This window comes from Priestia sp. YIM B13490 (genome assembly GCF_042787735.1).
In the GTDB taxonomy this organism is placed as follows: domain Bacteria; phylum Bacillota; class Bacilli; order Bacillales; family Bacillaceae_H; genus Priestia; species Priestia megaterium.
Genome location: NZ_JBHZOT010000003.1, coordinates 634,388 through 749,730, shown reverse-complemented (window position 1 = coordinate 749,730; position 115,343 = coordinate 634,388). Strand labels below are relative to the sequence as shown.

At 37.7% G+C, this 115,343-nt stretch carries 117 protein-coding genes, 1 pseudogene and 2 riboswitches (1 of these 120 cut by a window edge); of the genes and pseudogenes, 88 read left to right on the top strand and 30 right to left on the bottom strand.

Translation table 11 applies throughout. The annotated features are described in order from the left end of the window. From ACFX4R_RS13730 to ACFX4R_RS13695, 8 genes are all read left to right on the top strand, one after another. On the top strand, positions 1–470 hold the 3' portion of the coding sequence (locus ACFX4R_RS13730) for an NTP transferase domain-containing protein (RefSeq protein WP_308115089.1). It extends 181 nt beyond the left edge of the window; the window shows 470 of its 651 coding nt (coding positions 182–651); its start codon lies off the left edge, out of view; the stop codon is at positions 468–470. 18 nt (positions 471–488) lie between these two features. Beyond that, positions 489–2,819, top strand: coding sequence for a xanthine dehydrogenase family protein molybdopterin-binding subunit (locus tag ACFX4R_RS13725; protein ID WP_377569790.1), 2,331 nt, complete (start codon positions 489–491; stop codon positions 2,817–2,819). Next, entirely contained in the window at positions 2,806–3,639 is an 834-nt protein-coding gene (locus ACFX4R_RS13720) for an FAD binding domain-containing protein (RefSeq protein WP_043982844.1), read from the top strand. The genes ACFX4R_RS13725 and ACFX4R_RS13720 overlap by 14 nt, the downstream gene beginning before the upstream one ends. Before the next feature lies 1 nt (position 3,640). Next, entirely contained in the window at positions 3,641–4,120 is a 480-nt protein-coding gene (locus tag ACFX4R_RS13715; RefSeq protein WP_034651629.1) for a (2Fe-2S)-binding protein, read from the top strand. 71 nt (positions 4,121–4,191) lie between these two features. Further along, positions 4,192–4,644: a hypothetical protein gene (locus tag ACFX4R_RS13710; RefSeq protein WP_029322049.1), complete on the top strand. Its 453-nt coding sequence runs from the start codon at positions 4,192–4,194 to the stop codon at positions 4,642–4,644. A 420-nt stretch (positions 4,645–5,064) separates the two neighbouring features. Beyond that, positions 5,065–6,699, top strand: a complete 1,635-nt coding sequence (locus tag ACFX4R_RS13705) for an MrcB family domain-containing protein (RefSeq protein ID WP_043982841.1) — start codon at positions 5,065–5,067, stop codon at positions 6,697–6,699. Next, positions 6,653–8,365, top strand: a complete 1,713-nt coding sequence (locus tag ACFX4R_RS13700) for a DUF2357 domain-containing protein (protein WP_043982840.1) — start codon at positions 6,653–6,655, stop codon at positions 8,363–8,365. The genes ACFX4R_RS13705 and ACFX4R_RS13700 overlap by 47 nt, the downstream gene beginning before the upstream one ends. A gap of 186 nt (positions 8,366–8,551) precedes the next feature. After that, positions 8,552–8,950, top strand: a complete 399-nt coding sequence (locus ACFX4R_RS13695) for a hypothetical protein (RefSeq protein ID WP_013057259.1) — start codon at positions 8,552–8,554, stop codon at positions 8,948–8,950. Positions 8,951–8,971: 21 nt separating this feature from the next. On the opposite strand, the gene ku is transcribed toward ACFX4R_RS13695, so the two are convergent. The 4 genes from ku to sspO all read right to left on the bottom strand — a co-directional run bounded on the left by ku (position 8,972) and on the right by sspO (position 11,051). Then, complete coding sequence (gene ku / locus ACFX4R_RS13690) at positions 8,972–9,805, bottom strand: non-homologous end joining protein Ku (protein ID WP_043982839.1); 834 nt, start codon at positions 9,803–9,805, stop codon at positions 8,972–8,974. A gap of 150 nt (positions 9,806–9,955) precedes the next feature. Beyond that, positions 9,956–10,396: an Hsp20/alpha crystallin family protein gene (locus ACFX4R_RS13685; RefSeq protein ID WP_043982838.1), complete on the bottom strand. Its 441-nt coding sequence runs from the start codon at positions 10,394–10,396 to the stop codon at positions 9,956–9,958. A gap of 152 nt (positions 10,397–10,548) precedes the next feature. Next, on the bottom strand, positions 10,549–10,689 hold the full coding sequence (locus ACFX4R_RS13680; protein ID WP_013057256.1) for a small acid-soluble spore protein P: 141 nt from the start codon (positions 10,687–10,689) through the stop codon (positions 10,549–10,551). A gap of 212 nt (positions 10,690–10,901) precedes the next feature. Beyond that, positions 10,902–11,051 (bottom strand): small acid-soluble spore protein O, encoded by a 150-nt coding sequence (sspO, locus tag ACFX4R_RS13675; RefSeq protein ID WP_013083371.1) that lies wholly within the window; start codon positions 11,049–11,051, stop codon positions 10,902–10,904. A gap of 221 nt (positions 11,052–11,272) precedes the next feature. On the opposite strand from sspO, the gene acnA reads away from it, so the two are divergent. The 4 genes from acnA (at position 11,273) to ACFX4R_RS13655 (ending at position 15,333) form a co-directional block, all read left to right on the top strand. After that, positions 11,273–13,993, top strand: coding sequence for an aconitate hydratase AcnA (gene acnA, locus ACFX4R_RS13670; RefSeq protein WP_043982835.1), 2,721 nt, complete (start codon positions 11,273–11,275; stop codon positions 13,991–13,993). A gap of 195 nt (positions 13,994–14,188) precedes the next feature. Further along, positions 14,189–14,788, top strand: coding sequence for a TlpA family protein disulfide reductase (locus ACFX4R_RS13665; RefSeq protein ID WP_043982833.1), 600 nt, complete (start codon positions 14,189–14,191; stop codon positions 14,786–14,788). A 213-nt stretch (positions 14,789–15,001) separates the two neighbouring features. After that, positions 15,002–15,145, top strand: a complete 144-nt coding sequence (locus ACFX4R_RS13660) for an FbpB family small basic protein (RefSeq protein WP_013057252.1) — start codon at positions 15,002–15,004, stop codon at positions 15,143–15,145. 44 nt (positions 15,146–15,189) lie between these two features. Beyond that, on the top strand, positions 15,190–15,333 hold the full coding sequence (locus ACFX4R_RS13655) for an acid-soluble spore protein N (protein ID WP_043982832.1): 144 nt from the start codon (positions 15,190–15,192) through the stop codon (positions 15,331–15,333). 31 nt (positions 15,334–15,364) lie between these two features. Here the strand turns inward: ACFX4R_RS13655 and ACFX4R_RS13650 are convergent, their stop codons facing one another. Continuing rightward, the gene (locus ACFX4R_RS13650; RefSeq protein ID WP_043982831.1) at positions 15,365–15,976 is read right to left on the bottom strand and encodes a hypothetical protein; all 612 of its coding nucleotides are present in this window, start codon (positions 15,974–15,976) and stop codon (positions 15,365–15,367) included. Positions 15,977–16,148: 172 nt separating this feature from the next. Here ACFX4R_RS13650 and tlp point away from each other — a divergent pair, with 172 nt between their 5' ends. The 3 genes from tlp (at position 16,149) to ACFX4R_RS13635 (ending at position 18,431) form a co-directional block, all read left to right on the top strand. Continuing rightward, positions 16,149–16,391 carry a small acid-soluble spore protein Tlp gene (gene tlp, locus ACFX4R_RS13645; protein ID WP_013083367.1) on the top strand — a complete coding sequence of 81 codons (243 nt, stop codon included), beginning with the start codon at positions 16,149–16,151 and terminating at the stop codon, positions 16,389–16,391. A gap of 111 nt (positions 16,392–16,502) precedes the next feature. Continuing rightward, complete coding sequence (locus ACFX4R_RS13640) at positions 16,503–17,930, top strand: phospholipase D family protein (protein ID WP_165575079.1); 1,428 nt, start codon at positions 16,503–16,505, stop codon at positions 17,928–17,930. A gap of 78 nt (positions 17,931–18,008) precedes the next feature. Further along, positions 18,009–18,431 carry an acyl-CoA thioesterase gene (locus ACFX4R_RS13635; protein ID WP_237074961.1) on the top strand — a complete coding sequence of 141 codons (423 nt, stop codon included), beginning with the start codon at positions 18,009–18,011 and terminating at the stop codon, positions 18,429–18,431. A gap of 41 nt (positions 18,432–18,472) precedes the next feature. Here ACFX4R_RS13635 and ACFX4R_RS13630 read toward each other — a convergent pair whose 3' ends face one another. Both ACFX4R_RS13630 and plsY read right to left on the bottom strand, forming a co-directional pair. Then, entirely contained in the window at positions 18,473–18,763 is a 291-nt protein-coding gene (locus tag ACFX4R_RS13630; RefSeq protein ID WP_013057245.1) for a HesB/YadR/YfhF family protein, read from the bottom strand. Between the two features lie 379 nt (positions 18,764–19,142). After that, complete coding sequence (plsY, locus tag ACFX4R_RS13625) at positions 19,143–19,736, bottom strand: glycerol-3-phosphate 1-O-acyltransferase PlsY (protein ID WP_043982828.1); 594 nt, start codon at positions 19,734–19,736, stop codon at positions 19,143–19,145. A gap of 205 nt (positions 19,737–19,941) precedes the next feature. On the opposite strand from plsY, the gene ACFX4R_RS13620 reads away from it, so the two are divergent. The 4 genes from ACFX4R_RS13620 to ACFX4R_RS13605 all read left to right on the top strand — a co-directional run bounded on the left by ACFX4R_RS13620 (position 19,942) and on the right by ACFX4R_RS13605 (position 26,122). Next, entirely contained in the window at positions 19,942–20,355 is a 414-nt protein-coding gene (locus tag ACFX4R_RS13620) for a CoA-binding protein (RefSeq protein WP_013057242.1), read from the top strand. A gap of 333 nt (positions 20,356–20,688) precedes the next feature. Next, complete coding sequence (parE, locus tag ACFX4R_RS13615) at positions 20,689–22,665, top strand: DNA topoisomerase IV subunit B (RefSeq protein ID WP_043982827.1); 1,977 nt, start codon at positions 20,689–20,691, stop codon at positions 22,663–22,665. After that, the gene (gene parC, locus ACFX4R_RS13610) at positions 22,662–25,088 is read left to right on the top strand and encodes a DNA topoisomerase IV subunit A (protein WP_165575081.1); all 2,427 of its coding nucleotides are present in this window, start codon (positions 22,662–22,664) and stop codon (positions 25,086–25,088) included. The genes parE and parC overlap by 4 nt, the downstream gene beginning before the upstream one ends. Positions 25,089–25,300: 212 nt before the next feature. Beyond that, entirely contained in the window at positions 25,301–26,122 is an 822-nt protein-coding gene (locus ACFX4R_RS13605; RefSeq protein WP_377569787.1) for an alpha/beta fold hydrolase, read from the top strand. Here the strand turns inward: ACFX4R_RS13605 and ACFX4R_RS13600 are convergent. After that, complete coding sequence (locus ACFX4R_RS13600; protein ID WP_043982821.1) at positions 26,108–26,749, bottom strand: LysE family transporter; 642 nt, start codon at positions 26,747–26,749, stop codon at positions 26,108–26,110. The genes ACFX4R_RS13605 and ACFX4R_RS13600 overlap by 15 nt on opposite strands. 152 nt (positions 26,750–26,901) lie before the next feature. Between ACFX4R_RS13600 and ACFX4R_RS13595 the strand changes: the two genes are divergently transcribed. From ACFX4R_RS13595 to ACFX4R_RS13575, 5 genes are all read left to right on the top strand, one after another. Continuing rightward, positions 26,902–27,669, top strand: a complete 768-nt coding sequence (locus ACFX4R_RS13595) for a YqcI/YcgG family protein (RefSeq protein WP_098249603.1) — start codon at positions 26,902–26,904, stop codon at positions 27,667–27,669. Beyond that, positions 27,644–27,952 (top strand): cupin domain-containing protein, encoded by a 309-nt coding sequence (locus ACFX4R_RS13590; protein WP_034651653.1) that lies wholly within the window; start codon positions 27,644–27,646, stop codon positions 27,950–27,952. The genes ACFX4R_RS13595 and ACFX4R_RS13590 overlap by 26 nt, the downstream gene beginning before the upstream one ends. Positions 27,953–27,973: 21 nt before the next feature. Further along, positions 27,974–28,561 (top strand): cysteine hydrolase family protein, encoded by a 588-nt coding sequence (locus ACFX4R_RS13585; protein WP_043982818.1) that lies wholly within the window; start codon positions 27,974–27,976, stop codon positions 28,559–28,561. A 90-nt stretch (positions 28,562–28,651) separates the two neighbouring features. Further along, positions 28,652–29,143, top strand: a complete 492-nt coding sequence (locus tag ACFX4R_RS13580; protein ID WP_136789211.1) for a GNAT family N-acetyltransferase — start codon at positions 28,652–28,654, stop codon at positions 29,141–29,143. 103 nt (positions 29,144–29,246) lie between these two features. After that, complete coding sequence (locus ACFX4R_RS13575; protein ID WP_043982815.1) at positions 29,247–29,615, top strand: hypothetical protein; 369 nt, start codon at positions 29,247–29,249, stop codon at positions 29,613–29,615. A 36-nt stretch (positions 29,616–29,651) separates the two neighbouring features. Here ACFX4R_RS13575 and ACFX4R_RS13570 read toward each other — a convergent pair whose 3' ends face one another. Next, positions 29,652–31,091 carry an amino acid permease gene (locus ACFX4R_RS13570; protein WP_043982813.1) on the bottom strand — a complete coding sequence of 480 codons (1,440 nt, stop codon included), beginning with the start codon at positions 31,089–31,091 and terminating at the stop codon, positions 29,652–29,654. Between the two features lie 102 nt (positions 31,092–31,193). Next, positions 31,194–31,378, bottom strand: a riboswitch (Lysine riboswitch). Between the two features lie 174 nt (positions 31,379–31,552). After that, a riboswitch (TPP riboswitch) is annotated at positions 31,553–31,653 on the top strand. Positions 31,654–31,685: 32 nt separating this feature from the next. Here ACFX4R_RS13570 and thiT point away from each other — a divergent pair. The 7 genes from thiT (at position 31,686) to ACFX4R_RS13535 (ending at position 39,676) form a co-directional block, all read left to right on the top strand. Then, the gene (thiT, locus tag ACFX4R_RS13565; protein WP_165575083.1) at positions 31,686–32,294 is read left to right on the top strand and encodes an energy-coupled thiamine transporter ThiT; all 609 of its coding nucleotides are present in this window, start codon (positions 31,686–31,688) and stop codon (positions 32,292–32,294) included. Between the two features lie 156 nt (positions 32,295–32,450). Continuing rightward, a complete protein-coding gene (locus tag ACFX4R_RS13560; protein WP_377569784.1) occupies positions 32,451–33,869 on the top strand; it encodes an ethanolamine ammonia-lyase reactivating factor EutA in 1,419 nt (472 codons plus the stop codon). Between the two features lie 26 nt (positions 33,870–33,895). Continuing rightward, the gene (locus tag ACFX4R_RS13555; protein ID WP_165575084.1) at positions 33,896–35,266 is read left to right on the top strand and encodes an ethanolamine ammonia-lyase subunit EutB; all 1,371 of its coding nucleotides are present in this window, start codon (positions 33,896–33,898) and stop codon (positions 35,264–35,266) included. A 14-nt stretch (positions 35,267–35,280) separates the two neighbouring features. Then, entirely contained in the window at positions 35,281–35,994 is a 714-nt protein-coding gene (gene eutC, locus ACFX4R_RS13550) for an ethanolamine ammonia-lyase subunit EutC (RefSeq protein ID WP_043982809.1), read from the top strand. A 21-nt stretch (positions 35,995–36,015) separates the two neighbouring features. Continuing rightward, positions 36,016–37,365, top strand: a complete 1,350-nt coding sequence (gene eat, locus ACFX4R_RS13545) for an ethanolamine permease (protein WP_377569782.1) — start codon at positions 36,016–36,018, stop codon at positions 37,363–37,365. A 143-nt stretch (positions 37,366–37,508) separates the two neighbouring features. Beyond that, positions 37,509–38,438 carry a TcaA NTF2-like domain-containing protein gene (locus ACFX4R_RS13540; RefSeq protein ID WP_230184138.1) on the top strand — a complete coding sequence of 310 codons (930 nt, stop codon included), beginning with the start codon at positions 37,509–37,511 and terminating at the stop codon, positions 38,436–38,438. Positions 38,439–38,485: 47 nt separating this feature from the next. Beyond that, entirely contained in the window at positions 38,486–39,676 is a 1,191-nt protein-coding gene (locus ACFX4R_RS13535; RefSeq protein WP_043982806.1) for a TcaA NTF2-like domain-containing protein, read from the top strand. Positions 39,677–39,729: 53 nt separating this feature from the next. Here ACFX4R_RS13535 and ACFX4R_RS13530 read toward each other — a convergent pair whose 3' ends face one another. Then, positions 39,730–40,725, bottom strand: a complete 996-nt coding sequence (locus ACFX4R_RS13530) for a DUF3231 family protein (RefSeq protein WP_165575085.1) — start codon at positions 40,723–40,725, stop codon at positions 39,730–39,732. A gap of 335 nt (positions 40,726–41,060) precedes the next feature. Here ACFX4R_RS13530 and ACFX4R_RS13525 point away from each other — a divergent pair, with 335 nt between their 5' ends. Further along, on the top strand, positions 41,061–42,143 hold the full coding sequence (locus ACFX4R_RS13525) for a tyrosine-type recombinase/integrase (RefSeq protein ID WP_043982803.1): 1,083 nt from the start codon (positions 41,061–41,063) through the stop codon (positions 42,141–42,143). 141 nt (positions 42,144–42,284) lie between these two features. Next, positions 42,285–42,719 carry a hypothetical protein gene (locus tag ACFX4R_RS13520; protein ID WP_043982801.1) on the top strand — a complete coding sequence of 145 codons (435 nt, stop codon included), beginning with the start codon at positions 42,285–42,287 and terminating at the stop codon, positions 42,717–42,719. Between the two features lie 36 nt (positions 42,720–42,755). On the opposite strand, the gene ACFX4R_RS13515 is transcribed toward ACFX4R_RS13520, so the two are convergent. Further along, the gene (locus tag ACFX4R_RS13515; RefSeq protein ID WP_025751758.1) at positions 42,756–43,208 is read right to left on the bottom strand and encodes a MarR family winged helix-turn-helix transcriptional regulator; all 453 of its coding nucleotides are present in this window, start codon (positions 43,206–43,208) and stop codon (positions 42,756–42,758) included. Between the two features lie 198 nt (positions 43,209–43,406). Here ACFX4R_RS13515 and ACFX4R_RS13510 point away from each other — a divergent pair, with 198 nt between their 5' ends. The 3 genes from ACFX4R_RS13510 (at position 43,407) to ACFX4R_RS13500 (ending at position 45,770) form a co-directional block, all read left to right on the top strand. Next, positions 43,407–44,195, top strand: a complete 789-nt coding sequence (locus ACFX4R_RS13510; RefSeq protein ID WP_013057222.1) for an HAD family hydrolase — start codon at positions 43,407–43,409, stop codon at positions 44,193–44,195. Positions 44,196–44,380: 185 nt separating this feature from the next. Continuing rightward, the gene (locus ACFX4R_RS13505) at positions 44,381–45,004 is read left to right on the top strand and encodes a hypothetical protein (protein WP_043982800.1); all 624 of its coding nucleotides are present in this window, start codon (positions 44,381–44,383) and stop codon (positions 45,002–45,004) included. A 508-nt stretch (positions 45,005–45,512) separates the two neighbouring features. Next, the gene (locus ACFX4R_RS13500; RefSeq protein WP_237074954.1) at positions 45,513–45,770 is read left to right on the top strand and encodes a hypothetical protein; all 258 of its coding nucleotides are present in this window, start codon (positions 45,513–45,515) and stop codon (positions 45,768–45,770) included. A gap of 93 nt (positions 45,771–45,863) precedes the next feature. On the opposite strand, the gene ACFX4R_RS13495 is transcribed toward ACFX4R_RS13500, so the two are convergent. From ACFX4R_RS13495 to ACFX4R_RS13485, 3 genes are all read right to left on the bottom strand, one after another. After that, a complete protein-coding gene (locus ACFX4R_RS13495; RefSeq protein WP_043982798.1) occupies positions 45,864–47,144 on the bottom strand; it encodes an Nramp family divalent metal transporter in 1,281 nt (426 codons plus the stop codon). A gap of 156 nt (positions 47,145–47,300) precedes the next feature. Further along, positions 47,301–48,239, bottom strand: coding sequence for a PD-(D/E)XK nuclease family protein (locus tag ACFX4R_RS13490; RefSeq protein WP_241771414.1), 939 nt, complete (start codon positions 48,237–48,239; stop codon positions 47,301–47,303). 496 nt (positions 48,240–48,735) lie between these two features. After that, entirely contained in the window at positions 48,736–49,230 is a 495-nt protein-coding gene (locus ACFX4R_RS13485) for a hypothetical protein (protein ID WP_165575089.1), read from the bottom strand. 415 nt (positions 49,231–49,645) lie between these two features. Here ACFX4R_RS13485 and ACFX4R_RS13480 point away from each other — a divergent pair, with 415 nt between their 5' ends. Then, on the top strand, positions 49,646–50,146 hold the full coding sequence (locus ACFX4R_RS13480; RefSeq protein WP_013083340.1) for a GNAT family N-acetyltransferase: 501 nt from the start codon (positions 49,646–49,648) through the stop codon (positions 50,144–50,146). Between the two features lie 35 nt (positions 50,147–50,181). Here the strand turns inward: ACFX4R_RS13480 and uraH are convergent, their stop codons facing one another. The 3 genes from uraH to ACFX4R_RS13465 are packed head-to-tail and all read right to left on the bottom strand — an operon-like array spanning position 50,182 to position 52,397. Then, a complete protein-coding gene (gene uraH / locus ACFX4R_RS13475) occupies positions 50,182–50,538 on the bottom strand; it encodes a hydroxyisourate hydrolase (RefSeq protein WP_237074953.1) in 357 nt (118 codons plus the stop codon). Continuing rightward, positions 50,535–51,062 (bottom strand): 2-oxo-4-hydroxy-4-carboxy-5-ureidoimidazoline decarboxylase, encoded by a 528-nt coding sequence (gene uraD, locus ACFX4R_RS13470; RefSeq protein ID WP_043982791.1) that lies wholly within the window; start codon positions 51,060–51,062, stop codon positions 50,535–50,537. Before uraD ends, uraH begins: the two co-directional genes overlap by 4 nt. 12 nt (positions 51,063–51,074) lie before the next feature. Beyond that, positions 51,075–52,397, bottom strand: a complete 1,323-nt coding sequence (locus ACFX4R_RS13465; protein ID WP_280559687.1) for a nucleobase:cation symporter-2 family protein — start codon at positions 52,395–52,397, stop codon at positions 51,075–51,077. A gap of 269 nt (positions 52,398–52,666) precedes the next feature. On the opposite strand from ACFX4R_RS13465, the gene ACFX4R_RS13460 reads away from it, so the two are divergent. The 6 genes from ACFX4R_RS13460 to ACFX4R_RS13435 all read left to right on the top strand — a co-directional run bounded on the left by ACFX4R_RS13460 (position 52,667) and on the right by ACFX4R_RS13435 (position 57,262). Further along, positions 52,667–53,254: a lysophospholipid acyltransferase family protein gene (locus tag ACFX4R_RS13460; RefSeq protein WP_280559685.1), complete on the top strand. Its 588-nt coding sequence runs from the start codon at positions 52,667–52,669 to the stop codon at positions 53,252–53,254. A 20-nt stretch (positions 53,255–53,274) separates the two neighbouring features. Then, a complete protein-coding gene (locus tag ACFX4R_RS13455) occupies positions 53,275–53,760 on the top strand; it encodes a hypothetical protein (protein ID WP_013057211.1) in 486 nt (161 codons plus the stop codon). A gap of 219 nt (positions 53,761–53,979) precedes the next feature. After that, positions 53,980–55,053 (top strand): branched-chain amino acid aminotransferase, encoded by a 1,074-nt coding sequence (locus ACFX4R_RS13450; RefSeq protein ID WP_028408381.1) that lies wholly within the window; start codon positions 53,980–53,982, stop codon positions 55,051–55,053. Between the two features lie 224 nt (positions 55,054–55,277). Continuing rightward, entirely contained in the window at positions 55,278–55,505 is a 228-nt protein-coding gene (locus ACFX4R_RS13445; protein WP_043982787.1) for a hypothetical protein, read from the top strand. A 137-nt stretch (positions 55,506–55,642) separates the two neighbouring features. Further along, complete coding sequence (locus tag ACFX4R_RS13440) at positions 55,643–55,924, top strand: hypothetical protein (protein WP_043982786.1); 282 nt, start codon at positions 55,643–55,645, stop codon at positions 55,922–55,924. A gap of 411 nt (positions 55,925–56,335) precedes the next feature. Continuing rightward, positions 56,336–57,262 (top strand): manganese-dependent inorganic pyrophosphatase, encoded by a 927-nt coding sequence (locus tag ACFX4R_RS13435; RefSeq protein WP_014459925.1) that lies wholly within the window; start codon positions 56,336–56,338, stop codon positions 57,260–57,262. An 18-nt stretch (positions 57,263–57,280) separates the two neighbouring features. Here ACFX4R_RS13435 and ACFX4R_RS13430 read toward each other — a convergent pair whose 3' ends face one another. Further along, positions 57,281–58,225, bottom strand: coding sequence for an alpha/beta hydrolase (locus ACFX4R_RS13430; protein WP_377569779.1), 945 nt, complete (start codon positions 58,223–58,225; stop codon positions 57,281–57,283). 225 nt (positions 58,226–58,450) lie between these two features. Between ACFX4R_RS13430 and ilvD the strand changes: the two genes are divergently transcribed. After that, a complete protein-coding gene (gene ilvD / locus ACFX4R_RS13425) occupies positions 58,451–60,127 on the top strand; it encodes a dihydroxy-acid dehydratase (protein WP_028408385.1) in 1,677 nt (558 codons plus the stop codon). A 67-nt stretch (positions 60,128–60,194) separates the two neighbouring features. Here ilvD and ACFX4R_RS13420 read toward each other — a convergent pair whose 3' ends face one another. Then, complete coding sequence (locus ACFX4R_RS13420) at positions 60,195–60,623, bottom strand: GNAT family N-acetyltransferase (protein WP_043982783.1); 429 nt, start codon at positions 60,621–60,623, stop codon at positions 60,195–60,197. A gap of 367 nt (positions 60,624–60,990) precedes the next feature. On the opposite strand from ACFX4R_RS13420, the gene ACFX4R_RS13415 reads away from it, so the two are divergent. Continuing rightward, positions 60,991–61,779 carry a DUF4240 domain-containing protein gene (locus ACFX4R_RS13415; protein ID WP_043982782.1) on the top strand — a complete coding sequence of 263 codons (789 nt, stop codon included), beginning with the start codon at positions 60,991–60,993 and terminating at the stop codon, positions 61,777–61,779. A gap of 46 nt (positions 61,780–61,825) precedes the next feature. On the opposite strand, the gene ACFX4R_RS13410 is transcribed toward ACFX4R_RS13415, so the two are convergent. Next, complete coding sequence (locus ACFX4R_RS13410; protein ID WP_043982781.1) at positions 61,826–62,803, bottom strand: DMT family transporter; 978 nt, start codon at positions 62,801–62,803, stop codon at positions 61,826–61,828. A 100-nt stretch (positions 62,804–62,903) separates the two neighbouring features. On the opposite strand from ACFX4R_RS13410, the gene ACFX4R_RS13405 reads away from it, so the two are divergent. Beyond that, entirely contained in the window at positions 62,904–63,461 is a 558-nt protein-coding gene (locus tag ACFX4R_RS13405) for a helix-turn-helix domain-containing protein (RefSeq protein ID WP_043982780.1), read from the top strand. A 44-nt stretch (positions 63,462–63,505) separates the two neighbouring features. Here the strand turns inward: ACFX4R_RS13405 and ACFX4R_RS13400 are convergent, their stop codons facing one another. Both ACFX4R_RS13400 and ACFX4R_RS13395 read right to left on the bottom strand, forming a co-directional pair. Then, entirely contained in the window at positions 63,506–63,790 is a 285-nt protein-coding gene (locus ACFX4R_RS13400) for a hypothetical protein (RefSeq protein ID WP_028408390.1), read from the bottom strand. A gap of 95 nt (positions 63,791–63,885) precedes the next feature. Continuing rightward, positions 63,886–64,224: a hypothetical protein gene (locus tag ACFX4R_RS13395; RefSeq protein WP_013083324.1), complete on the bottom strand. Its 339-nt coding sequence runs from the start codon at positions 64,222–64,224 to the stop codon at positions 63,886–63,888. Between the two features lie 336 nt (positions 64,225–64,560). Between ACFX4R_RS13395 and ACFX4R_RS13390 the strand changes: the two genes are divergently transcribed. The 6 genes from ACFX4R_RS13390 to ACFX4R_RS13365 all read left to right on the top strand — a co-directional run bounded on the left by ACFX4R_RS13390 (position 64,561) and on the right by ACFX4R_RS13365 (position 72,242). Next, positions 64,561–65,679 carry a GAF domain-containing sensor histidine kinase gene (locus ACFX4R_RS13390; protein ID WP_043982778.1) on the top strand — a complete coding sequence of 373 codons (1,119 nt, stop codon included), beginning with the start codon at positions 64,561–64,563 and terminating at the stop codon, positions 65,677–65,679. A gap of 15 nt (positions 65,680–65,694) precedes the next feature. After that, a complete protein-coding gene (locus ACFX4R_RS13385; RefSeq protein ID WP_377569776.1) occupies positions 65,695–66,333 on the top strand; it encodes a response regulator in 639 nt (212 codons plus the stop codon). 139 nt (positions 66,334–66,472) lie between these two features. Then, positions 66,473–67,012, top strand: coding sequence for an NADPH-dependent FMN reductase (locus ACFX4R_RS13380; protein ID WP_377569774.1), 540 nt, complete (start codon positions 66,473–66,475; stop codon positions 67,010–67,012). Continuing rightward, complete coding sequence (locus ACFX4R_RS13375; RefSeq protein ID WP_377569772.1) at positions 67,012–68,229, top strand: MFS transporter; 1,218 nt, start codon at positions 67,012–67,014, stop codon at positions 68,227–68,229. The genes ACFX4R_RS13380 and ACFX4R_RS13375 overlap by 1 nt, the downstream gene beginning before the upstream one ends. 132 nt (positions 68,230–68,361) lie before the next feature. Next, a complete protein-coding gene (locus ACFX4R_RS13370; RefSeq protein WP_377569770.1) occupies positions 68,362–71,568 on the top strand; it encodes an SNF2 helicase associated domain-containing protein in 3,207 nt (1,068 codons plus the stop codon). A 17-nt stretch (positions 71,569–71,585) separates the two neighbouring features. Continuing rightward, positions 71,586–72,242, top strand: a complete 657-nt coding sequence (locus ACFX4R_RS13365; RefSeq protein ID WP_043982771.1) for an MtnX-like HAD-IB family phosphatase — start codon at positions 71,586–71,588, stop codon at positions 72,240–72,242. Between the two features lie 11 nt (positions 72,243–72,253). On the opposite strand, the gene ACFX4R_RS13360 is transcribed toward ACFX4R_RS13365, so the two are convergent. Together ACFX4R_RS13360 and ACFX4R_RS13355 are read right to left on the bottom strand one after the other, a co-directional pair. Beyond that, positions 72,254–73,348: an acetyl-CoA C-acyltransferase gene (locus ACFX4R_RS13360; protein WP_377569768.1), complete on the bottom strand. Its 1,095-nt coding sequence runs from the start codon at positions 73,346–73,348 to the stop codon at positions 72,254–72,256. 13 nt (positions 73,349–73,361) lie between these two features. Further along, positions 73,362–73,919, bottom strand: a complete 558-nt coding sequence (locus tag ACFX4R_RS13355; protein ID WP_377569766.1) for a biotin transporter BioY — start codon at positions 73,917–73,919, stop codon at positions 73,362–73,364. A 154-nt stretch (positions 73,920–74,073) separates the two neighbouring features. On the opposite strand from ACFX4R_RS13355, the gene ACFX4R_RS13350 reads away from it, so the two are divergent. The 5 genes from ACFX4R_RS13350 to ACFX4R_RS13330 all read left to right on the top strand — a co-directional run bounded on the left by ACFX4R_RS13350 (position 74,074) and on the right by ACFX4R_RS13330 (position 78,531). Further along, positions 74,074–75,507, top strand: coding sequence for a class I adenylate-forming enzyme family protein (locus ACFX4R_RS13350; protein WP_280559677.1), 1,434 nt, complete (start codon positions 74,074–74,076; stop codon positions 75,505–75,507). Continuing rightward, complete coding sequence (locus tag ACFX4R_RS13345) at positions 75,494–75,952, top strand: GNAT family N-acetyltransferase (RefSeq protein ID WP_043982765.1); 459 nt, start codon at positions 75,494–75,496, stop codon at positions 75,950–75,952. Before ACFX4R_RS13350 ends, ACFX4R_RS13345 begins: the two co-directional genes overlap by 14 nt. A gap of 477 nt (positions 75,953–76,429) precedes the next feature. Next, positions 76,430–76,948 carry a general stress protein gene (locus ACFX4R_RS13340; protein WP_377569763.1) on the top strand — a complete coding sequence of 173 codons (519 nt, stop codon included), beginning with the start codon at positions 76,430–76,432 and terminating at the stop codon, positions 76,946–76,948. 169 nt (positions 76,949–77,117) lie between these two features. Continuing rightward, complete coding sequence (locus tag ACFX4R_RS13335) at positions 77,118–77,624, top strand: RNA polymerase sigma factor (RefSeq protein ID WP_052500361.1); 507 nt, start codon at positions 77,118–77,120, stop codon at positions 77,622–77,624. After that, positions 77,608–78,531 carry an anti sigma factor C-terminal domain-containing protein gene (locus ACFX4R_RS13330; protein ID WP_043982763.1) on the top strand — a complete coding sequence of 308 codons (924 nt, stop codon included), beginning with the start codon at positions 77,608–77,610 and terminating at the stop codon, positions 78,529–78,531. The genes ACFX4R_RS13335 and ACFX4R_RS13330 overlap by 17 nt, the downstream gene beginning before the upstream one ends. 228 nt (positions 78,532–78,759) lie before the next feature. Here the strand turns inward: ACFX4R_RS13330 and ACFX4R_RS13325 are convergent, their stop codons facing one another. Further along, the gene (locus ACFX4R_RS13325; protein ID WP_377569760.1) at positions 78,760–80,355 is read right to left on the bottom strand and encodes an alpha-amylase family glycosyl hydrolase; all 1,596 of its coding nucleotides are present in this window, start codon (positions 80,353–80,355) and stop codon (positions 78,760–78,762) included. Between the two features lie 393 nt (positions 80,356–80,748). Between ACFX4R_RS13325 and pxpA the strand changes: the two genes are divergently transcribed. From pxpA to mug, 11 genes are all read left to right on the top strand, one after another. Then, on the top strand, positions 80,749–81,510 hold the full coding sequence (pxpA, locus tag ACFX4R_RS13320) for a 5-oxoprolinase subunit PxpA (protein WP_043982608.1): 762 nt from the start codon (positions 80,749–80,751) through the stop codon (positions 81,508–81,510). Between the two features lie 99 nt (positions 81,511–81,609). Then, positions 81,610–82,773 (top strand): NRAMP family divalent metal transporter, encoded by a 1,164-nt coding sequence (locus ACFX4R_RS13315; protein WP_225049783.1) that lies wholly within the window; start codon positions 81,610–81,612, stop codon positions 82,771–82,773. A 52-nt stretch (positions 82,774–82,825) separates the two neighbouring features. Beyond that, positions 82,826–83,617 carry a putative hydro-lyase gene (locus ACFX4R_RS13310; protein WP_162214311.1) on the top strand — a complete coding sequence of 264 codons (792 nt, stop codon included), beginning with the start codon at positions 82,826–82,828 and terminating at the stop codon, positions 83,615–83,617. A gap of 17 nt (positions 83,618–83,634) precedes the next feature. Next, complete coding sequence (gene pxpB / locus ACFX4R_RS13305; RefSeq protein ID WP_377569757.1) at positions 83,635–84,390, top strand: 5-oxoprolinase subunit PxpB; 756 nt, start codon at positions 83,635–83,637, stop codon at positions 84,388–84,390. Then, the gene (locus ACFX4R_RS13300) at positions 84,387–85,382 is read left to right on the top strand and encodes a 5-oxoprolinase subunit C family protein (protein WP_377569754.1); all 996 of its coding nucleotides are present in this window, start codon (positions 84,387–84,389) and stop codon (positions 85,380–85,382) included. Before pxpB ends, ACFX4R_RS13300 begins: the two co-directional genes overlap by 4 nt. 22 nt (positions 85,383–85,404) lie before the next feature. Beyond that, positions 85,405–85,866: an acetyl-CoA carboxylase biotin carboxyl carrier protein gene (gene accB / locus ACFX4R_RS13295; RefSeq protein WP_165575097.1), complete on the top strand. Its 462-nt coding sequence runs from the start codon at positions 85,405–85,407 to the stop codon at positions 85,864–85,866. A gap of 28 nt (positions 85,867–85,894) precedes the next feature. Further along, positions 85,895–87,259: an acetyl-CoA carboxylase biotin carboxylase subunit gene (gene accC, locus ACFX4R_RS13290; protein ID WP_043982601.1), complete on the top strand. Its 1,365-nt coding sequence runs from the start codon at positions 85,895–85,897 to the stop codon at positions 87,257–87,259. 131 nt (positions 87,260–87,390) lie between these two features. Beyond that, complete coding sequence (locus ACFX4R_RS13285; RefSeq protein WP_043982600.1) at positions 87,391–88,155, top strand: IclR family transcriptional regulator; 765 nt, start codon at positions 87,391–87,393, stop codon at positions 88,153–88,155. Between the two features lie 27 nt (positions 88,156–88,182). Beyond that, entirely contained in the window at positions 88,183–88,992 is an 810-nt protein-coding gene (locus ACFX4R_RS13280; RefSeq protein ID WP_165575098.1) for a uroporphyrinogen-III synthase, read from the top strand. A gap of 587 nt (positions 88,993–89,579) precedes the next feature. Beyond that, positions 89,580–90,920 (top strand): coiled-coil domain-containing protein, encoded by a 1,341-nt coding sequence (locus ACFX4R_RS13275; RefSeq protein WP_097823338.1) that lies wholly within the window; start codon positions 89,580–89,582, stop codon positions 90,918–90,920. Between the two features lie 68 nt (positions 90,921–90,988). After that, entirely contained in the window at positions 90,989–91,501 is a 513-nt protein-coding gene (gene mug, locus ACFX4R_RS13270; protein WP_043982596.1) for a G/U mismatch-specific DNA glycosylase, read from the top strand. Between the two features lie 20 nt (positions 91,502–91,521). Here mug and ACFX4R_RS13265 read toward each other — a convergent pair whose 3' ends face one another. Both ACFX4R_RS13265 and ACFX4R_RS13260 read right to left on the bottom strand, forming a co-directional pair. Then, positions 91,522–92,631 carry a metallophosphoesterase gene (locus ACFX4R_RS13265; protein ID WP_043982594.1) on the bottom strand — a complete coding sequence of 370 codons (1,110 nt, stop codon included), beginning with the start codon at positions 92,629–92,631 and terminating at the stop codon, positions 91,522–91,524. 148 nt (positions 92,632–92,779) lie between these two features. Then, positions 92,780–93,079 (bottom strand): hypothetical protein, encoded by a 300-nt coding sequence (locus ACFX4R_RS13260; protein ID WP_013083290.1) that lies wholly within the window; start codon positions 93,077–93,079, stop codon positions 92,780–92,782. 156 nt (positions 93,080–93,235) lie between these two features. On the opposite strand from ACFX4R_RS13260, the gene ACFX4R_RS13255 reads away from it, so the two are divergent. Further along, the gene (locus tag ACFX4R_RS13255; protein ID WP_322552078.1) at positions 93,236–93,736 is read left to right on the top strand and encodes a metallophosphoesterase family protein; all 501 of its coding nucleotides are present in this window, start codon (positions 93,236–93,238) and stop codon (positions 93,734–93,736) included. Between the two features lie 29 nt (positions 93,737–93,765). On the opposite strand, the gene ACFX4R_RS13250 is transcribed toward ACFX4R_RS13255, so the two are convergent. Beyond that, positions 93,766–93,990 carry a hypothetical protein gene (locus ACFX4R_RS13250; protein ID WP_043982590.1) on the bottom strand — a complete coding sequence of 75 codons (225 nt, stop codon included), beginning with the start codon at positions 93,988–93,990 and terminating at the stop codon, positions 93,766–93,768. A 149-nt stretch (positions 93,991–94,139) separates the two neighbouring features. On the opposite strand from ACFX4R_RS13250, the gene ACFX4R_RS13245 reads away from it, so the two are divergent. The 12 genes from ACFX4R_RS13245 to ACFX4R_RS13190 all read left to right on the top strand — a co-directional run bounded on the left by ACFX4R_RS13245 (position 94,140) and on the right by ACFX4R_RS13190 (position 104,016). Next, a complete protein-coding gene (locus ACFX4R_RS13245) occupies positions 94,140–96,122 on the top strand; it encodes a methyl-accepting chemotaxis protein (protein WP_377569751.1) in 1,983 nt (660 codons plus the stop codon). A gap of 77 nt (positions 96,123–96,199) precedes the next feature. After that, positions 96,200–96,337: a hypothetical protein gene (locus tag ACFX4R_RS13240; RefSeq protein ID WP_014459963.1), complete on the top strand. Its 138-nt coding sequence runs from the start codon at positions 96,200–96,202 to the stop codon at positions 96,335–96,337. Between the two features lie 197 nt (positions 96,338–96,534). After that, positions 96,535–97,971 carry an FAD-binding protein gene (locus ACFX4R_RS13235; RefSeq protein ID WP_280560801.1) on the top strand — a complete coding sequence of 479 codons (1,437 nt, stop codon included), beginning with the start codon at positions 96,535–96,537 and terminating at the stop codon, positions 97,969–97,971. Next, entirely contained in the window at positions 97,968–98,531 is a 564-nt protein-coding gene (locus ACFX4R_RS13230; protein ID WP_013083286.1) for an MFS transporter, read from the top strand. The genes ACFX4R_RS13235 and ACFX4R_RS13230 overlap by 4 nt, the downstream gene beginning before the upstream one ends. Positions 98,532–98,632: 101 nt before the next feature. Then, positions 98,633–98,824 carry a hypothetical protein gene (locus ACFX4R_RS13225; RefSeq protein ID WP_025751820.1) on the top strand — a complete coding sequence of 64 codons (192 nt, stop codon included), beginning with the start codon at positions 98,633–98,635 and terminating at the stop codon, positions 98,822–98,824. A 118-nt stretch (positions 98,825–98,942) separates the two neighbouring features. After that, positions 98,943–99,134 carry a hypothetical protein gene (locus ACFX4R_RS13220; protein ID WP_237074935.1) on the top strand — a complete coding sequence of 64 codons (192 nt, stop codon included), beginning with the start codon at positions 98,943–98,945 and terminating at the stop codon, positions 99,132–99,134. 398 nt (positions 99,135–99,532) lie between these two features. Next, complete coding sequence (locus ACFX4R_RS13215; protein ID WP_013057171.1) at positions 99,533–99,877, top strand: Na-translocating system protein MpsC family protein; 345 nt, start codon at positions 99,533–99,535, stop codon at positions 99,875–99,877. A gap of 188 nt (positions 99,878–100,065) precedes the next feature. After that, positions 100,066–100,860: a formate/nitrite transporter family protein gene (locus ACFX4R_RS13210; protein ID WP_165575102.1), complete on the top strand. Its 795-nt coding sequence runs from the start codon at positions 100,066–100,068 to the stop codon at positions 100,858–100,860. A gap of 219 nt (positions 100,861–101,079) precedes the next feature. Then, a complete protein-coding gene (locus ACFX4R_RS13205; RefSeq protein WP_162214303.1) occupies positions 101,080–101,265 on the top strand; it encodes a hypothetical protein in 186 nt (61 codons plus the stop codon). A 35-nt stretch (positions 101,266–101,300) separates the two neighbouring features. Then, on the top strand, positions 101,301–101,483 hold the full coding sequence (locus tag ACFX4R_RS13200; protein WP_241771402.1) for a hypothetical protein: 183 nt from the start codon (positions 101,301–101,303) through the stop codon (positions 101,481–101,483). 118 nt (positions 101,484–101,601) lie between these two features. Next, the gene (locus tag ACFX4R_RS13195) at positions 101,602–103,563 is read left to right on the top strand and encodes a GTP-binding protein (protein WP_377569748.1); all 1,962 of its coding nucleotides are present in this window, start codon (positions 101,602–101,604) and stop codon (positions 103,561–103,563) included. Between the two features lie 141 nt (positions 103,564–103,704). Continuing rightward, positions 103,705–104,016, top strand: coding sequence for a hypothetical protein (locus ACFX4R_RS13190; RefSeq protein WP_043982582.1), 312 nt, complete (start codon positions 103,705–103,707; stop codon positions 104,014–104,016). Between the two features lie 69 nt (positions 104,017–104,085). On the opposite strand, the gene ACFX4R_RS13185 is transcribed toward ACFX4R_RS13190, so the two are convergent. Continuing rightward, complete coding sequence (locus ACFX4R_RS13185; RefSeq protein WP_043982581.1) at positions 104,086–104,607, bottom strand: LURP-one-related family protein; 522 nt, start codon at positions 104,605–104,607, stop codon at positions 104,086–104,088. A gap of 225 nt (positions 104,608–104,832) precedes the next feature. Here ACFX4R_RS13185 and gad point away from each other — a divergent pair, with 225 nt between their 5' ends. From gad to mbcS, 7 genes and pseudogenes are all read left to right on the top strand, one after another. After that, complete coding sequence (gad, locus tag ACFX4R_RS13180; protein ID WP_043982579.1) at positions 104,833–106,236, top strand: glutamate decarboxylase; 1,404 nt, start codon at positions 104,833–104,835, stop codon at positions 106,234–106,236. A 215-nt stretch (positions 106,237–106,451) separates the two neighbouring features. Next, a complete protein-coding gene (locus ACFX4R_RS13175; RefSeq protein ID WP_377569746.1) occupies positions 106,452–107,465 on the top strand; it encodes a hypothetical protein in 1,014 nt (337 codons plus the stop codon). A gap of 263 nt (positions 107,466–107,728) precedes the next feature. Beyond that, positions 107,729–108,151 (top strand): annotated as a pseudogene (locus ACFX4R_RS13170) (DUF7832 domain-containing protein); the annotation flags it as partial. Positions 108,152–108,796: 645 nt separating this feature from the next. After that, a complete protein-coding gene (locus ACFX4R_RS13165) occupies positions 108,797–109,615 on the top strand; it encodes a TetR family transcriptional regulator (RefSeq protein ID WP_377569744.1) in 819 nt (272 codons plus the stop codon). Positions 109,616–109,727: 112 nt separating this feature from the next. Next, entirely contained in the window at positions 109,728–110,411 is a 684-nt protein-coding gene (locus ACFX4R_RS13160; protein WP_043982577.1) for an immunity protein Imm33 domain-containing protein, read from the top strand. A 1,466-nt stretch (positions 110,412–111,877) separates the two neighbouring features. Next, positions 111,878–112,576 (top strand): hypothetical protein, encoded by a 699-nt coding sequence (locus ACFX4R_RS13155; RefSeq protein WP_043982576.1) that lies wholly within the window; start codon positions 111,878–111,880, stop codon positions 112,574–112,576. A gap of 162 nt (positions 112,577–112,738) precedes the next feature. Further along, positions 112,739–114,319 carry an acyl-CoA synthetase MbcS gene (mbcS, locus tag ACFX4R_RS13150; protein WP_165575104.1) on the top strand — a complete coding sequence of 527 codons (1,581 nt, stop codon included), beginning with the start codon at positions 112,739–112,741 and terminating at the stop codon, positions 114,317–114,319. Between the two features lie 43 nt (positions 114,320–114,362). Here the strand turns inward: mbcS and ACFX4R_RS13145 are convergent, their stop codons facing one another. Then, the gene (locus tag ACFX4R_RS13145; RefSeq protein ID WP_043982574.1) at positions 114,363–115,325 is read right to left on the bottom strand and encodes a VanW family protein; all 963 of its coding nucleotides are present in this window, start codon (positions 115,323–115,325) and stop codon (positions 114,363–114,365) included. Between the last annotated feature and the right edge of the window lie 18 nt (positions 115,326–115,343).

Sequence of the window (115,343 nt, the reverse complement as noted above, 5' to 3'; positions counted from 1 at the left end):
TGGAGTGGATTGACCCTATTCTTTTTTCAGAAGCATATCAGCAGAAGTGGAGTCATACTTCTTGTAGTAGCGCCTTAAAAGATCAGTCTGCGTCTTTAAAATGCGGATTAAAAAAAGCAAAAGAATTAAACGCTGATGCTATTATTGTGCTGTTGGCAGATCAGCCTCTTATAAGCATCGTGCTGATAGATACATTTGTTTCTCTTTTTGAAAAACATTTTTCTGTTCCATTTATTTCATCTTTTTATCAAGGAATTTCCAGAGCACCGGTTTTATTTTCAAAACAAATGTTTTCAAGCTTGGATAAGCTGCAAGGAGATCAAGGGGCAAGAAAAATTATAAGACAAAGCGGACCTGAAAATGGAATATTTTACGAATGGACCGACGCTTCCCTTTTTATGGATGTTGATACAAAACAAGGGTATGAACGCATTAAAAAGATATACAAAGAGAAACGTCGACTGTTTTGATTGATGGAGGTGAAAAGAGTGGAGATCATTGGAAAAAGCGTGATTCGAAAAGATGCATTGGAAAAAGTAACGGGTACGGCTCGATACACAAATGATTACATGTTTAAAGGCTCCCTGCATGCCAAAATAGTAGTCAGCCCTTACGCTCATGCAAGGATTCAAGCCATAGACGTCCAAGCGGCGATTGCTATTCCCGGTGTTCACGCGGTTGTGACGGGTGAGCACTTGCCGTTAACCGGGGAAGGAGTTCGTGACCGGCGACCGCTTGCATTTGAAAAAGTGCGTTATCACGGAGAAGCCGTAGTCCTGGTAGTAGCGGAAACTCCTGCACTCGCTGAGCGTGCGGCGAGCTCCGTTCATATTCAATATGAGCCGTTGCCTGTCGTACATTCTCCTAGCGCCGCTATTGAGCCTGATTCTCCTTTAGTGCATGAACATATGCACATCTACAAGCATGATGAAACGGTGTATCCAGAGCCCGGCACCAACGTAGCAAACAGAGTTAAAATTCGAAAAGGCAATATAGAAGAAGGTTGGCAAAAAAGTGAGTTAATAGTCGAAGAAACATTTTCTCTATCTCCTTCAGATCACGCGGCAATGGAAACAAGAAGCGCCGCTGCTGAAATCCTTCCAAATGGATTAGTTAAAATTATCACTTCTTCTCAAGCTCCTTTTATGGTCAAAAAATTAATCAGTGAGTACTTTGAAATTGAAGCGGGAAAAGTGATCGTTGAAACACCGCTAGTAGGAGGAGGGTATGGAGGAAAAGCAGCTGTTCAGCTAGAGCTGCTTGCTTATCTAGCTTCAAAAGCTGTGGGTGGAAGGCTGGTTAAAATATTGAACACAAGAGAAGAAGATATGCTTACTTCGCCTGCTCACGTAGGTCTAGATGCCAAAATCAAGCTAGGTTGTTCTAAAGAGGGACTCTTGCAGGCTGCTGACATTCTTTATTTGTTCGACAGCGGTGCTTACGCAGATAAAGGAACGGACTTGAGTAAAGCAGCAGCAGCTGACTGTACGGGACCTTATCGTCTTGAACATATTTTTTGTGATTCATTATGTGTATATACAAATCACCCTTACGCTTCCCCTTTTCGAGGATTTAGCCATTCGGAACTATTATTTGCGTTTGAGCGCACGATGGACATCCTTGCTAAAAAAGCAGGTATAGATCCTTTGGAGTTTAGAGAAAAAAACGCTATTCTGCCGGGTGATACTACGCCTACGCAAGTACGTTTAACTTCTAGCAGCGTTGGTAACTTACCGGAATGTATTCGTCGCTTGAAGCAGCTAATGAAATGGGAGGAAGGGCAGAGAATAGTTCATGAAAACGGCCTTATTACTGCCAAAGGGATTAGCTGCGTCTGGAAAACCTCCACTATTGAAACAAACGCAGGTTCAGGTGTTATTCTCACATTCAATCCTGATGGAAGCGTGAATTTAATGTCTGGCGTTATTGAATTAGGTACGGGGACCAAAACAGTGCTCGCGCAAATACTGGCTGAAAAATTGCAGATGCCCGTGGAACGTATTCATGTGCGAATGGAAGTAGATACTCAAACGACTCCTGAACATTGGAAAACGGTGGCTAGCAGAGGCACTTTTATGGCAGGAAGAGCGGTTTTAGAAGCGGCTGAAGATGTGATTAACCAATTAAAAAAGATAGCTTCTTGTATATTTCGAGCTTCTGAGGAAGATATCGAAATAAAAAATGAAAAAGTTTTTTTACGGGATGAGCCTGAAACCTCCTTGGCCTTTAAAGAAATTGTATATGGTTATAAATATCCGAACGGAAATGCAATTGGAGGGCAAATCATAGGGAGGGGCAATTATATTTTAAGAGGGATGACCTACTTGGATAAAGAAACGGGAGCTGGGCGTCCCGGTCCTGAATGGACGGTAGCAGCTGAAGGAGTTGAAGTGGAATATAACCCTAGAACGTATAGATATCGTATTGTAAAAGCAGTCTCTGTTATTGACATAGGAACCGTGTTAAACGAGAAAATGGCAAGAGGGCAAGTCATGGGAGCGATGAGTATGGGCCTATCGTTTGCCGGAAGAGAAACATTTTGGTTTGATTCAAATGGCCGTATTTTAAACCCTCAGCTTCGGAAATATCGTCCTTTTCGCTACGGAGAGCATCCGGAGTACGTAGTAGATTTTGTTCATACGCCTCAATTAGATGCGGCCTACGGAGCTAGAGGAGTGGGAGAACACGGGCTGCTTGGTATGCCGGCTTCTTTAGGAAACAGCTTAACGGTGGCAGCAGAAACAGAATTAAACCACCTTCCGCTTATTCCAGAATTAATTTGGAGAATGAAAGAAGGGAATGCTGATGATTTCATTTGACTTTGAATATCACAAACCTGCTACCGTTTCAGAAGCAGTTGCCTTATTTCAAGAGTTAGAGAATCAAGGCAAACAGCCGCGTTATTATGCTGGAGGCACTGAAATTCTGACATTGGGCAGGTTGGGTTTGTTTGTTACCCATGCTGTCATTGATATAAAAAATATACCCGAGTTTCAAAAAGCAGAAGCCGATGAAGACTGGATGATTTTTGGTGCAGGTGTAACGTTGACTGAACTGGAAGAGAAAAACTTATTTCCTTTATTAAGTAAGTCTGCTAGCGAAGTGGCTGATCACACGGCTCGAAATAAAATAACGCTGGGAGGAAATATTTGTGGGCATATCTTTTATCGAGAAGCCGTATTGCCGCTCCTTCTAGCGGATAGTCAACTCGCAGTGGCAGATCTCAGTGGAATAAAGCTCCATTCGATTCACGATCTTTTTCAGCGGCGTTTGCAGCTGAAAAAAGGAGAGCTGCTTGTTCAGGTGTTTGTTGAAACAAAGTATGCTGACCTCCCATATATGAGTATAAAGGAGCGCCAGCAGTGGGATACAGGATATCCACTAGTTACAGTAGCAGCTTTAAAAACAGAAGAAAACATTCGAGTAGCTTTCAGCGGAGTATGTTCGTTTCCTTTTCGATCAGCTGAAGTAGAAGAAGTGCTAAACCAGAAAGACATTCCATTAGAAGATCGACTTCAAACTGCTCTTGATTATATACCGGCTCCAATTTTAAATGATGGAGAAGGATCGGATCGATATCGCAAATTTGTGATTAAAAATTTATTGATTGATATTTTCAAAGAGCTGGGAGGAACGTAATGTGCTAAGAGATGAAGGGTATAGAATAACAGTTAAGCTAAAGGTTAATGGGGAAGAAAAAATGGTTGATATCCGAACAGCAGATACGCTGCTTTACGTATTAAGAGAAAAGCTGGGCCTTACCGGAGCAAAACCAGGCTGTTTAAATGGAGACTGCGGAGCTTGTACAGTAGGGATAAATCAGCGGCCAATGAAATCCTGCCTCATGTTAGCGGCAGAAGCAGAAGAGAAAGAAATAATGACTATAGAAGGACTGAAGAGTTCACCTATGCAAAAAGCTTTTATTGAACATTTTGCTTTTCAGTGCGGTTATTGTACATCGGGTTTTATTATGAATGCTCATTTGCTTTCCAAACGCCATCCTTCAGGCAGTGACGATATTATAAAGGAGTGGTTAGCTTCCAATATATGCAGATGTACAGGGTATAAAGAAATTGAAGACGCAGTAAAATCTGTTTTACACTTTTCTGAGCGCGAGTGAGAAAAGAAAAAGCAGAATTAGAATAACACTTACACGTGTTTAGAATAGTATGTGCTAAGGGTGTGGAGAATGTGGAATGGAAAAGCGGCTTTGACAAAGAAAGGGAACTTATCTTTGCCATTCAACGAGATCTTGATGTAGTAACAGCCATATTATTATTGACTGGCCAAATAACAATTATAGGAGTATTTGTGACACCCGGAGCTTTTCGTGTTTCAGTAGGCGGACCTATTACAGGAACCAGTCGCATCGAAGGAAAAGACGGAAATGTGGGAATTAATATTATTATTGATATGATTGATGTGTTTCTTGCGGCTTTGCTGCTTAATAACCAGATCAATGTGTCGGGCGCCTTTATTTCTTCTGGAAGGTTTACCATTAACGTAAGCGGACCTATTTTTGGCGTTCCCAAAACAGAACCTGCATTAAGTGAACTGAATCAATCCTCTCAGTTTTTTCATCGTACCGTATCAAAACATTTTTATGTAAATCCTGACTTAGTTGAAAAATTTACAAAGGACTGATTAAAATGTCATTAACGGATATACCTACAGTAAGACCTTCAGAGACGAGTATTTTTCTTATCGCCCTGCCGCTTATTATTTTTATCTTTTTCTTTACTCAGCCAAAAGCATCAGATGTTAAATAATCATGTAGCATAATGGGTGTTTTATCCTTGGGCACACAAGCTGCTTATTTTTCTGTTCATATCATTGCCCCTTCATTCATTAAGCCCCTAACGCTTTTCTTTTCTGTCATGTTTCATTAAAATGAACATAAACATGTATGTAGAGAAAAGAATAATGTAGTGTTTCCTAACGTTATAAAATAGCTTACTATACGAAGAAAGCGTCTATAATAAAAGAAATGAACCTTTTGCGTGGTCAGCTGACGATGCTTTTTATTTTTACAAACTGCAGTGAAGGCAGAAAGGAGAGAATTCGATGAGTTTGCGCGAGCGGCTGCTGTATGTAGCGGAACATTATAAACAAATGGGTGGAGACGTACTTGTAAAACATGAAATAGAAAATATGCTTACACGCAGGCTTCCGATTTCTCTTTATCGATTGGAGCATATAAATCGAGAAGAAATGCGTATATCGGGACACCACGCTGAAACATTTCCTTACGTGACCCTTGCGAATAAGAATATAGAGAGTGACGTGATGGTCGCGTATTTATTCAGTGAAGACGGTCAGCGTATTTACTTAGTCATGATGAGAGGAGACTCAGAAGAAGGAACAGATCTGAAAGACATTCGATTTTTTACTCCTGAACATGCCCGCGTATTGAAAGATAATCATATTGTCATTGGTACAAGCATGGAAGCGAAAAGCTTTGAGGATAGAGTAGCTCTTTACCTTCCTTACAATATAGCAGACTTACCTAGCAATGATCAGCTGCAAGAGGACTTGCATTTACTGCTAAGTATGCATGAACAGTATATAAAAACATACGGAATGAGCAAAGAGATGATTGGAGACAAAGACGCCATCGTCCATATTCATGAGTATATTAGGAAATCTGGATTTACATATGAACGACATGATATAGCCAACGCCTACTTTGCTTTAAAGACTAAACCGTTTATTGTTTTATCCGGAATGAGCGGGACAGGAAAAACAAAGCTTGCTCAGCTCTTAGCAGATAGTATCGGTGCCACGATTGAAAATGGAAGACAAGTGCTCATTCCGGTTCGACCCGATTGGCACGATAGTTCAGATTTATTAGGATATATTGATTTAAGAGGAGATTTTCGAAGAGGATCGTTTCTGTCCATTATGCAGCAAGCCATTCAGCATCCAGCTTACACATATGTTGCCATATTGGATGAAATGAACTTAGCTCGAGTTGAACATTATTTTAGCGATATTTTAAGCGTGATGGAAAGCAGGAGCTGGTCAAAAGGGAAAATCAAAACGGCTCCGTTATTCCCGGGACATAAGATGTTCCGAGATATTTATTTGCCATCTAATCTTCTCATTATCGGTACAATTAATATGGATGAAACAACTCATGGGTTTAGTCAAAAGTTGTTAGATCGTACCAACACCATTGAGTTAAATAAGATTCAACTAGATTCTTTTGATTTTTTAGATGATAAAGATCCGTCTCAGCACGGCATTCAAAATGTACAAATTCAAAGTCAATATGTTCACTTAAAAGATGCGTATGTTGAACATGCTGAGCTCATTCACGAAGTAACAAATGAACTGCTAACCATCAATGAGATGCTTATAGAAGTCGATTTACAAATAGGTTACCGCGTACGCGACGAAATATGCTTTTATTTAATTTACGCGGTGAAAAGCGGAATGTTTACATTTGATCAGGCGTTTGATTTTCAGGTTTTGCAAAAAGTTTTGCCTCGTATTTCAGGAAGTGATGGGTACACATTTGATTTATTAAAAAACCTTTATTATTACTGTACAAATACGCTGTTAGATGATGAATTTGAGACAGCTGTCGTAAATGCAGATGGAATGAGATTTCCTAAAAGCGCACGCAAAATAATGGAGATGATGAGACGTTTTGAAGTATACGGATACACGTCATTTTGGATTAATACCGTACGTTGAAATTGAAACTGACACGTGTACGGTGGTTATAAAAGGGAAAAATAAGAAAAAAATAAAATCTGCAGAAGAAGTGATGTTTTTTTCTTGTACAGGAAAAGGAATTACACATGTAAAAGTATTAAATCAAACAAAAGGCATGATGACTTCAAAACCGCCGCTTGAGCCTTTATTTTTTGAAAATGAAACCTATCAAATTACAGTTGTTTCTAAAAATCAAACAAGACTGTTTGTTAACCACGATTCAAAAGCAGTTGAACAAAGCTTTCAAAGCGTAGGATTTCCCTACATTTTGACGGGAAATATAAGCTTTCAAAATGAAGTAGGGTATTCTACGTTTCATGTTTACAGCGAAAGAGAAAAAGAGCTCTCCTTTACTCTTGAAATTTTCCCTTCAAAGATGAGCTACAAGACAGACTATGTACACATGGTCGATGAAGTGAACGGATACATTCATGATTTGGCATACGATATGCTTCGTAAAACATATATTCAAGCCAAATCTGTTTGGTCTAAGCAAGCAACATGGACAGAATTTTATCATGTTCTCTCTCACTATATGAAACCCTTTCTTCATTCTGTGCGTCAGATTGAAAATCAGCCGTTTCAATCGGTAAAAGTTGAACATGAGCTCATGAGAGGCGATCAAATAAAAAAACAAGATAGCCGTGCTATATCTTTTGTCCGAACCCACCCTACCTATCTTGCACCTTCAAGCAGGGGGATTAAAATTAATCGAAATATAAAAGTAGTACCCACAAAAGCGATTGGCACCAGGCATGTGTCTACCTATGATAATCTGGAAAATCAAAGTGTAAAATGGATGATGACGCAGCTGTATCATAAGCTAACTGCCCTAATTGACAAATTGATAGAAGATAGATATGTAAAAAAAGAAGCCGTATCGGCTCTAGAAACTAATCATGCCGAATTAAAAAGACTGTTAAATAATGCGTTTTGGCAACGGGTGAAGACCCTACAAGCTTCAACTCTTCCTCCTACACTGCGTACGGCACCCCGCTACCGGGAAGCAAGCAGATACTTTATGTTCTTAACGCGAGGGTTGGCTCTTAACGGAGAGTTTTACCACCTTTCATTAAAAGATATCGCAACTCTCTATGAATACTGGACGTATGTTAGTCTTTTAAAGAAGTTGCAAACTTACGGCAAACGGATAGAACAAAACATCATGACAACGACAGAACAAGGGTTGAACGTCAGGATGCAGCCGTCTTATCATCGTTTTCAAGTGGGGAAAGCAGAAGTCACGCTATGGTATCAGAAAGCATACCATCATACTCATACCGTTATTCAAAAGCCTGACTTACTGCTTGAAGTAAAGCAAGGGGAGAAAAAAAGTGTATATCTTTTTGACGCTAAGTATCGTATCAAACCAAATCACGATACGCCTTCACCTAGAGAAGAAGATATTAATACCATGCATCGTTACCGAGACGCTATTGTAGAGGAAAATGGAATAAAACCGGTACAAACAGCGATTGTGCTGTTTCCAGGGAAAGCAAAGAGCTATAAGCAGCATCATTTTTATAAAAGTATTGAACGTGTTGGAGTTGGTGCGCTGCCTTTTTTGCCGGGAGAAGAAGGGTTAGTAGAAGAATTTATTGAAGCTATTTGTACGGTAGAACCACATTTTTTCAGCGCTGAGTAGGTGAATAGATAGAAAGTGAACAAGTCTTTTTTTATGCGTTGACATAGTGTTAAGTTTTTTATGTTTTGATGACATTTCGAGATTTTAGTTGTATTTTCCTGTTGAATTTTCTAGAATAGTAGAGAATAAAACCGTATCGAAAAGAAGTCGTATCATGTGCAGAGAACGTTTCAGGAGGACAACGAAGTGAAAAAGATTCTACTATTCACGTTAGTAGCGCTATTGGCAACTTTTTTTATTGACAGGGTATACAGCGAACGCAACCAAGCGCAACTTCAGCAAACTGTAATTAATGAAATTAAAAAAACAAATCAAAGTAAAGAAGAAGCTTCCATCCTTGATTTTAATGAATTATGTGATTTTAGATGGGATAAAGTATATGTTTTTGGACCGGAAACGACTCGCAGTGAGGTAAATGAAAAGCTGGGCTTCACGTGGTCTGAAGCAAAAGCAAAAGGTATTGGAAAAGATAAAAAAGATAACTTTATTGTCTTTGTAGAAAATAATCAAGTAACGCAATATTTAAAAATACCGGCGTCATATGGAACTATTGTTCCTAAGACTTCTGTTGCAAATGAAAGCTAACGAATTTCTTCGTTAGCTTTTTTATGCTTTCTTTTTTAAGGATGAAGTTTTTTTCTCTGCTGTTGATTTTGTCGGATGTAAAGTAGAAGGATCTATGCTCACTTTTAACATTTCCATTAAATGTCGAATATCTCGTTCTTCGCTTCCGCTGCCTTTTGTAACTTCGCCTTGATTTATTTTTTGTTGAATGACGTTTTGTAAGGCGTCTCGGTAGTTGTTTTTGTAAATAGATGGATTAAAAGAAGTAGATAGCTTATCAATTAATTCCACCGTCACTTGTGTATCACTTTCATTAATGGAAGAAGTACTGGATAAGTTAGGCACATCTGTGACTGAACGAAGCTCTTCTTCAAAATGCATTGTGTGAAGAACAAGAGATCCGCCCATGGAACGAATAATTGCCATTTGCTGTTTGGAATATAAAAATACATCCGCAATACCGACTTTATTCGTTATTTCAAGTGCATTTAATAAAGTATAATAAGCTTTTAGGCTTGTTTCCCCAGGAGAAATATAGTAGGGCTTATCAAAAAACAGGGGATCAATGTCATCTAACGAAACAAAGTGTAACAATTCAACGGCTTTGTTTGCTGTAAAGGGCTCTTTGACACTGTCGATTTCCTGTTGTGAAAGTACAACAAACTGACCGGTCGCGGTTTCGTATCCTTTAACCAGTTCATCGGATTCTACTTCTCGTCCACACGTTTGGCAATGTTTTTCTTGATGAATAGGTGTATGGCAAACGGAGTGTAGCGTGCGCAGCTTTACATCTTTTTCTTCAATTGCTCCGTGCAGTTTAATAGGGATATCAATTAATCCAAAGCTGATTTTACCTTTCCAGGCAGTATGAAGCATAAACGTTCTCCTTTTCCTCTTTTTTAGTAGTGTGCCGTAAAATAAATTAGATATCCCATTGTTTTGAAAAGAAGAATATTCTTAAAAAACTATGTGCTAAATAAACAATTAAATAGTTCCAATAAAGCTGCAGAGACAACATCTGCAGCTTTATTGGAAATCAATAGGGACTATTTGCTGATTAGATTCATTTGTCTCATGTTTAGAAATCGTAATTTCAAGGATTTCGTTACTAAATGTAGCGGTAATTTTTTTATTCATCAATGGAAATGGAAAGTCGATTGTACGTTCAACGCTTTCTTCCATTTGTTCTCTTGCAAGCGTTCCTTGCTTTTCATCATGAAATTCTCTAATGCAGTATTTTTTGGCTGTCAGCTGTAAGTGGTCAGCTTTTATTTGAACGATAATATCCTTAGGGTGATACCCTAATAATTCAGCTTCGACAATAAATGATTGTTCTGTTTCAAATAAATCTATACGAACGGAATCATAATCTAAATAACTCATAAAGGGATTTGAAAGCATGACTTCTAACAACTCTTGAAAGCCTTTTACAAACATTTGGTCTGCTGGCAGACGCTTGTTTTTCATTTCTGCGTTCCTCCATTATTTAAACTGTTTCACTTTACTATCATATGCGCGTTTATGTACTTAGTGAACTCCTGCGCAAAGAATAAGCTTGAAGTACTAGCTGTCTTTTCTACGCATAAAAAAGCAAGCTCTATAGAGAGCTTGCCGCTGTTTTACATATCATGTCCGCTATTGTGTTTTTGGCGAGAATGCTTACGGTTTTTTACTTTATGAGATCCGCTTAGCGGTTCTGGCTGTCCAGAATTGCTTTTTGGCGCATTTCTTCTGATGTCTTTGCTGCTGTTTTTGTTCATAGTTAAAGCCTCCCTTTCATTTATTAGGGTAGGATAGTGACAGGAAATTTATCCGATGAAAAATTCCCCTTTCTAAAAATAGGTTTAACAAAAACAGGAAATGGGAACAGGAAAAAAGCGTCATATATAATGACGCCTTCTCGTTAGATTTCATGGAGTTAAACGATTTTGCTTTTCTAACTAGTGATTAGTATATCCAATAAGAGATTGTTTTATTGATTTTTTTTGCGTTTTTTATTATTTTGTTTCTGTTGTTCCGTTAATGGTTCATTTGAAAACTCTTCATTATAACCCGCTCCTTTTCCTTGAGCGCTAGCCGCGTTAGCTCCAGGAATGACGTGGTTTGACTTACGTTTAGCCATGTTGAATCACCTCCGTTTCTAGCATGCGTAAAAATCAATGAAATATGAATTATTAGAAAAATAAAAGGAGAATGGAAAAAGGTTATAAGTGAAACTTATGTTAATTAATAACATTCTTTTTATTTACTTATGTATAATATTATATTAAGATAGATGGTGAAGGGAATAGAGGATGGGGTAAGTAAATCCTTTATACATAGAATTTTAAGGGGGTAAAAGCAATGACTAAAAAAGACGTTTTCAACGCTCGTTCGTCATTCGATCTTAATGGCAGCACATATAATTATTACCGCTTACAAGCTTTAGAGGAAGCAGGTTTAGGTAATGTATCTAAGCTGCCGTATTCAATTAAAGTATTATTAGAATCTGTTCTTCGTCAGGTAGATGGCCGTGTTATTACAAAAGAACACGTCGAAAACCTTGCAAAATGGGGAACAAAAGATATTAAAGATATCGATGTTCCTTTCAAACCATCTCGTGTTATTCTTCAAGATTTCACTGGAGTTCCAGCGGTTGTAGACTTAGCGTCACTTCGTAAAGCAATGGCTGATTTAGGAGGAGATCCTGACAAAATCAATCCAGAAATTCCAGTAGACCTCGTTGTCGACCACTCCGTACAAGTTGATAAAGCAGGTACAGCTGACTCATTACGAATTAATATGGACCTCGAGTTTCAACGTAATACAGAGCGCTATAATTTCTTAAGCTGGGCTCAAAAATCATTTAATAACTATCGTGCAGTGCCACCAGCTACAGGTATCGTGCACCAAGTAAATTTAGAATATTTAGCAAACGTTGTTCATGCTGTTGAAGAAGATGGTGAATTTGTAGCTTTCCCTGATTCTCTAGTAGGTACTGACTCTCATACAACGATGATTAATGGTATCGGTGTTTTAGGATGGGGTGTTGGCGGTATTGAAGCGGAAGCAGGTATGCTTGGTCAACCTTCTTATTTCCCAGTTCCTGAAGTAATCGGTGTTAAACTTGTTGGTGAATTACCAAACGGCACTACAGCTACAGACTTAGCGTTAAAAGTTACGCAAGTGCTTCGTCAAAAAGGAGTAGTCGGAAAATTCGTGGAATTCTTCGGTCCTGGCGTAGCAGAACTTCCATTAGCTGACCGTGCAACAATCGCTAATATGGCTCCTGAATACGGTGCAACATGTGGATTCTTCCCAGTTGACGCAGAAGCATTAGCATATATGCGTTTAACAGGAAGAGATGAAAAAGACATTCAGGTTGTCGAACAATATACAAAAGCAAATGGTTTATTCTTCACACCAGAAAATGAAGATCCAATTTTCACTGACGTTGTTGAGATTAACCTTGCTGAGATTGAAGCAAATCTTTCTGGTCCAAAGCGTCCGCAAGATTTAATTCCACTTTCTCAAATGCAAACAGAATTCAAGAAGGCTTTAACAGCTCCTGTTAGCAACCAAAGCTTCGGACTTGATGCTAAAGACGTGGATAAAGAAATTACGTTTAAGCTTGGAGACGGTTCAGAAACAACAATGAAAACAGGTGCCATTGCCATTGCGGCTATCACAAGCTGTACGAACACATCAAATCCTTACGTATTAGTAGCAGCTGGTTTAGTTGCGAAAAAAGCGGTAGAAAAAGGATTGGATGTTCCAGCTTACGTGAAAACTTCTTTAGCACCAGGTTCAAAAGTAGTAACGGCTTACCTGCAAAATTCAGGGCTGCTTCCATACTTAGATAAAATCGGCTTTAACATCGTAGGTTATGGCTGTACGACTTGTATCGGTAACTCTGGTCCATTAGAAGCTGAAATTGAAGCAGCGATTGCAGATAGCGACTTGCTTGTAACGTCTGTTCTTTCAGGAAACCGTAACTTTGAAGGACGTATTCATCCATTAGTAAAAGGTAACTACCTTGCTTCTCCGCCGCTTGTTGTAGCATATGCACTGGCTGGAACAGTAGATGTAGATTTACAAAAAGATCCAATCGGCATTGATACAGACGGCAATGAAGTATTCTTTAGCGACATCTGGCCTTCTCAAGATGAAATTAAAGAAGTTGTTAGCCGTACCGTAACGCCTGAATTATTCCGTAACGAGTATGAGCGCGTATTCGATGATAACGAACGCTGGAATGAAATTAAAACAAGCGAAGATGCGCTTTATACGTGGGAGAATGATTCAACGTACATTCAAAACCCACCTTTCTTTGAAGGCTTATCAGAAGAACCAGGTGAAGTAGAACCGTTAAATGATCTTCGCGTAGTAGCGAAATTTGGTGACTCAGTGACAACGGATCACATTTCACCAGCGGGTTCAATTGCAAAAACATCACCTGCAGGTCTTTACCTTCAAGAAAACGGTGTAGAGCCAAAAGACTTTAACTCATATGGTTCTCGTCGTGGTAACCATGAAGTGATGATGCGCGGTACGTTTGCAAACATCCGTATTAAAAACCAAGTAGCTCCTGGTACAGAAGGCGGCTGGACAACGTACTGGCCAACAAATGACGTAATGAGCATTTATGATGCTTGTATGAAATACAAAGAGCAAGATACAGGTCTTGTTGTACTTGCAGGCAAAGATTACGGCATGGGAAGTTCTCGTGACTGGGCAGCAAAAGGAACAAATCTTTTAGGTATTAAAACAGTAATCGCTGAAAGCTTCGAGCGTATTCACCGTTCAAACCTAGTATTAATGGGTGTTTTACCTCTTCAATTTAAAGATGGTGAAAGCGCGGATACATTAGGTTTAACTGGAAAAGAAACAATTGCAGTAGCAGTTGATGAAACAGTAAAACCACGTGATTTTATAAAAGTAACAGCAACTGATGAAGCTGGAAATAAAAAAGAATTTGAAGTACTGGTTCGTTTCGATAGTGAAGTTGAAATTGATTACTATCGCCACGGTGGTATCCTTCAAATGGTGCTTCGTGATAAATTACAGTCTAAAACACATGCGTAAGTTATAAAGAAAAAGAGCGGTTCTCGTGAGCCGCTCTTTTTTTATGCAAACGCACCGTTTTCGACAAAAAGTGAGAGGGGAATATGCTATATTATAAAAGAAAATGCCCTATAAAAGGATTATTTTAGTAGATATTGCACATATCTATTAGTACATAGATTATCACTTTTTAGAAGAAATAAAGGAGCCGATCATATGGTTAAAAAAATAATTGCGGTCTTGCTTCTAGTAGGCTTTCTTAGCTACGCACTTTGGCAAGGGCTTTCTCCAAATGAAGCATCCGATAATTCTAACTTAAGCGAATACAAGGATTTAAATATCAAAAAAGGCGATAGTGCTCGTCAGGCTTCGGGTCAAGCTTATGGGTTGGAACCAAAAGATACAGCGCCTCCGTTTACACTGTCAGATACGAGCGGGAAATCTGTTCAATTATCGGACTTTAAAGGAAAAAAAGTCATTTTAAACTTTTGGGCAACATGGTGTCCGCCATGTCAAAAAGAAATGCCCGATATGCAAGCGTTTTACGAGAAATATGGAAACGATGTACAGCTGCTTGCGGTTAATTTAACTTCGTCGGAAGGCAGTAAACAGGCAGTATCTAAGTTTCTTAAAGAAAAACAGTTTACGTTTCGTGTATTAGTGGACGACCAAGATAATGTAGGAAGTAAAAAATATCGAGTCTCCACCATTCCGACATCTTACTTTATAGATGAAGAAGGGAAAATTGTTCAAAGAGTGAATGGTCCAATGACGCTTAAACAAATGGAAAACTTTGCTCAACAAGCAGCGAATTAACTTCGCTGCTTGTTTTATTAAACATGAAACTTATTTACTATATCATCGTATATATAGATAAGTCATTAAACATGTCAAACTTTCTTACAACTTTTCAAAAAAGTATGTTTACTTATCTGACAAATTGGTTACAATATAGATAGTTATATGATATCAGTTTCTTTAGATTTTTCAGATTTTTCATAAAAATTACATAAAGTAGGTGTTGTAATCATGAGAAAATTACGCAAACGTTCATTTGAAGAGTTAGTGCAAGAAAATAAAACGCAGCTGTTAAAAGATCAGTCAGAAATTGAACGCATTGAAATGGAAATTGAAAAGCGGTTAGAAGATCGTATGCTTGAAAGAGCTGAATAACTTTAAAGTAAGTTGGTTAGAGTAACGGTGAGGAGGGGATAAGCATGGGAAATCCTAAAAAACAAAGCAAACCTTTTGTTCCGAATCACATCGGCACTCAACCGAGAGAAGCTGGTGGAAATAACGGAAAACAAATGCAAGATAAATCCGGCAAGCATCCTCAAGTTATTCAAACCAAAGGTGAGTGAATAAAAAGTCGCTGAATTCAGCGACTTTTTATTATTTGAATTCTACCGTGAATAAATAAACGTAAGGATTGGTCGAAATAAGCTCTTTAACGACTTCTTCATCGTCGGTTGAAAGCGGAGCAACTCGTATGCCACTGCCATCGTCACCAAATAAAGCAGCAACTGGATATGTTTTATTCATTTTTACCGTTTGTTTTTTCTCTAATCCAATAAAGGAATAGCCGTTCATTTTTTTTGGCTTTTCCGCTTCTATTCCTAGGTTTGTATCGTTGCTGCCTACATTAAACATAATTTTGTGAGTATTATCATCGATTTTATATGTAATAGCAAACATGTCAAATTCTTTTGAAACAGTCAACCCTCCTGAAAATAAAGGTTCTTTTGCTTTTCCCTTTTCGTAATAAGTAGCTTTTACATAAGCTTCTTTTGCGTCACTAGGAGCTTTCACATCGTATGCAATGATATTGCTTTTGTAGTCCAGGTTTGTCACAGCTAACATTTTTTCTTCATGTCTTGAGTAATGATGAGGCTTCATAAAGGCACTTGCTGTCAATTTTGATGCCAATGAGGTTTGCGACATAAAAAATACGGCAAGCACTGCAATAAAGATGACGCTTAGTAATGTTATCATTCGTTTAGTCATAGAGATTCCCCCTTTGTATGTATATATTACCATATTATGTATGTTTTATATATACATTTTAACTTGATTATAATTATATTATGTAAACTAAAATCATTTTTTTCCACTTATAGAGATGAACAAATCCGGCATACTACAATTGTAACAAAGTTATTTTGAGGAGGAAGATACAATGGCATGGAATAAACCGAATCCAGACGATCGCAGTGATAACGTTGAAAAATTACAAACAATGGTGCAAAATACAATGAAAAACATTGAAGAAGCAGAAGAAGCTGCTGCATGCAGCAATGAAGAAGAGCGTCAGCGCATTCAGCAAAAAAATCACAATCGCGAAGTAAGTATCGAAGCAATGCGCAGCGAAATAAAAGATGAGTCAGAAGCTCGTCAAAATGGTTACGAAGGTACGATTTAATAAATAAAGCAACGACAATAAGCAGCTAAAAATAAACGGTTTTAGCTGCTTTCTTTCTATATTTTTTTAGTAAGTCAATACTAATACAAACTAGCGAAGAGGTTTATGTAGGTGAAAAAGCACGTGAAAAGGAAAGTAGTAAGGATTTTGATCAGTTTACTTGTCGTCTTGATTATTGTGGGCTCTTATCAAACACATAAGCCTTTGCCTAAAGGAGTTTCATACGAAAGTAAGCCCCACAAAGTAGAAGATGTATTTCTTTTATCAGACCTAACGTATCAAGACCAGCAGACATCTGTTTCTGAACAACATATTTTTCAAGCAGTTACGAATGCGATTGATGACGCAAAAGCTTTTATTATTATGGATATGTTTCTATTTAACGGCTACTATAACCAAGGCGAAACGTTTCCTCACCTTAGTGATACGCTTGCAAGTAAGCTGATTGAAAAGAAACGAAAACATCCTACTATCGAAATCGTCTTTATTACAGATGAAATCAATACAACCTACGGCTCACATGATTCAAAGTGGTTAGATTCACTGCGGCTAAACGGAATCAAAGTGGTGCAAACCAATTTATCTAAGCTCAGAGACTCCATTCCACTGTATTCTGCAGTGTGGAGAACTTTTATTCAGTGGTTTGGTGAAAAAGGAAACGGCTGGATAACAAATCCGTTTGGTACCAATGCGCCTAAAGCGACGGTCCGTGCTTATTTAAAGTTGTTAAATGTAAAAGCTAATCATAGAAAAGTAGTAGCAACAGATCAAAGCGTTATTATCTCCTCTGCCAATCCTCATGATGCAAGTTTTTATAATTCTAACATGGCCTTTGAAGTAAAAGGGAATATCATTGGAGATGTGGTGAAAAGTGAACAAGCGGTGTCAGATTTTTCTTACGGAGGAAAGTTACCTCGGTACAAGAAGAAAGAAAAAGAAAAGGGAGACCTCTATGTTCAGCTGTTAACAGAAAGCAAAATCTATAAGCACGTATTACATGATTTACGTCATGCTAAAAAAGGAGACGATGTATGGCTTGGCATGTTTTATCTTGGAGATCGAGACGTAATAAAGGCGCTTTTGAAAGCTTCCAAACAAGGCGCAAACGTACGATTAATTTTAGATCCTAATGAAAATGCGTTTGGAAGAAAAAAGTTCGGACTGCCTAACCGTCCAGTAGCAGCAGAACTTGTGAAAAAATCTAAAGGCAATATTAAAGTTCGCTGGTATCATACGGGAAAAGAGCAATATCATCCTAAAACTTTATTTATTCGGAACAAAAGAAAGGCAACGATTATTGCAGGAGCAGCAAATTTCACAAAACGAAATTTAGATGACTTGAATTTAGAAACGGATATTAAAGTATCAGGACCTTCTAACAAAAAGGTTATGACCGAACTAAACGCTTATTTTGACCGTTTATGGACAAATAACGACTACACATATACACTTCCTTATAAAAAGTATGAAAATAAGATGACGCGGCTGGAAACACTGATATATCGCATTCAAAATGTGCTTAGTCTTACAACATATTGAGTTACAACCAAACTAGTAGGAGTATATTCTCCTTATATGGTAAGATAAAACAGGAACAGTGCAAGAGGAGGTAGAATCATGCTAGTGTCGAAGAAAGAAATCGAAGTGCGCTATGCAGAAACCGATCAGATGGGCGTTGTGTATCATGCTAACTATTTAGTATGGATGGAAATAGGTCGAACGCAGTTTATTAGTGATTTAGGTTTTAGCTATGCACAAATGGAAAGAGACGGTGTGCTGTCGCCAGTTATTGATATACAGGCTTCATATAAAAAGCCGCTTCATTATGGCGAGACAGCTGTAGTACATACTTGGGTTGAGAACTATGACGGTCTACGCGTTGTGTACGGCTACGAAATTTTTAATTCAAATGAAGAACTTGCGTTAACAGGAGCATCGTCACACGTATGTGTGAAAAAAGAAAACTTTAAGCCTATTTCGATTCGCCGTAATTATCCGGAATGGCATAAAGCCTATGAAGATGCCAAAAAGCAAGGTTAAGCGCAAGAATAAAAAGCATCGATAAATCGATGCTTTTTTTCTTACGCTTCGTAATGAAAGTCAGGTTCTTTTGTTTCTTCATTATAATTTACGGTCAAATCATGACCGTCAAAGTACCAAAGGTCTTCATCTTCTACGAAGAATGTTAAACCGTCAACTTTTGTTTCAACGCCAACGTTTTTAGGAGAATCTGTGTTTACACCTAAAGAAAAACCTTTTTGAACGTTGCTGCATCCGCCGTAGCGAACAAAAAAGCGAATTGTTTCGTTTCCTTCTAGCATCATTTCATCTTTGTACCACGTAGCTGCTGCTTCTGTTACTGTTAATTTCATTAATTATGCTCCTTCCAATACTGCGGATACATTTATTATAGTAGAAAGGTAGATAAATTACCAATATATACGAATCCAGCTAGGAAGGAATGTGATAAAATAAAATAAAACGATTTAATATAGAGGTGAAGGCTTCATTTCTATATTAAATCGTTTCATTCTTTCATTTGAAATCATATTGTTTTCCAATGGTTTCCCAGCAGTGAACGCAGTAGCGGCTTCCTTCTAGCTGTGAATCCATTTTCTTATTTCGTTTGCAAATAGGGCATTTTTTCTTCACATCATTCACCTCCTTATTTTAGTATCAGTATAACTAATAAATAAGAAATGTATTCGCTTACAAAGTGGTTATAAAAAAAGAAATAAGAGGAAGCTCCTCTTATTTCTTTTTGCCTGACAAAAATGTGACTTTCGGTTCTGTTTTGTTGAGAATTCGGGTAATGTTTGCGCGGTGTCTGTAAATGACAAAGGCTACAATTAAACCAATAATCATAATAAGCATGTAGTCTTGCTTAAATAGCGTGTAGATAAAGGTTAATACCCCGGTAACCATTGATGACAGTGATACATACTTCGTTATGTATAAGCAGATAAAAAAACATAATAGTACGAAAACAAATAAAAGAGGTTCATAACATAAAATCACTCCGGCGGACGTGGCAACAGCTTTCCCGCCTTTAAATTTCGCGAAAACAGGAAAAATATGACCAATGACAGCAAATAAACCAATGAAGAGAATGTTTTGATTCGTATTAAATAAAAGCGGTAAAGAAGCTGCTAGGGTTCCTTTTAGAATGTCTCCCAGCGTAACGATAATTCCGGCTTTTACACCCAATGTACGAAAGGAGTTGGTCCCGCCTAAATTGCCGCTTCCATGCTCTCGTATATCGATGCCGTATCCTAGTTTTCCAACAACTAGTCCAAAAGGAATAGAGCCCAAGATATAGGCAAGAATAGGTAATAAATAATTCATGTTTGAAAGCTCCTTTATTTCTATATCGTTTCTATTTTACCATGAGATACTTAAAAAAACATAGCTAGTTTTGGGTGAGAGACAATTATTTTAAAAAAAGAAGACGTTTACAAAAATAGAGAAAACGGGTACTATATGCAGGAAATCAACTGTAAATCGCGAATGTTGTTCAGTACATATTATATAGCTAAGAGAGGTAATAGACATGTCCATTAAAATTCCTTCCCGCCAAGAGCTTGGTAAAATATTAAAAAAAAGCAAGCGCATTGCTGTAGTAGGTTTATCAGATAACCCTCATCGAACATCTTATATGGTTTCAGAAGCCATGCAGCAGCAAGGTTACGAGATTATTCCGGTGAACCCGACAATAAACTCAGCGCTTGGCGTAAAAGCCGTATCTTCATTAAAAGAAATTGAAGGACATATTGATATCGTTAATGTATTTCGCCGCTCTGAGCATTTGCTTGAAGTTGCAGAAGAATTTTTAGAAGTAGACGCAGACGTATTTTGGGCACAATCTGGTTTAATTAATGAAGAAGCATATGACCTGCTCGCTAAAAAAGGGTATACTGTAGTTATGGATCGTTGTATAAAAGTTGAGCATGCTTTAACAAAGTAAGATCTATAAGCAGAACAACCAACCCATGCACACTGCTTGCATGGGTTTCACCATGCGTTGAAATAGTAAGAGCGTTTCCGCTACAATAGACGTTAGACAGCTAGCTTTATAATGCTTATAATCCATGAATACACAAGATATTGCTTTTATAATACGGAAATTTGTGCTAAAATCTTGTAAGTACGCAAAAATAGAAACATACGTTCTGTTGGTGCGAACACTATAAAATTAAAAGATAGGATACATGATCATTTATTCTTAGACACGAAGCGCAAACGTTTGTGTTTCATACATAATGTAGTAATGTTCGTTGTGATGAAAGGGGTAGTATGAATGGCTCGGAAACAACAATTTAATTATAATGAAGACGCAATTCAAGTACTAGAAGGATTAGATGCCGTTCGTAAACGTCCTGGTATGTATATTGGAAGTACGGATACACGAGGTCTGCATCATTTAGTATATGAAATCGTCGACAACTCTGTCGATGAAGCTCTAGCAGGCTACGGAGAAGAAATTATTGTAACCATTCACAAAGATAATTCAATTTCTGTACAAGATAAAGGTCGAGGTATGCCAACGGGCATGCATAAACTAGGAAAACCAACGCCTGAAGTTATTTTAACCATCTTGCATGCAGGAGGTAAATTCGGACAGGGTGGATATAAAACAAGCGGAGGCTTACATGGAGTAGGTGCATCTGTTGTAAATGCGCTGTCTGAATGGTTGACGGTAACCATTCATAGAGATGGATTTATTTATGAACAGCGTTTTGAAAATGGAGGAAAGCCGGTTACGACGCTAGAAAAAATAGGGAAAACGAAAAAAACGGGAACAACGATTCATTTCAAACCGGATGCCACGATCTTTTCAACAACTGTGTATAATTATGATACGCTGTGTGAACGGCTCCGCGAATCGGCTTTCCTGTTAAAAGGATTCAAAATAGAGTTAATCGATAAAAGACATGATCGTCACGATATCTTTCATTATGAAACGGGTATTCAAGCCTTCGTTTCATATTTAAATGAAGAAAAAGATTCACTTCATCCAGTCGTCTTTTTTGAAGGGATTCATCATAATATTGAAGTTGAATTTGCCTTTCAATTTAATGATGGTTATTCTGAAACCATTTTATCATTCGTTAATAATGTTCGTACCAAGGATGGTGGAACGCATGAGTCCGGTGCAAAAAGCGCTATGACGCGTGCATTTAATGAATACGCCCGTAAAGTAAGCCTGCTAAAAGAAAAAGACAAAAACTTAGAAGGAACGGATATACGAGAAGGCTTGGGAGCCATCGTTTCCGTTAGAATACCTGAAGAGTTGCTTCAGTTTGAAGGACAAACAAAAGGAAAGTTAGGTACAAGTGAAGCTCGTTCGTCCGTAGATTCAGTTATTTCTGAAAAACTTGCCTATTTCTTAGAAGAAAACCCGGACGTAAGCTCTCTTCTTGTAAAAAAAGCAATCAAAGCTGCTCAAGCGCGTGAAGCAGCACGAAAGGCAAGAGAAGATGCAAGAAACGGGAAGAAACGAAAGCGTCAAGAAACCGTTCTAAGTGGAAAGTTAACGCCTGCGCAATCAAGAAATCCTCAGCGAAACGAACTGTACTTAGTCGAAGGGGATTCCGCCGGAGGTTCAGCAAAACAAGGAAGGGATCGCCGCTTTCAAGCTGTGCTGCCACTGCGAGGGAAGGTTATCAATACCGAAAAAGCCAAGCTTCAAGATATTTTTAAAAACGAAGAAATTAGTACGATCATCCACGCGATAGGCGGAGGAGTAGGAGCAGATTTCACCATCGATGATATTAACTACGATAAAATAGTCATCATGACCGATGCGGATACGGATGGCGCTCATATTCAAGTGCTTCTGCTAACATTTTTCTACCGCTATATGAAACCGCTTGTGGAAGCAGGAAAAGTATTTATTGCTCTTCCACCGCTCTATAAAGTAAGTAAAGGGTCAGGTAAAAAAGAAGTGGTTGAATATTCATGGAGTGACGAAGAATTGCAAGGGGCTATCGATAAGGTAGGAAGAGGGTATATGATTCAACGCTATAAAGGTCTCGGTGAAATGAACGCAGATCAGCTGTGGGAAACAACAATGAACCCAGAGACGCGTACGCTGATTCGTGTTCGTATTGATGATGCCGCTCGCGCTGATCGTCGTGTGACCACTTTGATGGGCGATAAAGTAGAACCTCGCAGAAAATGGATTGAAAGCAACGTAGCGTTTGGATTAGAAGAAGATCCAAATATTTTAGATAATGAAAATGTATTAACGGTCGCAGAGGAGGACGTACAATGACACAAACAGAACGCTTTTTAGATTTACCTCTTGAGGATGTACTAGGCGACCGTTTTGGTCGATACAGTAAATATATTATTCAAGAGCGTGCACTGCCGGATGCAAGAGACGGGTTAAAACCCGTTCAGCGCCGTATTTTATATGCAATGCACGTAGATGGGAATACAGCAGAAAAAGGCTTTCGCAAGTCAGCCAAAACTGTAGGGAACGTAATTGGTAATTATCACCCTCATGGTGATTCATCTGTATATGATGCTATGGTTCGAATGAGTCAAGAATGGAAAGTTAGAAATGTATTAATCGAAATGCATGGAAACAACGGAAGTATTGATGGAGACCCCCCAGCGGCAATGCGTTATACAGAAGCTCGCCTTTCATCGATTGCTGCAGAACTTCTACGAGATATTGATAAACAAACGGTTGAGTTTGTGTCTAACTTCGATGATACAAGCAGCGAACCAACTGTGTTACCGGCTATGTTTCCTAATTTGCTAGTGAATGGATCCACGGGTATTTCAGCTGGTTACGCTACGGAACTTCCTCCTCATCATTTAGGTGAAGTAATTGACGCAACGATCATGCGAATTGATAAACCAACGTGTACAATTGAAGAGTTGATGACGGCTATTCAAGGTCCTGATTTTCCTACAGGAGGAATCATTCAAGGGGTAGACGGGATTAAGAAAGCCTACGAGACAGGTAAAGGGAAAATTATTATTCGCGGAAAAACGGAAGTGGAGTCTATTCGCGGCGGAAAACAGCAAATTGTCATTACGGAAATTCCGTTTGAAGTAAACAAAGCCAACCTTGTTAAGAAAATGGATGAGCTTCGTTTAGATAAAAAAGTGGAAGGCATTGCTGAAGTTCGCGATGAAACGGATCGTACCGGTCTGCGCATCGTAGTAGAATTAAAAAAAGATGCAAATGCTCAAGGAGTACTTCACTATCTTTATAAAAATACGGATCTGCAAGTACCTTATAATTTTAACATGGTTGCTATTGCTAAAAAGCGACCAAAGCTTATGAGTTTGGCCAACATTCTTGATGCTTATATTGATCATCAAAGAGAAGTGGTAACAAATCGTTCTAAATATGAACTGCAAAAAGCACGTGAACGTGAACATATTGTAGCGGGATTGATTAAGGCCCTGTCGATTTTAGATGAAGTTATTGCGACGATTAGAGCTTCTAAAGACAAGCGCGACGCTAAAAATAATTTAATTGCCAAATATGAATTTACAGAACCTCAAGCAGAGGCGATTGTATCGCTTCAATTATACCGTTTGACAAACACGGACATCACAGCTCTACAAGCGGAAGCCGAAGAGCTAGGTGCTAAAATTAACGAGTTAGAAGAAATCTTACATAGCGAGAAAAAACTTTTTAATGTAATCAAAAAAGAATTACGCCGTGTAAAAAAGCAATACAGTACAGAACGCCGCTCAAAAATTGAAGCGGAAATCGAAGAAATTAAGATTAATCTAGAAGTGATGGTTCCATCTGAAGAAGTGATAGTGACAGTCACAAAAGACGGATACGTAAAACGAACAAGCCTTCGTTCTTACGCCGCGTCTAACGGGCAAGACTTCGGTATGAAAGATACGGACCGAATTTTAGCGAAGTATGAAATTAATACAACCGAAACGCTACTCATCTTCACAAACAAAGGAAATTATTTATATATACCAGTGCACGAACTTCCTGATATCAGGTGGAAAGACATGGGGCAGCATATCATGAACATTGTTCCAATTGATAAAGAAGAGCAAATTGTACGGGCGATACCGGTGAAAGAATTTAAAGAAAATCAGTATCTGCTTTTCTTTACGAAAAATGGTATGGTCAAAAAATCAGAATTACTTCAATATAAAGCACAGCGCTACTCCAAAGCTCTTGTCGCCGTTAATTTAAAAGGCGATGATGAAGTAATCGATGTATATCAAACGGATGGTAAAAAACAAGTGTTTATTGCCACTCGTTCTGGCTACGGACTGCGTTTCCGGGAAGAAGAAATCAATATTGTAGGAACTCGCGCTTCTGGTGTGAAAGGAATTAACTTAAAAGACGATGATTATGTTGTAAGCGGCGTTATCTTCGATGAAGATGAAGCTCTATCAACTGAATTATTTATCGCCACGCAGCGAGGAGCTGTGAAAAAGACAAAAATTACTGAGTTTGAAGAATCAGCACGAGCAAAACGAGGGCTAGTGATGGTCCGAGAACTAAAATCTAACCCGCATCAAATTGCAAAAGTAAAAGCAATTTCTAAAGAACATTACGTGATAGTGGAATCATCTAAAGGTCAAATTGAGCAGGTTGATCCGTCTACAATGCGAGCTAGCGACCGATACAGCAACGGTTCATTCGTATTGGACCAAAGTGAAGCTGGCAATTTAGTTGATGTGTGGCTGGAAGAAAAATAACCAAAAAAGTAGTAAAGTTTTTAACGCTTTACTACTTTTTTTATCTAATATTTTTAAATTAAACTATGTTCTAAATAAACAATATAAAAGAATTTCCCTACTCCTTATTGCAGATAAACATTATACACCTCCTACACAAGCCTCTAAGAAACTTTTGAATGTTCCAATTATCCTACACATATATATATAAGACCCACTAGGAGGTGTTATAGATGAACTACTTTATTCACGTAACTCCTAAGACTAAACTTTTTGTTCGAGATATTGGAAAAGGGGAACCCGTTCTTTTCCTTCACGGGTGGCCGGTTAACGCTAAAATGTACGAATACCAATTTACAACGTTGCCGGCCCGAGGTATTCGATGTATCGCTCCTGATCTTCGGGGATTCGGAAAATCAGATGCACCTTTCACCGGCTATTCTTATAATCAATTAGCGGATGATATTCGCATGTTAGTAGAAAGACTTGAGCTTAAAAATTATACGCTCGTAGGCTTTTCTATGGGGGCAGCCATTGCTATTCGATATATGAGCAGAAATTTAGGATATGGCGTGAAGAAGTTAATTTTATTAGGGGCAGCGGCTCCAAGCTTTATTCAAAAAACTGATTTTCCATATGGACTTCCTTCTGAAGAAGTAAATACAATTATTCAAAATACGTATAGAGATCGTCCTAATATGCTTGAAGAGTTTGGGAAAAAGTTTTTTAATCAGCCTACCAGCTCAGCCTTTAGAGGATGGTTTCAAGATTTAGGTTTAGAGGCATCCGGTCATGGAACGATTAAAACTGCGGTGTCTTTACGAGACGAAGACTTACGGGAAGATTTGAGTCAAATTTTTACTGAGACATATATATTACACGGAAAAAAAGATCAAATTTGTCCATTTGATCTTGCAAAAGTTATGAATCGTCATATTTCATTTTCTACACTTCTTCCATTTGAAAATAGTGGACACGGTCTTTTTTATGATGAACGTGAGAAAGTAAATGACACTCTTATTGAACTCATCGCTAAAAGCTCAGCCTATAAGTAAGGATATACATTTAAAACCGAATTGGCAGCCAAATAAAAAAAGTAAAAAACCTGCACCTAACGTAATAAAGCGAAGAAGCTCAGGCGTGATAAATTTTCTTGTGAAATGAATGCTGCTGGCAATATTTAAATTCCAAAGAAGGATGCCAAAGATAATAAAAAAACTGTGAAAAAAGACAGATAGCCACGTTTGACTTTGGAGGCTTTCGCTTAAGCTTGACCCAAATACACCAAACCAAAACACAATATTTAAAGGATTCATAAGAGCAATGAAGAAACCTGTAAAAAACGACTTATCTCTTTTAATAGAGGGTTTATTTACATCTATTGAAAAGGAACGAGAAACAGCTTGTTTCATACTTTGAAAGCCAACAAATGTGAGCATGACAAAACCAGTTGCATACAGGGTAACAGTAACAGCCTGCATCTGCACAAAAGGCGTTAACCCTATTAAAATGAGGAGCATAAATAAAATGTCGGCCGTCATGCCCCCTAAACCAACTAGCCAAGAAGCCCAAAATCCTTTTGTCAGCCCTTTTTTAATCATCTCTATATTAATTGGACCTACCGGTGCTGCGAGACTAATACCTAGAATTATTTGTTTTATAGCAATCAAAAACCACTCCACAAACACAGCCTCCTTTCTAACTTGTCCAATAGTAGCTTATATATATATAGATTAGAGTTTTATAATTTAGAAGCGGCATTTAGTTAAAAATGCTCATAAACTTTCTTTTCTTTAATACACATGTAACGTTGAGTTCCATAAGGAGGGTTTTAATGGCATCAAAAATGCTTTTTCGAGCCAATGAGATTTTAGAGTCAACGCATGTTCCATTTTGGGGAAAAGATGCTTTTCAATATTTCCGAAGCGATATATTATCAGAAGAAAATCCATTTCCTTGTATATTAGGGGTAGAAGGCTTTAAAAAAGATTTACTGCGGTTTTCATTTGTGACTACTCCTTATAACTACCAAGATATTAGGAATGCAGCGTCGGCACTTAGAGAATACATAGATACGTTCAAGACCATAGGTCGCTATACATCCTTTGTGTTATTCTTTAAGCCTGAACATAAAGAACGATCAATGGAAGAGTACGAAACGATGTTTTGGGATACGCTGACGTTTCTTCATCAAATTGATCAAAAGAAATGGCCGCAAGACATTCCAAAAGATCCAAAAGATCCATTATGGGAATTTTGCTTTCACGGAGAACCTATTTTTGTCGTATGTAATACGCCTGCTCATTCTTTACGTAAAAGCCGTAAGAGCAGAGGGTTTATGATTACATTTCAACCTCGGTGGGTGTTTGAAGGTATGACAGGAGATTCAAAAATAGGGCGGCACGTACAAAAGGTGGTCCGCGATCGGTTAAAAACATATGATGACGTATCAGCTCACCCTGAATTAGGATGGTATGGACAGCAGGAAAACCGAGAGTGGAAGCAATATTTTTTACACGATGATAACAACTATACTACTGGACAGTGTCCGTTTAAATTAAAAAGGAGTGAGCAGCATGGACGTAAAAAAAGCCTCTATTAAAAAAGGAGTTGGCGGAAAGTTTGAAGAAGTAATTAAAGAACTGCTTCCAGCGTATACTGGATATGTTGAAGTACAGCACGATATTGCTTTTCAAACGCACCCATCTCATACCCATCCAACTGATGAAATTCTTCATATACTTGAAGGATCTATTTACTTTACAGTTGAACATGATACGGTTCTATGTCAGGCAGGAGATCGAATACATTTACCGAAACAAACGGTTCATTCCTCAAAAGCCGGTCCTGATGGGTGCACATACGTTATTTCCATTTTAAAATAAAGACGAAAGAAGATGATGCTTATGCTACGTTCCCGGCCAGTGCTGCTGCTTATCGATGTACAAGAAGGGTTTTATTCACCACAGTGGGGGGAAAGAAACAATCTAGATGCAGAAAAACATATGCTGACGCTACTGCAAGCATGGAGGCGCCAAAATTATCCTGTCATTCACGTACAGCATGCATCAGAAAATCCAGATTCTCCTTTACACCCAAGTTCGAAGGGATTTCAGTTCAAAGAAGGGTTTGGTCCACAAGAAGACGAATACTTAATTCGCAAACACGTGAACAGCTGCTTCATTGGAACAGAGCTAGACAGTTATTTAAAAGCAAATGGCTATGATACGCTTATCTTAATAGGACTAACTACTAATCACTGCGTCTCTACGACTGCCCGCATGGCTGGAAATCTAGGGTACAGGACGTACGTTGTAAACGATGCAACAGCTTGCTTTGATGGTATGTCCTACGATGGAAAAACAAGGCTTCCTGCAGAAGATGTACATACATTCGCATTGTCTTCTTTGCATGAGGAGTTTGCAACGGTCGTTTCTACAAAAGAGACACTTCAAGTTCTTCAAACCTTTCAATATGCTCAAAATCATAACTGATGTGCATGCGCACATCGGTTTTTTATGTAGATTATGTTTCTTAAAAGAAGTAAAATAAAGATAATTCTATACTATAAGGAGTTTGTACATATGATCATTCGTTATGCTAAAGAAGAAGATTTACCTATGCTTGTTGAAATTTATAACCAGTCTGTTCAAGCAAGTGCTGCTACTTTTGATTTAACGCCTGTAACAGTAGAGCAAAGAAGGAGCTGGTTTGATAATCATATTAGCAATGAACTTTTTCCGCTTATTGTCGCAGAAAAAGATGGGGTAGTAGCGGGCTATGCTTCGCTTTCTTCTTATCGAGATAAAGAAGCGTACATTCAAACGGTAGAGCTATCGATTTATATTGATAAAAATCAACAGGGGTATGGCATTGGAAAACAGCTTATGAAGCGAATTTTGGAACTAGCTAAAGAACTCAACCATCACGTTGTCATTTCAGGGATTACAAAAGGGAATGATATCAGTATCAAAATGCATGAGCAATTTAATTTTACATTTTGCGGAGAATTTAAAGAAGTAGGCTGGAAATTCGATCAGTGGCAAGATGTGCTTTTTTATCAGCTTATTTTATAAGATGTATGACACCTTTACACATTGTAACGTTTTAGTTTCATGTGTAAAGGTTATTAAAATAATAAGTCGTTTTATTATTTTAATACGAAAGGTGTTAGCTATCATGAATACACGTTTTCAATATCAGCATCTAAGAGCTATTCCAAAGACATGGTCAAAAAAAGAACTGCATATCCAGCTGAATAGAATCAAACACAATTCTGAACTATCTACTATAGCAGCAGATCCACTTTTTCATCTGTTAGAATGTACCCATTCGGGCCTTCAAACTAAACAAGAAATCATAGACTACATCCAAAGCATTCCTACTCATCAACTTCCATCTTTTGTAACCCATTTAAGCAGGTTAGTTCAGCGTATTTATTATATAGAAGCTGCTGATTACTGTAATCGTCCCCTCAAAGGTTATATGCTTGTTATGAAAAATCAGCCCGCCTATATATCTCTTCATTTTGCTGATCAGATCACATAAAAAAAGCTCTCTATTCTTTTGAATAGAGAGCTTTTTTTATTCGTATTTTTTCACTGTTACTTGGCATTCTTTTAACGGAATAAGTTTTGACTTTTTCGTCCATTTGTATCCTAACCAAACAATTAAGAATAAAGGAAGTCCGATATAAGAAACAAGTACACCGTACCAGTCAATCGAATCACCCATAAACGCCGAATAGTTTTGACCTAAAATGACAACAGCACATAAAATAAAGGCAAAGATAGGACCAAACGGGAAAAGTTTTGCATGATATGGAAGTTCACTCAAATCATGACCTTGGGCAACAAATGCTCTTCTAAAACGATAGTGGCTGATGGCAATTCCTAACCAAGCAATAAAACCAGACATACCAGAAGCGTTAAGTAACCACGTGTATACCGCACCGTCTCCAAAAAATGAAGCACCAAATGCAAGTGTACCGACAAGTGCCGTTGCGATTAAAGCATTCACTGGAACGCCTCGTTTATTCACTTTTGCTAAGAACCTTGGTGCTTTTCCATCTTTCGCTAAGTTCCACAGCATACGCGTAGAAGCATACATACCTGAGTTACCAGCAGATAAAACGGCTGTTAAAATAACGGCATTGATAGCTGATGCTGCAAACGCCAGACCTGCTCGTTCGAATATTAAAGTAAATGGACTTACTCGCACATCATCACTTGCTAATGAATCGGCTGTGTATGGAATAAGCATTCCGATAACAAAAATAGCTAAAATATAAAATAACAAGATGCGCCAGAAGACTTGTTTAACTGCGCGAGGAACCGTTTTTTCCGGATCTTCACTTTCTCCAGCTGCGACTCCAAGCAACTCTGTTCCTTGAAATGAAAAACCAGCAGCCATAAAAATACCTAAGACAGTAAAGAATCCACCGTGAATGGGTCCATCACCAAGCGTGAAGTTTTTAAACCCTGGTGCTTCATTGTTAAAGATACCAAAAATCATCATAATGCCAATAACTAAAAAGATGATAACCGTTACTACTTTAATTAACGAAAACCAAAATTCAGATTCACCAAATCCTCTTACAGAAAGGTAGTTAAGCCCAAACATAATTAATAAAAACAGGGCACTCCATAAAATAGAAGAAGAGTTTGGGAACCAAAATTTCATAATAAGGGCTCCAGCAGATAATTCAGCTGCAATCGTAATAGCCCAGTTATACCAATAGTTCCAGCCGAGAGCGAAACCAAAGGATGGATCTACAAACCGAGACGCATACGTACTAAATGAACCGGCTTCAGGCATATAAGCTGCGAGCTCCGCTAGGCTGGTCATCAAAAAGTAAACCATGACACCAATGATAGCGTAAGCTAAAAGCGCTCCCCCAGGTCCTGCTGTGTGAATTGCTCCACCACTTGCTAGGAATAAGCCGGTTCCGATGGCTCCTCCTAATGAAATCATCGTTAAGTGGCGAGATTTCAACCCACGTTTTAATTCTTGCTGCTCTTGCATAGATAAATACTCCTTTCGAATGTACGGAAAGAGACGGGATAACATAAAAAAAGCCCGCAGTATATGTGCGCGCTTTTAAATCTGAAAACCGCGTCAACCTTCCGTGAAGATAGCTCTTCACATCACTCGCATGATGTGACAGTTCTGTTCCTGTTCGGAGACAGCCCCAGCTTAAATCAACCGAGAAGTGATCTAAACTTCGGCAATTTTTCCTTTCAAGCAACATCCTCAATGTTCTCTGCATTTCCGTTGCTTTACTATTAAAAACTGCGACCTCTACCTCATCGATTAGGATGAGGGTTTTTTATATTCATTTGACATAAAAGAAGTATACCAAATACTAAAACGATTGTCATTATAAAAAATAGATTCAGAAAATAGAAACATCTTTGAAATCTCTCGAATCTATTTTGCTACATATGGTATAATGAATGTTGTCATAATACTACATAAATATCCGAACGTACCACAGGGGGAGCCGCCGTGCTGAGAGTGAACAAATTGTTCAGACCCTTCGAACCTGTTAGTTAACGCTAGCGTAGGAATGTGGGAATAGTAGCATATATTTGCTTACTCCTGTGTAAACCGTTTGATATGAATGATTCAAAAACAGGAGTGAGAAACGTGAATAAAGCATTACCTTTACAGGCTAAAATTGAAATAGCTATTTTTGCAGCATTAGCACTTCTACTTGATCTTTTGCCTTCCATTAAGATTGCAACGGCTGTGAGTATTTCGTTCTCCATGGTGCCCATTTTTATTATGTGCTTTCGCTGGGGAGTAAAAGGCGGGGCTCTATCTGGTCTATTATGGGGGCTGTTGCAGTTGGCAACAGGAACGGCTTATATTTTAACAGCGCTACAAACGTTTATTGAATATATTGTGGCTTTTGCTTTTATAGGTTTTGGAGGTATTTTTTCGCAATCTATTAAAACAAATTTAGCTAACAATAACAGATCAAAAGCTTTTGTTTTGATTGTTTTATCCCTTGTTATCGGCAGCTTCGCACGGTATTTCTGTCACTTTATTGCGGGTATTATTTTTTGGGGATCATATGCGCCAAAGGGTATGTCCGCTCTATGGTATTCTTTTTCAATGAACGGTATTTCAATGGTAGGGTCACTAATAGCCTGCTTAATCATTCTTTCACTATTAATTCCATCCGCATCAAGAATGATTGTAACTAAATCACACTCATCATAAGCAAAAAGACTAAATCTACCAAGATTTAGTCTTTTTTGTCATTTGTCACCTTTGTTTACACAAAAGTGTGTCAGGTTTGATAACATAGTTAGTGAAATATTCAAAAAACTGTTTTATGATAATCACCATATTCAAACGAGATAAGGGATTGATAGCATGCTACAGAAATGGATAACGAGCATAGGTTTAGATATCGGAACAAGCACAACAAAACTGATTGTAAGCAAGCTGTTAATAGCAAATCAACAAAATCAGTTTACGCTGCCAGGCTGTCAAATTATTGATCGTCGCGTAACGTATGTAAGTTCTATCTACACCACCCCTATGCTAAACGATGTTGAAATCGATGTTCAAAGATTAACGGTACTACTAGAACAAGAGTATAAGAACGCAGGAATCTCCTTAGATCAAGTGGAGGCAGGTGCTGTGATCATCACAGGAGAAACGGCCAGAAAGCAAAATGCAGAAAGTATCGTTCACTATCTAGCCGAACATGCTGGGGATTTTGTTGTTGCAACAGCCGGCGCTGACTTAGAGGGAATATTAGCAGCAAAAGGATCGGGAGCAATAGAGCGTTCTGCTGAAACAAATGCAGTAATTGCCAATATTGATGTAGGAGGAGGCACTGCTAACATCGCTTTATGTCAAAATGGAAAAGTGATAGAAACGTTTACACTGCATGTAGGCGGGAGATTAATTCGACTAAATGAAGACGGTCTTGTTACCTACGTTTCGTCTCATTTAACTGAATTTTTGAAAAATAATTCTTTGACACTGCGAGAAGGTGAAAAAGCAGCATTTGAAAAGCTCTCGTCTATCTGTCAATTACTAGCTGAAGAAACCGTGAATTATGTAAAAGCGCTGAATCAAAATTCCTCGCTGCTCGTTTCTCCTCATACAAGATCTTCTATACATCCTGAAACGATCATGGTTTCAGGAGGAGTAGGAGCAATGATGGAGAAGCAAAAGCCAATAACAGTGAAGGAAGTGGCCATACACGGAGACGTTGGTCCGCTTCTAGCATATCATTTTCAATCCATCCAAGTATCTCAATCCGCTGAGACAACGCGCGCTACTGTAATTGGGGCTGGTATGCAAAATACAGAAGTTAGCGGATCAACCGTATATATTGGATCGAAGCGGCTGCCGTTAAAAAATATCCCGATTGTAGAGATACCCGTTCAGCAAGAAGAGACGTGGAATCCGCAGCTGTTTCAAGAAAGAGTTCGAGCGGCATGTATGCAGGCTTCAACTATTTTCAGCGCAGAAGACCCCCCTGCTGCTATTGCTTTATCTCATTTTCCTTACTGCAGCTATAAGATGCTTCAAGAATTAGCAAAAATAATAAGCGATGAATTTATTGCTTGTTTTAAGGGAGCTAAGTGCCTCGTTATTCTATGCGAACAAGATATTGCAAAAGCTTTAGGACAAGCACTAGCTAAACAGAGGAAAGAGTTAGAAATTATTTGTTTAGATCAAATTGATTTTACACACGGAGATTACATCGATCTAGGGTTACCAGTAGCCGGAGAAGCGATCTCCGTTTCCGTTAAAACGCTCGCTTTTTCATCATAATCAGCTGAACATACAAGGAGGAAACGATGTTTAAAACTACACGAATGTTAGGAGAAACATTTTCATTTTATAGCTTAAAAGAAATCATGGCCAAAGCAAACGAAGAGCGTTCTGGAGATCAGCTCGCAGGAGTTAGCGCTGAGTCAATGAAAGAACGAATGGCAGCAAAACAAGTTCTAGCTGATATCACACTTGCTGATATTCGAAATTACCCGCTGCTCAGCGCAGATGAAGACAACGTTTCGGCATTAATCGAAAGTCAGATTGATTCATCTGTTTACGACATTATTAAAAATTGGACAGTAGGGGATTTAAGAGAATACATTTTATCCGATCAGCATAGCGGAGAAGACCTTCTTGCACTTAGCAAAGGATTAAGCAGCGAAATGATTGCGGCAGCTACTAAAATTATGTCCAATTTAGATTTAATTCAAGGAGCTGCCAAGATAGAAGTGCAAACTACTTGTCAAACGACTATCGGCCAAAAAGGAGTATTGGCTTCTCGGGCCCAGCCTAATCATCCTTCAGATAACTTAAAGGGAATGAGAGCATCTCTATACGAAGCGTTAAGCTATGGAATTGGAGATGCGGTTATCGGAATTAACCCTGTTATTGATACAACGGATAATATTTACGTGCTTTTAAATGAAACAAAAAATATAATCAACGAATGGTCAATTCCTACTCAAAACTGTGTATTATCACACGTAACGAGTCAAATGAGAGCAATTGAAAAAGGAGCATCAGCAGACTTGATTTTTCAAAGTTTAGCAGGTACAGAAGCTGGTAATGATTCATTTGGAATTTCACTGTCTATGCTTGATGAAGCGACAGCGCTAATTCATGAAAAAGGAACGGCAAAAGGTCCAAACCGCTGGTATTTTGAAACAGGACAAGGTTCTGAACTGTCAGCAGAAGCTCACTATAACATTGATCAAGTAACGCTCGAAGCTAGATGCTACGGCTTAGCTCGTCACTACAAGCCTTTCTTAGTTAATACAGTTGTTGGATTTATTGGACCTGAATACTTATATAACAGCAAACAAGTTCTACGAGCTGGGTTAGAAGATCATTTCATGGGTAAAATGCACGGCCTGCCTATGGGAGTAGACGTATGTTACACCAACCACATGGATGCTGATCAAAATGATATGGATAATTTAAGTATGCTTCTGGGAACAGCTGGAGTGAACTTTGTCATAGGAGTGCCCATGGCTGATGACTGCATGCTAAACTACCAGTCTCTTAGTTATCATGACATTGCAACAGTACGTAATGTGTTAGGCCGTACTCCAACGCCGTTATTTCAAAAGTGGCTTGAAGATCAGCGTATTATGGACAACGGGCGCTTTACATCTAGAGCCGGAGACCCAACTATTTTTATGAATTTGATTTAAGGAAGGTGCTTACTATGATACCAAAGTCAAATCGCGATCCGCTTGAAACACTTAAACAATTTACCCCTGCCCGCATAGGTGTCGGCCGTACAGGAACAAGGCCGCTAACAAAAGACGTTTTATCTTTTCGCACGGATCATGCTGCAGCCGTAGACTCTGTATATGGAGTAGTTTCAGAAGATATTTTAGCCGAGTTTAACCTTTTCTCTGTGAATACACGCGTGGAGTCAAAAGAACATTACTTAAAACGGCCGGATCAAGGAAGGTTATTAGCAGATAACGCTAAGAAAGAAATTTTCAAAAACTGCGTGCGGCAGCCTGATGTACAAGTAGTAGTCTCAGATGGACTGAGCGCCAAGGCAATCGAAGAAAACATAAGCGACGTGTATCCAGCTTTAATTGACTCCCTGCAGTCATATGGACTTCATATCGGGACTTCATTTTTTGTAAAAGGGGGACGGGTTGCGTGTATGGATGAAGTTGGCGAGATCATAAAGCCAAAAGCACTTGTGCTATTGATTGGAGAGCGACCTGGACTGGTCAGTGCTGAATCAATGAGTGCTTACATGTGCTATGAACCTAGCAAAGGCAAAAAAGAGTCTGATCGTATGGTTATTTCTAATATTCATAAAAGAGGGACGCCTCCTATTGAGGCAGCCGCACATATCGGTACCATGATTGACAAAATGATTAAGCAGCAAACAAGCGGTGTACATCTTATTGTCTAAACATCAAAAGGAGGAGAACGTATGGCGTTACAAAAACAATTGAAACCTATTCATTTATGGGCTATTTCAGTGGGCATGGTTATTTCAGGACAATACTTTGGGTGGAATTACGGGTTTGAACAAGGCGGGATTATTGGGCTTGCAATTGCAACCTTAATTGTAACTGTGTTTTACACAACGTTTATGTTCAGTTATGCAGAGCTTTCAACATCTATCCCGCAAGCCGGTGGACCTTCAGCTTATGCAAGAAGAGCACTTGGACCTTTTGGGGGATATATCGCAGGAATTGCCTGCTTGCTTGAATTTATTTTTGCTCCTCCTGCTATTGCAGTGTCAACAGGAGCATACCTGCATTTTCTCATTCCAGCCGTTAACCCTGTATACGCAACGGTAGGTGCCTTTATTTTCTTTGTTTTATTAAATTTAATCGGGGTAAAAGAAGTAGCGGTGATTGAGCTTACAGCTACCATTGTTGCACTAATTGGTTTATCTATTTTTTATGTAGCTGGTTTGCCTCATGTACAAACATCAAATATTTTTAATGATCATTCATTTATTAACGGGCCAACAGGGGTACTAGCAGCTATTCCATTCGCTGTTTGGTTCTATCTGGCAATAGAAGGTGGAGCAATGGCAGCGGAAGAAGTGGAAAATCCTAAGAAAAACATTCCTAAAGGATTTATTGGAGCGATTATTACTCTAGCAACCGCAACGTTGTTTACACTATTTGTAACAGCAGGACTTGGCGGAGGAAGCGGGAAGCTAGCCGATTATCCACTTCCGCAGGCGCTGTCTTCTGTATACGGAAAAGGCATTTCAACCGTTGTTGCTATTATCGGGCTATTCGGCTTGATTGCTAGCTTAAATGGAATCATCATGGGATTTTCAAGACAAACCTATGCGCTTGCACGAGATGGTTACTTCCCTAAATTTCTTGCTAAAACGAATAAAAAAGGAGTTCCTGTCGGCGGTTTGTTGATTCCGGGAGCAATCGGCGTGATTTGTGCAGGATCTGCAACGTTTGCCAATGCACTTATTATCTTATCCGTGTTCGGAGCAATGATGATGTACTGCATCAGTTTAGTTTCTCTTTTCATTTTACGCAAAAAAGAACCTAACCTGTCCCGTCCTTTTAAAGTGAACTACCCGGTCGTGCCAAGTATTGCCTTAGTATTAGGGATTCTGTGCTTGTACAGCATCATAAAATACAGTGTTCTTACAACAAATTTAATGCTGTTTGGCGTTTCTCTACCTTTAATTTATGTGATTCTTGGAATTTTCCTTCTTTCAATTATTTACTATGTCTTTTATGGCTCTAGACAGCTCAAAAAAGAAGCAGCCAATTCATATCAAGAAGCATCCATTAAATAGTAAGGAAAACGGCTCGCTGTAAAGGCAAGCCGTTTTTCTTGCGAAATTAAAGGGTTGAGCGTTTTTTTGTAGAATGATATACTAGGTCTGTTTGTTGGAAGAATATACATACATTTATATTAGATAAAGAAGGGGCAATTATGATGAACAAACGTAATACAATCATTATCACGGTTGTTTCATCTATTCTGTTATCAGCCTGTCAGCAAGAAGAAACATTAAAAGACGGAAATACAATGATAGTAGAAAAAGATGCAAAAAAAGTACTAAACGAACCAAAAACACAGGTAGAAAGCATTCAATCGATTGATTTAAATAAAGAAGCAATGAGCGGGAAATTTATTACAGCCTGGATGACTGATTACTTTTCAGCGTTTGGAAAGGCAGTGGATCAAAACTCTTTTGATGATTTAAAAGCTTTTTTGAAAGCTGACAGTTCTTTTTATAAAGAGCAAAACCTTCTTGTTGAAAATTTCACACGCCAAGGCATCGAGCAGAAGAAGCAAACGTTTCATATTGTCAATTGGTATGAAGAACCTAACCATGTATTCAAAATACAAACCCACGAGGAAAGCTTATTAAAACAGCCGGGTAAAGATCCTTATACTAAAATTTGTGACCGCCTTTATACAGCCGTTTATCAAAACGATACGTTAAAGTTATCGAATGTAGAACCATTTGACTTTTCATCTAAACCAAATGCAAGCACTGAAACTCCCACTACACAAACAACAGATTTACACGACTACGATGGAAAATGGACCACTGGCAATGATAACGGATCTCCTATCATTCAATTTCTTGCTACATCAAACTCGGAAGCAACGATTAAAATAAATTCGTACCAGCCACCTAGCAAAATCCGCGTGTCAACCGTTGAACAAAAAAATATTCGTTTTGAAAATAACCAAGCAGCCATTGAATATGAAAATGATGGACAAGGAAATAAAGGAACCATTGTCATTACGCTTAAAGAAAACTCCATTTCATTACTTGCTAAAACAGATCAAAATAAAAAGGCAAAGTGGGGAATTCCAAGCGGTGATTACGTGCTCGATACGTTTGAGAATTAAAGATCATTTTAAAAACAGACTAAATTCGGCATTGAGGAGGACACCTTATGCATAAAAAATGGACGATTGCATTCGTTCTACTGCTGCTAATGGTTTTGACAGCCTGTGAAGAAAAAGAAACAGTTAAGTTATCCAAACCAACCGAACCTTCCTCAGATGAAGTGATCCCAAAAGATCAAGCTAAGTCATCTCTTCCGCCTGATCTTGTATCAGAAAAAAAAGCAGAAAAAACTGCGGTTGAGACGATGAACAAAATTTCAAGTACCTATAAAGAATTAGGCGAAGAGTACGAATGGGAAAATGAATCTAACCCTGCTGATTATGAAACGCTAAAAAAAGCGTTAACGCCATACGCAACTTCATCTTTAATTGCAACAAAGCTAAAAAGTATTTCTACTAATTATTACTGCAAAGAATGCAATATGAGCTTTTTTCCTGATGTAACTCATCTGATTCGATTTGAACTTATTAACAATCACGCTGGGCAATTTTCGGTCTCGGCTATTGAGCCAATTAGTAAAGAAGGAAGCGGCGGACTGACCATTTACATGAATTTTAAATACGTTAATAAGCACTGGAAATTAAACGAATGGGATGAAGTTACCTATCATCAAAAATACCTCAACATTACGGCCGATGAATATATCAAATACGTAAAGTCAATTAATCCTTCTAGTGATATTTCATATCAAGGTGAATCTACCCGCACAAATGAAAAAGGCGAAAAGGAAGAAATCTTGGTTTTCAAAGAGAATAATAAAACGTATGCCATCAGCAAAAACAGTTCTCAGAGAATCGACGATTTTAAAGAAGGTGAAAAAGAAAAAGAAGAGAAGGAAGAAAAAGATTTTAATTTAAAAAACATCCAAAAAGTTGATCAAGAAACAGCGGATATTTTCATTGAACATTATTTACGAGATTTAACAAAGTCCATTAACACGAATAAATTTGAACACGTACAGCCTTATATCCAGCGGGATAGTGTTTTGTGGAATGATCAAAAGCAGCTTGTGAAAATGCTGTACGAAAGAGACATTCGAGAAGAACTCGTTGATTATTCGGTATTAGACGTGGAATCTGTGAGTGAAGAAGAGAACGAAGCGGTCTATACAATCCAAACGAAAGAAGTCATTTCAATTACAACGAACGGTCAAAGTCAGGAAAAAGAGTATTATCGAACCTATACCGTTTCCTACAGCAATAAACAGCTGCACCTGACTAAAATTGAATCACTTTAAAAAACATCACGCTCTGCGTGATGTTTTTTATTTACAGGTAAGTTCGCAGGATATTAAGACAATTCTTTCCGATCATCTGCTCTTGGCAGTTTTTCTATCCATCCTTTTTTGATCATTATTCGGCCAAAAGAAGAGATGGTTTTTAAATCCCTTAAAATAGAAGCATCACAATGTCCGGCTACGTCTATTCTCATACTAGTTATCATAGCTGCAGCATAATATGTAGTAGCTAAATGAAACAAAAATCCCGCATGAAATACCATTAGTTTATCAGAAAAAGGGGCTACGTCAGAATTTGTAATTTCAGCATCCATCAAACGTGGAGACTGCAAGTTTTCTTGTTGAAGTAAGGAAGAAAAAATGTTTATGTTCTTACTGGCTGTGTGCAAACATTCCTCCATAAAGCTATGGATATCTTTATCTTTCGTTACCTGTTTGAAACCATTTACAAGCGCTTTAGCTGCCACGCTCTTTTTTAAATTAAAGTAAATGTTTCCAGCTTCCATTGAATTTAGCTGCCTTTTATCTCCGAATAGGTCCATAACATATCCCCATTCTGTAATCGAGTGACCTCTTTCTGTTTTAGAAAAGTAGGGAGATCGTTGATAAATACCTTTCGATATAAGAATTTCAATAGATTTATTATAAAGGTCCATCGCATCAATATTACATTGATAATAATGGTCACGTATATCTTTGCGTGCTGAAACACTAAAAGATATACTATATCCAGCCAACCCGTGCATGGTCATTTCGTGTATATACACTAACCAAAAGGTGTCCGTAAACAAAGGGGGAGCATCTAGATTTACATCTTTATCAGTAAAGCCAATGGGCAAATCTAATTTTTCAGCTTTAAAAATATCTCTAAGTACGTGCAAATGTTTTTCAGCCAGTTCTAAAGTAAATTCAAAAAGAGAATAAACCTCAGAATCTTTAACCTTTGCTAACACATATTTACTAATACAAACAGACATGGTGTCTTGGATGTATTGTGCCCATAAACTTGTAATTTCTGATGACGTCAATCTATTTTTCTGATTATCCAAATTCGGTACCTCCAATTATTACTTAAACTCCTACTAGTGTTCCCAAAACATTGCTGTCTAACACAATCAAAATCCTTTACCTAACTAACGCAAGATAACTCTTCCTTATCAAGCGTTCATATGATAAAGTAGAGAAATAAGCAGAAAATAGAATTTATTTTACATATAATGGATGTTTTTATTAAAATCTTTAAAAACCGGCTTTTTAAATTAGGTTTTGAGAGGTTTTTAAAAATTTTTAATGGTATTTGTTGCGAATTGATAAAAAATCGTTATATTCCATTCTGGATCACTTGAAAGGGGTACCTTTGTTTTTAATCATTAGGAGGGGTAAAATGGAAGAATTTGAATTGTCGCCTGTGAAAAATTCGTTTCGCCAGCTAAAAGAGCAGTGGGAAGAGGCAGAGCTGTTAGATGAAGATAACAATTTGAATTTGAAGCACGTTTCAGATGAAGAGTTTATTCAGCTCTTTTTTTCAATGCGTATTATCAAAAAATCACTTTCTCCTCATACGATCAGATCTTACAATCAAGACATGAAAACGATTCTGTCTTTTTTCTACGAACGAGAGATTACATTAAAATCGATTGGATTTATGGAAGTCAAATTATTTAATGAAGAAATGATGAATCAATATGCCAATCGCACCGCTGCAAGAAAGCTAGAATTTTTTAGAAGAATGCTAGAGTTTGGACACGCTACTCATTTTTATCCTTCGCTGTATACAACGTGGATTGAAAAACCATCTATTGCAAAAGGACATTACAGCGACAAGGAAAAACAAAATCGCACCGAGTACCGAGAGCTAACCGACCGCGAAGCCCAGGTGATTGTAAATGCATTAGAATCAGTCGTGCGCATTCGTCAGTATGAAAAGGAATTCAAAGCGCGCAATCGCTTAATGGGAATGCTTTTGTATATGAGTGGAATGCGTTCAAGTGAACTGCTGAGTTTAAATTGGGGAAGCTTCCGGGAAGACCGCCGCGGAAATTTGGTTGTAGATGTGATTGGTAAAGGAAAAAAAGAACGAACGATTCCCATGTTTGATGATGTGAAAGAAACGCTTTTCACTTACCGGCAAGCGTTAAATGAAAGCACTGAACTAAGTCCTTTTGACACCGAACCGCTTTTTTACTCCATTAAAGAGTACTATCGTACCGGCGAAAAGAAGCGATTATCCTATACAACGTTGTATCGAACGATTAAATCAGCTGTTTATAAAGTAAAAGGAAACGCGTCTATTTCTCCTCATTGGTTTCGTCATACCTTTATTACAAACAGTTTAGCTAATGACGTTCCGCTTGCGGTTGTGAAGCAAGTAGTTGGGCATTCTTCTATTGCTACAACGAACGTTTATCTTGAAAAACTTCAAGAAGATACGGTATACGACGCGTTTCGAAAATCGGGGTATCGCTAATTACCTATAATATTTTTATGTAAACTAAAAAACATATATTTTCATTTTTACTGCTTATGCGTATGAAATAAGTTGTATAAATGAATAAGTTACTTTTCCTACAATATAATGGTAGAAAGTCGATAAAGGAGGGAGCTATCTATGACGGCTAAACATCCGCTTCACTACCATTTCGGAGAAGTAACGGAGCTTTTTCATTACATATACGAAGTTTGTCAAACAGCAGGTATTTATATTGACTGGAGCGGAACAGCCCAAACCGTTCAGCTATATCGAAGCAAAGAATCTTTTTTATCCGGAGAACGCTACATCGGAGCGATTCAGTATGAGGGAAGCAATCAGTTTCAAAAAAGATGGCCTTCTACCGTCAGTTTGAGGTTTCGACGTGCGAACTTGTCGTTTATTTTAAAATATTGTTTAGAACAAATTGAAGACTACCGCAAAGACACGAACAAAGAACCCTTCATTAATCCAAATGCAGAATCCATCGCGTTTAAATTCACCTCTTTAACAGATGAAACCAAACAAGTGATTTCAAAAATCAAAGAAGTGCTATGCATCGCCAACTACGTGTAAAACCCCGCAGAATGTTAGCTGTGGGGTTTTGGGTATTTAACGCAGGTCTTCTGCGTCTTGAAGCAATTGTTCGGCGCGGTATTCAAGTTTTTGTAAAGTTTCGGTATAAATTTTCACCTGCTGCTCGTTTAATTCGGACGTTAATTCGAAAAATACCTGCTCCACAGCAGGCGTTACTTCTGTTTTTAAACGCAGGCCATCTTCTGTTATTTGAATAAAAAACGAGCGGCGATCTTCTGGATTTCTGATACGCTGAATCCAATTTTGTTTTTCTAGTAAATCTAAAATTTTAGTCAGCGTCGCTTGATCTTTATCCGCTCGTTCAGCTAATTGTTTCTGCGTACTATATTCAGCTTCTGATACGCGTTTTAAAACGGTCCACTGTTCTGGTGTAATCCCAAAAGGGCGCAAGCGTGCGGCAACTACTCTGCTTAAGCGCTTACTTGTACGAACGGTGGGAATGCCGAACATTTCTTCTAACGATTCCATATAAAACCTCCTGCATACATACATGCTGTGATTATATCAGCTGTTTTTATTTCTGTAAATTTGTTTGTAAAGAGGACGCTTGATAAAAATAAATTTACAGAATAAATCGCAAATACACTAGACTTATTGTGTGTATCCTTGTAATCTAGTGTAAGAATAGTTAAACTTTTTCAAAAACAGTAGGGGGTACACACATCCATGATTAAAGCGGTATTTTTCGACTTAGATGACACGCTACTTTGGGACCAAAAAAGCGTAAAAGAAGCATTCGTTGCGACATGTACATATGCAAGTGAGAAATATAATTTAAAACCTGAAGAACTAGAAGAAGCGGTGCGTAAGGAAGCAAGAGAATTATATGCTTCGTATGAAACCTATGAGTTTACGCAAATGATTGGCATTAATCCATTTGAAGGATTATGGGGAAATTTTTTAGACGATCATGATGAATTCCGCAAAATGAAAGATATTGTTCCTACTTATCGCAAAGAAGCTTGGACTCGAGGCCTTCGTGCTCTCGGAATTCACGATGATGCTTTTGGAGCAGAGCTAGCTGAACGTTTTCCACTAGAGCGCCGCAAAACACCGTTTGTATACGAAGAAACGTTTGAAGTGCTTGATCAATTAAAAGGAAAGTACAAGCTGCTGCTGTTAACAAACGGTTCACCTGACTTACAAAATACCAAATTGGATATTACATCAGAACTAGTTCCATATTTTGATGAGATTGTGATTTCAGGTGCATTTGGCCGTGGTAAACCTGATCCATCTATTTTCGACCATGCTTTATCACTTATGGATTTAAAGAAAGATGAAGCCATTATGGTTGGAGATAATTTAATGACAGATATACTGGGTTCTTCTCGCGTTGGAATGAAATCTGTATGGATTAATCGTCACGATAAAGAGCGAAATGAAGTCATTCCTACTTATGAAATTACCCATTTAAGTGAACTGCATTCAATTTTAGATGAACTAAATTCATAATACGAACAAACAAAAAAGAGGCGGAAATCGTCTCTTTTTTATTATAAAATAAGCACAGCAGTCTTTGCAGGTCCTATATCCGTTCCAAATCTCACTGATTTCATTCACATTGTACCAATCTTATCCTTGATTACCAGATAAATACCATGTAGCATAGTATATAGACTAGTCATTGGAGGAATAACATGAAGAAAATAGTTACCAGAAGCCTTGTAGCGGCTGTTTTGTTCACAGGTCTCACCGCTTGTGAAGACAAACAAGGCGATACTCACGTCACTTACAAAAACCCTCAACCTAAACATGCCCCGGGAGCAGACACCATTTCAGCAACAGATGAAACGATGGCCCCTGTAAGTCGGGTAGCTCAAGAAGATGAAACCGATGATCGATTAGCATTTGGAGAACGATCAAAACACGGTCAATATTATGTGTCCACAACGGATGCGCAATTTTATCCTGTTAAAGGAGCTAAACAAGTAAACACCCAGTACATTGTCGTATCCGTTCAGTTTCAGCGAACACCTAATGAACATTCGACTGTAGTATTAAACGACACAACGTTTACATTACAAGACACAGCAACTTATCAAACCTACGAACCGTCTGATGGAGGAAATTTATCGACAGAAACCCCGCACACCCTGTGGACAGCTTTTTCATCACCGTTACTATCTGACGATGAACCACTTAACCTCGATGTTGCATTTAAAATTCCAAAAAAGTCCAACCATACGTATAACCTATTAATTACACAGCAATCAGAACGAGCGGATGTGTTTAAGTTTGAAGAAGCCAAACAAGATTATTAATTACATATAGAAAAAAACGCCTGTCTTTTGTTTTATAGAAAAAGAAGACGTTTTTTGTAAAACCATCTTGTTTCTCATAGAAAGAGCAAACGATAGACACAAAAAGAAAAAGAGAATAGACATAAAGCGCGTTAGTGTAGTCAAGTTCAAAAAGAACGTGTATCATTGTAACTGCTGGTAACAAAAGATAGAGACATAAAATATAAATAAAAAAGCTATGAGAAAGGACAAGGTGCGTACATCACGTTAAAGACATATGAATCATAAACATACAAAAACAACTACTGAATTTAGTAATAAAAAAATAAACATGCATTTAAATAGAAAGCTATCAGCCGCTATTATAGCTGCGTTTCTTTTTACTTTACTTTTTTGTTTTATGCCAGGTATAAAAGAGTCAATTCCCAATTTTTCTATTAAAAAAACCAGTCCGCATTTCGTTGATTTATTTCCTTTATACCTTTTATTTTTTACACCCTTCTTTTTAATAATGGGGACGTTAGGCACGGTGATCGTTGATTTATTAGTCAGTGCGTTTGTAAAAGACCGTAGTAAAAAAATTGATTTTATCATGTCATTCATATTCCACGCCATTTTTGGGTTGTTAATGTTTGAATTCGGAATGATGGGCGTCATTCTTATTTTTATTGTTGATCGTATTCTTTCAATCCGTAAAAAAAACTACTCTTATTTATATCCACTGGGTTGCTTAGTACTGTCGGCCATTATTGGAAGTCTCGTCTATTTCATTTTTACTATTGTTTAATAAAAAAATAACAAAAAAGAGACCTGATTGTTAGACTATATCTAACTTTTTAGGGTCTCTTTTTTGTTTTTTCTTGAAAGTTTGATTTATTTACTATGCGAACGTTTGGTAAATCAAAAAGATATTTAAACAAATGACTAATGCCGCTATCACCCAAGCTACAGCCGTTGTAGCTTTATGATTAACCAATCCGCCCATGATTTTTTTGTTGCTTGTAAACATGATAAGAGGAACGAGCGCAAATGCAATTCCGAACGATAAAATAACTTGACTGACAACTAGTGCACTTGTTGGATTTACGCCAAACCCAATAATCAAAAGCGGCGGAATAATTGTAATGAACCGGCGAAGATATAAAGGAATTCTGCGTTTAATAAATCCTTGCATGATGACATCTCCAGACATTGTTCCGACCGAAGAACTTGAAAGTCCTGAAGATAATAATCCAACTCCGAAAGCAATAGCTGCAAAGGGACCAATTAAATGTTCAAATTGTGTAAAAGCCACGTCCAAATCTTGCACGTTTAGTCCGTTTTTAAAGAATAGAGCGGCTGCGACAATCAGCATGCTTGCATTAATTGCACCAGCGATAATCATGGCAATCACAATATCAATAAATTCAAAGCGGAAAATCGCTTTTTTCTCCGATTCTGTAGTTCCTACCACGCGGCGCTGCGTAAGAGCTGAGTGCAAATAAATTGCGTGTGGCATAACTGTAGCACCTAAAATCCCAGAAGCTAACAGCACGCTGTCTGTCCCGTGAAACTGAGGGACAAATAAGCCGTGGACAACACTTGCACCGTCTGGATGCGCAAGAAACATTTGAGTCCCAAAAGCTAATACCACAATAAAAACCATCGCCGCAATCGCTGCTTCTAGCAGTCGAACACCTCGTCTTTGTAACTCTAAAATAGCAAAAGAGCCTACCGCTGCGATAAGTGCAGCTGGGAACAAAGGAATATGAAATAATAAATAAATTCCAAGAGCAGCCCCAATAAATTCCGCTAAATCCGTCGCCATAATGACCAATTCTCCTTGGATCCAAAGCCCAAAAGAAACGAAGGACGGGAAGTGTTCCTGTGCTATCTCGGGTAAATTCAAGCCCGTTGCAATCCCTAATTTAGCTGATAACGATTGAATTAAGACAGCCATTAAGTTAGAAATTAATACAACCCAAAGCAGCATGTATCCGTATTGAGAGCCTGCTGCAATGTTAGTAGCAAAATTACCTGGGTCAATATAAGCAACCGCTGCGATAAAAGCAGGCCCTAAGAAAGGCAATAATCGCTTAATTCCTTTTGTTTTACCCGACAATACGTCTTGAGCACTTAGCTGCATAGCCGATAATGCTTTACTGCCGTTTTGATCTTTCATGTCTAGTGCTCCTTTCTTTGATGAACAATAAATAGCCCAAGCTAATTTTTTTATATGAAGTATAAAATGTTTCCTTAATGCAAATTATATGCTAGCAAAGGTTCTTTTGACAATAAAAAAGTTCAGCAAAAAATATAGATCATCTTCAGCTGTTTTTTATCCCGTTTGGCACAATTCTTTAAATGCACAGCCGTGACAGGAGGCAGGCGTATCTGTTTGAGGGAAATGCTCAAGCGGAAGAGGCTGATTTACCTCTGAGTCTTCCAAAAAAGTTTTCATATAATCAATACTTGTATCAACTTGCTGAAGAACAGCTTCAATTTCATGAAGAGTAAGCTGATACGTACGCGCACTGCCTGAAAGCAAGTATTCGTTTCGGACTTTTATCTGATCAACGGAAATATTATATTCGGCTAGCACGTAGAGGGCATATATCGCCAGTTGAAACAAATCATCTTTTGTTTGTTTACTTGTTTTCCAATCAACAATCGTAAATTCGTCTGTGACTGGGTTTTTAAAAAGAGAATGAAAAGGCGCATATACTTTATGATCATACACATTTATAGAACGAAACGACTGATGAGGCTCCACTTCTAAAAAAGGTGAAGATACGATTTCGCAAAACGATTTACTTTGTAAAAAGTGATGTACACAAATGTGTACCCGTTTTTGCATGTCTTTAAGATCTTTTTTAGAAATATAGCCGTTTTCGTAGAATTCTAAAAGCATCTTATACTGAGAAGGCTTATGATACCAAAGCTCTCCATAGTCAGTAGAATCACGCAGTGCGTTATTTAGTAGCTGCTGCGCTTTTTCCGTTAAGTTCTGTTCATTAGGGACAAGCTTTGTAGATGTATAGTCAGAAATGGCCTCTGTAATCACTTGACGCACGGCTTGTCCGGCGTACATAGATAAAGTGGAAACTTTTTTTAGACGATAAGCGCTCTGAGACTGAGCAGAAGCGCTGTCAAGCCATCCGTTGTGTGAGACATAATAATGATAGGCATACTTTCGTTTGCATTGTGTGACCATTTTATGTCTGGAGTACGACCATGAAAATTCAGGGAAATCAGTGATTTGAAACAAGCTATTCACATCCTTTTTCAAAAACTGCGCATAGGTTGGTCTATTAGTATATTCGTACATGAGTTAAAATAGACTGAAAATGCAGAGGGTGAATAGCTACGCATGCATATTATTTTGTGGATTCTCGCGAAATATGTATAAATAGAAAAAACTATTTAAAAATTGATTGCTTTTTTCTGTGGCGGATGTTATATTAATAAAGCGATGAGCTAATTTGTGTAAGTCGAAGGGCATGCTTTCGAGCTAAACGTGTGAATGTGGTCACACGGTCCCCGCCACAAACGCATCAAAGACGTCCTGCGTGGACGTCTTTTTCATTTTATAAAAAAGAGAGCGATAGCGCTCTCTTTTTTTTGTGGGATTATTTTCTGAAAAAGTTAAGGGCTGTTATTTGAATGCTTTCACTATGTTTTTAATACTTCTTTTTTATTCCACACATCGTTTCCTGCTTGCAACAAGAGTTTTCTTATCCGATTTTCTCGACCAAACGTAAATATATAAAAACTTACTGTATTTGCACATTTGCCGCATATTGCATTGTTCCTCTTGTAGAGTTGATCGCAATATCCACAACGTACAAACCTTGATTTTTAGGAACCTTAAATTCATTATTTTTGACAAACAGCTTGGTTTTTTCACCGTTATCTCTCCATATATGCACACTCACACTACGAATATAAGCACCGTCTAAGTTCGAAAAATGGAGCTTAACCAATTGTTGCTGCTTCAATGGGATACTTTTTTGCTGAGATATGTATGTATATAAATCATATACATTTATTTCTTTTTTTGTTGTTGAACGGCCGTTTGACCAGTTAATAGAACCTTTGTGAAGGTGATAGGTATGTTCGTTCACCGCAAGCGCAGCTTCAGGTTTGTTTTGATCGTATTCTTCCTCTAGAAAGAAAGCGCTGTTCTTAAGTAAAAGTAAGAAGAACACTATAACAGCTCCTAGACCGCTTAAGACATATACACCACATTTTGCGGGTTGTACTTTCATAATAATTTCCTTTCACAGACCAATAATTAAGGAGGATATGTACATAAAATTTCCACTTTTTCTATTTTAAACGATTACAAGTAAAATTACATTTATTGCTTTCTTTCTTCATAAAAAACAGGATAATAGTCATGTGTTTTCTACAAAAGGTCTCCTTAGATCCAATTCAAACCCATATAAAAGGAAGGTAATTGGAAATTAAAGAGGGAATCTAAAAAATTTACAGAAGTTGATAAGTGATTTAAAATTATACAGAGGAAAAAAGCATTTCAAAAAAAGGGAGATTAGTAGGTTTTTTGTTCTACTTCCGCTTCTTAAAAAGTCGTATTTTTCGTAAGAAACTGTAAAGCTATATTTTATAATGGTGAACCAATACATATACAAACAAAAGGGACACACAAAAAGGGGGATCAGCATGCAAATTAGAGAACTAGAATTACATGATGCTGCAAACTTTGTAGATTTGCTTAAACAGATTGAAGAAGAAAGTAAGTTTATGCTGTTTGAAAGCGGAGAGCGAAAGCTGAGCACGGATCAACAGGAGAAAAACATCGAAATCTTTAAGCAACAGCCAAACTCTACGATTATTGTGGCAGAAGAAAACGAGATGCTTGTGGGATATATAGCTGCAACAGGGGGCGAAGCTAACCGAAACGCTCACATCGCTTCTTTGACATTAGGTATTCGAAAGACGTTTCAAAATCAAGGGATTGGGACGGCTTTAATCGGTGCACTTGAAGAATGGGCGAGAGAACACCATATTCATCGTCTTGAACTGACAGTCGCTATACAGCATGAAAAGGCTCTTTCTTTATATGATAAAGTAGGATTTGAAATTGAAGGAACAAAAAAACATTCACTGCGAATTGGCGGTTTGTTCATTGATGAGTACTATATGTCTAAATTGCTCAACTAAAAAAGAAACGACGTTTAAAAACGCCGTTTCTTTTTTTAACTTCCTCTATAAATTTGGTATCCCCACGGTGACACAAGCAAAGGGACGTGATAATGTTCTTGTTCAGAAGACAATCCGACTCGAACAGAAACTTGATTTAAAAAGGGGGGATTTGTTGTTTGAACTTCTTGTTTTTTATAATATTCCCCAATATGAAACAGAAGTTCGTAATCTCCTGATTCAAACTCTTCAGCAGAGAAGAGCGGAGTTACTAACCTCCCGTCTTCATTTGTAGTACCGTGTGAAATTTTTATTCGTTTACTTTCCGACTGAATATGATAAAAATCAACTTTGACAAAAGCAGCCGGACATCCGTGGGTAAGATCTAAAATATGCGTTGTGATTTTAGTCATGCTCGTTTCTTTGTCTCCTTATCTTCAGTGATTTTATCAGTTAAGCGAAAGAAAGCAATCTTATATACTTCTTCTAATGCTGTATCAAACTCCGTTTGCTCGGTATTTAGTAAACGACTTTGCATTGCCTCGTATATATCTTCTTTTTGTTTACCTCGTACTGCCAAAATAAAAGGAAACGGAAACTTCTCCATATACGTTCCATTGAGAGAAGAAAACTGTTCATACTCATCTTGCGTTAAGTTTTGTAAGCCTGCTTTGGTTTGTTCTTCAGTAGAAGCAGATGTCATGGCAATATTTTCACCTAGATTTGGATGAGCTTGCAGCAGCTTCAGCTGTTTTTCTACAGACGCTTGCGCTACAATTTCTTTCATCATGTCATGAAGTTGTTCAACGGAAGAGAAAGGGCCTTTAAGATACGCCTCTTCTGCAACCCAAGGTGAATGTTCAAATATATCACCAACTAGTGAAACAAAATGCTTCTTGCTAAGCTGATTTACATACTGCACAGATACGTTATTCATACTACACCACCTTTATTTTATTTCTGAATAATCTGTCTTCTCCAAAGAGACGGAAGGTACTTTTCGTTCAATTGATGCGTTAAAAAAGAGATTTAATAAAATGGCAGCCAAACTTCCCGTAATAACTCCATCACTTACAATTACGCGCAAAGCACTCGGGAGCTGAGCGAATAAATCAGGTACCACCGTTACACCAAGGCCAAGTGAAAGAGAGCACGCAATAATTAGCAAATTTTCTTGTTTGGCCAAATCAACAGCACTTAGCATTTTGATGCCTGATGAAATAACTAAACCAAACAACACGACCATTGCTCCTCCTAAAACAGGGGTGGGAATAATGGTTGTAAAAGCAGCTATTTTCGGAACAAGCCCCAGTAATACGAGAATGAAGCCGGCTATTACCACTACATTTTTTGTTTTTACTTTCGATAATTGAACCAGTCCTACATTCTGAGCGAATGTATTGTAAGGGAAAGCATTAAATAGCCCTCCAAGGACAATGGCGATTCCTTCTGCACGGTAGCCTTTTGTAAAATCTTTTTCTGTTAATTCTCGATCACACAGCTTTCCTAACGCTAAAAATACGCCTGTAGACTCAATGATAATGACCAAGCATACGAGAATCATTGTTAAAATAGGGCCGATTTCAAAAGTAGGCATCCCGAAATAAAAAGGAGTGGGAATGTGCAGCCAAGAAGCTTCATTAAAATTAGTAAAATCAACTTTTCCCATTAATACAGCGGCTATTGTTCCAACTACAATTCCAATCAACACAGAAAGAGAACGAAGAAAACCGCTGAAAAATCGATTTAAAATTAAAATAAGCGCTAGAACACCAAAAGAAAGAAGAAGATTAGAAAGAGAACCAAAATCTTTGCTTCCGACTCCTCCTGCCATATTTCGGACAGCGGATGGTACAAGCGATAAACCAATCATCGTCACAACCGTTCCGGTGACAACGGGAGGGAAAAATTTAATAATTTTGCCTAAAAAACTTGCTGCCAGTACGATGAAAATACCACCAGCAATAATCGCTCCGTAAACAGCACTAATTCCATATTGAGTTCCAATTGCAATCATAGGAGTCACCGCTACAAATGAGCTTCCAAGTACAACAGGAAGACCAATACCAAACCACCTGTTCGTCCATGCCTGCAGCAGCGTAGCTAGTCCGCATGTTAGTAAATCAATGGCCACAAGATAGGATAAGTCATGGGCATTTAAATTCAAGGCGCGTCCCACCATCAGCGGAACGAGAATGGCACCCGCATACATAGCAAGTACGTGCTGTAATCCCAATGAAGCTAGTCGAAACGGTCGATTTTGGTTATTCACCTAAAAACCTCCTTTAATTATATCACATGTAATGTTAATAAATATTACATTTATAATGATACATTAATAGTAAAATGTTTTTTAAGGGATGTCATTAGTCAAGTTGACCAAAAACAGAGGTTTTAATATCTACTTTTTTACAATATATAGAGAAGCAGGTAAGCTATTGTGTAAAAAGATGTTACATTTATTTTTTAGTACCAGATATTAATATCAAGTGATATAATTTTGTATATATTTTCAAACAATAGAGGGAAGAGGAAATGTTTATGTATAATCTTGCGGCTCACGCATGTAAATTTTTATTAAAAAGGAGAGGGAAGCTTCACGTAAGAAACAGAGAGTATCTGCCAGCGGATACAGGCTTTGTGATTGCTTGTTCGCATAAGGGATGGGTAGACGTTGTAGCGCTTGGTGCGGCTGTTTTGCCTCACCAAATTCATTTTATGGCAAAAAAGGAGCTTTTTAATCATATACTCACTAGTAATGTATTAAAAAAACTCAACGCATTCCCAGTAGATCGTAACAACCCGGGACCCAGCAGCATTAAAATACCTATTAAATTAGCAAAAGAAGGACATATCGTCGGGATTTTCCCTAGTGGCACGCGAACAGAGGAAGACGTCCCCTTAAAAAAAGGAGCAGTCACTATAGCGAGCATAGCAAAGGTTCCTATTGTACCCGCAGTTTACAAAGGACCTGCCAATGTAAAAGAACTATTTTCGAAGGGTCCTATTGTTATCTCCTTTGGAAAACCTATCTACCTTGGAGAAGATAAACTGACAAAAGATCGCCTTGCCGACGTGTCAAACCATTTAACATCTTCAATTCGTGCGTTAGAGGAAACAGCAAGATAACTTCATAGCGGAGGTGCACCATGAAGGATTGGGTACAGAGAAAGCTAAACGATGTAATTAGTGATGATGTGCAGGCAAAAATGAAAGAAAAGATGGCTGAAAGCGGGGTAACCGTTCCTATATCCGCTTCTATGCTCATGCGAATTTTTCAAAAGCAAATGACAAAGCAAGATCAAATTCAGCAATTTTCTATTTCATTTCAAGACTCCTATATTCACGTGAATGGAATTATTAAAAAATTTCTAGTGAGAATTCCATTTTCCATTGTGCTAGAACCTCTTGAGGCAAAAGAACGTACGCTTCTATTCAAAATCCATGAAATGAAACCTCTTAATCAAAATTGGATCAACTATCGAATTTTTCACAAGCCGCCTGTTACTACGTATGAAGAAAAACAAATTCATATCAATCTCAATGAAATTGATAAAGTCAAGGTCATTCCAGTAGGGAAAATCAAACAATTTTCAATACAAGATGAAAAGCTTCGAGTGAAAATTGGTTTATAAATGGTTGTAAATAAAATGTAGAAATAGTTTTTTTAGAAAGAAAACCTTTTCAATTCAGCACTTAATTCGATTAGGTGCTATTTCTTTATAATTTTTATAAAATTTTTAGAATTTTTCGTCTCTAACTATTGTGACACGCTTCCCTAAAGTTGTACAATGTAACTTATATAGAGGTTTAAGCGAAAAACCCGTAAATATAAAGAGCAAGGAGAAACAACTATGACAACTTATTCAATCGATGTAACACTAAGTCAAACAAAAAAAGAAAAGCCGCAATCTGATCAATTGCAATTCGGGAAAATCTTCACGGACCATATGTTCATTATGGATTATACAGAAGGCCAAGGATGGCACGATGCTCGTATTGTACCTTATCAACCTATCACATTAGATCCGGCATCCATGATCTTTCATTACGGGCAGTCTGTTTTTGAAGGACTAAAAGCATATGTAACAAAAAAAGAGCAAGTATTATTATTTAGACCAGATGAGAACTTCAAACGTTTAAATAAATCAAACGATCGTCTTTGTATTCCTCATGTTGATGAAGACTTAGCGCTGGAAGCGTTAAAGCAGCTGATTAAAATTGACCGCGAATGGATTCCTACTGCTGAAGGTACATCATTATACATTCGCCCATTTGTCATCGCAACAGAGCCTTACTTAGGAGTAGCACCATCTGACCGCTATCAATTTATCATTATTCTTTCTCCAGTTGGTTCATATTACAAAGAAGGGATTGCTCCTGTAAAAATCGCGGTTGAAAGCGAATTTGTTCGTGCTGTAGCCGGAGGGACAGGAACAGCTAAAACAGGCGGAAACTATGCTTCAAGCTTAAAAGCTCAGCAGCTTTCTGACTCAAAAGGCTATTCACAAGTACTGTGGTTAGACGGCGTTGAACGCAAATACATTGAAGAAGTAGGAAGCATGAATATTTTCTTCAAAATCGATGGAGAAGTAGTAACGCCATCTGTGAACGGAAGCATTTTGGAAGGAATTACGCGTAAATCTATCATTGAGCTGCTAAAACACTGGGATATGCCTGTAACTGAGCGCCGTATTTCTATGGAAGAAATTAAGCAAGCTTATTCCGAAGGCAAACTAGAAGAGGCATTTGGAACAGGTACAGCTGCAGTTATTTCTCCAATTGGCGAACTATTTTGGAATAACGAGAAAATGGTCATTAACGATGGAAACACAGGAGAAGTATCACAAAAACTGTATGACACTCTAACAGGTATTCAAAATGGTACAGTGGAAGATCCATTCGGCTGGGCAGTAGAAGTAGAATAAATTTCGGCAATCGAATATCTTTTTACGTTAAAGAAGCGGGACAGCTCCCGCTTCTTTTTTTGTTTGTTGCCGAATAGTCCAAAAGAAACAAGTTATTTTTTGAATATTTAGAACTATTTATATACTTTTATTGTAAAATAAAATATAATCATCCTTATAAAAGCAATACTTTGTCTTTATTGAAATTTACAGCATTACTTATTCGTTATAAGGGGGAGAACAAGATGCTTTTTTTATCACATGATGAAAAAATTAAACAGCTGGCTTCACACTTAGCTGAACGACTCAAAAGAGAATTAAACCAAGAAACCTCAGATGAACAAATGCACGTGCTCATCGGCTATTTGTTTGCTTCTCATTTAATCGAGCACCATCCTACGGGTTATTACGTAAGGTCTCAATACCCTGAGCAGCTAAAAGATTTATATGAAACTTTACACGTCCATCAATAAATTATCTCTTCCTCTTTTGTCCTATATCGTGTAGAATTTTAGAAAATATATGATTTTCTAGTTGATGGCAGAGCTAGGATATAGCGTGGTATGGCATTTACCTTTAAATGATTAAGTAATGGTTTTAGAGGTGAATAATGTTAGCGCAGATCAAAGAAATGAGTTTAGATAAAAATCGTCGTAATCCACATTACCGCGTATTGTTGCAGTGTCCAGACGGGAATGAACTATTCATTCACTTTAATTATACATACCGATCAAAAACATATTGGTCAAGAGATGTATATTACAACAATGTTCATAAAAAATCTCAGCTTGCTTGGTATACTCAAAGCGTAGAGGAAATGACTGCTCAGCAGTTTCTTGAAGAGCTAGGAGCTAAAGTAAATGAACATTTCAACTTTACACTGCGACGATAACCCAAAAAAGCACCCTTTAACAAGGGGGCTTTTTTGGGTTATTTTATATAAACAAGGGCAAAATAATACATATTCTCTTTAATAATAGTCACTGCTTCCTTACTTTTTCTTTATAAAAATTGGCAAGATACTGCGTTTAAGTTAGCTATCAAGTGATGAAGAGACGGGTTGTGTTTTATCACTAATTTTTATATAATGAACCTATAAAACCCTCTATTTATATCGGAAATAGAGGTGTTTTTACTATGAAAAAGATACAAAATGGCAAAATATCTGCGGATGAACATCATTTTTCGCAAAAAAATTAAAATAATGTAAAAGTTTATGTTAAAATGGCAATGTTGCGTGAACGAATTAACTAACTTTACGCAAGAATGCTATTTACATACGTAAGAAGGAGAGAGATTTAAGATGGCAAAGACGTTAATTTTTGGACATAAAAATCCTGACACAGATACAATCTGTTCTGCAATTGCATACGCTGATTTAAAGAATAAATTAGGTGTAGACGCTGAACCAATTCGATTAGGCGATATTAACGGTGAAACGCAATTTGCTCTTGAAAAGTTCAACGCTGAACTACCACGTTTCGTTGATGAAGTATCTAAAGAAACAAATGAAGTTATTTTAGTGGACCACAACGAACGCCAACAAAGTGCAAACGATATTGATCAAGTTCGTGTGCTTGAAGTAATTGATCATCACCGTATTGCTAACTTTGAAACAGCAGATCCTTTATACTATCGTGCAGAGCCAGTTGGATGTACGGCAACGATCTTAAACAAGATGTATAAAGAAAACGGCGTAGAAATTGAACCTAACATCGCAGGTCTTATGCTATCAGCTATCATTTCTGATTCTTTATTATTCAAATCACCAACTTGCACAGACCAAGACGTTGCAGCTGCTAAAGAATTAGCGGAAATTGCAGGTGTAGATGCAGAAGAGTACGGATTAGCAATGCTGAAAGCTGGAGCTGACTTAGGCGATAAAACAGCTTCACAATTAATTTCATTAGATGCTAAAGAATTCAGCATGGGTACAAGTAAAGTAGAAATTGCACAAGTGAATGCAATTGATGTAAACGACGTTTTAGTGCGCAAAGTTGAATTGGAAGAAGCTATTACTAAAACAATCGAAGAAAAAGGATTACAATTATTCCTTTTAGTTGTTACAGATATTTTAAACAGCAACTCTACTGCATTAGCACTAGGTTCTGCTGCTTCAAAAGTAGAAGAAGCATACAACGTAACGCTTGAAAACAATACAGCTGTCTTAGAAGGCGTTGTATCACGTAAAAAGCAAGTAGTTCCTGTATTAACATCTGTATTTGCTTAATAAAAAAACGGTTCGTGTTTAGACACGAACCGTTTTTTTGTCCATATGCACGTCAAGCCAATTTAGTATATCTTCTATCACTTCATCTTTAATTAATTCATTAAGCAACTCATGACGGCACTGTGTAAAAAAGCGGTAGCTTACGTCCTGCAATCCGGCTTTTTTAAAGTCGTTATATACTTTGAGTACCCCTTTTGTATAGCTGCCTACTGGATCATGTTCTCCAGATATTAAATAAACAGGCAGGTTTGATGGTACTAGCTTTATATTAGCTAAGTTAGAGATTTGTTTGATTCCTGTTAATAAGTCATAGAAAAATCCCGCTGTGAAAACTCCTCCGCAGTAAGGGTCATTTACATATAAATCTACAGCCTCATTATCTTGACTTAACCAATCAAAAGGTGTTCGAGCAGGATGAAAGGATTTGTTATACTGTCCAAAAGAAAGTTTATCAAGCAATGGACTAGCAGATCGTAATCCTTTTCTTTTTTTCTCTATTTTCGCAGCTAATATGCCGCCCTTCAGTGAAAGGGAAGGAATGCTGCCAGTACCTGAGAGCATCACACCATGAATGTGCTCTATATTCAATTGAATATATCTTCTCGTTAGAAAAGAACCCATGCTGTGACCGAAAAGAAATATTGGTAAGCCGGAATGTTCCGTTGAAATGTGCTTAGTCAGAGCAATCATGTCGTAAACTACGGTGTCAAAACCATTTTCTTCAGCAAAAAAACGCTTTTCTTCATCTTTTAAAGCTGTTTGACCGTGACCGCGGTGATCATTTCCATATACGATGTAGCCATGTTGAGTTAATACACTAGCAAAGTATTCGTAGCGTCCAATATGTTCGGCCATCCCATGGGCTATTTGAACAACGCCTTTTGCAGAATTGTTTTCAACATCCCATTTTTGTGCAAATATTTCTTTTTCCTGATGACCTCTGTAGTAAAAGGATTGTTTCATGCTCAGCATCCACCTTCTGCTTTCCTGTAAAATAAGGGATATATGTATATACTATACTAATTTATGCAGGTGATTTTACTATTTTGAAATAAAAAATGATTATTTTGTCATAAACCTTTACAAACCATTATGTGATTTGTTAAATTAGTATTTATATTAAAAATTATTAAACAATTTAAAAAGATTCAGTTTTTAATAGGTTAGATGAATACGGAGGGAATTATTGTGGCAGAATTAAGAAGTAACATGATCAAAAAAGGATTCGACAGAGCACCGCACCGCAGCCTACTGCGTGCAGCTGGTGTAAAAGAAGAGGATTTCGGCAAACCGTTTATTGCGGTTGTCAATTCATATATTGATATTGTACCAGGTCATGTTCACTTACAAGAGTTTGGTAAAATCGTAAAAGATGCGATTCGCGAAGCTGGTGGCGTACCTTTTGAAATGAACACTATCGGTGTAGATGACGGTATTGCGATGGGACATATCGGTATGCGCTATTCATTACCAAGTCGTGAAATCATTGCTGACTCAGTTGAAACGGTAGTATCTGCTCACTGGTTTGATGGAATGGTATGTATTCCAAACTGTGATAAAATCACGCCTGGGATGTTAATGGCTTCATTACGTCTGAATATTCCGACAGTTTTTGTTAGCGGCGGACCAATGAAGGCTGGCGTAACGAGCGACGGTCGTAAGATTTCTCTTTCTTCAGTATTTGAAGGCGTAGGAGCTCATCAAGCGGGTAAACTTGATGATAAAGGATTGCTTGAATTAGAACAATTCGGCTGTCCGACATGCGGATCTTGTTCAGGAATGTTTACAGCGAACTCAATGAATTGCTTAGCTGAAGCGTTAGGACTTGCTTTACCTGGAAATGGTACAATCTTAGCAGTTGCTCCTGAACGTAGAGAATTTGTTAAAAAATCAGCTAAACAGCTTATGGAATTAATTAAATTAGATTTAAAACCACGTGATATCGTAACAGAAAAAGCAATCGACAACGCATTTGCTTTAGATATGGCGTTAGGCGGTTCTACAAATACAGTTCTTCATACGCTAGCTCTTGCGAATGAAGCTGAAATTGAGTATCCATTAGAGCGTATTAATGAAGTGGCAGAACGCGTGCCTCACTTGGCAAAACTGGCTCCGGCTTCGGATGTATTTATTGAAGACTTACATGAAGCAGGAGGCGTATCGGCTGCTTTAAACGAGCTATCTAAAAAAGAAGGAGCTCTTCATTTAGATACGATGACGGTTACTGGAAAAACGCTAGGTGAAAACATTGCTGGGTGCGATGTAAAAGACTATAACGTTATTCATCCAATCGATAAGCCTTTCACAGAAAAAGGCGGACTTGCTGTATTGTTTGGCAACTTAGCTCCAGACGGCGCGATCATTAAAACAGGCGGTGTTCAAGACGGCATTACTCGCCACGAAGGACCAGCAATTGTATTTGAGTCTCAAGATGAGGCGCTGCACGGTATTGCTAACGGAAAAGTAAAAGAAGGACATGTCGTAGTCATTCGTTATGAAGGACCAAAAGGCGGACCGGGAATGCCTGAAATGCTAGCTCCAACTTCTCAAATTATGGGAATGGGACTAGGCGCAAAAGTAGCGCTATTAACGGACGGACGCTTCTCTGGGGCTTCCCGTGGATTATCAATTGGCCACGCGTCTCCAGAAGCTGCTGAAGGCGGACCGCTAGCATTTGTCGAAGATGGCGACCACATCGTGATTGACATTGAAGATCGTTCGATGAATGTTCAAGTTTCTCCAGATGTTTGGGCAGAACGAAAAGCAAACTGGAAAGGCTTTGAGCCGAAAGTGAAAAAAGGCTATCTTGCAAGATATTCTAAACTTGTAACTTCTGCAAGCACGGGCGGAATTATGAAAATCTAATAGTACAAAAAAGGCTCTCTGCTGAGAGCCTTTTTCTTTATTAAAGTAACTGTGCAAAGAAGCATTTTTAACACGAAAATTCTTTTTTCATAATAACGTGTGGAATACCGTCTTCCATAAAGACATCTGAAACCGTCTTATAGCCTAATTTATGATAAAAAGGTTCAGCCTGAACTTGACCGTGAAGCTTAGCTTGAGTTAATCCTTCTTTTTTCGCTGCTTCTTCTAAGCTAGCCACCACTTCTTTTCCGAGCCCGTATTTTCTAAATTCCTTTAATACGCATATCCGCTCTATTTTGGCGTAATCGTCTACTATGCGGAATCTACCAGAAGCTGATGGTTCATTGTTATAGTAAATCAATATATGTTTTGCCGTTTTCTCATGTTCATCAAATTCATCTTTTAATGGCACGCCTTGTTCTTCAACAAACACTGTTTTACGTATATGAAATACTTCTTCAAGCTGCTCTTTTGTTGTAACTTGCTTAATTTCCATCGAAAATCCTTCCTTTGCTGCGAATTTATGATTCTTTTTTGTATAATAAAGATATCTGATATAAAAGAGTATAAAGGAAAAACAAAATGTTGTAAATGCAACAAAAAAACAAACAAGTGAAATATTACATACATGATGTTTTAATTTCTCGCTGTTTGAACTGTATCAGTAGCATTAAATTTAAATGCTGAGCGGAGTGTGCTCAAAAAATAGTCCTTCAGCTTTTAACAAACTTTAGAAAGAATTAAAATCAACTGGAACATGTTACAAAAGGAAAGAAAATGTATTATGAAGCGCCATGGCTCTACATAACTTGTAAAAAGAGAAATATTCACAATAGTAGTAGGATGAAAAAGGGGAATGTATCATGCAAATAACCTTAGTGTATAAAGATGAGCAATCGAATAAATTTTGGAAAGTTGAAAGAAGAGACAGCAAGTTAATCATTCACTTTGGAAAAGTTGATACAGCCGGTCGCATGCAGGTGAAAGAGTTTGCTTCCGCAGAAGCTTGTGAAGCGGAAGCTGAAAAGCTGATTCGTGCAAAATTGCAGAAAGGGTATAAGCCTTTAACTTGTTCAATGCAAGTAATGAAAGACAGTACGATGTCAGAGACTCTCTTTTGGGAACTGATAAAAAAGGCGAAGACAAAATTAGATGTCGACGAGCAAATGGAATGGCTCCGCTCCACGCTAGCAAAGCGTTCTGAAAAAGACATTTTCCGCTTTGATCAGCTATTAAATCAGCATTTTGATCAATCCTATACTTCTTCATTGTGGGCAGCAGCTTATATTGTAATGGGCGGTTGTTCAGATGATTGTTTTGATTATTTTAGAGCCTGGCTTTTATATCAAGGAAAAGACATTTATTATAAAGCAATTGAATCTCCTGAGACGATGATTTCTGTTCTTCAACCACTAGAAGCAGAAGGCTATGCTCCTCAATTAGAAGAATTACTTGCTGTAGCGTGTGAAGCTTATGAAGAAAAGACAGGTTTAGATAACGATTATTATTACGATAAATATGACCAGTTTGACCCAATATGGTACGATGAGCAAGATTTGGATCTTGATTGGGATGAAGATGATGAGGACGGTTTACAGATGCGATTCCCTGTGCTGTGGAGTCGCTATTGGAACAATCACCTCGAATACTAAAAAGAAGAGATGAAACTCTATATACAGAGTTTCATCTCTTCTTTTCTTATTTTGATAGAGTGGGTGACGGCGCGGTCTGAGATAGTTTTGTTTTTTTGTTTAACATACTATTTATGATCATTCCGATTACAATTATCATCATACCAGCTAACGCGATCCCTGTTGGCATACGCCCATTTAATAGAAACACTTCGCCAAGAACGGTAAAAATCATGCTGCCCGATTGAGTTGCTTCAACCGCTCCAAGCAAAGCTAAATTTTCTTTTGCCAAGTCTGTTGCGTGAAAGAAAGTCATCGTCGCAATTACACCTGAACTCATCGCTAATATAAAAGCTTGCGAAAATTGAGGAGCTGTTGGCATACCAGTTGTATAAAATCCATATATCGCATAGATGATACTTAGCGGTATACTGCCGATAGCCATACCTAAAACACGTTGAAATGTATCTAATTTCCCTTTGCAGACTTCCATCATTTTTCGATTTCCAAGCGGATATAAAAAAGCAGCCATGACGACAGGGAGAAAACCCAACACAAACTGTGAAAGCGTGATGTTTTCAGCTTCTTTAACTTGCATGAGAATCACGCCCACTAAAATAAATGTTGAAATACCAAGCGTTTTGAGTGGAATGTTTCCTCTTACTTTTTTGTTTCCATCTGCAGTTTGAATCGTTACATAGAAAAGTGGAGAAATGAGCGCACCTGCCAAGATCGTTACTTGCCACGTTCCAGCTATAAGCCATGACGGTCCAAAAAGTGAAGAAAAACTTAATAATGAATAAAATCCAATTCCTGCAAGAGTTCCCCAGCCTAACCAAGCGAAAGGATGCTTTTTCATTTCCATCCATAATGGTGTAAACTTCTTTTGTACAAGTACTAAAATGAGTAAAATAGGTAGTGCTAATAAAAAACGAAGAGATGCTGTCCAAGCCCAGCTTGTTCCAGATACATTCATGGCACGATTCACAATAAATGTAGCAGAAAAGAACATAGACGAGAGAAGCCCCCATAAAATTGCTTTCATACTTTTTCCTCCTAATTAATAAAAATACCTAAATGTATATTATAGTATACTTATATACAAAAAAAGTGTATCATAATATAAAAAAGAAAGGAAGAAAAAAATGCATTCAGAAGAAATGATGAAAAAGGTAGGCAACGAGCTTAGAAAAATAAGAACACAGCGAGAATTCACACTCGATGAATTAGCAGATAGGACGGGAGTCAGCAAACTCACGTTAGGGAAAATTGAAAGAGGGGAGACTAATCCAACCCTAGGAGTAATGTGGAAAATAACAACAGGTTTAAATATCCCTTTAACTAAATTAGTGTCAGTTGAACCTTCAGTGGCTGTATCTAAGTGCGGAGAAGGTTTTTCTCTCAAAGGACCGGACGAAGCGTGGAAAGTAGAATTTATTTTTCAAAATCAAATAGATTCAACTATTGAAATGTACCGAGCCTTTCTTTCTCCTCTCGCTACATACTATCCCGAACCTCATCATAAAGGATTAATTGAAGTAGCAACGGTAATGGAAGGCAGAATTGAAATGAAAATAGAAGAAGAGCTATACGAACTAAAACAATTTGACTCTATAAAATTTGAAGGAAGTCATGTACACTCATACAAAAATCTTGAAGAACGTCCCGCTGTTCTGCATTTACTGCTAAAATATGAGGCGTAAAACGGCAGAGCCGCAGTAAAACGAACCATAAAAAATGATTCGTTTTACTGCGGCTCTAATAGCTGTTTATTCATCAGCTTGTTTTGGTAGCTAATATATTTTTTCACTTTAATGATACTTAATGAATATTCTTCAATTAAACGGTGGATAGATTGAACCATACACTCTGGATAATGATGTTTTTTCTGTAAATATACTTTATACTTTCGAATTTGTCTTTCGAAATATAAAATAACTTGTTCAGGCGTTTTCACCAGTAAAGATTGCATGTATTCATTTACTTGCGTTTCAAGAAACGAATAGCGATTCGTGATAAAAAATGTCTTCATCTTATTTTCCTCCCTATATGTTAGTGGTACAAAAAAGAAACCCTTGTGCTAGGATTTCTTTTTTGCTTTTTATTTGAATCAGCTGTGCGCAATTTTTAGGCACTGATACTTGAAATCGAAGACTCTCTATATTTTTTTATTTTGCATTTTATATATGTAGGTGTTTCGCTGAAAAGATTTGCTACGTGTGTAATAGCTCCATAATACGTTTTAGCATCCATCATTTCTTTATTCACAATATAGTCATACAGGGATGATTCAATATCATCAACAAAAGCTAAAATGTGACGCTTTTCGAATAGGAGTTGATAAAGTTCATTAATTAAGTATGGGCTTTGATCAAATTTGTCTTGCAGCTGCTCTACTCGGTACTTTGTCATAGGCACTTCACACAAGATAATGTATCGTAACTCTTCTAAAAATAATTTATTCATCTTTCTCACATCCCTATTCTGTTAATAATTATATAATAGCACTATGCCTTCATATTTGGAAGCGTTTTCAATGTATTAATTTTAATATTTTTTTCTTCTCATTTCCTTTCGTTTTTTCTTTTCTTACGTGAATTATCTGTAGTATAGTTCGTTTTACGTAAAGACTCTAGCTACTTGTTAAACTACCTGACATACTTTTTGGGATTTTTATTATTGATGTCAAAAACTCTTGCATACCTAAGCGGAAACACCTTAAAAATAACGTCCTATTAGCCGGAATCGTCTTTAATTGTGATAAAATAAAAAATGGAAAATACATCATATAGGAGAGAGGCTATGGAAAAAGATCATATTTCAGAGCTTAAGATTTTAAAAGACATTGCCGAGATTTTAAATGAAGGCACTAATTTACATACAATGCTTCACGACGCTCTTTTAAAACTGCTACAAATAACAGATTTACATACAGGATGGATCTTTTTTATTGATGAAAATGGAAAACATGAGATGATTGCCGCTCAGCATTTGCCGCCAGCTTTATTAAATAAAACCGCTCAGCCTATGTGTAACGGAAGCTGCTGGTGTGTTGATCGATATATGGATGGCCGGCTTCAAAAAGCGTCTAATATTATGGAGTGCAAGAGACTTGAAGATTCCGTCACTTATGAGTGGGGAGATACACACGACATTACCCATCACGCAACGGTTCCTTTACAAGCAGGAGATGAGCGCTTTGGATTATTAAATGTAGCTGCCCCTCATAAAATTCATTTTGAACAGCGAGAGCTTGATTTATTAGGATCCGTCGCTCTTCAAATTGGCACGGCTATCAAGCGGATTAAGCTGACTCAATCTCAGCAAGAGGTAAAACTTATTGAAGAAAGAAACAGACTGGCCAAAGATCTTCACGATTCTGTTAATCAGCTGTTGTTTTCAATTAATGTCACAGCCAAAGCCGGAAGCAGCTTAGCAAAAGATGTACAGTTAAAAGAGACTTTTTCCTTAATCCAAGAAACCGCTCAGCATGCCCAAGTGGAAATGAAAGCATTAATTTGGCAGCTTCGTCCTCAAGGATTAGAAAACGGCATTGTCAGCGCGTTAAAAAGCTATGGTCAAATGCTAGGGCTTAACGTAAAAGAACAAATTAAAGGAGTGTCTGTTTTGCCTGCTGTGATTGAAGAGACACTGTGGAGAGTCGGGCAAGAAGCTTTTAATAATTGCCGAAAGCATGCGGGTACGGCAGAGGTACATTTAAACGTAAATATAAGCAAAGAACAAGTAAGTATGAAAATTCAAGATAGCGGCAATGGATTTATATATAGCGCTTCAGCAGAATTGCCGACGCTTGGGTTAAAAACCATGCAGGAGCGAATAAACAGATTAAATGGCAATCTATCTGTTACAAGCAGCATAGGAAACGGAACGGTTGTGGAAGTATCTATTCCTCTTTCATAACAGAAAGGAGCGCATATGAAAATAAAGATTCTAATCGCAGATGATCACCACGTTGTCCGAAAAGGGCTTGTTTTTTTCTTACAGACGCAGCCAGACTTAGAAATTGTAGGAGAAGCTTCTAACGGAGAGGAAGCTTTAAAGTTAGCAATATCCCTAGAACCACACATTGTGTTAATGGATTTATCGATGCCGGTTCTCGACGGAATCGAAGCAACAAAAGAATTAAAAAAACAAGCACCGCATATACAAGTCATGATTTTAACAAGCTTTTCGGATCAAGACCATGTGATACCGGCATTAGAAGCTGGAGCTTCAGGCTATCAGCTAAAAGAAAGTGACCCCGATGAACTTGTAGGCGCTATTCGAAAGCTAATGAATGGAGAAAATCAGCTTCATCCAAAAGTCACCACACACTTGCTAACACGGTTAACCAAGAGCAGCGAAAAGAAAGTCAATTTTACTGACCACTTAACGAAACGAGAAAAAGACGTATTAAAAGAAATTGCAAAAGGTAAAAGCAACAAAGAAATTGGTTCTTCCTTACATATTACAGAAAAAACAGTAAAAACACATGTATCTAATATTTTATCGAAGCTTGGGGTTCAAGACCGCACGCAAGCTGCTCTATATGCTGTGCAGCATGGCATTTCCTAACCTACGACTTTAGTTGTAGGTTTTTCTCTGTGCTTCTCCGTCTATATTGGTAGCTTTCTTTCTACCAATAGCATGACGAAAAAAAGTTCAATCATCCCTATACTATACATATAACCAAACGACAGAGGAGTAGATAAGCATGAACATACTTATTATCAATGGAAGTCCCAGAGAAACAGGTCGAACAACACAAGTGACGAGAGAGCTTCACAAAAGCTATCAAAGTTCTTTTTTAGATTTAAGCCAATTATCGCTTCCTATATTCACAGGTGAACCTCATCAGTATGAAACAGAAGAAGTGCAAGAGCTAATTGAAAAAATAGAAAAAGCGGATGGTATTTTACTTGCGACGCCCGAGTACCACGGAGCTATGAGCGGAGCGTTAAAAAACGCGTTTGACTTCTTAAACAGTGCGTATTTTGCGCATAAGCCCGTAGTACTTTTAGCAGTATCAGGAGGAGGAAAAGGAGGCATTAATGCTTTAAATAACCTTAGAACCGTTACACGCGCCTTGTATGCGAATGTTCTATCTAAGCAGTTGGTATTAGACCCTGCAGACATCGGGGAAAAAGGGACTTTACGAAAAAACGCAGCTGACGGAATTCATGAATTAGTTAATGAGCTGACTCTGTATACACAAGTGTCTAAGCAAATTTTAGAAGCTAAGCAAAATGTTTGATGAAGGCGCTCTATAAAGACCGGTGCTTTCAAGTCGTAGTAGCTGCTAATGTTTTATCCTCTATCGGCTCCGGTATTACGATGCTTGCCATTCCTTTACTGTTAGTTGCATCTCCAAATGGAAATAGACTATTTGGTACGATTATGCTGATTATGACGGTGATTAGCTTTATGGCTACTCCGTATATCGGCGTTCTTATTGATCGAATGTCACGAAAGAAACTGCTGTTAACCGTAGAATTGACAGGTTTTATCACGGTCATGTTATTTGTAATCGTCGGTTTTGTTACAGACTATTCAACGATTCACTACGTCATTTTGTACGGAACTGGAAACCTTTACTACACGTTTTTTTATCCAACGATTTTCGCGTTAAATCAAGAAGTTTTTTCAAAAGATGCGTTTCAATCATTAAACAGTATCATGGAAATACAAGGGCAGCTATCGAGTATGCTTGCAGGAGCTTTGGCGAGTCTAGTCATTACTCGTTGGTCGCTTCAATGGATTTTAACAGTCGATGCAGCTACGTATATAGCTGCATTTCTTTGTCTATTGAGTATTCCATATAAACAAAACAGGGAACGAAACGACAAGAAACACACTGCTATGAAAGAAGGGTTAACATTTATAAAAGAAAATCGCTCGGTCTCTATTTTTTTACTGTTTTCTTTTATGCCTTTCATCGCTGTGATGATGACGAACTATTTATTTCCTATTTATCTGACTCAAGAATTAAACGCAAGTCCAGCAGCATATGGGATTGAAAGTGCTGTATATGGTTTCGGGGCGTTAACGGCAGGGGTATTTATCGTATCTATTATGAAAAGAACAGGCACAGAGCTAGCGATTATGCTGAATATAAGCCTTTTTGTACTCGGAATATCTATCATCTTCTTTATGAAGCTTTTGTCGGTTTATTTTTCTATTGTGTTTCTTCTTGCTTTTGCAAATGCAGGTACAAGAGTAGCTCGAAATACGTTTATGATGCAGAAAATACCGAATATCATCGTGGGAAGAGTCGACAGCTTTTTTCGCTTTATCACGTTAGGTATTCGAATTTTACTAATTTTCTTCTTTACGTACGTTACGGCTAACGATCGTATAGGACTGGCTTTTTTAGGCCTTAGCCTGCTTTTATTATCATCCGCTGGAGCAGGTTGGATACTCTACAAAAGAAAACAGCGAAAACAGTCCGCATTGCTTAAGAGTGTTTTATAATGTCTGTTGCATGTTATAATAGAGGAATTGACAAATAATGTTCAACGTTTATGACGTTGAACATTATTTGTTCTGAATAGAAATTAAACAGAAACAGCATTGACTGTTATGCGATTGGAAGATTGTGAAGCGATGATAAATAAAACATTAAACAAAGAACAATTAAAAGATTCGTACTCAAGCAGAACGTACTATAGAGGGCACACGTATTACAAGCAGGGGCGTGTGCTTGATTTGGAATACAATGAACAGACCACTACGTGGACAGCATCCGTTCGAGGTGCGGAAATGTATACAGTAATGGTTGAACAAAAAGGAAATTCTTTTTATTCATTCTGCGATTGTCCTGCTTATCACGAGTTTTCAGAATGCAAACACGAAGTAGCTGTTTTATTAACCATTTGCGATGAGCGAGCAAAGCCGCAGCCAATTAAAACAAAGCCTTTTCGCCAAAGCAAAGAATACGAAAATGTAAATCACTTTATCGACTTATTTTCGAGCTATCAGCAAACAATAAGCGACCACAGAAAGTATGCAGATAAAGATCCGTTGAAAGTGGAATTTATTTGCAAGTCTTACTCAGAAGAATTTTTACGTTCAGAAGGAATGTACGTAGCGCTTGAAATGAAAGTAGGCGTCGATCGGACGTACGTAGTAAAAAACATTCAAGAATTTTTAACAGACGCTAAAGAATTTAAAACTCACGAATTTACCAAGCGCTTCGAATATGACCCAGCGGAACATTTTTTTATAGAAGAAGATAGGAAAATCATTGAGCTGCTGATGGATATTATGACAAATGAATCATTTTATAAAAATTCTTATTCTATGTATCGTTCGTCTGCAAATAACAGAGAACTAATCATTCCCTCCATCATAGCCAAAGAGTTATTTCAATTGCTCAAAGATCGGAACTTTACATTTATTCATGACGGACACTCATATGAAAATATTATCTTTGCTGAAAGCTCAGCTCCTTTTTCGTTTCAGTTAAATAAGCACCCGGCAGCTGGATTTGAACTAGACTGTACGGAGCTTCATCAAGCTTCGTTTTTTGATCGATACGGGTGGCTATTTTTAAAGGGGACGTTTTATGAGCTATCTCAAGATCAGCGCATGCTTCTTGAAGGGCTTCGAAAAACGGCGCCTTTGAAGCCAGTCGTACCTATAGCAGAAGAGCAGATGGGCAATTTTTTATCTCACGTCGTTCCAGGACTAAAAAAAGTGGGGAAAGTGGATATCGCAAAAGAAGTATCCCATCAGATTATTGCACCTGAACTAAAAGCAAAAGTATTTATTGACCAGGAAGATGAACAGCTGTTTGTGACGCTTCGGTACCATTATGGGGAGATTTCAATTAATCCATTTTCACCTCAACCTGAAAAGTACGATAAAATCTTAATACGAGATTTAGAAAAAGAAGACCGCGTGATGGATTTAATTGAAACAGCTCCTTTAAACATTTATAAAAACCAGCTGTATTTAAATCAAGATGAATCATCTTTATATGAATTTTTGTTTCATATTGTTCCAAAGCTTGATGAAATAGCGGATGTGTATATTACGGATGAGATGAAAGATTATGCTTATACGGATTTTTCTGCGCCAGTAACAACGGTTGACATCAAAAACAGCAATGGATTATTAGAAATTAATTTTGATTTAGGAGACATTAATCATCAGACCGTTCAAGATGTTTTAAAATCTGTTTTAGAAAAGAAAAGCTATCATCGTCTAGATAACGGTGCGTTTATTCCTCTTGAAAACGAAGGATTTGAGCATATTCAAAATCTGTTTCGTGAGCTGAACGTAACCGAGAAAGACTTAAAGGATAACTCATTGCAAGTACCTTTATACAGAGGAATGCAAGTGGAAGAAATTATGAGTGCGGGTGATAAATCAGCGGCTAAGTTCGGCTCAGCATTTAAAAGATTACTTACACAGCTCAAATCTCCAGAGGAAATGGATTGGGAAGTACCGGAATCCTTGCAGGCATCACTGCGTGATTATCAGTACAATGGGTTTAAGTGGTTTAAATCTCTGGCTCACTACTCTTTAGGAGGCGTGCTGGCTGATGATATGGGGCTTGGAAAAACGCTTCAAAGCATTGCCTATATCCTATCTGAAAAAGAGCTTGATGAAGATAGCAGTGCTTTTTTAATTGTTGTGCCGGCTTCCTTGATTTATAACTGGTGCAACGAATTGGAGAAATTTGCACCGAATTTAACGGTTCAAACCATTACAGGAACGCCGAGCGAGCGTGAGGAGAAGCTAAAACGCACAGCTGACGTATGGATTACATCTTACCCAACGCTGCGTCAAGATATCGATTTGTATCAGCATCTTCATTTTCATGCTTTAATTCTAGATGAGGCTCAAAGTATTAAAAATCATACAACGAAAACAGCAGTAGCTGTTAGGACTATTTCAGCTAAAAAACGTTTTGCGCTGAGCGGTACGCCTATTGAAAACTCACTTGATGAGCTTTGGTCAATTTTTCAGACCATTCTTCCTGGCTTATTTCCAGGGCTTCGCCAGTTTAAAAACATGTCATCGGAGCAGGTCAGTCGAATTGTAAGACCATTTTTACTGCGACGAGTAAAAAAGGATGTGTTAAAAGAACTGCCTGATAAAATTGAAACAACTCATTTATCTGAGCTGACTAAAGAACAAAAAGAATTATATGTAGGGTATTTAGAACAGTTAAAATCATCTTTAGCCGGTGAAGATTTTAATAAAAACCGAATGAAGATCTTGGCAGGATTAACAAGACTTCGCCAGATTTGCTGTCATCCGTCTTTATTCGTTGAAAATTATGAAGGGGATTCAAGCAAATTAGAGCAGCTGCTTGAGATTACAAGAAATGCGGTTGCCAACGGAAAACGTTTGTTAATCTTCTCTCAGTTTACAAGCATGCTTCACATTATTCGAGAAGAGCTCCAAAAAGAAAATCTCTCATACTTTTATTTAGACGGTCAAACGCCATCAAAAGAACGAGTGGAAATGGCCGATCGGTTTAATAATGGAGAACAAGACATTTTCTTAATTTCATTAAAAGCCGGAGGCACAGGCTTAAATTTAACGGGAGCTGATACGGTTATTTTATATGACTTATGGTGGAACCCGGCGATTGAAGAACAAGCAGCAGGACGTGCACACCGCATTGGGCAAAAAAATGTTGTGCAGGTTATCAAGCTTATTTCTCAAGGAACCATCGAAGAAAAAATTTACGGCTTGCAGCAAAAGAAAAAAGAACTCATCGAACAGGTTATTCAGCCGGGAGAAACAATGCTTTCTAGTTTGACAGAAGAAGAGCTTCGAGAACTGCTTAGTATGTAGCAAAGGACGTGTAAGGAATGAAAAAATGGGCGTTTGTATCAGATTTTGATGGAACAATTTCAAAAAAAGATTTTTACTGGATTGTGATTGAAAAGTATTTTCCAGAAGGTGAAGAGCTTTTCCGCCGATGGAAAGCAGGAGAAATGAAAGATATTGATTTTTTATCTACTGTTTTTCAATCCATTCATCAAGAAGAACCGAAAATTTTAGAAGAAGTAGCGAATATTCCAATTGATGAATACGTGCCCGCTTTTATTAAAGCTGTTCAGGAAAACGGCGGAGATTTTTATATTTTAAGCGCTGGAACAACGTACTATATTAAACCGATTTTAGATAAATACGGTGTTGAAAAAGTGGAAGTTTATTCGAATGAAGGCTATTTCCATCAAAACAACGTTCACTTGCGTCTAGACCCTGCTCACAGATGGCATTCAGAACGCTACGGCATTGATAAATCGGCTGTTATTAAAGAACTAAAAGAGACATACGAAACGATTTATTTTGCTGGAGACAGCGAGCCGGATTCGCATCCGGCAAAATATGCAGACGTCACATTTGCAAAAGATTCTTTGCAAGATTTACTGCGCGAACAAAACGTTTCATTTGTTCCGGTTGAGACATTTGAAGATATTGAGCAATATTTAATACAACACAACGTGATAAGAAAAAGATAAAAACAGCGGTATTATTTGATTACTTCAAATAATACCGCTGTTCCTATTCCGCCTCCGCTTCCTAAAGACGCTATGACATATCGCACGTTACGGCGCTTGCTTTCATAAAAAAGACGCGTAGCTAAAATAGCTCCCGATGCTCCGTAAGGGTGTCCTAGCGTCAACGCTCCTCCGCGAATATTTACTTTTTCTTCTGATATCTCCAGTTCTTGCATACAAGCAACAACTTTAACGGAAAAGGCTTCATTGATTTCAAATAAGTCAATATCATCTACCGTAAGAGAATTTCGCTTCAAGATATTTTTAATCGCAGAAACGGGCGCAATAGCAGGGTAAAGAGGTGACACTCCTGAAATATCAGCGTCAATAAAACGCAAAACGGGCTGAAAGCCTAAGGCCCGTGCTTTTTGCTCTTCCATCACAAGAGCAATGCAGGCTCCGTCGTTAATTCCACAGCTGTTGGCTGCGGTGACGGTGCCTTCTTTTTTTAAAAAGACGGGGCTGGCTTTTTGCAGCAGCTTTGTTAGGTTTCGTTTTTTCATAAATGCTTCATCGTGCATCACGTTTGGAAGAGGAAGCGTTTCTTCTTCAAACAACCTCTTTTCAAAAGCCTCCCAGCTTCTTTCATGACTTAAAAGAGCATATCTGTCCTGCTGATCTTTAGATATATTGTATCGCTGAGCTACGTTTTCTGCGGCGATTCCCATGTCAGGATCACCAATTTTATCAGGAGAAAAACGTGCTCTTTTTTCAAAAGGAGAAGTACTTGTACTTTCAACGCCTCCAGCTAAATAACACGTTCCAGCGCCTGCTTTTATCAAATAGCTCGCCATTCGAATCGCTTCTAAGCCAGCTCCGCACTGACGATCAATGGTCATTCCTGGGATAGAAAAAGGGAGGTCTGCTTCTAAAGCGGATAGCCTAGCTGCGTTTCCTCCTGGACCTACAACATTCCCTAAAATAATGTCATCAATTTCATGTTCAATTCCAGCGCTAAGATGTTTTAATAAAGGAGCCGTTAGCTCTTGAACATGAAAATCTTTCAGTATACCGTTTTCTTTTCCAATGACCGTACGCTTCGCTTTTACAATTACTGCTTGATACATCGTTATCACTTCCTTACATAGAAGCCGTTTTAGAACGGCTAGGTACCGCTACTGCTTTTCGAACTTTTGTAATTAAATACGCCGCGACCACTGCTTTTATACAGTCACCAGGAAGATAAACAAAGCTTAGTTGAAGGGACTTTAGAAATGGAATGTGAAGCTGTAGTGCCTGTACAGGAATGCCGCATGCATATACCAACCCAATCCCAAATAACACATTTACGGCAAATGCCTTTGCAACCGTTACATTTTTTAATCGTGACAGCGTCCAGCCAATAAAGAAAGCTGCAAACACATAGCCAATGATATACCCAGCACTCGGACTCAAAAATACCCCGATTCCTCCGCGTCCTCCAGCAAGTAAAGGAACGCCAGCTGCCAGCAAACATAAAAAAAGAAATTGACTTAAAGCTCCAAGTCTAGCTCCAAGAATTCCTCCTGACAGCATAACACCCATAGGCTGAAGAGTAATTGGAACAGGTGTAAAGGATAAAAAAATAGGAGGGACGAGTCCTAGAGCGCCCATTATAGCCGTGAATAATGCAACGTACGTCATATCTTTTGTTTTCATCGTAAACCTCCGCTATGTATGATAAAACATGACTATCGTATCTTATAAAACTCAAATTAGTCAACTTAATTTTTATATAAGTTTACATTTTTATTTTCTCAAACGTACATTTACGGTACACTAAAAGTAAAAGAAAAAGGGAGTTTAAGCAGTAATGAAACGAATTGAAGAACTAATTTTTTATCAGTGTCAACAAACGCCTGGCAGATTGGCACTATCGGATTCTATTAATAAGCTAAGCTACGGTCAAATGTGGGATCATGTATGCAAAGCCGAAAATCAGCTGAAAGAAAAAGGGATGGAAAAAGGAGAGCTCGTTGCGTTAAGTATGCCAAACAATGCAGATGCTGTTGTGTCATTTTTAGCGATTTTAAAAGCCGGCGGAATTGTGATGCTTTTACATAATGAGCTAACAGAGGCTGAAGTGGATACCTATTTTTCTATTCAATCCCCAAATTGGCTATGGAAAACATCTTCTTTAACTAACATAACAAAAGAAAAACCAATCCTGCCCGTACGGCAAGTGAATGCACTGTCCGATCTATTTTTATTTGGATTTACCTCTGGGTCAACAGGGAGACCAAAAGGGTTTGTAAAATCGCATTATTCTTGGTCTTCATCATTTCAAGAGTGGTCGGATATATTTTCTTTAAAGCAACACGACAAAGTGCTTGTTCCTTTACATATCTCGTATTCTGCCCAGCTTTACCCAGTTTTGCATGCACTTTGCAGCGGTATGCACGCTATCATGCTAGAAGCGTTTACACCTTCGGCTGTTTTTAACAAGGAAGCTAACTGTATGTCTATTACACCTGCATTAATTTCTCCATTGCTTCGTTATGTACAAAGCAGACCAAAAGAACAACGACTTCTGCCAAAAACCGTGATTTCAGTAGGCAATAAATTATCTCCTTCCGTTCGAAAGAAATTTTCACAAGCATTTCCTAATGCCTATCTGTATGAATATTACGGATCTTCCGAAATGGGATTTGTTACGGTGCTTTCACCACATACAGCTGAAACGATGCCTCATACAGTAGGCTATCCTGTTAACAGTGTAGACGTTTTAATCCTGAATAAGCGTGGAAAAGAAGTAGAAAAAGGAGACAAAGGGACACTATTTGTGAAAACAACTCAAGCATTTGAAGGGTTTGTTAATGACAGCGAAGAAACGAACCGCTCATTTTTTAACGGATATGTTACGTCGCATGATATTGCGGTTCAGCTTCAAGACGGGAGCATTACGATCGTAGGGAGAGATAAAAACGTAATTAAAAGCAGCGGAAGCTTAGTGTATGCTGAAGAAATTGAAGAGCTGCTTTTACAAATACCGGGCGTTAGCGAAGCAGCCGTTTTTAGCGTAGCAGATGCTGAACGTTCAGAAGTCGTAGGTGCAGCAATTGTTTTAGAGAACATTTCTCTTTCTGATGTGAGACAAGCGTTGACACAACGAGTATCTGTTTATAAAATCCCGCGCGTATGGAGAGTTTTAACGTCCTTTCCGCGAATGAAAAATGGTAAAATTGATAAAGCAACGATATACAGCTACTTTACAGAGAAAGAAGGGAAGACATATGATCTCATTTGAACCTATTACAGCTGACACGATGTATATTGTGTCAGAGATTATCAATTCAAACGAAGCTTATAACGTGTTAGAAAACGGTAAAAAAGAGCGGAGTGAAGAAGAGCTTTTTAAAGAATATATGAATGAAAAAACGGACAGTTACTTTATAAAAGCCGACGATACATACGTAGGGGTTATCGATTACATGAAACAAAACCCAAATGATGACTATCCATGGATTGGGGCTTTTATTATTCATAGTGCCTACCACAATTTTAGTTTCGGAACGCAGGCGTATCTAGCGTTTGAAGACAAGCTAAAAGAAGAAGGAGTTTCCGTTCTTCGCCTTGGCGTTCTGTCTCAAAATCCTAGAGCCAAGCTGTTTTGGGAGCGCCTTGGTTTTACACAGTATGCCACTAAGCCGCTGCATCATAATCAAGTTAACTGTTTGGAAAAAGAGCTGTAAGAAAATTCGTGGATTATATCCGCGGATTTTTTATTGTACATTAAATGGTCAAAAGAAAGAAAATATAGTAATCACTTTATTATTATCAGAGCCTTATGCTCCTGTTGAAGACAACGTAAGCCTTCTATTCGGCGCGACTTGAAGGATCTTGCAATTGTACTCAATTTTAGCAGAAGAAAAGAAGCTGTTTTTAATATAAAATTAACTATTTGAACTGTTTAGTACATATATAAAAAACTGCTTTTCTATGCATTCTTTCTTCATCTATTTCTCTGATAAAGCCTTTCATATCAAGGATGTATAAAAAGCTGCATAAACGATAAAGAGGGCCCCCTTGAAGAACCCTTCTTCCAATAGGTTTTTTTGTGGTGTGTTCCTAAAAGAGACATTATGGTAACTAGAATTATATAGGTTATACAATTTATAGTAGAGTGGTTTATAGTCACAGAAAGGTACTTTGGAAGGTGGCATTTAAAATTGAAATATAAATTAGAAAAAAGGCTGGCATATTTATATTCTGGTGAATTAGTATCTTTAGTCCTTTTTGTTATTTTGAGTTATGCAGCTAATTATTTATACCCAACTCTCCGGTTATATTCGTTGTATTCATTTTGGACATCTTTTATTTTCTTAGAGCTTCTTTTATTACAAGGAACGTCTTATTGGTACATTAAATTGAAGAGACTAAGGAAAGAAAATATCTCTATAACTCCTATTAAGATAGTTCGACAATTACATCGTTTAAAAACAGTGAATTTCATTTTAATTTTCATTTCCTTTATAGCATTTATTCTCGATTTTATTAAATGGTATCCTTCATTTCCTTTAGGAGGATTACAGATTTCAGTTTTTATTTATATCTTTGCACTTTTGGAGTATATCAACTACTTTTATATTCAACTCTCATACGATAACATTTCTGATATAAAACATTTGCTGAAAAGCAGAAGACTAAAACAGTCGTGTATGAATAAGGATTTTAAACGAAATTTATAACAGATGTTGAGGACTACCTATAAGCCGTTTTATGTTAACAAAATTGATTGTTTGTTTAAGAAAGTAATTGCCTAACAAGCAATTACTTTTCTTTTTTATAGAAAAAAATGAAATGATTGTATACTTTTTCGCTGTTCAGACGTTATAAGAGGGGAAGGAGGAAAAATATTTGAAAAACCGGTTATCAAACGATCAACTAAAAATTGTCATGAATCAACTTTACTTATATTTAATTAAACAAGGTGCAAACCAAGAAACAGCTAAAGATATTGTTCAAGAAGCTGTTTGTAAACTACTTCTTCATCTTGAATCGATTGATACCGATAAATATAAATCATGGCTTTTTAAAGTGTCTATAAACTTATATTACGATTACTGTCGAAAGAACAAAAAATCTCAGTACGTGGTAGTAGAAGATTACCTTATTACCAATGAGCAATTAATTGAAGAGATGATGATTGCACAAGAGAATCAGCTTCTAGTAAGAAGAATACTTCAAAAGGTGTCTCCCACCTTTAAGCAACTACTTCTTTTAAAGTACGAGTTAGAGTGGTCTTATAAACAAATTGCCGAATATGTAGATATGAAACCTGAGGCTGTAAAAACATATTTAGCTCGTGCTAGGAAAACATTTAAAGAAATATATAGGAGAGAATGTAATGAAAAAAACGAATGATGAGTTAGATTCTATTTTTGATGAAAAGTCTTTACATAGAACGTTGAAAAAAGCAAAGTATAGCGCAATTTTACGAACAGTTTTTATCTCTGCACTGGTATTTTGTTTTGTTATTGGTTTATTTGTCAAAGGGAATAATTATTTTATTAACACACAAGGAGACAAGCTTGCTGATCGGTTAATTACAGAAAATCAGGTGATGATGTCTCCAAATACATACACTAACACTGATACCATTTCAATTGGAGTTTTAAAGGGGAGTATTAAGAGTGAAGTATTTAAAGTAATTGAAAACAAAGTGATACCTTGGGATACAGAAGAAATAACGTATGATTTACTTGGGAATTTTAATGCATCATTCTCCATGAGTAGTACAATTGTCAATGACACGACAGTTTATCATATTCCTAATGGGCAACGTGAGATGTTATTTTACGTACCCAAATACAAATATAAGTTGTATGCGAATGACTTTGACATGATCAAAAAATATCCAAATGATAAATACATGGAGATGGCCATATCTCTCAATAAAAATTACACATTGAAAGAAGTACAAAAGATGCTGCCTACATCTACTCACCAAACGTGGTATTGGGTAGATAACTATGGAAAGTCTACTGGTTACAGAAACAATCCAGAAAGTGGACGATGGTTATTAGGTATTTCTAAACCGTCACCACAGCTAGGAGCAAAACTAACGGCTACTAAAATTAAAACAGAAGCAGACTTTTTGAATGAGCTCAAAAAAACAGATCCAGGAGAAGTAAAAAATCTAAAAAACAGACAGAAAAATGGATTGATTATAGGCGTAGTTGTTACAGGAACAAAAGAAGAACTGCTTTCTTTGAAAAGCAAACCATATGTCAAAGCAGCTAGTTTAGGAGCAGTGGTAGATAAATATTGAGTTTTAGGGACTTGAAACGAAGGAAACCTGTTGTATATTAGTTGTATATTAATTGATAGATAAATAAAAAGAATCCTCTGCCCTATATAGGCAAAGGATTCTTAATTTATTAGAATAGGGAACGTTGCAACATGGAAAGGAATAAAAAAATTGTTATGCTTTTTTATTCATTCTGGGTAAAAAACACCTTTACATGATTACTTGATAATCACGTAAAGGTGTTTTTAATTATTTTATCAAAACCGTTGTATTAGCCGGAAGCACAAGCTGATTTTTGACTTTCTTAGCTCCTTTTTCACTAGCAAAAATCAATTTACCTTTCGCTGCTACAGATACTTTTACAGGTTGATTTGAAATATTATGATACACGCTAATCGAGTTGTCTTTATACGTACGGCTATAGGCAACAACTTCTTTACTGTCTACTAAAATAGATTGAAGCGTTCCTTTTACTAACTCTTCATGCTGCTGACGCACGCGAATCATTTCACGGTAATGATTTAACAAAGAATCCTTTTGTTTGGTTTGTGCTTCTACAGACACGCCGTTGCCGCCTTTGTTATATACAGGTGTTTCCCAGCTAGTTTGTCCAAGTCCGTTTCCTTCGTACCAGCGGAACGGTTCACGGATTAACTCATCAGGCTTTTCACCGGTCATGCCAATTTCTTCACCGTAATAAATATACGGGTTGCCAGGAAGCGTAAGTAAGATAGAAGCAGCTGATTTTGCTTTGTTCACATCGCCGCTCAGTTCACTCATGACGCGGTTTTGGTCATGGTTGGTTAAGAAAATGCCGTCAATTTTATTTGGATTGTATGATTTGAACAGCTCATCCGTTGCCGCTGCTGCAGTGGCGATTCCTTGATCATTTCCTGCTTTTACAGAGCTGACAATTTTCCCTGCTAAATCAAAGTTAAATAGGGAATCAAGCGATTGATAGTAAGGAGCTACCACTTCAGGCTGATCCCATACTTCACCCGTTAGATATACGTTAGGGTTTTCTTTTTTCATCGCATCTCTAAACTCATTCCACCACAGAATATTTTTCTTAGCGCCTTCAGGCGTTTGACCTTTAAAAATATGAAGCGCAGCATCTAAGCGGAAGCCATCAACGCCTTGCTTTAGCCAAAACTTTCCGACGTTAATCATTTCTTTTCTTACTTCAGGGTTATCGTAATTTAAGTCAGGCATTCCTTCCCAAAACGTTCCGTAAAAATACTCTCCGTTTGGAGCTTTATGCCATACTTGCTGTCCCCAAGATCCTTTTTCATTCAAGTCGGTATTTTTATCAGCCCAAATATAGTAATCTCTGTACTTGCTGTTTTTATCTTTTAACGCAGCTTGAAACCAAGGGTGTTCGCTGCTCGTATGATTCACAACAAGGTCCATAATGACTTTTACGTCTCGTTTGTCTGCTTCTTTCATCAGCTTGCGAAAATCTTGCAGATTTCCGTACTGCGGATCAATGTTATAATAGTCCGTTACATCATATTTATGATAGCTAGGAGAAGGGTTGACTGGCATCATCCAAATCCCGTTTACTTGAAGATCATTCTTTGTATGAGAATTTCCGTCATTTAAATAGTCCAGCTTTTGTGTAAGACCTCTTAAATCACCATGTCCATCTTTATTTGCATCGTAAAAAGAGTTTACATACACCTCATAAAAGACACCGTTTTTATCTGCTGTTGGAGCTTTACCTTTATGTACAGTTTCGGCGTGAACGCCTGTTGATAAGCTAGCAGCCAGCGGCAGTGTTAGAGCTAAAGCTGTCCATTTTTTCCCTTTCATCGTTTCATCCCCTTTTTTTGCAATCGTTTGCATAAATTGACTACAATTGAAATATAGCACCTATTTGAAAACGATTACAACGAAAATTTCATTTTGATTATTTTGAACTAGTAATTATTCTGACAACCTAGTTATTTACTGTGTCTAATGACATTAAGCGGCTGCGTTATATTAAGGCTATAGATAGAAGATAGCAATAAAATAAGGGATTATTATCCAAGTGAAAATAATGACTATGTCAAATATTCTGACAATGTTGTTGTTCAATTCATCATCTCGTGCTAAAATCCAAATATAACTGAAAAACGGTACTGTGGTTCCGAAAAACGGAACTTAAAGTATCGATGCAGATAATAAAGCTTGAATTTCATTTACTATCTGCAAATGATTACGCTTACATTGAAGGGGTTAAGGGGGAAGAATGCATTGAGTAAAGTAGATTTAAACTGTGATTTAGGGGAAAGCTTTGGTGCTTATCGTATTGGCAATGATGAAGCCATTTTAGAGCACGTGACGTCTGTGAACGTTGCCTGTGGATTTCACGCAGGGGATCCGAGCGTTATGAGAAAAACGGTAAAATTGGCCGCTGAAAAAAAAGTGCAAATTGGGGCTCATCCTGGTCTGCAGGACCTTATTGGTTTTGGACGCAGAAACATGAATATTTCACCTCAGGAAGCCTACGATATCGTGATCTATCAAATTGGGGCATTAAACGGTTTTTTGCAAGCAGAAGGGTTATCAATGCAGCATGTAAAACCTCACGGTGCACTGTATAACATGGCTGCTAAAAACGAAGCGTTGTCTGAAGCAATAGCAAAAGCTGTTTACAACGTAAATCCTGAGCTGATTTTATTTGGGTTATCTGGAAGTGAACTGATTCAAGCAGGTAACAGAATTGGTTTAAAGACGGCTAACGAAGTATTTGCAGACCGTACCTATCAGTTAGACGGTTCTCTCACTTCTCGTACAGAACCAAATGCTTTAATTGAAAATGACGACGAAGCTGTTTCTCAAGTTATTACAATGGTGAAAGAAGGGAAGGTAAAATCTCAGCAAGGTAAGGATGTAGAATTGCAGGCAGATACGATTTGCATCCATGGAGACGGAGCTCACGCACTTGAATTTGCCCGTCATGTCAACCGTTCTTTACGAGCATCAGAAGTGGTAGTTAAGGCTATTTCAAAATAAAAACTACATACAATCAGGAGGAAGATGATATTGGAGCCAATTAAAAAATCAACACCTCAGCAAAAGCTTTCGGCTGCGCCTAAAGTAAACTGGACGTTAATGCTTGGAGCCGCTTTTTTAATGGCCACATCGGCTATTGGACCAGGCTTTTTAACTCAAACTACCGTATTTACACAAAATTTAGCTGCAAGCTTCGGATTCGTTATTTTAATTTCAATTATTCTTGATATTTTTGCTCAAACCAACGTATGGAGAATTATTGCCGTTTCTGAAAAAAGAGGACAAGAAATCGCCAATATGGTATTTCCTGGATTAGGATACGTGCTCGCTATTTTAATTGTTATTGGAGGACTTGCTTTCAATATTGGAAATATTGCCGGTGCGGGGCTTGGATTAAATGCGATTACGGGTATTTCTCCAACAGCTGGCGCTGCAATTAGTGCAGTTATTGCTGTATTAATCTTCGTTGTAAAAGAAGCTGGAAAAGCAATGGATCGCTTCACGCAAATTGCAGGTTTTGTCATGATTGGGCTGATGCTATATGTAGCCGCTACCACTTCACCTCCCGTTGGAGAAGCTGTAGTGAAATCTTTTACACCTGACAAAATCGACATCATTGCGATCGTTACGCTTGTTGGAGGAACAGTCGGTGGTTATATCACCTTTGCTGGTGGACATCGTCTTTTAGATGCCGGCGTAAAAGGCATCGATTCTTTACCTCAAGTAACAAAAAGTTCTGTAACAGGAATTCTTATCACTTCCGTTATGCGAATCGCTTTGTTTTTAGCTGTACTTGGCGTTGTGTCTAAAGGTTTACAAATTGACCCAGCCAATCCTCCAGCATCCGTGTTTCAGCTCGCAGCAGGAAACGTCGGGTATAAAATCTTTGGTATTGTTATGTGGTCTGCCGCTATTACGTCTGTGGTAGGAGCTGCTTATACCTCTGTTTCGTTTATTCAAACGTTTAGTGAAAAACTTAATAAAAACTCAAACTGGATTATTATTGGATTTATTATTATTTCAACTCTGTCATTTGTCTTAATTGGAAAACCTGTAAAAGTTCTTCTTTTAGTTGGAGCAATCAATGGATTAATTCTGCCGATCGCTCTTGGGACTTTACTGGTTGCTGCATACAAAAAAAGCATCGTTGGCGAGTATAAACATCCTTTATGGCTTACCATTTCTGGTGTACTTGTCGTTATTGTAATGGCTTTAATGGGCGGCTATACGTTAATGGATCAACTTCCTCAATTATTTAAATAAAACAATGTGCCCGCACGTAAGTTGCGTGTGGGCACTGATGGGAGAGAGAAATATGACAACCCTTTCACAACTAACTCCAGCTGAACTTCGTCAGCAAATCCGTAACAACCAGCTTATTCAACCAACAGCAGGCATGGCAAATGGCTATGCTCAAGCTAATTTAGCTATTTTACCAAAGCAACAAGCTTTTGACTTTCTATTGTTCTGTCAGCGTAACCCTAAATCGTGTCCTCTTTTAGATGTCACAGACGCTGGATCTCCGGTGCCGAAGTTTGCAGCTCCGTCGGGAGATATTCGTACAGACATTCCAAAGTATCGAATCTATGAAAATGGGGAACTAGTAAAAGAAGTAACCGATATCACAGACTACTGGACAGAAGATATGGTAGCTTTCCTTATCGGCTGCAGCTTTACATTTGAACACGCACTGTTAAACAACGACATACCTGTTCGTCACATTGAAGAAAATTGTAATGTTCCTATGTATAAAACAAATATTTCATGCGCTGAAGCGGGAATATTCCATGGCTCGACGGTAGTTAGTATGCGGCCAATTCCTCAACAAGATGTAGTACGGGCAGCCCAAGTAACTTCACGTTTTCCAGCTGTGCACGGAGGACCTATTCACATTGGAAATCCCGCTGCGATAGGCATTGAAGACCTTCACTCTCCGGATTTTGGCGATGCTGTTTCAATTAAGGAAGGGGAAGTGCCCGTATTCTGGGCTTGTGGTGTAACCCCTCAAGCAGTAGCAATGGAAACAAAACCTTCTATTATGATTACACATGCTCCGGGGCATATGTTTATCACAGATATTCGAGATGAAAAACTAGGTGTTTTATAAAAGAAAGAGGTGTAGATATGAATCAAACCGTAACAAAAGCATCGGCTGTTATTTCTCCGCTTGGCGACTCAGCGCTTATAATAACGTTTGGAGATAGCATTCAATACGACATTCATAAACAAATTAAAGCGTGTAAAGATTCGATAGAATTAAATCCTTTTCCTGGATTTATCGAATGCGTGCCGGCATTTACGAACCTGACAATCTTTTATAACCCCCTTGAAGTTGTAGCAGCCGTGAAAAAGAAGGAGAAAAAAGAATTTGTTTCTCCTTTTGAAGTAGTGTCCTCTATCATTCAAAGTAAACTAGAAAACGAACAGACAGAAAAAGCGTTAAACCATCGTACGGTTTCTATTCCAGTTTGCTACGGAGGAGAGTATGGACCTGACCTTGAATATGTCGCTCGTCACCATAACTTAACAACTGAAGAGGTAATTAGTATTCATTCTGAAGGCGAATACTTAGCATATATGATTGGATTTGCTCCTGGATTTCCATTTCTCGGAGGGTTATCTGAAAGAATTGCTACGCCTCGCCGGCCATCTCCTCGCACCTCTATTCCTGCTGGCTCGGTTGGTATTGCGGGAATGCAAACAGGGGTGTATCCTATTTCCACTCCCGGAGGATGGCAGTTAATTGGTCAAACGCCCGTTAAATTATTTTTGCCGGAACAAAACCCACCAAGTTTGCTGCAGGCTGGAGATATTGTAAAATTCGAGCCTATCTCTAAAGAAGAGTATCAAGAACTACGGGCAAAGGAGGGGGAAAAATGAGTATGCGAGTCAGTAAAGCCGGGTTATTAACGAGCATTCAAGATTTAGGAAGAAGAGGGTTTCAGCAGCACGGTGTAATTGTAAGCGGTGCAATGGATTCTTATTCCCTCCGAATTGCTAATTTACTAGTTGGTAACGATGAAAATGAAGCGGGACTTGAGATTACGCTAATGGGACCTACCCTTGAAATAGAAAGTGATTGTTTAGTAGCGATCACAGGAGGAGATTTAACTCCTTCGGTCAACGGAAAGCCAGTACCTATGTGGAAACCTTTATTTATTCTAAAAGGAAGCACTTTATCATTTGGTCCTTGCAAAACTGGGTGTCGTTCCTATCTATCTGTAGCAGGAGGATTTGCTATTGATGAAGTGTTAAATAGTAAAAGTACGTATTTAAGAGGTGAAATCGGGGGCTACAAAGGAAGAGCATTACAAACAGACGATGTTTTACCTCTATCTGTTCCTGCTGTTTCAAAGCCTGCTTTTCTTTCAAATGAAGTGATAAACGGAGTATATACTTCTTCATGGTCCGTAAATTATAAAGAATTTGTTCATTTTACAAAGAAACCAGGTGTCCGCGTTATGAACGGCAGTCAATTTGATTTATTTACAGCTGAAAGCAAAAGTCATTTTATGAAAGGGCCTTTTAAGGTATCGAATCAATCAGACCGAATGGGCTATCGAATGGATGGACCTTCTCTTCAGCTTCAAGAAAAAAAAGAGTTATTGTCTGAAGCCGTTTCACAAGGTTCTGTTCAAGTCCCCCCGGATGGAAATCCCATCATTCTGTTAGCGGACCGTCAAACCACGGGGGGATACCCTAAAATTGCTCAAGTCATCACAGCGGATTTACCGCTTTTAGCTCAAGTAAAGCCTGGAGAATCCATTTACTTTTCTCACATTTTGCTTCACGAAGCTGAAAGAATCTATTTAGAAAAAGAACAGATGCTTCAAGAATTGAAGATTGCTATTAACCTTGCGTCAACTAAATAACACAAAACGGGAGTGACAAGAAATGATAAACGTACGTGAATTGCAAGAAGTTGTTTCATTAATGAATGAATCTGGTATTCAAAAGCTCCATATTGAACATGAAGGAACAAAAGTTGTCATTGATAAAGCAGGAATTCCTTTAGAGGACACAGCTGTTACAGAAGTGAAAACAGATGAAGTAAAAGCCGATGCCACTGAGCAAGCGCCTCAAGATTCTATGTCTGTAAACGCAGCAGAAAACAATGAAAAGCAAATTTTATCACCAATGGTCGGAACGTTTTACGCCAAGCCAGAAGCAGACGCCGATCCCTTCGTTCAAGTAGGACAAACAGTTGAACGTAAAGATGTTGTATGTGTGATTGAAGCGATGAAGCTGTTTAACGAAGTCGATGCGGGAATAGAAGGAGAAGTGCTTGAAATTCTTGTGAAAGACGGGGATGTTGTAGAGTTTGGACAGCCATTATTTACCGTAAAATCACACTAAAGTATACATACTGTCAGGAGGAGTCATTATGTTTAAAAAGATCTTAATCGCAAACCGCGGCGAGATTGCAGTTCGTATCATTCGGGCTTGTAAAGAGATGGGGATTGCAACCGTGGCGGTTTATTCAGAAGCAGACAAAGATGCACTTCACGTGAAGCTAGCAGATGAGTCATTTTGTATTGGCAAAACGTCTTCTAAAGAAAGCTACTTAAATATTCGTAATTTGCTTACCGTAGCGCAAGTAACCAAGGCAGACGCTATTCATCCAGGATACGGATTTTTAGCTGAAAATGCTGATTTTGCTGAGATGTGTGAATCCTATGACGTTACCTTTATTGGTCCAAAAGCAGAAGCTATCCGTAAAATGGGAGCAAAAGCTGTAGCACGAGATACAATGAAACAAGCCGGCGTGCCTATTGTACCTGGAACGGAAGGACTGATTGAAGATAGCAGCACCGCTATGCCAGTAGCAAGAGAAATAGGTTATCCGATCATCGTAAAAGCCACAGCGGGCGGTGGCGGAAAAGGAATGCGACTGGCTCATAGCGAAGAAGAGCTAGAAAAAGCAATTCGTCAAGCTCAGCATGAAGCAGAAACTGCCTTTGGAAACGGCGGCGTATATCTTGAAAAATATTTAGAAGAGCCAAAACACATCGAAATTCAAATCATTGCGGATGAAGAAGGGAATGTGGTTCATTTAGGTGAACGAGATTGTTCGATTCAACGCCGTCATCAAAAGTTGGTAGAAGAAGCTCCGTCTCCTGCGGTAGACGAAAACCTTCGTGCTAAAATGGGCAAAGCGGCGGTCTCGGCGGCTAAAGCAGTTGATTATACAGGTGTCGGAACAGTTGAGTTTCTATTAGATAAGCACGGGCATTTTTACTTTATGGAAATGAATACACGAATTCAAGTTGAACATCCTGTTACAGAACTTGTAACAAACATTGACTTAATTAAAGAACAAATTTCAGTAGCAGCAGGCTACCTGCTATCATTTGCTCAGCAGGACATTCAGTTAAAGGGATGGGCAATTGAATGCCGGATCAATGCAGAAAATCCGGCTAAAAACTTTATGCCTTCTCCTGGAAAAGTCGAGATGTATTTACCTCCTGGCGGCTACGGGGTTCGTGTAGATAGCGCCGTTTACCCTGGCTATGAAATTTCCCCATTTTATGATTCAATGGTGGCGAAATTAATTGTAACGGGGAAAGATCGAAATGAAGCGATTCAACGAATGAAACGCGCACTCGAAGAATTTATCATTATCGGTATTCATACAACCATTCCTTTTCATTTAGAATTACTGAACCATCCTTCTTTTAAAGAAGGGGATTTCACAACCAAATTTCTAGAAAGTAATCCTATTTCAATTAAAGAACTAGAAACGGTGTAAGAAAGGAAAGTGCTCTTATAAGGGAGTGCTTTCCTTTTTTTCTTCATGTATAATAAAAAGAACATATGATTAGCTAGTAAGCTATACGTCTATCAAATACATGTATTCGCACAAATAAGGGAGAAGGTTTTATGCAAGCTAACAATAAAACGGTTGTTAAATCCATGCAGATTCTCACGCTTTTTATCAAGCACCCTAAGCTGACCTTCACAGAAATGATGGAATATTCAGGCGTTCCGAAAACTTCTTTGCACCGGATGGTTGGTTCGCTTGAAGAGATGGGATTTTTAACAAAAGATGCGCAAGGATACTATTCGCTAGGACTTTTATTCTTGCAATTTGGTCAGCTGGTGGCTAATCGCTTAGATATTAGAAATATCGCAAAGCCTGTAATGGAAACGCTCCGAGACGAAGTAGAAGAAGCGGTTAATTTAATTGTACGAGATGGGAATGAAGCTATGTATATTGAAAAAGTAGATACGCTTCATCCAGTGCGTCTCTACACATCAATTGGAAGGCGTTCACCTCTTTATGCGGGAGCTTGTTCACGCATTATCTTGGCGCATTTACCCGAAAAAGAACAAGAGGAATATATTACTCAAACGGAGCTGGCTCCAATAGGCATTGGAACAATTACAGATCAAAAGAAACTAAGAAATGTATTAAAAGAAGCAAAAGAAAAAGGGTATACCATTAGCACCTCTGAATTAGAAAACTTTACAACATCCGTGAGCGCGCCGATTGTAAATCATCAAAATGAAGTGGTTGCAGGCATTAGCGTAGCGGGAATTGAAGCGAGATTTCAAGGAGACAGACTGCCGTTCATTATTCAAAAAGTAACAGAAGCGGCGAGCCTAATTTCTGAAAAACTAGGTTATCAAGGATCATTAAAGTAGCATACATAGAAAAATGGAGGTAGACCATTGAAACGATTAGAAGGTAAAACAGTCGCACTCGTAGGTCAGCGTAAAGTAGAAGAAATCAGCAAAATTGTTGAAAACCTTGGCGGGACCCCGCTTGTACGACCTGCACAAGGAACAATCTTTTTAGATGACACACATTTAGAAGCAGATATTAAAGAACTGGTAAAAGGAAATTATGAATGGTTTATTTTTACGACAGGGGTCGGTACAGAAATTCTTTACAAAACGGCAGAAAAGCTAGGGCTGGCCGACGAATTTCTGTCTTCTTTACAAGCAGCTCATATTGCTGCACGCGGGTATAAAACCGTAAATATGTTAAAAAAACTCGGTGTTACTCCAACTGTTCGAGATGATGATGGAAGTACAGCGGGACTAGTCAGGGCGCTTCATTCGTTTTCTTTTGAAGGAAAGCATGTAGCGCTTCAGCTTCACGGAGATCCTGCACCAAAATTAATTGACTTTCTTTCGAATCAAAAAGCCCAATTTAAAGAGATTTTACCGTATCAGCATATTCCGCCACAAGCAGAAGTCATGGAACAGCTTATAAACGAATTAGTAAGCGGAAAAATTGATGCTGTTAATTTCACAAGCGCTCCGCAGGCGCGCTTTTTATTTTCATTTGCAAGAGAACACGGACAAGCTGATCACATTCGAGAACTCTTTAAAAGCTCTGTAGTAGCTGTATCCGTAGGAAAAGTAACCGCTGCTGCTTTAAAAGAAGAAGGAGTAGATCGTATTGTTATTCCTGATCAAGAAAGAATGGGAAGTGCAATTGTAGCTTTAGAACATTATTATCAGCAGCGTGATTAACAAAAGACCTTCTCACCTCACCGTGAGAAGGTCTTTTGTATGACTTCATCCGAGCGTTGTCGAATATTGTTTGATAATTACCTATCACCTTTTTTTTAAACACGTGCAAACAACAGATAAACATAGATTTGTTACTATTTCAGAAAATCATTTTCAAATACTGTAAAAATAGCAGAAAAAGGTAAAAATAGACGTGGATGTTAAAAAATTATTACATTCTCTTTAGCAACAACTTATATCCAACCAGCTTAAAAAATCTTGATCGCCTATTTTATCATGTTAAAAACAGTGCTGTGTAAAGTCCGGTAGATTATTTATTTTAACAGGGATATAAAGGTATATTTTTGCAGGTGAAAGATGAATGTATACACAAGCTTTAAATGTTACATTACTGAAATACAATTGTAATATTGTTATTCTTTTTTTCAACGTTTATCGTGGTATAATTTTCGTAGATTTTCATTAGCATATTTAGCTATTTATCGACAAATACAGTGAACTTTACATAAATTGTAAGACTTTTATACATATTGATACATAATTAGAAATTACTAGTTTAACAGAGCGAGAAAGCGGAGGAATTCATATTGAAAAAGAAAATGCTTTTACTTAACACAACGGTTTTATTAGGCCTGGGAGGAGTTTTATCAACTCCAGCGTATGCCTCTACCATTCAGGATATGGAATCACAAAAATCGCAAATTCAAAATCAGCGTCAAGATGTGCAATCTAACATCAAAGCAGCTTCTGATGAATTAACACGCCTTCAAGCAGAACAAGATCAAATGAAAGCACAGCTTGAGCGATTAACAATAGCAGAAGAAGAAAACAATAAAAAAGCCCAAAAAACAGAAGCCGATATTAAAGAAACGTCTAAACAAGTAGAGCAGCTTGAAAAAGAAATTAAGCTGCTTCAAGAAAAACTTGAAAAGCGAAACGATATTTTAAAAGATCGTGCACGTTCCCTCCAGGAAAGCGGCGGTAACGTAGAGTATTTACAAGTTTTACTTGGTTCTTCAAGTTTTGGTGATTTTGTAGACCGCGCGCTAGCTGTTTCAACTATTGTAGATGCAGACCGTGGTATTTTAAAAGAAACTAAAAATATGCAAGACGAATTAAAAACAAAACAAGCGGATGTTAAGTCTAAGCTTGCTAGCTTAGAAGACATGAAGGCAGAACTGGATGAAATGACTGTCCAGCTAGCAGCTCAAAAGAAACAAAAAGATGCATTGGCAAAAGAACTAAAAGATAAAGAAGCAAAAAATGAAGAACTAAAAGCTTCTCTACAATCAAAAGACAGCTCTCTTGCAAATGAACAGTCTACGCTTGAACAAAATATTAAAGATCAAAAAGCTGCAGAAGAAGCAGCAAGAAAAGCAGCTGAACAAGCGGCTAAAGAGGCAGCCAAGAAAGCAGCTGAGCAAGCCCAAAAAGCAGCGGCTGCACCAGCTGAAAAAGCCGATTCATCTTCTGTTAAGGCAGAAGCACCAAAAGCAAGCAGCAATGATGTGGCACCTACAAGCGCTCCAGCTCCAAAAGCTAGCAATGTTGTAACAGTAGGAAACCGCTGGATTGGAAACTCTGCTTACGTATTTGGCGGTGGACGCAGCCAGTCTGATATTAGCCACGGCTTATTTGACTGCTCGTCATTCGTACACTGGGCATATTCTCAAGTTGGCGTTAACCTTGGACCTCTTGGATCTGTAAGTACAGAAACGTTAAAGCATGCTGGAACACAAGTGTCTTCTAGTCAAATGCAGCCTGGCGATCTTGTTTTCTTCGATACATATAAAAAAGACGGCCACGTTGGCATTTATGTAGGAGGCGGCAAGTTCATCGGTGCTCAAAGCTCAACAGGTGTTGCAATTGCAAACATGAGCAGCGGCTACTGGAAACAAAAATTCAACGGACGCGTAGTTCGTATTTAATAGGGTATAGTAAAAAGAAAACATCCCATCTGGATGTTTTCTTTTTATATTGTAAGGAGCGTATGACTATGAATTCTATTTTTGATCATATACACCCCAACTTAGATATTTTATTTGTCGGGTTTAATCCAAGCATCCGTTCAGGTGAAACGGGTCATCATTTTGCGAATCCAACCAATCGCTTCTGGACGATTCTTCACAAAGCAGGTTTGACAGATCGTAAATATCATCCGGAGGAAGATCACTCGCTGCTCCAGCTGGGGTACGGTTTAACAAATATTGTAGAGCGTCCTACAAAAGCAGCTGATGAGATTACCAAAGAAGAATATGCAGAAGGCAGAGAAATCTTAAAGAAAAAAATAGCTACATATACGCCTAAAATCGTTTGCTTTGTTGGAAAAGGTGTCTACCAGCAGTACAGCGGACGCAAGCAAGTAAAGTGGGGTAAACAAGAGAAATCGATGGTATCAGGAATAATGGACTTTGTTGCCCCGTCTTCGAGCGGGCTCGTTCGAATGAAAGTAGATGAAGTAGTCGCCATTTATGCAGAGCTTCCGACGTTGCTGCGTACATTAAAATAGAGAAAGCCCTAGGGCTTTCTCTATTTTGTAAACGAAATATCAATTTGAATAATTTCTGATCGGCTCCCGATTCGAAGCGGAGGACCCCAAAAGCCAAATCCTGAAGAGACAATGGTATGCAGTTGGTTATTTTGCTTGTAGCCCCAATCAATTTCAAATAACCGCTTTGTGATTAAATGATTAGGTGCCATTTGTCCTCTGTGAGTATGGCCGCATAGAAGTAAATCCACGCCTGCTTGTTCCGCTTCTTTTAAAGAAAGCGGCTGATGATCCATCGCAATGACAGGAAGAGAACGATCCGTTTCACTCGCTAAATCGAAAAAGCTGTCTCGATTTTTGTCCGTCTTGTCTTTTCTGCCTATTAAATACAAGCTATCACCTATATTTAACACTTCATCCATTAAAATAGGGATGTTCATTTCTTTCATTCTCTCCACAAACTGAGGGATCTTCCCGCCGTAATACTCATGGTTTCCCAAAATTCCATACGTGCCTAAAGGCGCTTTGAGCTGCTTCATCATAGAATCCATTTCTTTTTTAAAGAATACGTGGGGATCATCGTCAATAATATCTCCAGGAAGTAAAATAAGATCCGGCTGTATCTTTTGTACATGAGTGATTAACCGCTGCAAATGTTTTTTGCCGGACAATGTGCCAAAGTGCATATCAGATGCTACAGCAATGCGAAGGTTTTTCCGATTCGTCTTTTTAGCAAGCGAAATCGTATATTTTCTTACCACAGGACTGTAAGCATTATACGTACCGTAAGCAAAAATGAATAAAAAAGCGGCAATTACGAAAAATCCAATTGAATCGATAGCTGTAGAAAGCGAAGCGCCTAGAAGAGTAAGGATATAGACGGCTAAATTACTTATAGGAAGCAAAAGAACCGAATATTGAATAAATCCTAACCAGTACGATCCCACAATTTTAAATATGCTCACTTGTTGAAACGCACGACTGATGATAAAGGAATAAGCAAAAAAGACAACGATCACTGTAAGAATCCATTTGTTTTCCACTTCAAACATTGTGTGAAACCACATCCAAGCGTTCCATCCGATGTACAGAACGAATAAATTATATAAAATAACAACTAAAATAGACCTTACTAACACACTTACTTTCATACGCTAACCTCTTTTCTTTCATCCGTAATTCCACTATAGCTCATTTTTATTGCTTCAACAAAATTTTATCTCTTCTTCTTATCAATAAAATTTTTGCTTGTCACACAAACGAAAAAACACACCTATAAAACAAGGTGTGTTTTTTGTATTAATGATGGTGATGCGCGTGGTGAAGGCTGCTAATCACAAATTCAGGCTCTGGAACGTGGAAATATTGAATCCATACGCCTTCTAAAAATTTCTCGCGTTTATCTAAAACGATATCGATATCTTTATCTGTTTTTACGATTTCATCATGTTCAGTCGGCGTATCGAATTTCCAATCATAATGCGCGTGATCACCGTGGTCGATAGTTACATATACACGAATCATTTTTCCTTGACCTTCTGGGCTAGCCAATGCATTTTTTAACACTTTTGCTGCGTTTCGATTAATTTTTACTTCCATTTTGAAAACTCCATTCTGTAACTTGGTATGTAACGTATTTTCGCAAACTTAAACGAAAAAGAGAAATTTTTTGCCTGACGCTCCGGATAGAGTTGCTTCATTCCAACGCAATACGCTACACTACACCATATTGAATGAAAAAGGAGCGTATCATAAATGAAGATTGTTATTTTAGGTGACACTCATATTCCAAAAAGAGCGAAACATTTTCCGAAAAGACTCTTAGCCGAACTGAAAACAGCTGATGCTATTATTCATACGGGGGATTTTCAAACGACAGATGTCTACAATGACCTGCGTGTGTTTGCTCCTGTACATGGGGTAATTGGAAATGTAGACAGTGAAGAGCTTCAGCAAGTACTTCCATCTTCATTACTTCTTCCGTTTGACGACGTTACGATTGGCGTAACCCACGGTCATGGCAAAGGAAAAACGACTGAAAAACGTGCACTTTTGGCATTTGAACATGAACAAGTCGACGCAGTAATTTTTGGTCATTCTCACATTCCTCTTCATAAACAAATTGGTGATATTACGTTGTTTAATCCAGGTTCCGCTACTGACAAGCGGCGGGAAAAGCAATTTTCGTTTGGACTTCTGTACATACAAAAAAACACGCTGCGTTTTGAACATGTTTTTTATGATTCTAAAGACTAAAACAAGAGAGGACTCTTGTTTTAGCATTTTTACGTTGTATGGTCTAAATGAGCAATATATTCGTGAAGCTTATTTTCTTCGTAATCATTTAAGTCATGCATCGGAATAACCTGCTGAGTTTGAGGATCCGTTCCTCGTACTTCCGCAATTTTTACTCCTTCTTTATAGATATTAAAAATATCTTGTTCTTCCCCGCGCTGAACCTTTTCTGTTTCAAACATTGAAAAAGACTTGCTGTTTTTACTTTCTTCCATTAAAATCACCTACTTTTTTTATCGTACTCTTATCTTTTCACTCCCATTGTTAATTATGTATACACTCGATGACTAAAGGAATATGAAGTCTTGCCGATAGAAAGAAAGTGCACGATCACTTTTAACTACAGAGAGAGAGGCTACATAGCATGGAGAGAGTAAGAAAAAAAAGGTCCCTTAATAACTTTAAGACAAAGCTGGTGCTAGCATTTGCAGCGATCTTATTGGTGCCATCTGTTACGATAGGTGTATCAGCTTACATAACGGCGAAACATGAAATTGAAAACCAAATTATTAACACAGCACAGCAAAATGTACAGTCTATTAATTCAGTGATTGACGATACCATTGGACCAAAAATTCATGATGTAGAGTTTTTTGCATCAGTGGTAAACAACGAGCGCTACAATGAAAAAGATATGGCTACTTTAAGGAAAAATTTTAACTTATATGCTTCGCTTCATCCAGAGGCTATCAGCATTTTTACAGGAAATCAGCAGGGAAAGTTTATTCAATCGCCTAAAAAAGTGCTACAAGCAGGCTATGATCCCAGAAAACGAGATTGGTACAAGCTAGCCATGCAAAACAAAGGAAAAACAGTTGTCACTGAACCTTATCCATCAGCCTCTACAGGTCAGACCGTTATTACTGTAGCGAAAACATCGGCGGATGGCACAGGGGTTATTGCTTTAAATTTAGATATTAGCCGCATTAATAAAGCTGTCAGCAAAGTAAAAATCGGAGAAAAAGGATATCCATTTCTTTTAGATGGAGAAAGAAAATATATTGTTCACCCTGCGGAAAAAGCAGGTACAAAAGCGACAGATTCTCTTTTTGACAAGCTTTATGCAAAGAGCTCTGGGTCTTTTGAATATACCTTTAACGGGGATGAAAAAAAGATGGTCTTTACGACAAATAAAACAACAAGCTGGAAAGTTGCAGGCACTATGTATTCATCAGAAGTTAGTGAAGCTGCACAGCCTATCTTTTACAAAACACTATTTATCATTGTAGTTTGTCTGATAATCGGGAGTCTTACCATTTTTGTGGTGTTGCAATCGATTATTAAACCGCTCAAACAGCTTAAGAATCAGGCTCTGAGCGTTAGTGAAGGAGATCTGACAACAGCGATTACCGTCAATTCAAAGGATGAAATCGGCGAGTTAGGGTATGCTTTTAGTCAGATGCAAAACAATCTTCGCACATTAATTCAAAATGTTGAAATGAGTGCAGAGCAAGTGGCTGCTTCTTCAGAAGAGCTAACGGCCAGCTCACAGCAAACGAGCGCTGCGACTGAACAAGTATCAGTTGCGATACAAGAAGTGGCTTCTAGCGCGGAAAAACAAACGGCTGTTATTGACCAAAATGCAGCTTCTTTAGATGAGATTGTACAAGGAGTTTCTACTATTGCTCAGCGTACAGAAGCTGTTTCTCAGCTATCAAATCACACAACGTCTGAAGCTGTAGAAGGCGAAAAAGCCGTGAGAGAAACGGTCGAACAAATGGAATCCATTTCTCAATCCGTTGAGCTATCTAATACAACGATTCGTACTTTGTTTCAACGTTCAAAAGAAGTTGGAACCATTTTAGAAGTAATCAGCGGTATTGCTGCTCAAACAAATTTACTAGCCTTAAATGCTGCAATCGAAGCGTCACGAGCTGGAGAACATGGAAAAGGATTTTCCGTTGTAGCAGCGGAAGTGAGAAAGCTGGCAGAACAATCACAAGTGTCCGCGTCTCAAATTTCTGAGCTTATTCAAGCTATTCAACAAGATACTCAGGAATCTGTAAATACAATGGAGCAAGTTACAAACAAAGTTGAAGAAGGACGAACAATTTCACAAACGGCTATTCAAAAATTTGAACAAATTCTAAGCAGCATGAATGAAACGACTCCGCAAGTAGAAGAAGTGGCTGCGACTGCTCAGCAAATTTCAGCAGCGGTTGAAGAGGTGGCTCGTACAGCAGGTGAAATGGCGATCCTTGCTAAAGGAAATGCAGCTACATCTGAAGAAGTGGCCGCATCAACTGAAGAACAGCTGGCTTCAATGGAGGAAATTGCTGTTTCCGCACAATCTCTGTCTCAAATGGCAGAACAATTAACAGCGCTCATTAGCAAATTTAATTTGTAAACTTTCGTCAAATCGTCATAGACCTCTTTTATATTGGAAAAAGTAGAACATACACACATGAAAGAGGTGACAGTATGATGGAGCAAACAAAAATGACCTTTGAGCCAGCTTCAATTAACGATGATATGCACGCGAAGCTGAAACAGCTAGAAGAGCAGTTTCAACAAACGTTAGGAAAAAGAGTAGCTTTAGTTGCATACGAAGCTGAAAAATAAAGAAACAAAAAAGAAAAGACGCTAGGTCTTTTCTTTTTTTGTTTCAATAAGGTTAACATACATTAAATTACAAGTTTTTTTCATATACTTTCTCAAAATGAATTATAATATAGTGTAAAATTACACTTTTATAGTGTTATTTCACTTTTAATATGGTATAATTTCACAAAAATAAAGAAAGGAGCTTACAGTTTGTGATGAAGAAAAACGTGTTGTTAGGAACTTTTTTATCTTTTTATCTAGTAGGTTCATATGCCTCCTATCATATTTATAAACAGCAGCAAAGCCGTCCTGTAACGAAAGATGTTGCTCGGCTTCTTCCTACAAAAGTCAAAGAAATAAAGCACGGAACAACTGAAAAACAGCTGAAAGATTGGGTGAAAACCGCTTCACAGCATCATGAAAAAATAGCGATTTCAGGCATGCAGCACAGTCAAGGAGGGCAGACGTATTATCCGAATGCTATTTTACTTGATATGAAGCAGTACAATAAAATTGTAGATTACAAGCCACGTCAAAAAGAAATTACGGTTCAAAGCGGGACAACGTGGAATGATATTCAGCAATATATACATAAAGACGGCCTTGCTCTTCAGGTTATGCAATCACAAAATATTTTTACCGTTGGAGGTTCTATTAGCGTGAACGTACACGGCAGAGATATTCGATACGGTTCTTTAATGGATACGGTAAAATCTATGCGTCTCCTGCAGGCCGACGGGTCTATTATCGAAATTAGCCGGACAAAACACCCTGAGCTGTTTTCTTTAGTAAACGGAGGCTACGGGTTATTTGGAGTCATTTTAGATGTGACGCTTCGTTTGACGGACGATGAATGGTACGAAGATGAAATTATCCGCTTAGATTATAGACAGTATACAGCGTATTTTAAAAACTACGTACAGCATAACCCTGACGTTCGTATGCATATGGCGCGTATTTCTGTTTCTCCTAATCAATTGCTAACAGATATGTACGTCACAAACTATCGCTTATCTTCTCAAAATACTTCTACTGTAAAAGAACCGCTCAAAACAGAAAAAATAGTGGCACTTCCTAAATTTATGCTAGGACTGTCTCGTTACAGTGACTGGGGAAAAGATATGCTGTGGGAAACACAAAAGGCTTATTTTTTAAGACAAAATGGACGGCTTGAAACAAGAAATAATGTTATGCGTTCTGAAAGTGATTTTATGGAATACGAAAGTGCTAGCCGGACGGAAGTTTTACAAGAATACTTCGTTCCGGTTGATGAATTTGCTTCTTACATCGATGATTTACGCGAAGTGTTAGCAACAGAGAAATTAAATTTACTGAACATTACTGTTCGCTATGTAGAAAAAGACAATAAAGCCGTCATGTCTTATGCAAAAGACGACATGTTTGCTCTCGTTTTCCTTATTAACCAGAAAAAAGACCATCAAGGCATGGCTGATACACAAAGAGTTGTCAGAAAAATGGTGGATGTAACGCTGCAGCACCAGGGAAGCTATTACTTGCCTTACTACGGCTACCCAAGCAAGAAGCAATTAGAAGAGGCTTACCCTCATACAACCGCCTTTTTTAATTTAAAAAGAAAATATGATTCAAAGGAAACGTTCGTTAATTTATTTTATAAGGAGTATGGAAAATGACGTACAAACAACTCTTACACTCACAAAGCCTGATGATTACTGCAAGCAGTATTGTTTTTCCTTTTTACCTTTTACTGCTTCGAAATCTTGGCGATAGTTATTCACAATTTGGCTTAGCTTACGGAATTTTTGCTTTAACCGCAGCTTTGAGTCACCCTTTAATCGGTTCATGGAGTGACAGAGTAGGAGAAAAGCGCTTGCTCATTTTATATACGTTTGGGATGGCGGTTGTTATGCTTGTGATTCCCGTTCTATCAACTATTACGCAGGTGTATATCATTCAAGTTATAATGGGGCTACTTGGAGCTCTTCAAAAAACAGCAGAAAAAATAGCGTTATCTAGGCAGACAGATCGTGCTCATACAGGAAAACAAGTAGGACACTACCATTTATGGACCTCTATATGGGCAGCTTTAGCCGTGATTGCAACAGGGTATATCATTGATTTCCTTACAATCGGCAGCCTTTTTTACATCACTTCGTTTATGTATGTAGCGGCAGGGGTATTAATATGGCAAAAACCAAAAACAGTCGAGCTTGAACGCCACCATTCGCTGTAAAAGCATATATGGACAGGTCACTTGAATTTTTTAGTTCGTATTATAAGATACTATAAAAAATTTATGTTCTCCCGATATAAGTACTGAAAGGAGAAACGTTTATGCAAGGTATAAGTATATCAGGGCAAGATGCATGGTCTTCTATTATAGTATCGTTCGCTATTTTCATCATTATATGGGGTCTGATTCCAGGCTTAACTATAAAGTATGTATGTAAAAGTCAAACACTAGGTATAGCAAGTTTTTTTGTTGGTATTGCCTATGGGGTTAAAGCAGGTCATTTCCTTATTTAAATACGATTTGGTGTAAGTAAGGAAGCTTGGACCGCTATTAGCTAAGTGGGAATCCCTTTTATTTCCTGTTATTTTTTTAGAGCAATTCTCCATAATAACAGTTAAAGAGGTGAATCCGATGACAGATAACAATGTTGGGTTTGGAGTTAGCGGAGGCGAAGAGACGAGAAAAAAATCTACTGTTTCTAGTGAAACTCCTATATCTAGTGATGTACAACAAAATCAGAAACAAGATAACTACGAAAAGCTTAGCCACCAACTAAATTCATTATCTGATGATGAATTTAGAGCAGATCGTGATGAAGATTAAGGGTTTCCTATCAAAAAAGGATATTTAAATTAAATAAAGTATTATGAAAGTAAACTAATTGGATTCCATGGCTTTAACGTGATAGCATTAACTACTGGTACAAACATACCACTTGACTATTTTGACATGCTATTTTGTCAAAGTTCTTAGTTATTTCTTTGATAACTGAGAATCCATTTGTAACCTTTAAGTAGAGATATAAAGGTAATCCTTCACTTTAATAAGTGAAGGATTTTTTTTATCATTTCGTAATGGTTTTGCGATGATTTGGATTAACGGGGATAAAACAGATACATTGTATACAATGTAAACGTCGTCATGTATAATGTAACTTATTCTTAGTTGAAAACTTGAATGAGCAAGGGAGACATACTCGAGATAAGCGGAGGCATACACCAGTGTCTAAGAAAATACATGATTTTAATGATATTATCCGAAAGCTGCGCAAAAAACTTTTTGGAAAAGGTCCAGAACGAATTCATACTGTATTTGTTCAAAATATGGCTATTTCAACTTTGTACGGCAACTTAACGCCAGCTGAACAATTTATCGCGAGAACAACCGAAGGTAAAGAGACGGTACATATGGCAAGAACAAAGCTTATTCAAAACCTTTACGCTTCATCTCCTCCAGAGGGGCTTGAAGACTTGTTAGGAGCTAAGCTGGAGTACTTATTTTCTGATATCAAAGTAGAAGAAGATATCGCTGTTTCTGTGTTTGTGTTTGAAACCAATATTCAGTAGAACAACGTAAAATACATAATTTAATTAAATGAAAGAGAAGTAGGATCTGCTTGTTTTTTATTTGATTTTATTATAGATAATGATGACTGATATACTGTAAAGAAAGTGCAGGATTATTAGGCAGCATTCAAAAACCTTGTGTAAAAGGTGTTTTTGAGTGCTGCCTTTTTTAGTTAAGGAGGAGTTTTATGGCATTTCACAAGCCGGATAAAATGTTAAACATCGCTTTAGAAGCGGGGGTTTCAAAAACGAAGCTATCCCTTTCTTCCATTCTCATGCTTGGGTTTTTAGGAGGCGCGTTTATTGCGCTTGGTTTTTTACTAGATGTACGCGTCATTGGTAATTTACCGGCTGAATGGGGAAGTTTATCGAATCTTTTAGGAGGGGCCGTCTTTCCTGTAGGTCTTATGCTGGTCGTACTTGGGGGAGCGGAGCTTATTACGGGGAATATGATGTCTGTTTCCATTGCCCTGTATGCAAGAAAAATTTCACTTCGTCACTTGTTTCATAACTGGTTTTGGGTCACGCTTGCTAACTTTTTAGGTGCTGTGTTTATTGCATATTTCTTTGGACATATTGTAGGTTTAACAGAAACAGGGCCTTTTTTAGATAAAACGATAGCAATTGCTCAAGCTAAAATTGATGATTCGTTTTTTAAAACGCTTATTTCTGCTGTGGGCTGCAACTGGCTTGTATGTTTAGCTATTTGGCTTTCATACGGCGCTGACGATGTTACGGGGAAAATTCTTGGTATTTGGTTTCCGATTATGGCATTTGTTGCGATTGGCTTTCAGCACGTTGTAGCCAATATGTTTATTATTCCCGCCGCTATTTTTGCAGGTCACTTTACATGGATTGATTTTATTGCAAATATTATCCCTACCTTTATTGGAAATATGATAGGAGGAGCTGTATTTGTAGGCCTTATTTATTTTTCTTCTTATCAACGGAAACAAAAAGAACAATTAAAAAAAGCTTCTTAAGCGGTTTTATCAGTTGTCATAAAAAAAAAGCAGTCTCTTAGTAAAGAGGCTGCTTTTTTGATAATGAAAGGTGAAAAAATGTACTTTTAACAATTTATGTATGATAACATATAAAACAATTAAGGTTCGGTAAAGGGTCAAGTTCGTTTTTTATTACCATAATAATATTATGGTTAACTAGATGGTAGAGAATACATTGGCAAGGGAGAGAAAGAAAGAGTGAATATTGGTATAGGATTGATTCTGCTATCTGTCGCACTACTATTTCTTATATCAGGAATGTTTTTACGCAAAAAGAGAAAAAAGGTATGTAGCAACAGTTTGTTAATCGCAGGAACATTGATTTTATCAGCAGGTCTATTATTAATCACTGGTGTATATGATCCGTATGCAAATCATATTTAATAGCGTATTAAAGGAGAGTGAAAAAATTGAAGTTCATGTTTGCTGTTTTATTGATTATATTTGGCAGCATTTTAGTTGGGTTGACCAGTAACAGTCTAGGCGCGACAGGTAATAACATCATGCATTTATCTGGAATTGGGTGCTTTATAGCAGCTATTTTTATAGTGAAAGGCAAAAAAGATATTAAACGCCGTACAAAAAGGGAATGCGATGTTTAATCACGCATTCTTTTTTGATGTGAGCAGTTCTAGGCCTTTGTCGTCCACTTTTTCTTAAGATTATTATAAAATAGAAAGTAACAGCTATACATACAGCAGTAAGGTGGTATTTAATATAATGAAACAATCTAGCAAAACGATCGGTATCGTAGCGCATGTCGATGCAGGAAAGACAACGTTTTCCGAACAGCTTCTTTATCATACCAAAAGTATTAAACAACGAGGAAGAGTCGACCACAAAGATTCCTTTCTTGATACCCATACGATTGAAAAAGAACGAGGAATTACGGTATTTGCCGATCAAGGAACTTTTTCATATAACGGTTCTACTTACTATTTAATTGATACGCCTGGCCACGTCGATTTTTCACCTGAAATGGAACGTTCTATTCAAGTGATGGACTATGCAATTGTTATCTTAAGTGCAGTAGAAGGAGTCGAAGGCCATACAGAAACCGTTTGGCAGCTGCTTCAAAAACATCGTGTGCCCGTATTCTTTTTCATCAATAAAATCGATCGTGTAGGAGCAAATCCTGAACGTGTTATAAACGATATTAAACATAACTTAACCCCCGATGTTTTTGACATAACGTCAGAGCTTATAGATGGCTCGTTAAGTGAGGAACTTATTGAATTTATAGCTGAAAAAGATGAAGAGCTTTTAGATGCATTTATGGAAGGCAAGAATGATCAAGCTTATTGGAAAGCAGCTATGCAAAAGCTTATTCAAACCAATCAGCTTTTCCCGTGTGCTTGTGGTTCAGCTTTACAAGATATCGGCATTGAAAGTTTTTTAGAGAAGCTCGATTTGCTAACAGAAACTCGCTACTCGAAGGAAGAAGCATTTTCAGGTCGTGTATATAAAATTCGGCACGATGAAAACGGCATGCGCATCACGTTTATCAAAGCTCTAAGCGGGACAATGCAGGTGCGTGATGAAGTGGCTTATGAAAAAAACGGAGAGCTATACGAAGAAAAAATCACTCAAATTCGTGCTTATAACGGGAGTACATTTAAAAACGTAAATGAAGGTTCAGCTGGCGAACTTTTTGCGGTTACAGGGTTGTCTTCAGCATCGATTGGAGACGGTCTTGGAACATTAAAAGAAAGCCGCTCCTACGAACTTTTGCCTACGTTAAAATCAAAAGTTGTTTTTGAGCCTTCTGTTCATCCAAAAGAAGGAATTAAACTTTTTCAATTATTAGATGCTGAAGACCCTTCTTTACATGTGACGTGGGAAGAAAGGACTCAAGAGCTTCATATTCATGTGATGGGAGCAATTCAGCTAGAAGTTCTCGAAAAACTGATAAAAGAACGTTTTAATATAAACGTACAGTTTGAAGAACCAGAAATTTTGTACAAAGAATCCATTCAAAATACAGTGATGGGCTACGGGCATTTTGAACCGTTGAAACACTATGCAGAAGTTCATTTGAAAATAGAAGCAGCGGAACGAAACAGCGGAATTACTTTTGAAAATGCTTGTCACGCCGACGATTTATCCGTGGGGTATCAAAATCTAGTCCGTCAGCATATATTTGAAAAGCCGCATCATGGTTTGTTAACGGGTTCACCTATTACTGATATAAAAGTGACATTATGTACTGGACGAGCTCACAACAAGCATACAAGCGGAGGAGATTTTAGAGAAGCAACGTACCGTGCACTGCGACAAGGGTTAGAAAAAGCAGAAAATATTGTGCTAGAACCGTATTATGATTTCAAAATTAAAGTAGATATTGATCAAATGGGGAGGGTATTAGCGGATGTTCAAAGTGCAAACGGTCGCTTTGATTCCCCTGAAACAACCGGAAACAAAGCGATTATTACAGGCAAAGTTCCTGTTGCTACTTTTATGACCTACGGTTCGACGCTAGCATCTTTTACGCATGGAAAAGGAGCGATGTCTCTGTTATTCGGAGGGTATGAACGCTGTCATAATGAAGCAGAAGTGATTGAACAAATCCGCTACAATAAAGAGGCGGATCCCGAATACAGCTCATCATCCGTCTTTTGCGCCAAAGGACAGGGCTATACGGTTTCTTGGAAGGAAGCAGAGGAAAAAATGCACTGTTTATAAAAAGCACTGTAGCGATTGCTACAGTGCTTTTTTCGTAGCAATCTTTGCAATCTTTCAACAGCTGTTTTCTCCATACCTTTACAATAAAAACCACATTATAGTATAGTTTACTTATATTTCTAAAAAAGAGGTGACAGAAACGTGGATGCTACTGTTAATACAACTAAAAGCGGTATAATAGGTGGGATTCTTGGAGGAATTTCACTTTTATACGTCATTATTAATACTTTATTGATCCTTAACTTTTTTATAGGACTTATTGCGGCTGAAAAGCTTCAAGGACTGCCTATTATCGCACCTATCTTTTTAGTTCCGCTCATGATTGTTCCTGCAATTATTGGGTTTTTTATAAAAAAAGACAAGCTCTGTCTATGGGCGATTATTTTAAATATCATCTTGTTTCTTGTACCAATTGGCTACCATGTTATCGGTACATTAGTATTTGGCCCTTAATTAAAAAAACGAACAAACTTCAATATAAAGTTTGTTCGTTTTTTTATATCATATAACCTTCTATAACCACTATTGAGCGGGAGCAGTAGCTGTACTGCTGTTTTCGTCTTTCACCATCATCCTTACGCCTTGTACAACCGCAATTCCTTCCCACTTATCAAGATCAGGTTCGAGAAATTCTAAAGCAAACGTGTGGGGACGTAATGACAGAAAGGAAGAGAGTGTGCGGACTTGAATAATAGGAACGCCGGAACGCAAAACGTCGAATTTGCGATCTGTTATATTCCCAGTAATTTCATATGTATCGCCATCGTTTCTGATATAAAGATACTTCTTTTTAAAAAAAGTAAATTTTCGCTGAATCATGCCAACTTCATTTCCGTGGGAATCAGAAATAATCAGCTTCGGCATAAGGGCAAACATTTTAGATTTACCTGTAAATATAATTTCTTCGTCCTTTAAAATCTCAAATTTATTAGCAATAGATAACTTATATGCGACATTTCCAATAACGTCTTGTGATTCATTATAGATAGGAGATTCACCTAACTCGAAAAACTTATCTTGCAAGATAATCCCTTGTTTCTCCATTTAAAAACCTCATTTTACAATATATTACCATATTTTACGCCTTTCGGGTTTGGTGAGACCGTTTTCATGGGTATTATTAAATAAAGTTCATCCTTACGTGCTACGGATAATGAGAAGAATGAAAATAGGTTTCAAAGCTCATAATGTGTAAAGGAGACCTGCTTGTTACAACACCAGGTGGAACGTAAAGTAATTTGTTAGATATACATAAGGAGATGATACTTTATGCCTCAATGGCACCCGCATCGTGAACAAAAAAATTTACCTGATGAATTTCCTGTTAATCCGCTTTTTTCTCGACAAGGAGAAGTGACGATTCCAAGGCTGCGTATCAGTGATCAAGGTATGCTTCCAGAAACAGCTTATCAAATCATTCATGACGAAATTGCTTTAGACGGAAATGCCCGTTTAAATTTAGCTACGTTTGTTACTACGTGGATGGAGCCTGATGCAAAGCGTTTGTACGGAGAATCTTTTGATAAAAATATGATCGATAAAGACGAGTATCCGCAGACAGCGGCTATCGAAGAGAGATGCGTACGTATTTTAGCGGATTTGTGGAATTCACCTAATCCTGATACAACGATGGGCGTTTCTACTACAGGCTCATCTGAAGCATGTATGCTTGGCGGACTGGCTTTAAAAAGACGCTGGCAGAAACTGCGTAAAAGTAAAGGGCTATCAACGGACCGCCCGAACATTGTATTTAGTTCATCCGTTCAAGTAGTGTGGGAGAAGTTCGCAAACTATTGGGACGTAGAACCTCGTTATGTGAACATTAATCCAGATCATCCTTATTTAGATGCAGAAGGCGTCATTAATGCGGTTGACGAAAATACAATTGGCGTCGTACCGATTCTTGGAGTGACGTATACAGGAGTTTACGAACCAATTGCTGCTATCGCAAAAGCTTTAGATGAGTTACAAGAAAAAACAGGGTTGGATATACCTATCCATGTAGACGCTGCTTCTGGAGGTTTTATCGCTCCATTTCTTCAACCAGACCTTATCTGGGATTTCCGCTTGCCGCGAGTAAAGTCCATTAACGTATCAGGACACAAGTATGGTTTAGTTTACCCTGGTTTAGGGTGGGTGATTTGGAGAGAAAAAGAAGACTTGCCTGAAGATCTTATTTTTCGCGTTTCTTATTTAGGAGGCAACATGCCAACTTTTGCGCTCAACTTCTCTAGACCAGGAGCACAAGTTCTTTTACAGTACTACAATTTCTTGCGTTTAGGTAAAGACGGCTATTATGCCGTGCAAAAAACCTCCCAAGAAAACGCGCTGTTTCTCAGCAAAGAAATTGGAGAAATGGAAGCGTTCGAAATTCTTGCTGATGGTTCAGATATCCCGGTTCTTGCTTGGAAACTGAAAGAAGGATATACACCAAACTGGACGCTTTATGATTTGTCTAGACAACTGCGTACGTATGGATGGCAAGTTCCTGCTTATCCACTACCTGCAGACATGGAAGAAATAACAATCATGCGCATTGTCGTTAGAAATGGATTTTCAAGGGACCTGGCTCATTTATTTATGGTTAATTTCAAACAAGCCGTTGAATTTCTTAACTCATTGGATAGACCTGTTCTTAAAGACACGAAATACGACAATGGATTTCATCATTAACATTTGTTACGAAAACACAAAGCCGTGTTATGAAAAATTGCATGGCTTTGTGTTTTTTTATGCATAAAAAGATAATTTTTTCAAAAAATTCCATAAACAACACAAGAAAATATTCTTATATTTTCTTAATTTTGGTATAATAACCCCTAAGGTTTTATAGTTCTTTAGAATTATATAAAACCTAAAAAAAAGATAAAAAAAGGGGATAATAGTCTATGAAAATGTTGAAAGTTGCTTTTGGTATTCCACTGTTAGCTATATTGCTAGCAGCCTGTAGCGAGGAGTCCAGTGAAACTGTATCGCAAAAAGAAGAGCCTACAGAGAAATCAACAGCGGTTCATACGAAAGAAAATGGCAATAAAACGGCTGTAAAAGAATCATCGCCGAATACATTACAAACAAAAGCATCCACAATTAAAAAAGCAGTTAATTCTAAAGAAGCTGATCGCGATTACTTATTAAACATAATGAATGGTTATCAGTATATCCAAGTAGGTGACAATCAGTATATTTACTATGGCATTAATCAAGAGCAAAATGTTTTTTGTATGATGGAAGTTAATTTTGACGCCAGTGGTGATTATGTAGAAAACATCAATTTTGTTGATAATGCTTCAGAAGAACAAATTGCTTTGCTTCAAAACCAAATACAAGAACAACAAAAGCAATTATCAGACTTTGAACAGCAGCAAATGGAAAAGGAATTAGATGATTACTATGCGCAGCTAGAAGAAGACCGACAAAAAGAAGAAGAGGCGCAGGCCAAAGCTGATGCAGAAGCTGAAGCTCAGGCAGAAGCAGATCGCAAAGCGCAAGAAGAACGTTTAGCAGAAGAAGAGAAGAAACAGCAGGAGGAAGAGGAAGCTCAGGCAAAAGCGGATGAGGAAGAAGCTCAGGCTGATTCGGAAGATGAGGTCCAAACGGAATCGGAATCAGAACCAGAGCAAGAAGAAGATACAGAAGCAATTGAGGAAGAGGAACCAGCCGAACAAACAGTTTCCCAAGAGCAAGCTATCCAGCTAGTTCGTGATCAGCAAGGCATATCTGAAGATTCACCTCTCCTTGTAACATATGATCACGTTGACGATTCAGGAAACTATATTATCCATGTTTATGAAAATGTTGTGGATAATGAAGAAACAGGAGAGGAACATACAGCTAAACAAGGTTGGTATCAAGTAAGTCCTAGTGATGGGTCCATTACTGATGTTACGGTAGATGGTTACTAATAGAAAGAAAAAAGTTTATTAAAAGAAGCGTTCCTAAAAAGGAATGGCTTCTTTTTTTAAGGTATAATTTTTATTTTATAGGAATCCCCTGAAAATATTTTATTAGACTTGGAGGACCACTTTTGCACAAATTAAAATACATTTCGTTATTTATGTTTACTTTTTTATTTTTACAAGGATGCGAAGAAAAATCGAATTCTATGATTCGAAGTGAGTCAGCTAGACCTGAAGTAATAAAAGAAGAAAAAAAAGAGAAGAAAAATATGACAGTGGTTTATGATAAAGCAAAATGGCATTATGAGGGAGACTTTCCAGAAGGGTTAGATGATAAACAAGGTTTTGTACATACGGGAATGTATCTAGGGTGGATTATTGAGAACCATTTATATAGCAAAGAATTTAAAGAAGCGGCTGCTAATGAAATCATCAAATTTAAACAAAAGAAAATGACAGGAACTGAAATATACATGAACTGGGATGGTGTATTTGTAAGTGATATGTTAAATGAGAAGGGTAATGCCTTTACAAAATCCTATTTTGACTTTAAAGACGGTGTTTATTTGGATGATTATGAAGAAGTATTTCCTCATGTGAAATCTCTTTACGAAGTGAAAGACACATGGGGAAATTATGAAACGTTAAAACCGAAACTTAATGAGCGTTTTAATAGCTGGAAACATAAAAAAACAACGACCAAGGGGAATACGATGTTTACAATTGACGATTATATTAGTTCCTTAAAAGAAAATCTTCAAAAAAATGAACATGTATTGATTGCAAACATAAAAGAGATACAGACTTTTCATTATTATGAAGGAATTGATTTGCTGGACTTTGAGATTTTTATGCAACCGTTTGATTTGTCTATTATGATGTTTTCTATGGATGATGAAGCGAATGAAGGTTTTTATGAAGGAAATGACAGAAAGATTTTTTCAGGTAGTCATCCTTTATTTGACGAGACTCAATACTATGATCTTCCTGCTGAAAACTCGGGCGCTTTTTGGGAGTTTTATGAGCAAAATGAAGAATCCATCTCTGCTGCTGAAGAAGAAACTATTGTAAGGTGGTTTGTTTCCTGCTGGAATAAAGCGGGTGGCAAAAGCTTTGAATTGCCTGTCTATTTAGACTTCCATGATGATATAAAATCTTTTGATTTACATAAGAACAAGTGGATAGATAGTGAAGAAAAGTGGGCTGAGTAAAAGTAGATTTACATACCCACTAAACCTAAGTGAAAATAAATAAGGTCAAAGCAAGCGGGAAGTTTTATTCATTTCTAATTTTAAAGTTTGTTTTCCGCTTTCTTATAATATAAGGGGTGACTAGCTTTGAGAATTGTAGAGACGACTATTTTTACCATCGAACCTGATGATAATTGTTTAAATATCATTGATGCAGATTACAAAGATGAATATGGACTGGTCTTAGTTCAAAAACGCCATAATAGATTCGAATTGTCTGTAAACGGTACTACTCTTTATCCACGTTTAAAAATAAACTATCCTTTTGTCAGATGGATTGATTATAATCATTTTTTGATAATGAATCCTAGAACTAAGGGAGAAAAGCACAATTTGTTTATTATGAATATCGATGGAGAAGTCATACGGTCATTCTATTGTGGAGATGCTGTGCAAGACGTAGCGGTTAGTAAAGAAGGAATATGGTGCAGCTATTTCGACGAAGGCGTTTTTGGTGAAGGGATATCAACAGAAGGGTTAGTATTATTTGATAATACAGGTTCCCCAACTTTTCAATATCACACTCATTTACCAGATGCTCCATCCATTGCAGATTGTTATGCAATTTGCAGAGGTAAAAATACGACACTTTGGTTATATCCATATACAGATTTTGAGTTAATTGAAGTAAATCCCGAGAAGAATTCTTTTATTGCACATCAAACTCCTGAAACGTTACATGGATCACAAGCAATAAGTATTAGAGGAGAATATAGCTATTTTTACAGCCCATACAACAAGGAAGGAACTTTATACAGTTGGAAAGCAGAAGACAGTGGTGCTAAAAAAATAGGTAAGTTAAGCGGAACCCTTAGAGGACTAGATACAAGGCAAAAAGCTCATTTTATAGGGATTGAGGAAAAGAGCATAAAAGTTTACACCATCATCAACCCGAAAGAGTATTAAAACATAAAATTCGACTTACACAGATGCGTTTATTCAAGGATTAGAATCTATTTTAACTCAGTATCCAATTAAAGAAATTTAAATTATATAAATCAAAGAGGTAATGTATTTTATGAAAAGTTGGTTCAAAAAACATTCTACTAATAAAAAACATGAGGATAGCAATACATATTGGCAATTAGATAATGTTTATGAAAGAAACAAAGAATCTCCTTATACATTTTACAAGCCAAGCAAAGCGGTGACGGATAAATTAAAAGCGGGAGACCTGGTGAAGTTAGTTTTCTTTAGTGATTCAGATACAGCTGGTTACAAAGGAGAAAGAATGTGGGTGGAAATTACGGATAGAAACAAAGAGAACTTTGTTGGAAAGCTTGATAATGAACCTTATCATTTAAAGGGCTTAAAACTTGGTCAAATCCTGCATTTTGGCACTGAACATATTTGTGATACTGAATATGAAGACGATGACGCTGCAAAGATGGACTATTACTTTAATACCCTCGTAACAGTTAGCAATGATGTTTTAGAAAGAAACGAGTTTAATTTTCTGTTAAAGGATAAACCAAATGAACCAAATGATTCAGGATGGGTTATCTTTAGCGGATACGAAGACGATGAATTTACTAGTAATCCAAATAATTTTCAAATTGTAGCTCTAGGAGTTGCTTTAAATGTTGATGACTCAATTTTAGCTTTTATAAATAAATCACCGCTATGTGCTTACGAAAGAAATGAGTTTGGGAAATTTGATAGAATTCATGACTACGATTGGGAAACATACCTTAGTGAGTGAAAGCTTGCAACTAGTAACTTGAAAAGTTTGTATGACAAGCGAACGGAGGGGAAGAAGTTGTTCTTTTTCCCTTTCTTTGTGCTTCTACATCAAATATAGCTACTTGAAACTCGGGATACAAAATTGTAAAGTTCTAGGATAAACCATAAGGAGTTACTTGATTACATATAAAATGATACGTACTGGCGTATTCAGGCGATTGTGATTAAGTGAGCGGTCATTTTAACCATTTCTAAGATATAATCTATAGCTTGTACTATTTCACATTTGACTTTAAAAGCATCATTCAGTCGATTTTTAAGAGTTCTGTTTACAGCTCCAAATTAAAATCATGAGAGTAAAACCAGCTGACTTGAAAACAAATCTACACACTTTAAAGAAAAAGCAAAAGGTGATAGACATTCCAAGGTTCTAAGAGCAAGGGAGACCTTAACGATTTTATTTCTTTTTCTAGTTTACATAATATATATTCTAGGAACCAATAGGTAAAACGCGAATTCTGTCTCAAAAACAAAGTATACTTATGATAGTGAGACAGAATTTAAAAATGAGATAGGGTTTGTATTTATATGATTTAACTCACTAAACTAATTATCAGCAATATTTGTTTAATTAGAACAAATGCGGATATGATTTTATAGAATGCATATTGATTTCACCAGATTGTTTTTAAGTTTGATCAGTTCAATTTATATTTATAGATTTTGAAAAATAAATGAGTTTACTTGTAGGATTTAGATTTTATACTCATTTATTTTTTCTCATCGTATTCTCAATAAACTCTTTGCAAATTGATAAAATCTGTTTACGTTTAGTTTAATCTTTTAAGGATTTATTTGCTACAGAACGTATATTTTTCATTTAGTACATATGTTTGCATTGAATGGATTTTTATTCATTTATAAAAGTGAAAACCTCGTATTTCCTGTAATAAAATACACTAATTAGTATTTTTATTCTGTCTGATTTCTTGTTAAAATCACTAAAAACCCCTTTCTTATCAGCTTTTTAGTGATTTTAGTTGTAGTTTCCTTTTTCATCGGGTATAATATTAAACAAATAGATGACGGTATAAATTGGATGTCATTATCCAGTTTTAAAGGAGCGATACTCATGAACATTACAATTTATTATGGAAATCATGAAGATAAAACAATTCATACAATGGATTGTCACGTAGATATCGATTTAGATGATGAAGATATGGTAGCTTTAACAGAAGCTCGTTAATGAATATATAAAAGGCTGTGGATGCTTTTCATCTGCAGCCTTTTATTTTTTGCTCCCCCTCTCCTCTTTAATTTCTACTAACCGCTACGTTTTACAAACCTTAGTTACTTTTATTATAAAATTTCAAATTCTCCGTTAACTTCTCTTTACTTTTCGACACATTTTTTGTATCATTAGATAAGAACGTATGTTCGTTTTATTTTTATCGTATTGATGATCACAAGGAGTGTTTTTGAATGACGGTACGAAAAAGAAAAAGAAAGAAGCTCCCTCCTACCCTATCCAATACAGGCTTTATTGGAGCAACGTTTGCTGATACAAATGAATTAGCACGCAATGAATATCACTTTCCTCGTAAGCAAATGAAAATTACCCATCATGTCTTAGATGCCTTGCTTCAAGGGGCAACGCACTTATTTCAACAGCATAAAGTTGAAGCCGCTATCTCATGCGTGTACCTTCCTAAGTACAAGAAGATTGGTTTAGTCCTTTCTAAACAGCCTTTTGGCCGCAATGAAGGCATTGGGTATTTTATTAATTACTTAAAGGAAATCGGACATATTGAGTGGGATGAAAAAACGAAAGACTACGAAATACATAATACGAGTTTTATCGGCGTGGTATTTGCAGATCTAGAAAAAATTGCTAAGTTCACCTTCGACTTTGAGCTGGAATTGCTGTCGAAATTCGTTAAAGATTTAATTATTCCTGCCAAAGAGCTGTTCTTGCAGCATAATGTAAAAGCGTATCTCTCCGGCGTTGAAAATGAAGATCAGCATAAAGTAGGGTTTGTTTTATCGATCAAGCCTTATGATGAACGTAAGGAAGCAGACTTATATTTTGTGGAGTATTTAAAAGAACGTGGTTTATACGAAGAGGACGAGTCTGAAGAAGAGCTAGTACCTATTCATACAAAATGGAGCTTATTTAAATAACATACGTTATACCCGCTGTCTTAATACTTAATAAGATAAGCGGGTCTTTTTTTGCTTTTTACTAAAACTCAAAACAAATTAGTAGCAAGTACTAATAGTTAGTAATATAATAATAGTAATGATAAAAAATCATTGATATCTATAATATAAGGAGTCGTTTTTATGATTCAACTAAAAGATTTAGTTCCAAGTGAACATTACAACTTAACAGAGGAAATTGAAAAACATGCATCCGATCAGCTTGCGTTAAAGTGGCAGGACGCTGACGGTGCGCGTGAGGAAATTACATATAACCAGCTGTTAGCAAAAGCCAATAAAGTGGCAAACGGGTTAACAGAGCTAGGTTTAACAAAAGGCGATCATGTCTTGGTTATTGCACCTCGCCTTATTGAATCGTACGCTATTTACTTAGCATGCTTAAAAGCAGGTATTATTGTAATTCCTTCTTCAGAACTATTACGCGCAAAAGATATCCAATATCGTTTACATCACGCTGAAGCAAAAGCGATTATTTCTTACCATCCTTTCTGCAATGAGATCGATAAGATTGAAAACTTCCCTACTTCTCTACAACATAAAATTACGTTTGGTGCTGATGTTACGTCATGGACGCGCTTAGAGTCACTTACAGCGGCTGCATCAGAACAGTTCCAAGCAGCTAAAACAACTAAGGATGATACGGCATTCCTTCCTTATACATCTGGTACAACAGGACAGCCAAAAGGCGTTGTTCATACTCATGGATGGGCTTATGCTCACCTTCGTATCGCAGCTGCTGAATGGTTAGATATTAAAAAAGGCGATACGGTCTGGGCAACAGCAGGTCCTGGTTGGCAAAAATGGATTTGGACTCCGTTTTTATCTGTACTTGGACAAGGTGCAACAGGCATTATCTATAACGGACGTTTTGAACCTAAAAAGTTTTTAGAAATTTTACAGGATGAAAAAGTAAACGTACTGTGCTGCACGCCAACAGAGTACCGCTTTATGGCTAAAATTGATGAGCTTGAACGTTTTGACCTGTCTCACCTTCATAGCGCTGTATCTGCCGGAGAACCGTTAAATGAAGAAGTGATTAATGTGTTTAAAAAATATTTTAATATCCAAGTACGTGATGGATACGGTCAAACAGAGAATACTCTTTTAATCGGTACATTAAAAGGTGTAAAAACAAAGATTGGTTCAATGGGTAAACCGATGCTTGAAGGGTTTGTAGAAATCATTAATGAAGACGGCGAACCTTGTAAGCCTGGAGAAGTTGGGGACATTGCCGTTCGTAGAGACCTCCCTTCTCTTTTCAAGCACTACTATAAAGACATGGAGCGCACTGAGAAAACGTATAAAGGAAACTACTATTTAACAGGTGACCGCGCTTCTAAAGATGAAGATAACTATTACTGGTTCCAAGGACGCGGAGATGATATCATTATCAGTTCCGGCTATACAATTGGGCCATTTGAAGTTGAAGATGCATTAATTAAGCATCCAGCGGTGAAAGAATGTGCCGTTATAGCTAGCCCAGATGCTGATCGCGGCCATGTTGTAAAAGCGTATGTTGTTCTTGTCGATCATGTAAAAACAACAGATACAGGTTTTATTAAAGAGCTGCAAAATCATGTAAAGGCTCTAACTGCACCTTACAAGTATCCTCGCGTAATTGAATTTATTGATGAATTGCCAAAAACTAATTCAGGTAAAATTCGACGTGTGGAACTTCGTGAACGCGAGCAACAAAAAGCATAATAAATGAAAAAAAGACGTATCTGTTAGGATACGTCTTTTTTTATTAGATAGCACGCTGTGAAGTACGAACATCCACCGTTAAAACACCGGTATTTACGTTTGCGTACGCTTTAATGATGACAGGGTAATCTTTGTTGTTTGTAAACTTAAAATCAGGTCCTCCCCACGATACAGTTGCATCTCTTCCTGCTGGTACATAACCTACATGTTTTGAATGGTGAGATCTAGCTGTCACTTGAAGACCAGCGCCGTCAATAGCATTAAATAGCGTAGAAGATGTTTGGCAGATCCCTCCGCCAATTCCCATCACCAGCTGTTTGTTGATGATTTCAGGAGCAGGCTGATAGCCTCTTTCTGCTGTGCGCTCCCCAACTGTTTGATTATAAGAAAATGAATCTCCAGGACCTAATACAACGTTGTTAATCGCTTCTGCGGATAGCTGAACATTTCTGTTTCGACTTGTATCACTTGGACGAAAACGTGTAGAATAGGAAGCTAACGATACATCAGCGATCCCTTGAGCAGATGCTGCCGTTACATTTGGAGCGGTTTCGTAAATCGGAACCTTCACATCCAATTGTTTCGCATTTAAGTTCTGTAGATTTTTAACAAGCTCTGCTTCTTTTAAAATGATTTGTTTGGAACCGCCGGTTAACGATCCATTTGCATCCATTTTTATGTTTTGCATAGGCGTGTCGATCCCTTTTGCCAGCTCAGACGCTAAATGCTTAATTTCTTGGTCGTATACGTCTTTATCCTTGTAATGAACCGGCTTGAATTCTTTCATTACTTTTCCTGTGCGGGAATCTTTCAGCTGATACGTCAGGTCTTCGACTTTAAGGACTGGTTTTTTCTTTTTCTCAGTCTTTTTTTCTGCTTTTTTCGCTGCTTGTTTTTGTTCTATCGCGGCTGTTTGCTTTGCAGAATGATTGGTATACATGCTGTACGCAATAAACGCACTAACAATTGTCGCGCCAAGCAAAAGCGCCCCTAAGACTTTCTTCATGTAATTGAATCCCCCCAT

Bases quoted from the DNA above. Each gene is read 5' to 3' on its own strand.
- ACFX4R_RS13250 (WP_043982590.1), bottom strand. From the start codon at position 93,990: ATGGAAGAAAGTAAAAACAGCAAGTCTTTTTCAATGTTTGAAACAGAA.
- ACFX4R_RS13575 (WP_043982815.1), top strand. From the start codon at position 29,247: ATGAATACACGTTTTCAATATCAGCATCTAAGAGCTATTCCAAAGACA.
- ACFX4R_RS13430 (WP_377569779.1), bottom strand. From the start codon at position 58,225: ATGAAACAATCCTTTTACTACAGAGGTCATCAGGAAAAAGAAATATTT.
- ACFX4R_RS13520 (WP_043982801.1), top strand. From the start codon at position 42,285: ATGACGGCTAAACATCCGCTTCACTACCATTTCGGAGAAGTAACGGAG.
- ACFX4R_RS13540 (WP_230184138.1), top strand. From the start codon at position 37,509: ATGAACAAACGTAATACAATCATTATCACGGTTGTTTCATCTATTCTG.
- ACFX4R_RS13505 (WP_043982800.1), top strand. From the start codon at position 44,381: ATGAAGAAAATAGTTACCAGAAGCCTTGTAGCGGCTGTTTTGTTCACA.
- pxpB (WP_377569757.1), top strand. From the start codon at position 83,635: ATGAATCAAACCGTAACAAAAGCATCGGCTGTTATTTCTCCGCTTGGC.
- ACFX4R_RS13255 (WP_322552078.1), top strand. From the start codon at position 93,236: ATGAAGATTGTTATTTTAGGTGACACTCATATTCCAAAAAGAGCGAAA.
- ACFX4R_RS13265 (WP_043982594.1), bottom strand. From the start codon at position 92,631: ATGAAAGTAAGTGTGTTAGTAAGGTCTATTTTAGTTGTTATTTTATAT.
- thiT (WP_165575083.1), top strand. From the start codon at position 31,686: ATGAATGATTCAAAAACAGGAGTGAGAAACGTGAATAAAGCATTACCT.
- ACFX4R_RS13405 (WP_043982780.1), top strand. From the start codon at position 62,904: ATGCATTCAGAAGAAATGATGAAAAAGGTAGGCAACGAGCTTAGAAAA.
- ACFX4R_RS13680 (WP_013057256.1), bottom strand. From the start codon at position 10,689: ATGAACAAAAACAGCAGCAAAGACATCAGAAGAAATGCGCCAAAAAGC.
- ACFX4R_RS13300 (WP_377569754.1), top strand. From the start codon at position 84,387: ATGAGTATGCGAGTCAGTAAAGCCGGGTTATTAACGAGCATTCAAGAT.
- ACFX4R_RS13230 (WP_013083286.1), top strand. From the start codon at position 97,968: ATGACGTACAAACAACTCTTACACTCACAAAGCCTGATGATTACTGCA.
- ACFX4R_RS13390 (WP_043982778.1), top strand. From the start codon at position 64,561: ATGGAAAAAGATCATATTTCAGAGCTTAAGATTTTAAAAGACATTGCC.
- ACFX4R_RS13285 (WP_043982600.1), top strand. From the start codon at position 87,391: ATGCAAGCTAACAATAAAACGGTTGTTAAATCCATGCAGATTCTCACG.
- ACFX4R_RS13570 (WP_043982813.1), bottom strand. From the start codon at position 31,091: ATGCAAGAGCAGCAAGAATTAAAACGTGGGTTGAAATCTCGCCACTTA.
- accB (WP_165575097.1), top strand. From the start codon at position 85,405: ATGATAAACGTACGTGAATTGCAAGAAGTTGTTTCATTAATGAATGAA.
- ACFX4R_RS13630 (WP_013057245.1), bottom strand. From the start codon at position 18,763: ATGAAATTAACAGTAACAGAAGCAGCAGCTACGTGGTACAAAGATGAA.
- ACFX4R_RS13160 (WP_043982577.1), top strand. From the start codon at position 109,728: ATGAAAAGTTGGTTCAAAAAACATTCTACTAATAAAAAACATGAGGAT.
- plsY (WP_043982828.1), bottom strand. From the start codon at position 19,736: ATGAATTATTTATTACCTATTCTTGCCTATATCTTGGGCTCTATTCCT.
- ACFX4R_RS13315 (WP_225049783.1), top strand. From the start codon at position 81,610: ATGCTTGGAGCCGCTTTTTTAATGGCCACATCGGCTATTGGACCAGGC.
- ACFX4R_RS13480 (WP_013083340.1), top strand. From the start codon at position 49,646: ATGCAAATTAGAGAACTAGAATTACATGATGCTGCAAACTTTGTAGAT.
- ACFX4R_RS13145 (WP_043982574.1), bottom strand. From the start codon at position 115,325: ATGAAGAAAGTCTTAGGGGCGCTTTTGCTTGGCGCGACAATTGTTAGT.
- ACFX4R_RS13350 (WP_280559677.1), top strand. From the start codon at position 74,074: ATGAAACGAATTGAAGAACTAATTTTTTATCAGTGTCAACAAACGCCT.
- ACFX4R_RS13535 (WP_043982806.1), top strand. From the start codon at position 38,486: ATGCATAAAAAATGGACGATTGCATTCGTTCTACTGCTGCTAATGGTT.
- ACFX4R_RS13455 (WP_013057211.1), top strand. From the start codon at position 53,275: ATGAAGGATTGGGTACAGAGAAAGCTAAACGATGTAATTAGTGATGAT.
- ACFX4R_RS13705 (WP_043982841.1), top strand. From the start codon at position 5,065: ATGAGTTTGCGCGAGCGGCTGCTGTATGTAGCGGAACATTATAAACAA.
- ACFX4R_RS13195 (WP_377569748.1), top strand. From the start codon at position 101,602: ATGAAACAATCTAGCAAAACGATCGGTATCGTAGCGCATGTCGATGCA.
- ACFX4R_RS13555 (WP_165575084.1), top strand. From the start codon at position 33,896: ATGTTTAAAACTACACGAATGTTAGGAGAAACATTTTCATTTTATAGC.
- ACFX4R_RS13380 (WP_377569774.1), top strand. From the start codon at position 66,473: ATGAACATACTTATTATCAATGGAAGTCCCAGAGAAACAGGTCGAACA.
- ACFX4R_RS13375 (WP_377569772.1), top strand. From the start codon at position 67,012: ATGAAGGCGCTCTATAAAGACCGGTGCTTTCAAGTCGTAGTAGCTGCT.
- ACFX4R_RS13665 (WP_043982833.1), top strand. From the start codon at position 14,189: ATGGTTAAAAAAATAATTGCGGTCTTGCTTCTAGTAGGCTTTCTTAGC.
- ACFX4R_RS13485 (WP_165575089.1), bottom strand. From the start codon at position 49,230: ATGAAAGTACAACCCGCAAAATGTGGTGTATATGTCTTAAGCGGTCTA.
- ACFX4R_RS13210 (WP_165575102.1), top strand. From the start codon at position 100,066: ATGGCATTTCACAAGCCGGATAAAATGTTAAACATCGCTTTAGAAGCG.
- ku (WP_043982839.1), bottom strand. From the start codon at position 9,805: ATGCTTCATACTGCCTGGAAAGGTAAAATCAGCTTTGGATTAATTGAT.
- ACFX4R_RS13510 (WP_013057222.1), top strand. From the start codon at position 43,407: ATGATTAAAGCGGTATTTTTCGACTTAGATGACACGCTACTTTGGGAC.
- sspO (WP_013083371.1), bottom strand. From the start codon at position 11,051: ATGGCTAAACGTAAGTCAAACCACGTCATTCCTGGAGCTAACGCGGCT.
- ACFX4R_RS13370 (WP_377569770.1), top strand. From the start codon at position 68,362: ATGATAAATAAAACATTAAACAAAGAACAATTAAAAGATTCGTACTCA.
- ACFX4R_RS13445 (WP_043982787.1), top strand. From the start codon at position 55,278: ATGCTTTTTTTATCACATGATGAAAAAATTAAACAGCTGGCTTCACAC.
- ACFX4R_RS13655 (WP_043982832.1), top strand. From the start codon at position 15,190: ATGGGAAATCCTAAAAAACAAAGCAAACCTTTTGTTCCGAATCACATC.
- ACFX4R_RS13410 (WP_043982781.1), bottom strand. From the start codon at position 62,803: ATGAAAGCAATTTTATGGGGGCTTCTCTCGTCTATGTTCTTTTCTGCT.
- ACFX4R_RS13385 (WP_377569776.1), top strand. From the start codon at position 65,695: ATGAAAATAAAGATTCTAATCGCAGATGATCACCACGTTGTCCGAAAA.
- ACFX4R_RS13620 (WP_013057242.1), top strand. From the start codon at position 19,942: ATGTCCATTAAAATTCCTTCCCGCCAAGAGCTTGGTAAAATATTAAAA.
- ACFX4R_RS13185 (WP_043982581.1), bottom strand. From the start codon at position 104,607: ATGGAGAAACAAGGGATTATCTTGCAAGATAAGTTTTTCGAGTTAGGT.
- ACFX4R_RS13560 (WP_377569784.1), top strand. From the start codon at position 32,451: ATGCTACAGAAATGGATAACGAGCATAGGTTTAGATATCGGAACAAGC.
- ACFX4R_RS13420 (WP_043982783.1), bottom strand. From the start codon at position 60,623: ATGGAAATTAAGCAAGTTACAACAAAAGAGCAGCTTGAAGAAGTATTT.
- ACFX4R_RS13515 (WP_025751758.1), bottom strand. From the start codon at position 43,208: ATGGAATCGTTAGAAGAAATGTTCGGCATTCCCACCGTTCGTACAAGT.
- ACFX4R_RS13650 (WP_043982831.1), bottom strand. From the start codon at position 15,976: ATGACTAAACGAATGATAACATTACTAAGCGTCATCTTTATTGCAGTG.
- ACFX4R_RS13400 (WP_028408390.1), bottom strand. From the start codon at position 63,790: ATGAAGACATTTTTTATCACGAATCGCTATTCGTTTCTTGAAACGCAA.
- ACFX4R_RS13360 (WP_377569768.1), bottom strand. From the start codon at position 73,348: ATGTATCAAGCAGTAATTGTAAAAGCGAAGCGTACGGTCATTGGAAAA.
- ACFX4R_RS13720 (WP_043982844.1), top strand. From the start codon at position 2,806: ATGATTTCATTTGACTTTGAATATCACAAACCTGCTACCGTTTCAGAA.
- ACFX4R_RS13240 (WP_014459963.1), top strand. From the start codon at position 96,200: ATGGAGCAAACAAAAATGACCTTTGAGCCAGCTTCAATTAACGATGAT.
- ACFX4R_RS13365 (WP_043982771.1), top strand. From the start codon at position 71,586: ATGAAAAAATGGGCGTTTGTATCAGATTTTGATGGAACAATTTCAAAA.
- ACFX4R_RS13635 (WP_237074961.1), top strand. From the start codon at position 18,009: ATGCTAGTGTCGAAGAAAGAAATCGAAGTGCGCTATGCAGAAACCGAT.
- ACFX4R_RS13660 (WP_013057252.1), top strand. From the start codon at position 15,002: ATGAGAAAATTACGCAAACGTTCATTTGAAGAGTTAGTGCAAGAAAAT.
- ACFX4R_RS13245 (WP_377569751.1), top strand. From the start codon at position 94,140: ATGGAGAGAGTAAGAAAAAAAAGGTCCCTTAATAACTTTAAGACAAAG.
- ACFX4R_RS13355 (WP_377569766.1), bottom strand. From the start codon at position 73,919: ATGAAAACAAAAGATATGACGTACGTTGCATTATTCACGGCTATAATG.
- ACFX4R_RS13235 (WP_280560801.1), top strand. From the start codon at position 96,535: ATGAAGAAAAACGTGTTGTTAGGAACTTTTTTATCTTTTTATCTAGTA.
- tlp (WP_013083367.1), top strand. From the start codon at position 16,149: ATGGCATGGAATAAACCGAATCCAGACGATCGCAGTGATAACGTTGAA.
- ACFX4R_RS13175 (WP_377569746.1), top strand. From the start codon at position 106,452: ATGAAAATGTTGAAAGTTGCTTTTGGTATTCCACTGTTAGCTATATTG.
- ACFX4R_RS13450 (WP_028408381.1), top strand. From the start codon at position 53,980: ATGACAACTTATTCAATCGATGTAACACTAAGTCAAACAAAAAAAGAA.
- ACFX4R_RS13260 (WP_013083290.1), bottom strand. From the start codon at position 93,079: ATGGAAGTAAAAATTAATCGAAACGCAGCAAAAGTGTTAAAAAATGCA.
- ACFX4R_RS13585 (WP_043982818.1), top strand. From the start codon at position 27,974: ATGCTACGTTCCCGGCCAGTGCTGCTGCTTATCGATGTACAAGAAGGG.
- ACFX4R_RS13310 (WP_162214311.1), top strand. From the start codon at position 82,826: ATGACAACCCTTTCACAACTAACTCCAGCTGAACTTCGTCAGCAAATC.
- ACFX4R_RS13330 (WP_043982763.1), top strand. From the start codon at position 77,608: ATGAAAAAAACGAATGATGAGTTAGATTCTATTTTTGATGAAAAGTCT.
- ACFX4R_RS13200 (WP_241771402.1), top strand. From the start codon at position 101,301: ATGTTTGCTGTTTTATTGATTATATTTGGCAGCATTTTAGTTGGGTTG.
- ACFX4R_RS13220 (WP_237074935.1), top strand. From the start codon at position 98,943: ATGACAGATAACAATGTTGGGTTTGGAGTTAGCGGAGGCGAAGAGACG.
- uraD (WP_043982791.1), bottom strand. From the start codon at position 51,062: ATGAATAACGTATCTGTGCAGTATGTAAATCAGCTTAGCAAGAAGCAT.
- uraH (WP_237074953.1), bottom strand. From the start codon at position 50,538: ATGACTAAAATCACAACGCATATTTTAGATCTTACCCACGGATGTCCG.
- ACFX4R_RS13525 (WP_043982803.1), top strand. From the start codon at position 41,061: ATGGAAGAATTTGAATTGTCGCCTGTGAAAAATTCGTTTCGCCAGCTA.
- ACFX4R_RS13435 (WP_014459925.1), top strand. From the start codon at position 56,336: ATGGCAAAGACGTTAATTTTTGGACATAAAAATCCTGACACAGATACA.
- ACFX4R_RS13685 (WP_043982838.1), bottom strand. From the start codon at position 10,396: ATGAAAAACAAGCGTCTGCCAGCAGACCAAATGTTTGTAAAAGGCTTT.
- ACFX4R_RS13415 (WP_043982782.1), top strand. From the start codon at position 60,991: ATGCAAATAACCTTAGTGTATAAAGATGAGCAATCGAATAAATTTTGG.
- ACFX4R_RS13590 (WP_034651653.1), top strand. From the start codon at position 27,644: ATGGACGTAAAAAAAGCCTCTATTAAAAAAGGAGTTGGCGGAAAGTTT.
- ACFX4R_RS13605 (WP_377569787.1), top strand. From the start codon at position 25,301: ATGAACTACTTTATTCACGTAACTCCTAAGACTAAACTTTTTGTTCGA.
- acnA (WP_043982835.1), top strand. From the start codon at position 11,273: ATGACTAAAAAAGACGTTTTCAACGCTCGTTCGTCATTCGATCTTAAT.
- ACFX4R_RS13155 (WP_043982576.1), top strand. From the start codon at position 111,878: ATGACGGTACGAAAAAGAAAAAGAAAGAAGCTCCCTCCTACCCTATCC.
- ACFX4R_RS13595 (WP_098249603.1), top strand. From the start codon at position 26,902: ATGGCATCAAAAATGCTTTTTCGAGCCAATGAGATTTTAGAGTCAACG.
- ACFX4R_RS13440 (WP_043982786.1), top strand. From the start codon at position 55,643: ATGTTAGCGCAGATCAAAGAAATGAGTTTAGATAAAAATCGTCGTAAT.
- ACFX4R_RS13395 (WP_013083324.1), bottom strand. From the start codon at position 64,224: ATGAATAAATTATTTTTAGAAGAGTTACGATACATTATCTTGTGTGAA.
- parE (WP_043982827.1), top strand. From the start codon at position 20,689: ATGGCTCGGAAACAACAATTTAATTATAATGAAGACGCAATTCAAGTA.
- ACFX4R_RS13325 (WP_377569760.1), bottom strand. From the start codon at position 80,355: ATGCAAACGATTGCAAAAAAAGGGGATGAAACGATGAAAGGGAAAAAA.
- ACFX4R_RS13460 (WP_280559685.1), top strand. From the start codon at position 52,667: ATGTATAATCTTGCGGCTCACGCATGTAAATTTTTATTAAAAAGGAGA.
- eutC (WP_043982809.1), top strand. From the start codon at position 35,281: ATGATACCAAAGTCAAATCGCGATCCGCTTGAAACACTTAAACAATTT.
- eat (WP_377569782.1), top strand. From the start codon at position 36,016: ATGGCGTTACAAAAACAATTGAAACCTATTCATTTATGGGCTATTTCA.
- ACFX4R_RS13495 (WP_043982798.1), bottom strand. From the start codon at position 47,144: ATGAAAGATCAAAACGGCAGTAAAGCATTATCGGCTATGCAGCTAAGT.
- gad (WP_043982579.1), top strand. From the start codon at position 104,833: ATGCCTCAATGGCACCCGCATCGTGAACAAAAAAATTTACCTGATGAA.
- ACFX4R_RS13345 (WP_043982765.1), top strand. From the start codon at position 75,494: ATGATCTCATTTGAACCTATTACAGCTGACACGATGTATATTGTGTCA.
- accC (WP_043982601.1), top strand. From the start codon at position 85,895: ATGTTTAAAAAGATCTTAATCGCAAACCGCGGCGAGATTGCAGTTCGT.
- mug (WP_043982596.1), top strand. From the start codon at position 90,989: ATGAATTCTATTTTTGATCATATACACCCCAACTTAGATATTTTATTT.
- ACFX4R_RS13580 (WP_136789211.1), top strand. From the start codon at position 28,652: ATGATCATTCGTTATGCTAAAGAAGAAGATTTACCTATGCTTGTTGAA.
- ACFX4R_RS13225 (WP_025751820.1), top strand. From the start codon at position 98,633: ATGCAAGGTATAAGTATATCAGGGCAAGATGCATGGTCTTCTATTATA.
- parC (WP_165575081.1), top strand. From the start codon at position 22,662: ATGACACAAACAGAACGCTTTTTAGATTTACCTCTTGAGGATGTACTA.
- mbcS (WP_165575104.1), top strand. From the start codon at position 112,739: ATGATTCAACTAAAAGATTTAGTTCCAAGTGAACATTACAACTTAACA.